Raw genomic sequence first — 91,855 nt, forward strand, 5'->3', positions numbered from 1 at the left:
CGGGCCGCTGAATCCGCCGCCGCGTCCGGCCATGAGCCGGAGGGCGCGGCGCCGGAAGACGGGGGCGCGCCGGCCTCGCAGTGGCAGCGCAGTTCCGAGCGGCGCGCGGCCGGCGGGCGCGGCCGGCGTGGCAAGGGGGGCGATGCCGATGCGGCGGGCGAGGGCGCGCCGTCGTCCGAAGACAAGCCCCGCACCCCTCCCAAGGGGCCATCCCTGAAGATGCGCGCGGTCGGTTATCTGTCGCGGCGCGAACATGCCCGCGATGAACTGGCGCGCAAACTCGCGCCCCACGCCGAAGATCCCGACGAAGTCGAGCGGGTGCTGGACGCGCTGGAAAAGGAAGGCTGGCTGTCTACCGAGCGCTTCGCGCAAAGCCTGGTGCATCGCCGCGCCTCGCGCCAGGGAGCGGCGCGCATCGTGCAGGAACTGCGCCAGCACGGCGTGGACGACGCCCAGGTGTCCGAACTGCGCGAGCAATTGCGCGCCACCGAATACGCGCGCGCGCTCGAGGTCTGGCAAAAGCGCTTCGGCGCGAAACCCGAGGATCGCGCCGCCTATGCCAAGCAGGCGCGCTTCCTGGCCAGCCGCGGTTTCGCGCACGACGTCATCCGCCGCATCCTGGGGGCGGGCGACGACGACTGAGCCGCCCGCCTGGCAGGCAGCGCGGCGGCATGCGCCGGCTGCCGCGCTTATTTCGCCGACTTGATGCCGCTCAGCGTCTTGAAGCAGACGTCGCGCGTCAGCGTCAGGAATTCGTCGATGTACGAGGCGTCGGTGTCCTCGCTGCGCACCGTCGCGTACAAGGTGCGCCACACACCCTGCGGCCCGAGGCGGCACAGGCGCAGCCAACCCTGGTTCATGTATTCGGTCAGGGCCCAGTTGGGCAGGGCCGCGACGCCGCGATTGCTGGCCACCAGCTGCGCGATGATGGGCGTCAGCTCGGCCTTGCGGATCGCGGCCGGTTCGACGTCGGCGGGATCCAGGAATGCCGTGAAGATATCCAGGCGCTGCTTGTCCACCGGATAGGTGATGAGCGTCTGGTCGGCGAGCTGGTCCGGCATGACGAACTTGCTGCCGGCCAGCGGATTCGATTCGGACACGGCCAGCACCAGCTCGTACTTGAACAGCGGCAGGTACTCCACGGCGTCCAGCTGCTGCGGATCGGACGTGATGACCAGGTCCAGGTCGCCGCGCACCAGCGCGGGCAGGGGGGGGCGAACGAGAACGCCGCCGACAGGTCCAGCGCCACGTCCGGCCATTGCACGCGGAACGCGTCCAGCGCCGGCATCAGCCACTGGAAGCAGGAATGGCAGTCGATGGCCAGGTGCAGGCGGCCGGTGCGGCCGGCGGCCAGCCGCTGCAGTTCCCGTTCGGTGGCGCGGATGCGCGGCAGCACTTCGTCGGCCAGCGCCGGCACGCGCAGGCCCGCGGTGGTCAGGCGAGCGGGGCGGGTGCGGCGGTTCAGCAGCGGCGTGCCCAGCCGGGTCTCCAGGTCGCGCAGCTGATGGGACAGGGCTGACTGGGTCAGGTGCAGGCGGTCGGCGGCTTCCTGCAGGCTGCCGCCTTCACGGATGGCGGTCAGCGTTTCGAGATGGCGGATTTCCAGCATTGGAGCGGTAACGGTGAGGATGGCACGGCAATCCAGCGGCCGGGGCTGCCGGCCCCGGAGGGAATGGACTCATATTGTATGAGGTTTTCTCATCTTATGGATGTAGACATTGATTTTGATTCATTTTGCTTTGGCCTCAGAATGGCTGGCACTTGAACGGATTTTGTCTAACGACGGGATTGCCATGACTACGATTCATAATTTGGGGTTCCCCCGCATTGGTGCCCAGCGTGAACTGAAGCGCGCTGTCGAAGCCTACTGGGCTGGCAAGCAGACCGGCGAAGCGCTGGAACAGACCGGCCGCGAGCTGCGCGCCCAGCACTGGAAGGTGCAGGCCGCCGCTGGCGTCAAGTTCGTGCCCGTGGGCGATTTCGCCTGGTACGACCAGATCCTGGAATGGACCACGCTGCTGGGCGCCGTGCCCGCGCGGTTCGGCCAGAAGGACAATGAGCCGGTTTCGCTGGACACGCTGTTCCGCATGGGCCGCGGCCGCGCGCCGTCGGGCAATCCCGCCGCCGCCTGCGAAATGACCAAGTGGTTCGACACCAACTATCACTACATCGTGCCGGAGCTGGTGCCGGGGCAGACCTTCCGCATCGCCCGCGAGTCGCTGTTCGAGCAGATCCGCGAAGCGCAGGCGCTGGGCCATGCGGTCAAGCCGGTGATCCCGGGGCCGCTGACCTGGCTGTTCCAGGGCAAGGGCGACGCCTTCGCCGACGGCGCGGCCGACGCGGCCAAGCTGCAACTGCTGGCCAATCTGGTGCCCGTCTATGAAGAAGTGCTGTCGCGCTTCGCCAAGCTGGGTGTGGAATGGGTGCAGATCGACGAGCCGATCCTGGTGCTGGACCTGCCGCAGGCCTGGCGCGACGCCTTCAAGCAGGTGTATGCCACGCTGTCGGCCAGCCCGGTCAAGCTGCTGATCGCCACCTACTTCGACGGCCTCAAGGACAACCTGGGCACGGCGCTGGGCCTGCCGGTGGCTGGCCTGCACGTGGACCTGGTCCGCGCCCCCGGGCAACTGGCCGAGGTGCTGGCCGGCCTGGGCGCCGACAAGGTGCTGTCCGCAGGCGTCATCAATGGCCGCAACATCTGGCGCACCGACCTGGACGCCGCCATCGCCACGCTGGCGCCGGTCCGGCAGCAACTGGGCGACCGCCTGTGGCTGGCCCCGTCGTGCTCGTTGCTGCACGTGCCGGTGGACCTGGCCAACGAAACCGAACTGGACGCCGAGCTCAAGAGCTGGCTGTCGTTCGCCGCGCAGAAGCTGGAAGAGTTGAGTCTGCTGGGCCGCGCGCTGGACGGCGGCGCCGATGCCGGCGTGCAGGAAGGCCTGGCCAGGCAGCGCGCCGCCCTGGCCGCGCGCCGCGCCTCGACCCGCATCCACAACCCCGCCGTGGCGCAGCGCATGGCCGCGTCGGCCAGCGTGTCGCGTGACCGCGCGCCGTTCGCCGGCCGCATCGCCCGCCAGCAGGAAGAGCTGGGCCTGCCGGCCTATCCGACCACCACCATCGGTTCGTTCCCGCAGACCGCCGAGATCCGCGCGCTGCGCCGCGACTGGAAGTCGGGCGCGCTGACGGATTCGGGCTATGAGACCGCCATCCGCAAGGAAATCGAGGAAGTGATCCGCTTCCAGGAGAAGGTCGGCCTGGACGTCCTGGTGCACGGCGAACCCGAGCGCAACGACATGGTGGAGTACTTCGGCGAGCTGCTGGCCGGCTTCGCCTTCACCAGGAATGGCTGGGTGCAGAGCTACGGCTCGCGTTGCGTCAAGCCGCCGATCATTTTCGGCGACGTGGCCCGCCCCGCGCCGATGACGGTGGGCTGGTCCTCGTACGCCCAGTCGCTGACCGACAAGCCGGTCAAGGGCATGCTGACCGGTCCGGTCACCATCCTGCAGTGGTCGTTCGTGCGCGACGACCAGCCGCGCGAACAGACCTGCCGCCAGCTGGCGCTGGCGTTGCGCGACGAAGTGGTGGACCTGGAAGCCGCCGGCATCAGCGTCATCCAGATCGACGAGCCGGCCATCCGCGAAGGCCTGCCGCTGCGCCGCGCCGACTGGCAGGCGTACCTGGACTGGGCGGTGGACTGCTTCCGCCTGTCGACCGCCGGCGTGCGCGACGAGACGCAGATCCACACGCACATGTGCTATTCGGAGTTCAACGACATCATCGAATCGATCGCCGCCATGGACGCGGACGTGATCACGATCGAGACGTCGCGCTCCAACATGGAACTGCTCAAGGCGTTCGAGGACTTCCGCTACCCGAACGACATCGGCCCGGGCGTCTACGACATCCACTCGCCCAACGTGCCCGACGTGGACTGGATGGTCGGCCTGATGCAGAAAGCCGCCGCCCGCCTGCCGAAGGAGCGGTTGTGGGTCAACCCGGATTGCGGCCTGAAGACGCGTGCCTGGCCCGAGACCGAAGCCGCGCTGATCGGCATGGTGCAAGCCGCCCGCGCCCTGCGCGACGCCGCCTGATCGGCGGTCCCTTATCGGCGGTCCCTGATCGGCGGCGGCCGGTCGGGCCGCGGCCCGGAGGCGTCCGGGCCGGCCTTCCGGGTCCGGCAACCCGGAACCCCTGTGTTGTGCGCGGGACGCACGGCACCGGGGTTTTTTTCATTGGCGCTTGAACGAAATCGCGCCTTGTGGGTCAATAGGCACAACATCCTTTCTGCTGGATTGTCGCCGTACCTATGATTCTCCAAGGCCCCTATCGGCCGGATCTGCTTGCCGCGGAGACGCTGCCCGATATTCTGGAAGCCACGATCCTGCGGTATCCCACCGCCGCGGCCATTCATTGGCTGGATCAAACCCTCACCTACGAGACGCTCGGGCGACGCGCCGACCTGGCCGCGCACCACCTGATCGAGGCCGGCGTGCGGCCGGGCGATATCGTCGGCCTGTGCCTGCCGCGCGGCGACGACCTGCTCGTCATGCAGGCCGCCATCGCCAAGGCGGGCGCGGCCTGGCTGCCGTTCGAATCCGACACGCCGCCCGACCGCATGCTGGTGTGCCTGCAGGACGCGGGCGCGCGCGGCCTGGTCGCGGGCGGCGACGTGCGCCTGGATGGCATGATCACCTGGACCACCTGGGAACTGTCGGTGGCGGTCGATGCGCCGCTGCGTCGGCGCGACGGCCTGCTGCCCGAGCACCCGGCCTACGTGATCTACACCTCGGGCTCCACCGGCAAGCCCAAGGGCGTGCCGATCAGCCAGGCCAGCATCTGTCATTTCCTGCGCAGCGAAAACGAAGTGCTGGGCGTGCGCCATGGCGACAAGGTCTACCAGGGCTTCTCGGTGGCCGTCGACATGTCGTTCGAGGAAATCTGGATCAGTTACCTGGTCGGCGCCACGTTGTGGGTGGCGCCCAAGATGCTGACCACCGATCCCGAGGCATTGCCCGACGCGCTGGTGCGCGAGGGCGTGACCGTGCTGCACGCGGTGCCGACGCTGCTGGCGCTGTTCGCGCGCGACGTGCCGGGCCTGCGCATCGTCAACCTGGGCGGCGAGATGTGCCCGGAATTCCTGGTGCAGCGCTGGGCCACGCCTGGCCGCCGCCTGTTCAACACGTACGGCCCGACCGAGACCACGGTGTCGGCCAGCCTGGCCGAGCTGCTGCCCGGCCAGTCCGTCACCATCGGCACGCCGCTGCCCAACTACGGCATGCTGATCCGCGGCGACGATGGCGCGGTGCTGCCGCAGGGGCAGACCGGCGAGCTCTGTATCACCGGCCCCGGCGTCGCCGGCGGCTACCTGGGGCGTCCCGAACTGACGGCCGAGAAGTTCCTGGCCAACCCGCGTCCCAGCGGCGACCATGACACCCGCATGTACCGCAGCGGCGACCTGGCGCGCATCGACGAGAACGGCCAGATCCAGTGCCTGGGCCGCAGCGACGACCAGGTCAAGGTGCGCGGCTTTCGCGTCGAACTGGGCGAGATCGAGGCCGCGCTGTATCGGCAGGCCGGCGTCGGGGCCGCCGCCGTGGTGCTGCGCGATCTGGCGGGCATCGACCAGTTGGTGGCGTTCCTGACGCCGGAGGGCGACGCGCGGCTCGATCCGCACGCGCTGCGCGCCGCGCTGGCCGCGGAGTTGCCCGCCTACATGATTCCGGCCCGCTTCGAACTGGTGGCCGAAGTGCCGCGCCTGACCTCGGGCAAGATCGACCGCAAGGCGCTGAAGGCGCGCGAGCTGGCCACCGCATCCGAGCCCAGCGGCGAAGACGACACGCCGGTCTCGCCGGCCGAGCACGCCTTGTTCGAGGCCCTGCGGCCGCTGTTCCCGGGCCAGCCGCTGCGGCTGGCCAGCGATTTCTTCCGCGACCTGGGCGGCCATTCGCTGCTGGCGGCCCGGCTGGTGTCGTCGCTGCGCAAGCATCCGCAGTTTTCCGCGCTGACCATGCACGAGCTCTACCAGCATTCCGTGCTGGGCGCGCTGGCGGCGCGGCTCGACGCGCTGGCGGCCGAATCGGCGGCCGCGGCGGCGCCGGTCCAGCAGGCGCCGATCGAGCGCGCGCCGGAATGGCGCCGCTGGGCCTGCGGCCTGGCGCAGCTGGCGGTGCTGCCGCTCCTGATCGGCGTGCGCATGCTGATCTGGCTGACGCCGTTCTTCACCTACCACTACTTCACCGGCGACGAGGGCGATTCGGTGTGGCGCGCGGTGGCGCTGTCGATCGCCAGCTACCTGGCCTGCAACCTGCTCAGCTTCGGCGTGGCGGTGGTCTGCAAGTGGGGCATCCTGGGCCGTCTCAAGGCGGGCCGCTATGCGCTCTACGGCTGGACCTTCTACCGCTGGTGGCTGGTCGACCGCATCCTCGACATTCCGCCCGCGCACCTGCTGGCGGGTTCGCCGCTGCAGGCCTGGTACCTGCGCGCGCTGGGCGCGCGCATCGGCCGCGACACCGCCATCAGCCGCATTTCGGTGCGGGCCCCGGACCTGCTGACGGTGGGCGATGGCGCCAGCGTCGGCGCGGCGGTGAACCTGGAGAACTTCGAGGTGCACGGCGCGCACTGGGTCGTGGCGCCCATCACGCTGGGCCGGAACGCCTACGTCGGTTCGTATGCGGTGGTGCAGGGCGACGTGACCATCGAGGACGACGGCCGGCTCGACGGCCTGTCGTCGCTGGCGACCGGCTCGCGCATCCCCGCCGGCCAGATCTGGAGTGGCGCGCCGGCGCGGCACGATCCTCAGGCGCGCGCCCCCGAACTGCCCGAGCGGCCGGTGCGCGAAGGGCGCTGGGCGCGGCTGGACATGCTGGCCTACGCCGCCGGCGGCACGCTGATCGCGGCGCTGTTCTACATGCCGGTGTTCCCCAGCTTCGTGCTGATCGACTGGATCGACGCGCGCTGGCTGGACCTGATGGGCTCGCGCGTCTGGTGGCCGAATGCGTTCCTGGCCTATCTGCTGCTGGCCCTGCCGGCCAGCGCCTTGCTGCTGTTCCTGACCGTGCTGGTCTCGGCCATGCTGCGCTGGGCGTTGCTGCCGCGCTTGAGCGGCGGACGCTGGCCGGTCTATGGCCAGATCTACCTGCGGCGCTGGCTCACCAACCAGATCCAGGAGTCCAGCCTGAGCGTGCTGCACGGCCTGTATGCCTCCATCTATGCCGGCACCTGGTACCGGCTGCTGGGCGCCAAGGTCGGGCCCGGCACCGAGATCTCGACCGCGATGGGCATCGTGCCCGACATGCTGACGCTGGGCCGCGACAGCTTCATCGCCGACGGCGTGATGCTGGGCGACGAAGAAATCGACCGCGGCTGGATGACCATGCGGCCCACCGTCATCGGCAACCGCAGTTTTGTCGGCAACGGCGCCTACGTGCCGGATGGCTCGGTCCTGCCCGACGACGTGCTGATCGGGGTGCAGAGCCGGGCGCCGGCCAACGCCCGCATGGCCAGCGGCCAGACCTGGCTCGGCAATCCGCCGCTGGCGCTGCCGGCGCGCGAGCAGGCGGCGGGCTTCCCCGACCACCTGACCTTCCGCCCCAGCCTGGGCCGCAAGGTGGCGCGCGGCGCGGTCGAGTTGATGCGCATGATCCTGCCGCTGGCGGTGGTGATCGCGGTGGGCTACCTGACGGTCATGAAGGTCATCCCGATCGCGGTGCGCGACGGTTTCGTGGCGGCGTTCGACGAACTGATGCTGGCCGGCGTGCTGTACGGCGTCGGCACCTTCCTGTTCCTGGTGGCGCTCAAGTGGCTGCTGATCGGCCGCTACCGGCCGCACGCCGAGCCGATGTGGACGCCGTTCGTGTGGAAGAGCGAGGCCGTGACCAGCCTGTACGAGTCGATCGCGGTGCCGAACTTCTTCAACTTCCTGCGTGCCACGCCCTGGCTGCCGCTGGCCCTGCGCTGCATGGGCGCGCGCATCGGCAAGCGGGTGTTCATGGACACCACCGACATCACCGAGTACGACTGTGTATCAATTGGGGACGATGCGGTGCTGCACGCCTGGTCGGGGCCGCAGACGCACCTGTTCGAGGACCGCGTCATGAAGATCGGGCAGGTCCGCATCGGCAACGGCGTCAATGTCGGGCCGCGCAGCACCATCCTGTACGACACCCGGGTCGAGGACGGCGCTCGCCTGGGGCCGCTGACCCTGGTGCTCAAGGGCGAAAGCATCCCGGCGGGCCAGGCCTGGATGGGCAGTCCGGCCACTCCGTGGACACAAGGCTGAGGCGGCGCGGCGCGATCCGCCCGGGCGGCGGGCGTTCGCGGCGCGCATTTTGACGGTCGGGGCAGGGCGGGCTGCGCTATACTTTGAAGGTTTTGTTGCCGCGCACCATGCGCCGGCCGTCTTCGCCCCGCAGGCCCCAAGCATGCCCTTGCCACCGCCGGATTGTCCTCGCCAGCCGCTGCACACGCGTTCCATACGCGTGCAGTCGTATGCGCGCGATGACGGCAAGTGGGACCTGGAAGCCGAGCTCATCGACGTCAAGGCGTACGATTTTCCCAAGCGCGACGGCGAGATGTTCAAGGCGGGGCAACCCATCCACCATATGCACCTGCGCATCACCATCGATGGCGATTTCACCATCGTGGCGGCGCAGGCCGTCTATGATGCCGCTCCCTACGGCGAGCACTGCATGGCCATCGAATCCGCCTACGCTGACCTGATCGGCATGAACCTGCTCAAGGGGTTCCGCCGCCAGGTCAAGGAGCGCTTCGGCCATGTCGAGGGCTGTACGCACATGACCGAGCTGTCGCAGGTGCTTCCCACCGCGGCGGTGCAGACCATGGCCAACCGCCGGCGGCAGGAAAGCAACCCGAACCGGCGTCCATTCCAACTGGACGGCTGTCATGCGCTGAGCACCGACGGCCCGGTGGTGGCTGAGCACTATCCCAAGTGGTACACCGGGGGTAGCGCTGAGGCATCGGCCGATTCGACCTCCGATTCACCTTCTCTTTCTCATACGTCCTGACAGGTAACACATGAAAATCCACGAGTATCAAGGCAAGGAACTGCTGAAGCAATTTGGCATCCCGGTGCCGCGCGGGATTCCCGCTCTTTCCGTCGACGAGGCCGTGGCTGCCGCTGAAAAGCTGGGTGGACCGGTTTGGGTCGTCAAGGCACAGATCCACGCGGGCGGCCGCGGCAAGGGCGGCGGCGTGAAGCTGGCGCGCTCGCTGGACGACGTGCGCAAGCTCGCCTCGGAAATCCTGGGCATGCAGCTGATCACGCATCAGACCGGCCCGGAAGGCCAGAAGGTCCGTCGCCTGTACATCGAAGACGGCGCCGACATCCAGAAGGAATACTACGTGTCGCTGGTCACTGACCGCGCCACCCAGAAGGTCGCCTTCATCGCCTCCAGCGAAGGCGGCATGGACATCGAGGAAGTGGCCCACTCCACCCCCGAGAAGATCATCACCGAATACATCGACCCGCTGACCGGCCTGTCCGCCGAGCAAGCCACCAAGATCGCCAACGCGATCGGCCTGCCCGCCGACTCGACCGCCCAGGCCGTGGACGTGTTCCAGAAGCTCTACCAGTGCTACATGGAAACCGACGCCTCGCTGGTTGAAATCAACCCCCTGAACCGCGACAGCAAGGGCAACATCATCGCCCTGGACGCCAAGTTCAACTTCGACTCCAACGCCCTGTTCCGTCACCCGGAAATCGTCGCCTACCGCGACCTGGACGAAGAAGATCCGGCTGAAATCGAAGCCTCGAAGTTCGACCTGGCCTACATCCAGCTCGACGGCAACATCGGCTGCCTGGTGAACGGCGCCGGTCTGGCCATGGCCACCATGGACACCATCAAGCTGTTCGGCGGCGAGCCGGCCAACTTCCTGGACGTCGGCGGCGGCGCCACGGCCGAGAAGGTCACGGAAGCCTTCAAGATCATGCTCAAGAACAAGAGCGTGAAGGCCATCCTGGTCAACATCTTCGGCGGCATCATGCGCTGCGACGTCATCGCCGAAGGCGTGATCGCCGCTTGCAAGGCCGTCAACCTGAACGTGCCGCTGGTCGTCCGCATGAAGGGCACCAACGAAGAACTCGGCAAGAAGATGCTGGCCGAGTCGGGCCTGCCGATCATCAGCGCCGACACGATGGCCGAAGCCGCCACCCGCGTCGTAGCCGCCGTCAAGTAACTATGCCCCCACGCCGCGCCCCTTCGTGGCTTGCTGCCCCCCAAGGGGGGCGCTTTGCACCTAGGGACGGCCCGGCGGTACAAAGAAAATCCAAGGATTCACAAATGTCGATTCTGATCAACAAGGACACCAAGGTCATCACCCAGGGCATCACGGGCAAGACCGGTCAGTTCCACACCCGCATGTGCCGCGAGTACGCCAACGGCAAGGCGGCCTTCGTGGCCGGCGTGAACCCCAAGAAGGCCGGTGAGGACTTCGAAGGCGTGCCGATCTTCGCGTCGGTCAAGGACGCCAAGGCCGACACCGGCGCCACCGTGTCCGTCATCTACGTGCCGCCCGCCGGCGCCGCCGCCGCCATCTGGGAAGCTGTCGAGGCCGAACTGGATCTGGTGATCTGCATCACCGAAGGCATCCCGGTCCGTGACATGCTGGAAGTCAAGAACCGCATGAAGGCCAAGGGCAGCAAGACCCTGCTGCTGGGCCCGAACTGCCCCGGCCTGATCACCCCGGACGAAATCAAGATCGGCATCATGCCCGGTCACATCCACCGCAAGGGCCGCATCGGCATCGTCAGCCGTTCGGGCACCCTGACGTACGAAGCCGTGGCGCAAGTCACCGAGCTGGGCCTGGGTCAATCCAGCGCCGTCGGCATCGGTGGCGATCCCATCAACGGCCTCAAGCACGTCGACGTCCTGAAGATGTTCAATGACGATCCCGACACCGACGCCGTCATCATGATCGGCGAAATCGGCGGTCCGGACGAAGTCAACGCCGCCGAGTGGGCCAAGGACAACATGAAGAAGCCGGTCGTCGGCTTCATCGCCGGTGTCACCGCCCCTCCCGGAAAGCGCATGGGCCACGCCGGCGCGCTGATCTCCGGCGGCGCCGACACGGCCGACGCCAAGCTGGAAGTCATGGAAGCCTGCGGCATCCGCACGACGCGCAACCCCTCCGAAATGGGCAAGCTGCTCAAGTCGGTGCTGTAAGATTGGTTGCATGAAGAAGGCCCGCTTCGGCGGGCCTTTTTTTCGTTCTTTCCTAGGGAAACCCCGTGTCCATGATGCGGCCGGTGAAACATACGGAAAGCTGAACGAAACTATAATGAAAGAAATTCTGGACGTACCCAGCAAGAATGCCGTCGGGCTCGCACCAAGACGGTCAGTACGTCTTTTTGTCTTTTTCACCCATTCATTTGGTTTGTCCTAGGGGGATCACGTCCTAGGAAAGAGAGGTATGGAACTCAGTTCAGCGGCATTCTGGTTAGCGTTGCTCCAGATCATTTGGGTCAACATTCTGCTGTCGGGCGATAACGCCGTGGTCATTGCGCTGGCAGCGCGTTCGCTGCCGCCGGCGCAACAAAAGAAAGCGATCGTGGTCGGCTCGGCCGCCGCGATCATCATGCGTATCGTGCTGACGCTGGTGGCCGCCAAGCTGCTGATGCTGCCGTGGCTCAAGCTCATCGGCGCATTGCTGCTGGTCTACATCGGCGTGACCCTGTTGCTGCCGGAAGGCGAGGAAGAGGGCGACGGCAAGAATCATGGCAATCTGCTGACCGCGATCCGCACGATCATGATCGCCGACCTGGTCATGAGCCTGGACAACGTGGTGGCCGTGGCCGCCGCGGCGATGGGCGACACGACCCTGCTGGTGCTGGGTCTGGCGATCAGCATTCCGCTGGTGATTTTCGGCAGCACGCTGCTGCTCAAGGTCATCGAGCGCTTCCCCCTCATCGTCTGGGTGGGCGCGGCGCTGCTGGGTTTCATCGCCGGCGAATTGCTGGTGGGCGATCCGGCCCTGCAGGAACCGGTGGCGCGCATCGACGCGGCATTGGGTATGACGCAACACAGCTTCGCGCTCATGTGCGGCGCGCTGGGTGCGGTGCTGGTCCTGGCCATCGGCAAAGTTTTGCTGCTGCGCCAGAAAGCTGACTGAAAGCTGAACTACAATAATAAGTTGTTCCAAGCCCGCCGCCGCGCTCGTCGCGGCGGCGGGTTGGCCGGCACGGGGCCGGCCTTTATATTTTGATAAATGCCTTCGGGGGTTCAAATTGCTTGAGTTTTTCCAGACGCTGAGTTGGGCAGCGGTATTCCAGATCATCCTCATCGACATCCTGCTCGGCGGCGACAACGCGGTGGTGATCGCGCTGGCTTGTCGCAACCTGGAGCCCAAGCAACGCATGCAGGGCATCCTGTGGGGCACCGCCGGCGCCATCCTGCTGCGCGTGGTCCTGATCGCCTTCGCGCTGACCCTGCTGTCGATTCCGTTCCTGAAGGTGGTGGGCGGCCTGCTGCTGGTCTGGATCGGCGTCAAGCTGCTGGTGCCCGAGGATGACGCCCACGGCAACGTGAAGGGCGGCACATCCATCGTGGCCGCCATCAAGACCATCATCATCGCCGACTTCGTGATGAGCCTGGACAACGTCATCGCCATCGCCGGCGCCGCCCAGAACGCCCACGCCGACCACCAGATCGGCCTGGTGGTCTTCGGCCTGGTCGTGAGCGTGCCCATCATCATCTGGGGCAGCACGCTGGTCCTGAAGCTGATCGACCGCTATCCGCTGGTGGTGACTTTCGGCGCGGCGCTGCTGGGCTGGATCGCGGGCGGCATGCTGATTACGGACGTGTTTGTCGAAGGTCAATTCGGCGTCCAGCCCACTGCGGTTAAAATCGGCGTAGAAATTTTCGGCGCCTTGCTCGTTGTTGTCCTTGGACGGTGGCTGGCAAGCCGCAAAACCGCCTCCAAGGAATCCGTACATGAGTCTGCGTAGATCCGCCGATCCCCAGCAAACCGAATCAGGCCTGAGCCTCCTGCAGGGCCTGTTCGTGCTGGCCATCCTCGGCGTTGTGGCGACGGTCATCGTCTCCCACTTCGTTCGATGACGCCTCGTGTCTCTGCCGCAACGCTTGGTCATCGCGACCCGCGCCAGCCGGCTTGCCCTGTGGCAAGCCGAGCATGTGCGCGATCGGCTGCGCACGCTGTACCCGGCGTGCGCGGTTGAACTGCTCACCCTGACGACCCGAGGCGACCAGATCCTCGACCGCACGCTTTCCAAGGTGGGCGGCAAGGGGCTCTTCGTCAAGGAACTCGAAACCGCGTTGCTCGACGGCCGCGCCGATCTGGCCGTGCATTGCCTGAAGGACATGCCGGTCGATCTGCAGGCGCCGTTCGAGCTGTGCGCCGTGCTCGATCGCGCCGATCCGCGCGACGCCTTCGTCTCCAACCGCTACGACACGCTGGCCGACCTGCCGGCCGGCGCCGTCGTCGGCACGTCCAGCCTGCGGCGCGAATCGCAGATCCGCGCGCGTTTCCCGCAACTGGTGGTCAAGCCGCTGCGCGGCAACCTCGACACCCGCCTGGGCAAGCTCGACCGCGGCGAATACGACGCCATCGTGCTGGCCGCCGCCGGCCTGAACCGGCTGGGCCTGGCCGACCGCATCCGCTGCCTGCTCGATCCGGCCGATTGCCTGCCGGCGGCCGGGCAGGGCGCGCTGACCATCGAGATCCGCGATGACCGCGACGACATGCGCGCCTGGCTGGCGCCGCTGAACGACGCCACCGCCACCTCGATCTCGCTGGCCGAACGCGCCGTGTCGCGCCGGCTGGGCGGCTCCTGTCAGGTGCCGCTGGCGGCCTACGCCGAAATCGACGACGGCACGCTGACGCTGCGCGCGCTGGTGGCGTCGCCCGACGGCACGCGCACGCTGCGCGCCGAACGCAGCGGTCCGGTGGACCAGGCGCAGGCCATCGGCGAGGCGGTCGCCGCCGAGCTGTTCGATGCCGGCGCCCAGGCCATTCTCGACGAGCTGCTGCAAGACGCGTCCCCCGAGGACTGATGGACGGGGCCGCCGCCCAAGCGCCGCGCGTGGCCGTGTTGACACGGCCCGCCGGCCGCAATGAGGCGCTGGCCGACCGCCTGCGCGCCGCCGGCTGGACGCCCTGCATCCTGCCCGCGCTCGATATCCACCCCTTGCCTGTCGCCGCCGCGGACCTGCCGCGGCCGGCGAACTACGACATGGTGGTGTTCGTCAGCGGCAACGCCGCCCGGCAGTACCTGGATCAACTGGCGCGGGCCGATGGCCCGGCGGCCTGGCCTGCGGGCACGGCCGTCGCCACGGTCGGGCCGGCCAGTGCGGCGGGGCTGGCCGGGTTGCCGTGTTTTGGCGCGAATACAACAGTCCTGCACCCTGGCGAGCAGGCCGCCAGCCATGATTCCGAGGCGCTCTGGGAGGTGCTTTGCGGCCTGCCGCGGCCGCCGTCGCGCGTGCTGCTGGTGCGGGGCACGCAGGGCCGCGACTGGCTCAGTGAACAATTGCAGTCACATGGCGTCGCCGTGACACGTCACGCGGCTTACCGGCGCGAGCCGGCACAATGGGACGAATCCGAGCTTGTGCCCCTGCGGCGCTGGGCCGCGCAGGGCGTGGCGGCCACCTGGCTCATCACCAGCGGCGAGGGCGCGGACGCGGTGCGCGACCAGTTGCGGGCGGCCGGGCTGGCCGCCTGGTGGGACGGTTGCGGCTTTGTCCTGACCCATCCGTCGCTGGCCCGGCGCGTGCCGTCGCCGGCATCCGGGCCGGGTTCGCAAGCAAAGGTAAAAATCTGCCTGCCCAACGACGAGTCGATTTTCCAGGCTTTTGTTGCTGCTTGATTCGTTGCTTCGGACTGACACCGAATACAATCGCGTCATGACAGACAAGACTCCCGCTACCGATCCGGCCGTTCACCCGGCCGCCCCGGGCGCCAGCGCGCCCGCATCGGCCCCGGCCGATTCCGTCAAGGCCCGTCCGGCCAAGCGCGGCAGTGGCCCCCTGGTCACCGCCCTCATCATCGTCATCCTGCTCGCCGTCGGGCTGGGCTATGCCCTGTGGCAGCAACGCACGCAGTTCGTCGCCGCCGGCCGCGAGGTCGCCTCCCGACTGGACACGCTGGCCGCCGACGTGGCGCAGGCGCGCAAGGACACCCGCGAAGCCCTGGCCCTGGCGCAAGCCCAGGCCGGCCGCCTGGGTGACCTCGAAGACAGCGTGCGCGAGACCCAGAGCCAGTACAACGCGCTGCAACAGGCTTGGCAGAACTTCAACGACAGCGCCAGCGACGAGCTGCTGGCCAACGACGTCGAGCGCCTGCTCACCATCGGCAGCCAGCAGCTGCGCCTGGCCGGCAACGTCTCCAACGCCATCGTCGCGCTGGAAACCGCGCAATCGCGCCTGGCGCGGGCCGACCGGCCGCGTTTCTCCAGCCTGCAACAGGCCATCAATGGCGACCTGGACCGTCTGCGCGCCGTGTCCACCGTCGACATCCCGGCCCAGTCGGCCCGCATCGAACGCCTGACGGCCCTGGTCGGCAAGGCGCCGCTGCTGGTGCCGGACGCCGCCGCGCCCGGCGTCGCCGCCGGCGAGACTCGCCCCGCGACCCCGGCGCCCGCCGCGGCCGACCCGCAGGCCGGCCTGCCGGCCGATGCGGCCTGGTGGCAACGCTGGCGCGCCGAAGTGGCCTCGTGGCCCGGCCGCGCCGGCTCGGCGCTGGCGCATGAACTCGGCGGCCTGATCACCATCCAGCGCGTCGACGAACCCGCCGCGCTGCTGCTGTCGCCGGAACAGGCCGACCAGGTGCGCGGCACGCTGCGCCAGCGCCTCCTGACCGTGCAACTGGCCATGCTGATGCGCCAGCCCGCGGTCTGGAAGAGCGAGCTCGACAACGTCGGCACTACGCTGGCCAAGTACTTCGACACCCGTTCCCCCGACACGGTCGCGGCCCAGAACCTGGCCCGCGAACTGGCGCAGACCGACATCGCGGTGCGCATGCCCGATGTGTCCGACAGCCTGAACGCCGTGGCCGCGCTGCGCGCCGCCGGCTTCAAGACCAGCGATCAGGACTGACGCCCATGCGTACCTGGTTCTGGACTCTGCTGCTCGCCGTCATCGCCGTCGCCCTGGCGGTGGTGCTGCGCTCCCATTCCGGCAATGTGCTGCTGCTGGTCTGGCCGTGGCGCATCTCGATGTCGCTGACGCTGGCCGTGCTGCTGATCGTGGCGGCCTTCGTGGTGCTGTATGTGGGCCTGCGCCTGCTGGCCTGGCTGCTGGCCATTCCCGATCGCGTCCGCGCCTGGCGCGGCAAGCGCGCCCAGGCGCGCGATCACGAATTGCTCGAGCGCGGCTGGATCGGCCTGCTCGAAGGCCGTTATTCGCACGCCGAAAAAGACCTGACCAAGCTGCTCGAGCAGACCAAGGTGCAGACCCGCCGCGTGCTGGCCGCCTTGTCGGCCGCCCGCGCCGCGCATGGCCTGGGTGAATTCGACCGCCGCGACCGCCTGCTGGCGACCGCGCAGGAACAGGCCGGCGCCGACCCTGGCCTGGTGGAAGCCACCGCGACGGTCTCGGCCGACATGCTGCTGGACCAGGGCCGCGCCGAGCGCGCGCTGGCCGTGCTGGCGCCGCTGGCCGATGGCGGCGCCCGCCACCTGCACACCATGCGCCTGCTGCTGCGCGCGCACACGGCCCTGCACCATGACGAACAGGTCTTCACGCTGGCGCGCGGCCTGCTGCGCCGCAATGCGCTGGCGCGCACCGAAGGCGACCACCTGATCGACGTGGCCGGCGCGGCGCGCTTGCGCGCGGCGGCCGCCAACGACGGCTGGCGCGCCATCTGGAAGGACCTCAAGGCCGAGGAGCGCCTGCTGCCCGAAATCGCGCTGGCCGGCGCCGCCGCCTTCGAAGCGGCCGGCGAGGCCAACGAGGCCGCCAAGGTGCTCGAAGCCGCCATCGCCGTGAAATTCAATCCCGCCCTGGTGGCCGCCTACGCGCGTTGCGACGCCGAGCAGGTGTCGCGCCGCCTGGCCAAGGCCGAGACCTGGCTGCAGCAGCGTCCCACCGATCCCGACCTGCTGACCGCGCTGGGCATGCTGTGCCTGAACGGCCAGCTGTGGGGCCAGGCCGAACGCTACCTGCTGCGCAGCCTGTCGCGCCGCGGCGATGCGCAGACGCACGCGCTGCTGGGCAGCCTGTACGACCGTCTCGACCGTCCCGCCGACGCCGTGCGCCACTGGCGCCTCGCCACCGCCGCCAGCATGGCGCTGCCGGTGCTGGCCGCCGACGCGGCGCTGCCGGCCGCGGATATCGGCTCGGACCCCTACCGCCTGGACGCCGAGGGCGGCTATGCGGTGGGCCTCTCGGATGTCGACGCCGATATCGGCGGCGACTATCCCGCGCTGCCGCCCTCGGTGGCCGCGTCGGCCTCGGATTACGTGCTGGATCCGGACGCCCGCGCCAACAAGGAACAGCAGGCGCGCGCGCTGGCGCCGGAAGATGCGCCGGTCGTCGGCGGCACGTCCGACATCGACGAGTATTTCGACAGCGCGCCGATTCCGGCCGCCGCGTTCGACAATCCCGTGCCGACGTATTCGCCGGCCGCGCCGGCTTCGCCCAAGCCGGCCGCGCCCGCCGCGCCGGCGCCGACCACCAAGCCGCCGTTCAAGGACGACGGCTCGCTTTGATCCTCTTTCAGACTAACAAGGTTCAATCATGAGTTATGACCGCGTGTCCCCCGGCAAGAAGCTGCCGGAAGACTTCAATGTGATCATTGAAATCCCCATGAACGCCGACCCGGTGAAGTACGAGGTCGACAAGGAGTCGGGCGCGATCTTCGTCGACCGCTTCATGCTGACGGCCATGCACTACCCGTGCAACTACGGCTACATCCCGCAGACCCTGTCGGAAGACGGCGACCCCGCCGACGTGCTGGTGCTGACCCCGTTCCCGATCCAGATCGGCGCCGTGGTGCGCTGCCGCGCCATCGGCGTGCTGGAAATGGACGACGAGTCGGGTGGCGACGCCAAGCTGCTGGCCGTGCCGATCGAAAAGCTGTACCCCCCGTACCGCAACATCAAGTCCTACGAAGACCTGCCGGCCGAAGACACGGCCCGCATCCAGCACTTCTTCGAGCACTACAAGGACCTGGAAAAGGGCAAGTGGGTCAAGGTCAAGGGCTGGAAGGGCGTCGACGCCGCCCACGAGGAAATCGTCAAGAGCGCCGAGCGCTACAACAAGGCCTGATCGATCAGGCCTTGCGCCGCGCCGGTGTCGCACCGGCGGGCGCTTTCAGGCGGCGCGGCCGCGACGGCATGATGCCGATCGCCGCCGCGCCGTTGTCTTGCAGGCCCTGCAGATTCTGCGTCACCTGCGCCGCGGCGGCCTGGATGCGTTCCTGCAGCAGCGCCAGCCGCTTGGCGGGCGTGCGCGCCTCGGCGGCGATGAACACCAGGCTGCCCACCACCTTCTGGTCCGGCGTGAAGATCGCCGAGCCGATCCCCATCAATCCCGGGTCGACCTCGCCGTGCGAGACGCAGACGCCAGCCGCGCGCAGCTGCTTGATGTTGGCGCGGAACGCATCCCAATCCTCGCCCAGGCCGGCCTCGCGGATCTCCGCGGCGTGCCACAGCATCAGGTTGCGCAGCTGGTAGGGCGGCAGATTGGCCAGGATGGGCTTGGCGGTGGCGCCGCGGAACATCGGGAAGGGGCGGCCGCGCGCGTAGCTGGATTCGATCGAATGGTCGGTCCAGTAGCGGTCCACGCACATGACCTTGTCGCCGTAGTAGCTGCACAGCATCAGGTTGGCGTTGAGTTCGTCGCCGGTGGCGCGCATGACCTCGCGCGCCGCGCGCATCAGCGGGTCGTGCTGGCGCAGGTGCCGGTCGAGCTCGATGATGCGCGAGCCGAGCACGTAGGCGCCGCCCGCGGTCGGCGCCAGCAGGCCGCTTTCGGTGAGCGACTTGAGATAGCGGTAGGCCGTGGCGCGCGAGCACTCCAGATGCGCCATGACGTCTTCCTGGAAGGCGGCGGTGGTGTCGTCGCGGAAGAGATCGAGGATGGACAACATGCGATCGGGAGTGCTCATTGCTGCTGACGTGCCTAGTGAATGTGGAAGCCGCCGTTGACGTCGACCACGATGCCGGTTGAGTAGGAGGACAGGTCCGAGGCCAGGAAGAGAATGGCCTGCGCCACTTCGGCCGGGGAGCCGAAGCGTTGCAGCGGAATGCCCTGTTTGAGTTCTTGTTCCCAATTTTCGCCGAATTTGCCGAGCGTCATGTCGGTCTCGATGATGCCCGGCGCCACGCAGTTGGCGCGCACGCCGCGAGAGCCCAGTTCCCGCGCCAGCGCCTTGGTGAAGCTGATCACGCCGCCCTTGGAGGCGGCGTAGTGCGAACCGCCCAGCAGGCCGCCGCCGCGCAGGGCGGCGGTCGAGCCGAGGTTGACGATGGCCGGGTGGCGCTCGCTTTCCAGCAGCCGGGGCAGGGCGGCGCGCGTCACGTTGTAGGTGCCGGTCAGGTTGACGTCGACCATGCGGCGGAACTCGTCCTCGGGCAGATCCCAGATGCGGGTCGCGGCGACGATGCCGGCGTTGTTCACCAGCACGTCGATGCCGCCCAGCGCCCGCGCCGCCTGCGCCACGGCCTGCTCGCAGGAGGCGCTGCTCGACACATCGCAGTGCAGGTTGACGCGGCCGCCGGCCAGCCCGGCGTCGGCGTGGTCGGGAAAGTCGCGGTCCAGCACCGCCACGCTGGCGCCCTGCGCCAGGAATTGCGCGACGATGGCGGCGCCGATGCCACGGGGGTTGGCGCCCCCCGTGACGACGGCCCGCTTGCCGGCCAACAGTCCGAGCGGGCCCCCGGTCATTGCTTCACCAGCGCGCAGCCGCCCTGGTCCAGCGGACGGAACGCCTGTTCGGCGGGAATCTTGCGCACCAGCTTGTAGTAGTCCCAGTCGCGCTTCGATTCTGACGGCTTCTTCACCTGGAACAGGTACAGGTCGCGCATCACGCGGCCATCCTCGCGGATGCGGCCGTTCTCGGTCATGAAGTCGTTGATGGGCGTGTCATGCATTTTCTTGATCACCGCCTCGGATGCATCGGTGCCGGCGGCCTTGACCGCGTTCAGGTAGTGCATGGTGGCGCTGTAGTTGCTGGCCTGCACCATCGACGGCATGCGGCCGGTGCGCTTGAAGTAGCGCTCGGACCATTGGCGCGCCTTGTCGTCCTGGTCCCAGTAGAACGGCTCGACCAGGTTCAGCCCCTGCGCGTATTCCAGTCCGACGCTGCGCACGTCGACGATGCTCATGAAGAGCGCCGCCACGCGCTGCTTGCTGCCCATGATGCCGAATTCGAACGCCTGCTTGATGCTGTTGATGGTGTCGCCGCTGCCGTTGGCCAGGCCGATCACCTGCGCCTTGGAGGCCTGCGCCTGCAGCAGGAACGACGAGAAGTCGGCGCTGGCGATGGGGTGGCGCACGCTGCCGACCACCTGGCCGCCCTTGGCCTTGACCACCGCCATGGCGTCGCGTTCGAGCGAGTGGCCGAAGGCGTAGTCGGAGGTGATGAAGAACCAGCTCTTGCCGCCGTCTTCCATGACGCCGCTGGCCACGCCGGTGGCGTAGGCGTAGGTGTCGTAGGTCCAGTGCATGCCGTTGGGCGAGCAGGCCTTGCCGGTCAGGTCGGCCGAGCCGGCGCTGGTGAAGATCACCACGCGCTTCATCTGGCGGGTCAGGTCCTGCACCGCCAGGGCGATGGCGGAGTTGGGCACGTCCAGGATCAGGTCGACCTTGTCGTTCTCGTACCAGCGGCGCGCGATGGAGACGCCGATGTCCACCTTGTTCTGGTGGTCGGCGGACACCACCTCGATCGGCTTGCCCAGCACCGTGCCGCCGAAATCCTCGACGGCCATCTTCACGGCCTCGACGCCGAACTTGCCGGACAGGTCGGCCATCATGCCGGACTGGTCGCCCAGCACGCCGATCTTGACGACGTCGTCGGACACCTGGGCCTGGGCCGACAGCGATACGGCGCCCAGCGCGCAGGCGGCCAGGCAAAGCTTGAAACGGGTTTTCATGGGGTTGTCTCCTTGGGGGCTTATGTCTTTGCGCGCCGCCCTGTGCCGGGCGGTCGCGCGGATCTTGCCGGCGCGGCGCCTATTCCAGGGTCTGGCCGGCGTAGGCGTCGATGAACAGGTTGGGTTTCAGGAAGAAGCTCAGCACCAGCGCGCCGTGCGGCGCGCGCGCCACGTGCTGGTTGCCGCGCGGCCGCCAGACGTAGTCGCCGGCGCGCACTTCGCCTTCGGCATCGACGATCGAGCCTTCCAGCACATAGGTCTGCTCGACCTCGACGTGCTCGTGCAGCGGCAGCTCGGTGCCGGGCTGCCAGCGGAACAGCGCGGTCAGCAGGCCGGACTCCTTGTCCTGCATCAGCACCTTCATGTCGATGCCTTCGACCTGCGTGGGTTTCCAGGGCAGTTCGTCGACTTTCAGGAAGCGCGACGCCAGCGGCGGCAGCGCGTTGACTGCGGGGCAGCCAGGGGTTTCGAGGGCCATGATGTCTCCTAGCCAATACTCGTTATGAAAGAAAAACTAAAAATCTTGTTATTGAGTGTTTAAAAATAGTCGCGTATATTGAGATTAATGTCAATCCTGTTTTCAGCCAAGGCAAGCGGGATCGACACGAGCCGGACCGGGGGCCGCGGGGCTCGGGAAGTCTTTCCCGATATCCGCCGTCCCGAGAGATCCGGCGCCTATAAGACAAGGAGACAAGCTTGAATCAGGACTATCTGGGCCAGACCTTCGGGTTGGCCGGGCGCACGGCGCTGGTGACGGGGGGCGCGCGCGGACTGGGATATGCCATCGCCGCCGGCCTGGGCCGGGCGGGCGCGCGCGTGGTGATCAACGATCTGTCGCAGGCCGCCTGCGACGCCGCCTGCGGGCAACTGGCCGCGGCCGGCATCACGGTGCGCAGCGCGGTGTTCGACGTGGCCGACGGCGACGCCGTGGCCGCGGCCGTGGCGCGGCTGGAAGCCGATGGCGTGGCCATCGATGTGCTGGTCAGCAATGCCGGCAACCAGAACCGCAAGCCGGTGGTGGAGATGGCGCCGGCCGAATGGCAGGCGTTGCAGAACGTCCATGTGAACGGCGCGTTCCATTGCGCCCGCGCGGTGCTGCCCGCCATGGCGGCGCGCGGCTTCGGTCGCATCGTGCTGATGTCGTCGGTCGCGGGCCAGGCCACCATGCCGAACATCGCGGCCTACGCCACCGCCAAGGGCGCGATCGCGGCGTTCACGCGCGCGCTGGCGGTCGAATACGGCGGCCAGGGCGTCACTTGCAACGCGCTGGCGCCGGGCTTCGTGCGCACCGACTTCACCCAGGGGCTGCAGGACAATCCGCAGTTCCAGTCGTTCCTGTCGAGCGCGGTGCCGGTGGGGCGCTGGGCCACGCCGGAGGACATCGCGCCGGCGGTGGTCTACCTGGCCTCGCCGGGCGCCGCGTTCGTCAATGGCCACGTGCTGGCGATCGACGGCGGCCTGTTGGCCCGCATGTAGGAGGACGGCCATGAGCACCCAAGCGGTTCTGTCCGCCCAGGGGCTGGTCAAGCGGTTCGGCGGCTTCAATGCCGTCGACGGCGTGTCCCTGGCCCTGCGGGAAGGTTCCATCCATGCCTTGATCGGCCCCAACGGCGCCGGCAAGACCACCTGCTTCAACCTGCTGACCAAATTCCTGACGCCCGACCAGGGCGTGATCCACTACCGCGGCCGCGACATCACGTCGCTGGCGCCGGAGCAGATCGCGCGCCTGGGCATCGTGCGCTCGTTCCAGATCTCGGCGGTGTTCCTGGGGCTGACCGTGCTGCAGAACATGCGCGTGGCGCTGATGCGCCAGCATGGCGACGGCCTGCGCTTCTGGCGCAGCCGCCGCAGCGTCGACCGCCTCAACGAGCAGGGCCTGGCCCTGCTGGACGCCGTGGGCCTGGCCGGCATGGCCGACACCACCGCGGCCCTGCTGCCCTATGGCCGCAAGCGGGCGCTGGAGATCGCCATGACCTTGGCGCTGGAGCCGGACGTGATGCTGCTGGACGAGCCGATGGCCGGCCTCGGCCAGGAAGACGTGGCGCGCATCGCGGCGCTGATCCGGCGCGTGTCGGCCAACCGCAGCATCCTGATGGTGGAGCACAACCTGTCGGTGGTTGCCGACCTGTCCGACACCATCACGGTGCTGGCGCGCGGCGCGGTGCTGGCGCAGGGCGACTACGCCACGGTGTCGCGCGACGAGCGCGTCATTACCGCCTACATGGGCTCGGAAGAGGGAGAGGGCTGATGCTGTCGATCAAGGACCTCAACGCCTGGTACGGCGAATCGCATGTGCTGCATGGCGTCGACATCGAGGTGCGGCGCGGCGAGCTGGTCACCATCCTGGGCCGCAACGGCGCCGGCAAGACCACCACGCTGCGCGCCGTCATGGGCATCCTGGACAAGCGCCGCGGCTCGATCCGGCTCAACGGCCAGGAAACCGTCGGCATGGCGCCGCACCGCATCCCGCGGCTGGGCGTGGTGTATTGCCCGGAGGAACGGGCGGTGTTCCGCAGCCTGAACGTGACCGAGAACCTGCTGCTGCCGCCGCGCCTGGCGGACGGCGGCATGTCGCTGGACGAGATCTACACCCTGTTTCCCAATCTGCGCGAACGCAGCGCCAGCTCCGGCGGCAACCTGTCGGGCGGCGAGCAGCAGATGCTGGCGATCGCCCGCATCCTGCGCACCGGCGCCCAGCCGATCCTGCTGGACGAACCCACCGAAGGGTTGGCGCCGGTGATCGTGCAGCAGATCGGGCAGGCCATCCGCACGCTCAAGGAGCGCGGTTTCACCATTGTGCTGGTCGAGCAGAATTTCCGCTTCGCCACCAAGGTGGCCGACCGCCACTACGTGATGGAGCACGGCCGCGTGGTCGACCAATTGTCGGCGCAAGAGGCGCGCAACGATCCCGAGCGGATCGCGCGCCGCCTGGGCGTCTGAGGGGGAGAATCCTGTGTTCGAAATTTTCGGTGTGCCGTCCACGGCACTGTTCGGCCAGCTCCTGCTCGGCCTGATCAACGGTTCGTTCTACGCCTTGCTCTCGATCGGGCTGGCGGTGATCTTCGGCCTGTTGAACATCATCAACTTCGCCCATGGCGCGCAGTACACGGCGGGCGCGTTCCTGGCCTGGATGCTGCTGAACTACCTGGGGGTGAACTACTGGGCCGCGCTGGTGCTGGTGCCGCTCATCATGGCGGCGTTCGCCATCGTGGTCGAGCGCGTGCTGATCTCGCGCACCTACCGCATGGACCACCTCTACGGGCTGCTGCTGACCTTCGGCATCGCCCTGCTGATCGAGGGCGGGCTGCGCCAGGCGTATGGCGTGTCGGGATTGCCTTACACCATCCCCAAGGCGCTGACGGGCGGGGTCAACCTGGGCTTCATGTTCCTGCCGTGGTACCGCGGCTGGGCGGTGGCGGTGTCGCTGGTGCTGTGCCTGGCGGTGTGGGTGCTGATCGAGAAGACCCGGGTCGGCGCCATGCTGCGCGCCGCCACGGAGAATCCGACCATCGTGCGCTCGTTCGGCATCAACGTGCCGCTGCTGATCACGCTGACCTACGCGCTGGGCGTGGCGCTGGCGTCGGTGGCGGGCGTGATCGCCGCGCCCATCTACCAGGTCAGCCCGATGATGGGCTCGAACCTGGTGGTGGTGGTGTTCGCGGTGGTGGTGATCGGCGGCATGGGCTCCATCATGGGCGCCATCGTCAGCGGCTTCGGGCTGGGCATCATCGAGGGGCTGACCAAGGTTTTCTATCCGGAGGCCGCCAACCTGGCGATCTTCATCATCATGGTGCTGGTGCTGCTGTGCAAGCCGGCGGGCCTGTTCGGCAAGCCGCTGCAGGTGCAGAACGTGCTGGCCGCCGAGGCCACCCGCCAGCCGGTGCAGCTGGGGCGCCGCGCCATGCGCGGGTGCATGGCGATCCTGGCGCTGGTGGCGCTGGCCGCGCCCTGGTTCGTCTATCCCACGTTCCTGATGAAGGTGCTGTGCTTCGCGCTGTTCGCCGCGGCCTTCAACCTGCTGGTGGGCTATGTCGGCCTGCTGTCGTTCGGCCATGCGGCCTTCTTCGGCGCGGCGGCCTACGCCACCGGCATCGTCATGAAGCTGCTGGGCGCCACGCCCGAACTGGGCCTGCTGGCCGGGGTGCTGACCGGCGGCCTGCTGGGGCTGGCGTTCGGCGCCATCGCCATCCGGCGCCAGGGCATCTACTTCGCCATGATCACGCTGGCGCTGTCGCAGCTGGTGTACTTCATCGCGGTGCAGGCGGGCTTCACCGGCGGCGAGGATGGCCTGCAGAGCGTGCCGCGCGGCAAGCTGTTCGGCCTGATCGACCTGGATGGCGTGATGCCGATGTACTACTTCACGCTGGCGGTGTTCGCGCTGGGCTACGCCTTCGTGCTGCGGGTGCTCAATTCGCCCTTCGGCGAGGTGATCCGCTCGGTGCGCGACAACGAGCAGCGCGCCCGGTCGCTGGGTTATTCGACTTCGCGCTACAAGCTGCTGGCGTTCACCTTGTCGGCCTCGGTGGCGGGGCTGGCCGGCGGGCTCAAGGTGCTGGTGTTCGGCGTGGCCTCGCTGACCGACGTGCACTGGCACGCCAACGGCGAGGTGGTGCTGATGGCGCTGCTGGGCGGCATCGGCACGGTGTTCGGTCCGCTGGCCGGCGCCTTCACCTTCGTCTCGCTGCAAAACTACCTGGCGCCGCTGGGGTCGTGGGTCCTGATCGTGCAGGGCGCGATCTTCGTGCTGTGCGTATTGCTGTTCCGCGACGGCATCATGGGGCTGGTGTCCCGTGCCTGGCTCGCCGTCGCCCGTCCGAAAAAGGAGTCCTGATGTTCCTGCACGTCGTAATGCTGCAATTGTCCGGCGCCGCCGATGCGCGCTTCCATGACCGGGTGCAGGGCTACTGCGACCGCATCCTGGCCGAATGCGACGGGGTGGCGGGTTACGCCTTCCGGCCCAACCAGGCCAGCCGCTCGGACGGCCTGACCCACGCGGTGGTGGCGGCGTTCAGCGATGCCGCCGCCCATGACCGCTACCAGGTGTCGCCCGCCCACCAGGAGATGAAGGCCTACATGGCGGATTTCATCGAGCGCCTGGTGGTGTTCGATGGAGAAATCCCTACAATTTGCTGAATGTTTCCGTCGCCCCGGAACGGGATACACTCGCGGATGATTTTTGCGATCGGACCGTTCCACCCGTCATAGGTTGATAGATCATGGACTACGTATTGCCTCCCCAGCCGCTGACCGCGGTTCCCGTTGCCGGCAGCGCCGCGCTGTTCCCCGTGCGCCGCGTCTATTGCGTCGGCCGCAACTACGCCGAGCACGCCAAGGAAATGGGCTTCACCGGCCGTGAAGATCCGTTCTTCTTCTGCAAGCCCGCCGACGCCGTGCTGAGCGTCGCCGACGGCGAAACCGGCAAGATGCCGTATCCGCCCAAGACCTCCAACCTGCACTACGAAATGGAGCTGGTGGTGGTGCTGGGCAAGGGCGGCCGCGACATCCCGGTCGAAGAAGCCAACGACTGCGTCTGGGGCTACGCCCTGGGCCTGGACATGACCCGCCGCGACCTGCAGGGCGAAATGAAGAAGCAGGGCCGTCCCTGGGAAGTGGGCAAGGCCTTCGACCTGTCGGCGCCGCTGGGCCCGATCCACCCGCGCAGCGTGGTCGGCACGCTCGACAAGGGCGCCATCTGGCTCGACGTCAATGGCCAGCGCAAGCAGGCCAGCGACATCTCGCAGATGATCTGGAACGTGCCGGAGAGCATCTCCTACCTGTCGGGCCTGTTCGAACTGCAGCCCGGCGACATCATCTTCACCGGTACGCCGGAGGGCGTGGGCGCCGTGGTGCAGGGCGACGTCATCACCGGCGGCGTGGAAGGCCTGGGCGAACTTCGCGTCCAGATCGTTTAAAGTACGGCCCGGAATCGTTTCCCCACACTTCAGGAGCGCAGCATGCGCAGCAAGATCGTGCTGACCGCCTTCGTCGTGTTCGGCTTCGTACTCGCCGGTTGCAATACCGTGGCGGGCATGGGCAAGGACATGTCGCGAGCCGGCAACGCCATCACCAACGCCGCCGATAAGTAATCGTCCGGCCCAGGTGATAAAAAAGCCCCTTGATCACTCAAGGGGCTTTTTCTTTGGCGTGGAGGCTGGTCTACAGCACATCCCCGGCGTAGTCCGCCAGGCGCGAGCGCTCGCCGCGCTGCAAGGTGACGTGGCCCGAATGCGGCCAGCCCTTGAAGCGGTCGACCACGAACGTCAGGCCCGAACTGCCTTCGGTCAGGTAGGGCGTATCGATCTGGGCGATGTTGCCCAGGCAGATCACCTTGGTGCCGGGGCCGGCGCGGGTCACCAGCGTCTTCATCTGCTTGGGCGTCAGGTTCTGGGCCTCGTCGATGATCAGGTACTTGTTCAGGAAGGTGCGGCCGCGCATGAAGTTCAGCGACTTGACCTTGATGCGCGAGCGGATCAGGTCCATGGTGGCGGCGCGCCCCCAGTCCCCGTTGCCTTCGCCTTCGCCCATGTTCAGCACGTCGAGGTTGTCTTCCAGCGCCCCCATCCAGGGCAGCATCTTTTCTTCCTCGGTGCCGGGCAGGAAGCCGATGTCTTCACCGACGGGCACCGTGACGCGGGTCATGATGATCTCGGTGTAGCGCTTGGTCTCCAGCACCTGGGTGATGCCGGCCGCCAGCGCCAGCAGCGTCTTGCCCGTGCCGGCCTGGCCCAGCAGCGACACGAAGTCGCATTCCGGGTTCATCAGCAGGTTCATGGCGAAGTTCTGCTCGCGGTTGCGCGCGGTGATGCCCCAGACGTTGTTCTTGCCGTGGGTGTAGTCGCGCAGCGTCGCCAGCACCGCCATCTTGCCGCTGACCTCGCGCACCTGGGCATACAGGGGCATCTGGCCTTCGAAGTAGACGAACTGGTTGACCACGAACTGCGAACACAAGGGACCGTGGATGCGGTAGAAGGTGGTGCCGCCCTGTTGCCAGGACTCGACGTCCTTGCCGTGCTTGTTCCAGAAGTCCTCGGGCAGCTGCATCACGCCCGAATACATCAGGTCCGAGTCTTCCAGGACGTGGTCGTTGAAGTAGTCTTCCGCGGCCATGCCGAGCGCGCGCGCCTTCAGGCGCATGTTGATGTCCTTGGACACCAGCACGACTTCGCGCTGCGGGTATTTTTCCTGCAGGGCCCGCACCACGCCCAGGATCTGGTTGTCGGCCTTGCCCATGGGCAGGTCCGACGGCAGGGTGCTGTGGATGGCGGTGGTCTGGAACATCAGGCGCCCGGTGGCGTCCTTGTTGCCCAGCTTGGCCAGCTCCAGGCCGTCTTCGAGCTGGGTCGCGTCCTGCACCAGCGCGTCGAGCGAACGGCTGACCTGGCGGGCGTTGCGCGCCACTTCCGACATGCCCTTTTTCTGGTGGTCCAGCTCTTCGAGCGTCATCATCGGCAGGAAGATGTCGTGCTCTTCGAAGCGGAACAGCGAGCTGGGGTCGTGCAGCAGCACGTTGGTGTCCAGCACGAACAGCTTGCGCGGCGCGTTCTGGGCTCGCGCCTTGGCGCGCTTGGCCGGGGCCGGGGCGGCCTTGGCCTGGCGGGCCGGCGCGCGCGTCGCCGGCGCGGCCGGCGGCGGGGGCGGAACCTGGCGGGCCGGGATCTGCGCCTTGTGGGCCGGCGCGCCGATGCCGTCGAGTTCGGGCTGGACCAGCAGCTCGTCCTCGTCGTCGTCGGCCAGGACGGCCTGGGTGTTCGACCGCGCAGCGGCGGTCTTGGTGCTGCGGGCCTGCGCCCGGGCGTTATCGCCCGAGGGGAAGGTCAGGATGGCTGCGGGGCGGGTGGGCAACTTCGGAAGCGGCATATGCGTCACTCTCCAGTATGGGCCGGCTATGGCACCTGACGGGTATTCCTGTGCACGGCTTAACCGATGCTCTTGGCGGCCTGCAGGACTTCCTTGGCGTGGTTCGGGACCTTCACCCCGCGCCACTCCTGCACCAGCACGCCGTAAGCGTCGATCAGAAAGGTGCTGCGCTCGATGCCGCGCACCTGCTTGCCGTACATGTTCTTCTGCTTGATGACGCCGTACAGATTGCACACGGTTTCGTCGGCGTCGGAGATGAGAGGGAAAGGAAGCTCGTACTTGGCCTTGAAGTTCTCGTGCGACTTCAGCGAGTCGCGCGAGATCCCGACCACCACGGCGCTGGCCGACAGGAAGTCGGCGTGCAGGTCGCGGAAATCCTGGCTCTCGGTGGTGCAGCCAGGGGTGTTGTCCTTGGGATAGAAGTACAGGATCACGGCGCGGCCCTGGCACTGCTCCAGGCTGATCGGCCCGATGGTGCTTTCAGCGGTGAACAGCGGGGCGGGCTTGCCGATGATGGGCATCATCATGTCTGGGATTCTCCGTTGGGGGGGGGATGAGGGCCACGACGACGCGCCGGCCCTCCGCCATCAGGATGTTGTAGGTGCGCGAGGCGGCGTGGGTGTCCATGATTTCCACGCCGATACCCGCCGCCAACAGGGGACGCAGCACTTCGGGGCGCAGGAACTGTTGCCGGCCGCCCGTGCCCACCAGCAGCACTTCCGGCGCATTGGCCGGGCGGCTGGGGGTGGCTTCGGGTTCGTCCAGGAACGCCAACGGGTCGCGGACGGGCTCGGACAATCCGGCCGCCTGACGCAAGAGGGTGGGGGTGATGTCGGCCGGCGACTCAACGGGCCAATGGGTAACTTCGCCTTCGGGGCCAAACGCGACCGAGGAGGAAAAACGTACCTGGTTGACCTCGATATAACCGTCACCGTAGGCGGTGACGGTATTCAGAGCGGCCGTCGCAGGATCGGTATGCAGCTTCAATAAATACTCCGGCTTTATGGCTCCGATAATAGCGCATCAGGATGGCCATATGTTGCATGGTTTCCACTGCGAAATTGGGGGCTTTTTCGCCCAATTTGCCGCCCAGGCGTCCTTGCGCTAGATTACAGGGTTTTGCTGCGCCGCAAACGTGTGCTGGCGCGGCTTTTGAGCCCGTTTCCCCTTCGCGCCCTCGCGCCCTGGATTTTTGCCCCTTCGCCCCCTAAGGATTCCCATCATGAGGAAGTTCTCTCGCATTGAGCGTTTGCCCCCGTACGTTTTCAACATTACCGGCGAGCTCAAGATGGCGGCCCGTCGGCGCGGCGAGGACATCATCGACATGTCGATGGGCAATCCGGACGGCGCTACCCCCAAGCACATCGTCGACAAGATGGTCGAGGCCACCATCCGCCCGACCACCCACGGCTACTCGGTGTCCAAGGGCATCCCGCGCCTGCGCAAGGCCATCTGTGACTGGTACCAGCGCCGCTACGCGGTCGAGCTCGACCCCGATTCCGAAGCCATCGTCACCATCGGCTCCAAGGAAGGCCTGGCGCACCTGATGCTGGCCACCCTGGACCGCGGCGACACCGTGCTGGTGCCCAACCCCAGCTACCCGATCCACATCTATGGCGCGGTCATCGCCGGCGCCAACATCCGTTCCGTGCGCATGACGCCGGGCGTGGACTTCTTCGAGGAACTCGAGCGCGCCGTGCGCGAGTCGATTCCCAAGCCCAAGATGATGGTGCTGGGCTTCCCCAGCAACCCGACCGCCCAGTGCGTCGACCTGTCGTTCTTCGAGCGCGTGGTGGCCCTGGCCAAGGAACACGACATCCTGGTGGTGCACGACCTGGCCTACGCCGACATCACCTTCGACGGCTATGTCGCCCCCTCGATCATGCAGGTGCCCGGCGCGCGCGATGTCGCGGTCGAGTTCTTCACCATGAGCAAGAGCTACAACATGGCGGGCTGGCGCATCGGCTACATGGTCGGCAACCGCGAGCTGGTCGGCGCGCTGGCGCGCATCAAGAGCTATCACGACTACGGCACGTTCACGCCGATCCAGGTGGCCTCGATCGCCGCCCTGGACGGCCCGCAGGACTGCGTGAACGAGATCGTGGCGCAGTACCAAAGCCGCCGCGACGTGCTCGCGCGCGGTCTGCACGAAGCAGGTTGGAATGTGGAAATTCCCAAGGCGTCCATGTACATCTGGGCGCAGATCCCCGAACCCTACCGGGCAATGGGCTCTTTGGAATTTGCCAAGCGCGTCCTGTCGGATGCGAAGGTGGCCGTTTCCCCCGGGATCGGCTTCGGCGAGTATGGCGACGAATACGTGCGCTTCGCTCTTATCGAAAACGAGCAGCGCACCCGCCAGGCGGTGCGCGGCATCAAGGATATGTTCCGCAAGGACGGCTTGCTGTAGGTCCACCCCCGAAGCGCCTGCGGCGCTTCCCCCTCAAGGGGGCATGCTGGCAGATCGGCGGAGCCGGATCCGCGGCATCCCGCTCGGGGAGGGCGCCCGTGGACTGTATGTAGCCGTTATTGCGTGAGTGTTTGGAGAACTGAAATGAATTCCCCTCAACGCCCGCCCGCCGAGGGCGCCGCGATGAATCCCATGAAAGTGGGCCTGCTGGGCCTGGGCGTGGTCGGCGGCGGCACCTGGACGGTGCTGTCGCGCAATGCGGAAGAGATCGCGCGCCGCGCCGGTCGCCGCATTGAAGTGACCCGCGCCGCCGTGCGCGACGTGCCCAAGGCGCGCGCCCGCGTCGGCGACACGCTGCCCGTGGATACCGACGTGCACGCGCTGGTGCGCGATCCCGAGATCGACATCGTGGTCGAGCTGATCGGCGGCGACACCCTGGCGCGCGAGCTGGTGCTGGAAGCCATCGCCAACGGCAAGCACGTGGTCACCGCCAACAAGGCGCTGCTGGCCAAGCATGGCAACGAGATCTTCGCCGCGGCTTCCGAGCGTGGCGTGATGGTGGCCTTCGAAGCCGCCGTCGCCGGCGGCATCCCCATCATCAAGGCCATCCGCGAAGGCCTGACCGCCAACCGCATCCAGTGGGTCGCCGGCATCATCAACGGCACCACCAATTTCATCCTGTCGGAAATGCGCTCGCGCGGCCTGCCGTTCGCCGACGTGCTGGCCGAAGCCCAGCGCCTGGGCTACGCCGAAGCCGATCCCACGTTCGACGTGGAAGGCGTCGACGCCGCGCACAAGCTGACGCTGCTGGCCTCGCTGGCCTTCGGCGTGCCGGTGCAGTTCGACCGCGCCTACATCGAAGGCATCTCGCAGCTGGCCGCCGAGGACATCGAGCACGCCGAGCGCCTGGGCTACCGCATCAAGCTGCTGGGCATCACCAAGCGCCGCGCCGACGGCATCGAGCTGCGCGTGCACCCGGCGCTGGTGCCGGCCGAGCGCCTGCTGGCCAACGTCGAAGGCGCCATGAACGCGGTGCTGGTCAAGGGCGACGCCGTCGGCCCGACGCTGTACTACGGCCAGGGCGCTGGCGAAGAGCCGACCGCCTCGGCGGTGGTGGCCGACCTGGTCGACGTGACCCGCCTGCATACCGCCGATCCGGGCAACCGCGTGCCGCACCTGGCGTTCCAGCCGGACGCCATGGCCGACACGCCGATCCTGCCGATCGAGCAGGTCAGCACGTCGTACTACCTGCGCCTGCGCGTGGACGACCAGCCGGGCGTGCTGGCCGACATCGCGCGCCTCTTGGCCGACCGCTCGATCTCGATCGGCTCGATGATCCAGCAGCCCTCGCACATCGGCGGCGCGGACATCATCTTCCTGACGCACGAAGCGGTGGAAGGCAACGTCAACCAGGCCATCGAGCGCATCGAGGCCTTGCCGTTCGTACGGTCCAAGGTCACGCGCCTGCGCGTGGAGCACCTGATATGAAATACATCTCAACCCGCGGGGGCATGGCGCCCCAGCCGTTCTCCGACATCCTGCTCGAAGGGCTGGCGCCGGACGGCGGCCTGGCCGTGCCGGAGCAGCTGCCGCAGATCTCGGCCGAGACGCTGGAATCGTGGCGCGGCCTGCCGTACGCCGACCTGGCGTTCGAAGTGCTGTCGCGCTTTGCCACCGACATCCCGGCCGAGGACCTGCGCCGCCTGACCCACGCCGCCTACACCCCGCAGATCTTCAACAGCGAAGACATCGTCCCGCTGCGCCCGCTGAACGACGGCCTGTCGCTGCTGGGCCTGTCCGAGGGCCCGACGCTGGCCTTCAAGGACATGGCCATGCAGTTCCTGGGCCAGGTGTTCGAGTACGTGCTGACCCAACGCGGCACCACGCTCAACATCGTTGGCGCCACCTCGGGCGACACCGGTTCGGCGGCCGAATACGCGCTGCGCGGCAAGCACGGCGTGGCCGTGTTCATGCTGTCGCCGCACGGCCGCATGAGCGCGTTCCAGCGCGCCCAGATGTACTCGCTGCAGGACGAGAACATCCACAACATCGCCGTGCGCGGCGTGTTCGACGAAGCCCAGGACATCGTCAAGGCGCTGGCCGGCGACCTGGCCTTCAAGGCCAAGTACCGCCTGGGCGCGGTCAACTCGATCAACTGGGCGCGCATCGCCGCCCAGGTGGTGTACTACTTCCACGGCTGGCTGCGCGCCACCGACAAGCCGGGCCAGCAGGTTTCGTTCACGGTGCCCTCGGGCAACTTCGGCAACATCCTGTCGGGCCACATCGCCCGCGGCATGGGCCTGCCGGTGCGCCGCCTGGTGCTCGCCACCAACGAGAACAACGTGCTGGAAGAGTTCTTCCGCACCGGCGTCTACCGTCCGCGTCCGGCCGAGCAGACCTACGCTACCTCCAGCCCGTCGATGGACATCTCGCGCGCCTCGAACTTCGAGCGCTTCATCTTCGACCTGGTCGGCCGCGACGCCGACCGCGTCAAGGCGCTGTGGGCGGACATGGCGCGCGACGGCTTCTTCGACCTGTCGGCGCTCAAGCCGCAATTCGAGGCGCAGTACGGCTTCGTCTCGGGCGCCAGCTCGCACGAAGATCGCCTGGCCACGATCCGTTCGCTCTACGACGAGACCGGCGTGCTGGTCGATCCGCACACCGCCGACGGCGTCAAGGTCGCGCGCGAGCACGTCGAGCCCGGCGTGCCGATGCTGGTGCTGGAAACCGCCTTGCCGGCCAAGTTCTCGGAAACCATCGAGGCCGCGCTGGGCCGTCCGGCCACGCCGCCGGGCAACCTGGCCAACCTGGAATCCTTGCCGCAGCGCGTCGAAGTCATGGACTGCGATGCCGCCGCCGTGCGCCGCTACATCGAGGCCCACGCCAAGGTGTAAAGGCAGCTTGCGGTTGTATGGGGTTGCAACCCCTCGCGGTGTGAGCCGCGAGGGGTTTTTTACTTTCACACGCATTTTGGCCACATGCCGTCACTTTTTCCCGGCGCGCATCCGATACAGTGAATCCACCATTCACACTCGGAGAACACGCCCATGAACCTGAAGACCATGACGTTGGCCCTGGTGGTGACCGGAGTTGGGGTGCTGGCCGGATGCTCGTCGCCCTCGGTCATTCAGCAACGGGACGGGACCTCGACCGTGACGCCCGGCGCGCCGACCTACGACAAGAAGTCCGGCATGTACGAGTACGACAAGGACGGCAAGAAGGTCCAGATCAACAAGGACGATGTGAAGTCCATCGAAGAGGTCAAGTAACCCTTCGCCAAGCTGTTGACGAAAAAAAGCCCCGGCCTCGGCCGGGGCTTTTCGTTGGCGGCGCGGCTTACTTGCCCGCGTCCTCGGCGTGGTAGCGGCCCACGCGCTCGACTTCGTTCTTCGAGCCCAGGATCACGCTGACGCGCTGGTGCAGCTTGTCGGGCTGGATGTCCAGGATGCGCTCGGTGCCGTTGATCGAGGCGCCGCCGGCCTGCTCGATGAGGAAGCTCATCGGATTGGCTTCGTACATCAGGCGCAGCTTGCCGGCCTTGCCCGGCTCGCGCGCGTCCCAGGGATACATGAAGATGCCGCCGCGGGTCAGGATGCGATGCACGTCCGCCACCATCGAGGCGATCCAGCGCATGTTGTAGTCCTTGCCCAGGGGGCCGGTGGAGCCGGCCAGGCAATCGTCGATGTAGCGCTTGACCGGGGGAGCCCAGTGGCGCATGTTCGACATGTTGATGGCGAATTCCTTGGCGTCTTCCGGCACGCGGATGTTCTCGTGGGTCAGCACCCATGAACCCATTTCGCGGTCCAGCGTGAAGCCCACCACGCCGTTGCCGATGGTCAGCACCAGCATGGTCTGCGGGCCGTAGACGGCATAGCCGGCCACCACCTGCTTGTTGCCCGGCTGCAGGAAGTCGGCTTCACATACCGGCGCGCCCGACACGTTGTGGGGGGCATGCAGCACCGAGAAGATGGTGCCGATCGACACGTTCACGTCGATGTTCGACGAGCCGTCCAGGGGATCGAACAGCAGCAGGTATTCGCCCTTGGGGTAGCGGTTCGGAATCAGGTGGATGGTCTCCATCTCTTCCGAGGCCATGGCCGCCAGATGGCCGCCCCATTCGTTGGCTTCGAGCAGGATTTCGTTGGACAGCACGTCCAGCTTCTTCTGCACTTCGCCCTGCACGTTCTCGCTTTCGAGGCTGCCAAGGACGCCGCCGAGCGCGCCCTTGCTGACCGCGTGGCTGATCGCCTTGCAGGCGCGCGCCACGACTTCGATGAGCAGCCGCACTTCGGGGGCCAGGGCCTGCGCGGAGCGTTGCTGCTCCACCAGGTATTGGGTAAGTGTTTTACGTTTCAAGAGGTTCTCCCTATGCTGCGAATTCTAAAGCCTTGGATACGATTTCCTGCACGTTGCGCGACAGCCCTTCGTGGGCGCGCACCCGTTGCAGGGCTTCCTGCATGGGGCCGCGCAGGGCGGGCACGTAGCGCGACCAGTTGTCCAGCGCGCGCGCCAGGCGCGCGGCGATCTCGGGGTTGAGGGCGTCCAGCGCCAGCACCTGGTCGGCCCAGAAGGCGTAGCCCGAGCCATCCGGGTGATGCATGCCGCGGGCGTTGTTCAGGCAGAACTGGAAAATCAGCGCGCGCGCCCGGTTCGGGGTGCGCAGCGTGAATGCCGGGTGCGTCATCAGGTCGCGCGCGGTCTGCACCGTGGTGTAGCGCGCCGCCGCCTGCAGCGCGAACCACTTGTCCACCACCAGCGCGTTGTCGCGCCACTTGTCGTAGAACGCGGCCAGCGCCTGTTGCGGGAACTCGCCCTGGCCGTAGTTGATCAGGGCCGACAGCGCCGCCATGCTGTCGGTCATGTTGCCGGCGTGTTCGTATTGCTGCTCGGCCAGGCGCTGGGCTTCGTGCTCGCCGGCGGCCATCAGGTGGCTGAGCGCCAGATTCTTCAGGGCGCGCTTGCCTGCCGGGACCGGCGCGGGGCTGTACTCGCCCGGCGTCTGGTTGGCGTCGAAGGCCTGGCGGAATTCCGCCGCCAGTTGCCGGCCCAGCTCGGCGCGCAGGAAGTCGCGCGCCACGGCCAGCGCCGGCGGGTCGACGGCCTGCATGCGCTCGGCCAGGGTCTTTTCCGACGGGAGCGCCAGGGCGCGGGCGCGGTAGGCGGCATCCAGCGCCGGGTCGGTCAGCAGCGCGCGCCAGGCGGCGATGAAGGCCGGGTCGGCGTGCAGCGTGCGGCCGGCCTGGCGCGCCTCGGCCAGCGCCAGGATCTGGCGGGTGGCCAGTTCCTGGCCGGCTTCCCAGCGTGCGAAGGGGTTGGTGTCGTGGGCCGACAGCAGCGCCAGTTCCTCGTCGGTCCAGTCGTAATCGACAATCACGGGCGCGGAAAAATCGCGCAGCAGCGACGGCACCGGCATCGCGTCGATGCCGTCGAAATGCCATTGCTGGGTCTGCGTGGTCAGTTCCAGCAGCGCCGTGTCGTGTTCCGCGCCGTCCAGGCGCAGGGGCAGGGCGCGGCCATCGCGGTCCAGCAGACCGATGGCGAAGGGGATGTGGTACGGCGCCTTGACGAAACCGGCGGGGGCCTTTTTCTCGACGCCGACCGGCTGGCATTCCTGCGACAGCGTCACGGTGCAGCGGCGCGCGGTGGCGTCGTGCGTCAGCTTGACGGTCACGCGCGGCGTGCCGGCCTGGCGGTACCAGTTGCGGAACACCGAAAGATCGCGGCCCGGGTGCTGACGCGTGTAGACCGATTCCATGGCGGCGACGAAGTCGTCGCAGGTCACGGCCTGGCCGTCATGGCGGCGGAAATACTCGTCCATGCCGGCGCGGAAGCCGGTCTCGCCCAGCAGCGTGTGCTGCATGCGGATGACCTCGGCGCCTTTCTCGTACACCGTGGCGGTATAGAAATTGCCGATTTCCTGGTAGCTGTCGGGGCGGATCGGGTGGGCCATCGGGCCCGCGTCCTCGGGGAACTGCGCCGCGCGCAGCGTGACCACGTCGTCGATGCGCTTGACCGCGCGGGCGCTGGCGGCGGCGGCCTCGTCCATGTCCTGCGCCATCATGTCGGCGCTGAACTCCTGGTCGCGGAATACCGTCAGGCCTTCCTTCAGGCTCAGCTGGAACCAGTCGCGGCAGGTGACGCGGTTGCCGGTCCAGTTGTGGAAATACTCGTGGCCGATGACCGATTCGATGCCCTCGTAATTGGCGTCCGTGGCGGTATCCGCGTCGGCCAGTACGTAGGCGGCATTGAAAATGTTCAGGCCCTTGTTCTCCATCGCGCCCATATTGAAATCATGGACGGCCACGACCATGAAACGGTCCAGGTCCAGTTCCAGGCCGAAACGGGTTTCGTCCCAGCGCAGCGCGCGCACCAGGGAATCCAGCGCCCATTCGGTCTTGGTCTCGGCGCCCGGGTCGCTATAGACCTGCAACAGCACGTCGCGGCCGCTGGCGGTCTTGACCGTGGTTTCGCGGTGGGTCAGGTTGCCGCCCACCAGGGCGAACAGATAGCAGGGCTTGGGGAACGGGTCTTCCCATTCGACCTCGTTGCGGCCGTCGGGCAGCTGGCGCGAGGCGACCAGGTTGCCGTTGGACAGCAGCACCGGGTAGGCCGGCTCGGCGCGCAGGGTGACGCGGTAGCGCGACATGACGTCGGGGCGGTCGGCGAACCAGGTGATGCGGCGAAAGCCCTCGGCCTCGCACTGCGTGAAGAAATTGCCGCCCGAGACATAAAGGCCCATCAACGTCGAGTTGGCCGAGGGCTTGCAGCGGCTGACGATCTCGACGGTGGCTTCGGCGGGCAGGCCATACAGCGCCAGGCTGTGTTCGGACAGGTGGAAACGGTCGGCCGGCAGCGCCTGGCCATCCACCCCTACCGAGACGAGTTCCAGCTCTTCGCCGTCCAGCACCAGCGCGGCGTCGGCGCTGGCGTCGGCCTTGCGGCGGACCTGCATGACGCAGCGCACCTCGGTGCTGTCGGGCGCCAGGTCGAAGGCCAGGGAGACCTGCGGGATGTCGTAGGGGTAGGGCTGGTAATCCTTGCGGTATACGGTAACGGGCGTGTCTGTGCGCATGGGATTGCAGTCCTGTATGAACGAGAGTCCTATTGTAGTGTCAGGCCCGGCGGACGCAGGGACCGTGCGTGCCGGCCCCGGCGTAAACTTTCCGGGGGCCGCGCGGTCAAAGCTCAGTATGATGGGCGCCGTCGCGCAATGAGGAGTTGCAAATGTTCCGTTCTTCCCCGTTCAATACCGGCCGCTGGGCCGCCATCCTGGCTGTATTGGGGGCGCTGGTGCTGAGCGGATGCGCCTCCCCCACCGTGTCGGCGCGCGTCACCTCGTTCCAGCAGTGGCCGACAGGCGTCGAAGGCCAGACTTACCAATTCGTGCCGGCCGAACCGGCGCAAGCCAATAATCTCGAATACCAGTCATACCAGGACATGGTGCGCGCCGGCATCGGCGCCACCGGTCTGGTGGAAGCCCAGCCGGGCGCCAAGGCCCGCTTCGATGTCTCGTTCCGTTATGGCACGAGCCAGACGCAGGTCATGGTGCGGCGTCCGTATGACCCGTATTTCAACGGCGGCTACGGCTATGGCGGTTTCTACGGTCCGCGGCCGTGGGGCGGCTATTACGGCTATTGGGGGCCGGACTGGGTAGACGTGCCCATGGTGGTCCAGCGCAACACGCTCTCGCTGCAGATCCACGACAGCCAGCGCGGCGGGGCCGAGGTCTACCGTTCCAGCGCCTTCATACTCAGCGAGCGGGACGATTTCCTGCGGATGATGCCTTATCTGGTGCGTGCAATATTTGATGGATTTCCGGGAAATAATGGCGCCGAGCGCGAAATCCAATTTCCGGTCCAGTAGTTTTTGTCACGCCAAAAGGCAGCCGTAAAATAAAAAAGGCGCACCATCTTGGTGCGCCTTTTATTTTTTCTTACTGAATAATAGGTTTTATTCTTTGATAAGAAAACTGTCGCGCGTGGCGCCGGACGCTTCTTCGGCGGCGAGCCAGCGGGGGGCCTTGCCACGACCGCTCCAGGTCTCCCCGGTTTGGGGATGACGGTACTTGGGCGCAACGGCGCGTTTGGCGGCGTTGGCCGGGCGGACAGCGGCGCCAGCCTTGCGGCGGCCGCTGGGGGTGGCGCGGACGGGCTTGCCGGCGCCAAAGGCGGCGGCGATTTCTTCGGGGGTGATGTCGTACTCGCGCATCGACGTGATGATCGAGGCGATGACCGGTTTGCGGCGCTTGGTTTGGAGGACTTCAGCCTTCTTTTGGAGCTTGTTGATTTCCTTTTCGATCTTTGCTTGCAGAGCTGCGTAGGTTTCTCGGGCCATGGTTATTCCTGATTATGGAACTGCTTTAATCGCCGGCGGAGTTATGTTTATTTGTTGTGCCTCGCATAATACAGAAGTTGACGTCCCTTTGCCGCTGTTTTGGTCTAATTACTTTGTATCAAAACGGCCGGAAAGTCTTTAGGCTAGCGGGTTTGCGCCATGAGCAAGTATTGGGAATGATATTCTCAAATTTGGGACTAAATGAAACAGAAGCCCGTTTGGTTCACGGGGCGGACGAATGCAACACTCCGTGTTGGGAAATGCGCGTTTTTGTTTCACGAAGCGAGCGGATGGGCAGAAAAAGACCGCTTTTCAGTGGATGGTAAGGATGAATCTTTGGTATGCCGGATTGCGCTGGCCGCCAATACGCGAGTTTCAACCGGTGGTAGGACGACTGGCCCAAATCCGCACGGGACGTGAGTTTCCAGGGGTATGCGGATTTTCATTCCCATCCATCGAGAACGGTATGCGGGCCCTGAATGTGGGCCCATATGCAAGGCGCGTTTTCATGCCATTTTCATTTTGTTGTCGAGTTGTATGACAAGTTCGACGCATTGGTCTGGCAAGCGCATCGGCTGGCCTGGCGGCCGACAATCGGCCCGGCATCATGGCAGCGGTTATTTTGCAGGGCGCGCCGCCGCAGTTTGGGACCGGTCCCCAATTGGTTAACTTGATAGACAATATCCGACGCCCGCGACGCCGCCCCCGTGTCGGCGGTACGATAGAGCCTTGAGCGTCATGGCTGCCGCGTCCGTCGCGCCGGCGCCCCCGAACAGAGTCCTATGAAAATCATCGATCCCGCTATTGCATCCCTGGCCACCGCCAAATCGCTCCTGCTCGACCCGTGGGGGTTGACCGAGGCCGACATGGCGCGCGCCCTGGGCGAAATCTTCACCCACAAGGTCGACTACGCCGATCTGTATTTCCAGTACACCCGCAGCGAAGGCTGGAGCCTGGAAGAGGGCATCGTCAAGACCGGCAGTTTCTCGATCAGCCAGGGCGTCGGCGTGCGCGCCGTCAGCGGCGAGAAAACCGCGTTCGCCTATTCCGATTCGCTGTCGGCCGACGCCTTGCTGTCGTCGGCCCACGCGGTGCGCGGCATTGCCCGCCGCGGCGCCGGCAAGGTCAAGGTGGCGGCGCAGGTCGAAGCCGAAATGGGCCGCAGCCTGTATGCCGACATCGATCCGGTGGCGACCCTGAGCGCGCCCGAAAAGGTGGCGCTGCTCGAACGCATCGAGCGCATGGCGCGGGCCCGCGATCCGCACGTGATCCAGGTCATGGCCGGCCTGGGCGCCGAATATGACGTGGTGCTGGTGGCCGGCAGCGACGGCCGCCTGGCCGCCGACGTGCGCCCGCTGGTGCGCCTGTCGCTGACCGTCATCGCCGAGCGCAATGGGCGCCGTGAAATGGGCCATGCCGGCGGCGGCGGCCGCCTGGGGCTGGCGTATTTCACGGATGAAATGCTGCAAGGCTATGTCGAGCGCGCCGTGCACGAAGCCATGGTCAACCTGGAGGCGCGTCCGGCGCCCGCCGGCGAAATGACGGTGGTGCTGGGTTCGGGCTGGCCCGGCATCCTGCTGCACGAAGCCGTCGGCCATGGCCTGGAAGGCGATTTCAACCGCAAGGGCTCCAGCGTGTTCTCGGGCCGCATCGGCGAACGCGTCGCGTCCAAGGGCGTGACCGTGGTCGACGACGGCACGATTCCCGATCGCCGCGGCTCGCTCAATATCGACGACGAGGGCAACGCCACCCAGCGCAACGTGCTGATCGAAGACGGCATCCTGCGCGGCTACATGCAGGACACGCTGAACGCGCGCCTGATGAAGACCGCCGCCACCGGCAATGGCCGCCGCGAATCGTTCGCGCACCTGCCGATGCCGCGCATGACCAATACCTACATGCTGGCCGGCGACAAGGCGCCCGAGGAAATCATCTCCTCCGTCAAGCGCGGCTTGTATGCGGCCAATTTCGGCGGCGGCCAGGTCGACATCACCAACGGCAAGTTCGTGTTCTCGGCCTCCGAGGCCTACATGATCGAGGACGGCAAGATCACGTACCCGGTCAAGGGCGCCACGCTGATCGGCAACGGTCCCGACGCCATGACCCGCGTCAGCATGATCGGCGACGACCTGAAGCTGGATTCGGGCGTGGGCACCTGCGGCAAGGACGGCCAGAGCGTGCCGGTGGGCGTGGGCATGCCCACCGTTCGCATGGAAGGCCTGACCGTCGGCGGGACGGCCTGACCGGGCGCCAGGCGGCCGGCAGGGCCGCCACGCCGGGTTGCAAGCTGGCGTGACGGCCCGAAAAAATTGTGCCAGAGTCTTTTCCCATGAAATTCGCTTCCCCCGCCTTTTATTTTTATTTTTTTGGTTTTCTGAAGCCGCTGGCGGAGGAAGGGAAGCGCTCAATCTGAAGTTTGGAAAGAATCCCCCCCAAAAAAGCCGCCAGCGAACTGGCGGCTTTTTTTGTGCCGTCAGCTTGAGGAACACCCCGGGATGGATCCCGGTGGCGGGAAACCCAGGAGCAGTACCGTGTCACACAATACCGACGACCTTCGCATCCGAGAAATCAAAGAGCTGAATCCGCCCGCGCACGTCATGCGTGAGTTCGCGTGCACCAAGGAAGCTTCCGACACCGTGTTCGCCGCCCGCCAGTCGATGCATCGCATCCTGCATGGCATGGACGACCGCATGATCGTCGTGATCGGCCCGTGTTCGATCCACGACACCCGCGCCGCGATCGAATACGCCAAGCGCCTGAAGCCGGTGCGCGACCGCCTCAGCGCGGACCTGGAAATCGTGATGCGCGTGTATTTCGAGAAGCCCCGCACCACGGTCGGCTGGAAGGGGCTGATCAACGATCCGGACCTGGACGGCAGCTTCGACATCAACAAGGGCGTGCGCGTGGCGCGCGAGCTGCTGCTGGACATCAACAGCCTGGGATTGCCGGCGGGGTGCGAATTCCTGGACATGATTACGCCGCAATACATCGCGGACCTGGTCTCCTGGGGGGCGATCGGCGCGCGCACGACGGAAAGCCAGGTGCATCGCGAGCTGGCATCCGGCCTGTCGTGTCCGGTGGGTTTCAAGAATGGCACGGACGGCAACGTGAAGATCGCCGTGGACGCGATCAAGGCGGCGTCGCAGCCGCACCATTTCCTGTCGGTGACCAAGGGCGGGCATTCGGCCATCGTCTCGACCGCGGGCAATGAAGACTGTCACGTCATCCTGCGCGGCGGCAAGACGCCGAACTACGACGCCGCCAGCGTCGACGCGGCCTGCCAGGACATGTCCAAGGCCGGCCTGGCGCAGCGCATCATGATCGACGCCAGCCATGCCAACAGCAGCAAGAAGCCCGAGAACCAGCCGCTGGTGATCGAGGACGTGGCGCGCCAGATGGAAGCCGGCGACGCGCGCCTGGTCGGCGTGATGGTCGAAAGCCATCTGCTGGGCGGCCGCCAGGACATGGTGCCGGGCGAGCCGCTGGTCTACGGCCAGAGCATCACCGACGGCTGCATCGACTGGGATGCCTCGGTTGCCGTGCTCGAGCGCCTGGCGCACGCCGTGCGTGAACGCCGCCGGGTCGCGCTGACCTCCGGCAAGTAAGCCGCGATTGCCGCAAGCCGTCCGTCCGGGCGGTTTGCGGCGCAGCAAGGCGGGCGGCGTAGAATAGTTGGATTCCCCCATCCGAGAACCCGCTGATCATGAACGCTCCCTTGCACGCTGAATCATTGCGCCGCGCGGTGCCGGCCGCCTGTCTCGAGGCCCTGCGCGCCCGCTTCGGCGACCGTTTCTCCGAATCCGCCGCGGTGCGCGAACACCACGGCCGCGATGAGTCGCCGTATCCGGCGATGCTGCCCGATGCCGTGGTCTTCGCCCAGAGCACCGAGGAAGTCGCCGAGGTCGCCAAGCTGTGCAACGAACACCGCGTGCCGCTGATTCCCTACGGCGCGGGTTCGTCGCTGGAAGGCCACATCCTGGCGATCCAGGGCGGCATCAGCCTGGACCTGTCGCAGATGAACAAGGTGCTGGCCGTCAACGCCGAAGACCTGACCGCCACGGTGCAGGCCGGCGTGCTGCGCAAGCAGCTCAACGAAGAGATCCGCAGCACCGGCCTGTTCTTCCCGATCGATCCGGGCGCCGACGCCAGCCTGGGCGGCATGGCCGCCACGCGGGCCTCCGGCACCAATGCCGTGCGCTACGGCACCATGCGCGAGAACGTCATGTCGCTGACCGTGGTCACCGCCGACGGCCGCATCGTGCGCACCGCCGGCCGCGCCCGCAAGTCGTCGGCCGGCTACGACCTGACCCGCATCTTCGTGGGCAGCGAAGGCACGCTGGGCATCATCACCGAAGTCACCGTGCGCCTGTACCCACAGCCGGAGGCCGTGTCGGCCGCGGTCTGCAACTTCCCCACGCTCGACGCCGCGGTGCAGAGCGTGATCGAGATCATCCAGATGGGCGTGCCGGTGGCGCGCGTCGAGTTCATGGACGCGGCCAGCGTGCGCGCCGTCAACCTGCACAGCAAGCTGACGCTGCGCGAGACGCCGCTGCTGGTGTTTGAATTCCACGGCAGCCCGGCGGGCGTGCAGGAACAGGCCGAGACCGTGCAGGCCATCACCGCCGAACACGGCGGCATGGACTTCGAATGGGCCGAGCGCCCCGAGGACCGCAGCCGCCTGTGGACCGCGCGTCACAACGCCTACTTCGCCGGCCTGCAGCTGCGCCCGGGCTGCCGCGCCAGCACCACGGACGTCTGCGTGCCGATCTCGCGCCTGGCCGATTGCGTGCGCGACACGGTCGAGGAACTGGACCGCGCCAGCTTCCCGTACACCATCGTCGGCCACGTCGGCGATGGCAACTTCCATGTGCTGATGCTGCTGGACGCCGACAGCGAGCGCGAATGGCAGGAGTCCGAGACCATCAACCACAACCTGGTGCGCCGCGCCATCGCCGCCGACGGCACCTGCACCGGCGAGCACGGCGTCGGCCTGCACAAGATGCAGTTCATGGCCGAAGAGCATGGCGATGACGCGCTGGACCTGATGCGCAGCCTCAAGCACGCGTTCGATCCGAACAACATCCTCAACCCGGGCAAGATCGTGTCCTGGTAAGCCGTCCGCAGGGGCGCAATGACAAGGCCGGCGGGGCGACCCGCCGGCTTTTTTTTCGGCACCAGGAACAGGCCGGCCGGCGCGGCTGACAAGCATTCCCATCTCTTGGGAATGAGCCGGGGCGCGACCCGCCGCGCGCTTGTCCACGCCGCGTGAAGGGGCTTTACGGCTGGTTACGTCTGCGGCGCCGCGCGGCCGTTGGATGTACGCAGGATGCGGGTAAATCCCGGCCTGCGTCCAACCAGCGGTCGCGCTATTGTTGCGCTCATGAATTCACTGGTCGAAACCGGCCTGGCTCAAGCGCAGGCGCCTTATTCGTTGCAGCAACTCGTCGAGGCGTTGTCGGCCGCGCTGCCGTCGCATTGCGTGTTGTTCCGCGAAGAGGACACGCGGCCCTATGAGTGCGACGGCTTGTCCTTGTACCGGGCATTGCCGGCGGTGGTGGCGTTGCCGGAGACCGAGGAACAGGTGCAGGCGGTGATGCGCATCTGCAAGCGCCTGAATGCGCCGCTGGTGGCGCGCGGCGCGGGCACCGGCCTGTCGGGCGGCGCCATGCCGCACAGCCAGGGCGTGCTGCTGGGCCTGTCCAAATTCAATCGCATCAAGCACATCGACCTGGCCAGCGCGACCGCGGTGGTCGAGCCGGGCGTGCGCAACCTGGCGATTTCCGAAGCCGCCTCGCCCTACGGGCTGTACTACGCGCCGGATCCCTCCAGCCAGATCGCCTGTTCGATCGGCGGCAACGTCGCCGAGAATTCGGGCGGCGTGCATTGCCTGAAGTACGGACTGACGGTGCACAACGTGCTGCGGGTGCGCATGGTCACGATCGACGGCGACGTGGTCGAGCTCGGCTCCGAGGCGCCGGATGCGCCGGGGCTGGATCTGCTGTCGGTGTTCGTCGGGTCGGAAGGCATGCTGGGCGTGGTGACCGAAGTCACCGTCAAGCTGATCCCGAAGCCGGCCTGCGCCCAGGTGGTGATGGCCAGCTTCGCCAGCGTCGAAGCCGCCGGCAACGCGGTGACGCAGGTGATCGCCGACGGCATCATTCCCGCCGGGCTGGAGATGATGGACCGGCGCGCGACGCACATGGTCGAACCCTTCGTGCGCGCCGGCTACGACATGGACGCGCAGGCCATCCTGCTGTGCGAGTCGGATGGCACGCCCGAGGAAGTGGCGCACGAGATCGCGCGCATGGAAGCCATCTTCCGCGCGGCCGGCTCCACCCGCTGCCAGGTGTCGGCGTCGGAGGCCGAGCGGCTCAAATTCTGGGCGGGACGCAAGAACGCGTTTCCCGCCGCCGGGCGCGTGTCGCCCGATTACTACTGCATGGACGGCACGATTCCGCGCCGTCATCTCGCCCGGGTGCTGGGCGCCATCGAGCAAATGGAAGACGAGTTCGGCCTGCGTTGCGCCAACGTGTTCCATGCGGGCGATGGCAACCTGCATCCGTTGATCCTGTTCGATTCGAATAAACCGGACGAAGTGGAACGCGCCGAGAAATTCGGCGCGGCCATACTCGAACTGTGCGTGCAGGTAGGAGGAACCGTGACTGGAGAGCACGGTGTGGGAATGGAGAAAATAAATCAAATGTGCGTGCAATTCTCTCGCGAAGAACTCGACGCGTTCCTGGCGGTCAAGCGGGCATTCGATCCGCCATGCCTGCTCAATCCCGAAAAGGTCATACCTACGCTGGCCCGCTGCGCTGAATACGGCAAGATGCACGTACACGCGGGCGAGCTGCGCTTCCCGGATCTCGCACGCTTCTAGGACGTCCCTCTCATGGATTTCGTCCTGTCGGAATTGTGCGACCAGGTCATGACGGCTCGCGCCGGTCACAAGCCGCTGTTCGTCATGGGCGGCGGCAGCAAGGCGTTCTATGGCAACTACCGGCCGGTGACGCCGCAGGATGGCCATTGCCTGCTGGACATGACCCCGTATCGCGGCATCGTCAGCTATCACCCGTCCGAACTGGTGGTGACGGTCAGGGCCGGCACGCCGCTGGCCGAGCTGGAGGCGGCGCTGGCCGAGCATGGCCAGATGCTGGCCTTCGAGCCGCCGCATTTCTCGCCCGCCGCCACCGTCGGCGGCTGCGTGGCCGCGGGCCTGTCGGGGGCGCGCCGCATGAGCGCGGGCGCCTTGCGCGACTTCGTGCTGGGGGCGCAACTGCTGGATTCGGATGGCCGGGTGCTGTCGTTCGGCGGCGAGGTCATGAAGAACGTGGCCGGCTACGATGTCTCACGCCTGCTGGCCGGATCGCATGGCATCTTCGGCGCGATTCTCGAGGTTTCGCTCAAGGTCGTGCCCAGGCCGATGGAAGAACTGACGCTGGCGCTGCCGGCGACGCAGGCCCAGGCGCTGGCCAGCTTCGCGCTGTGGCGCGGCAAGCCGCTGCCGATCTCGGCCACCAGCTGGGCCGGGGCCGCTGACGAAGAGGGCCAGATGCACGTGCGCCTGTCGGGCGCGCCGCCGGCCATCGCCAGCGCGCGCCAGGTGATCGGCGGCGATCCGCTGGCGCCGGAGGCGGCGCAGGCCTGGTGGACCGGGCTGCGCGAACAGACCCATGCCTTCTTCGCGCCGGGCCGGCCGTTGTGGCGCCTGGCGTTGCCGCCCACCGCGGCCGCGCTCGGCAGCGGGCAGGCGCTGGTGGAGTGGGGCGGCGGCCAGCGCTGGCTGTCGGGGGCGCAGGACGCCGCCGAGTTGCGCGAGTTGGCGCAGCGGCTGGGCGGCCATGCCACGCTGTTCCGTCCGGCCGGCACGCGGCCGCCGGCCGATGGCGTGTTCCATCCGCTGTCGCCGGGCGTGGCGTTGATCACGCGCCGCCTCAAGCAAGAACTCGATCCGGCGGGGTTGTTCAATCCCGGCCGGCTGGTCCTGGAGCTATAGGCATCATGCAAACCAATCTGGCAGCCTGGGCCCGCGATACCGATCTGGGCAAAGAGGCCGATGCGATCCTGCGGCGCTGCGTGCATTGCGGCTTCTGCACGGCCACCTGTCCCACCTATCAGGTGCTGGGCGATGAACTCGACAGTCCACGCGGCCGCATCTACCTGATCAAGCAGGTGCTGGAGGGCGCCGAGCCGACCCAGTCGACCCAGCAGCATCTGGACCGCTGCCTGACCTGCCGCAATTGCGAGACCACCTGCCCGTCGGGCGTGGAATATGGGCATCTGGTGGACATTGGCCGCCAGATCGTCGAGGAGCGGGTGCCGCGGCCGTGGGCCGAGAAGGCCAAGCGCAAGATGCTGCGCCGGGCCATGCTGTCGCCGCTGTTCGGGCCGGCCATGCGCCTGGGGCAGGCGGTGCGCGGCGTCTTGCCGGAATCGCTCAGGCGCAAGGTGCCCGAGCGCCGTCCGGCCGGCGCGTTGCCGCAGGTGGAAGGCCACACGCGCCAGGTGCTGATGCTGGCCGGTTGCGTGCAGCCGTCGATGATGCCGTCGATCGACGCCGCCACCATCCGCGTGCTCAACGCCATCGGCATCGGCGCGCGCATCGCGCCCGGCGCGGGTTGCTGCGGCGCGGCCAGTTTTCACCTGGATGCGCAGGCGGCCGCGCTGGACCAGATGCGCGCCAACGTCGACGCGTGGTGGCCGCTGGTGCGCGATGGCGCGGTCGAGGCCATCGTCATGAACGCGTCGGGCTGTGGCGCCATGGTCAAGGAATACGCCCATCACCTGCGTCACGATCCGGCCTACGCGCAGCGTGCCGCGGACATCGTGGCGCTGGTCAAGGACGTGGCGGAAATCGTCGCGCCGCAGGCTAGGGAACTGCGCCAGCGGCTGGCGGACAAGCGGGTGCGGGCGGCGTTCCATCCGCCCTGCACGCTGCAGCACTGGCAGGGCTTGCGGCCCTTGTCGGAGCGGTTGCTCGCAGACTTGGGCTTCGAGTTGCAGCCGTTCTCCGAACAGCACCTGTGCTGCGGGTCGGCCGGCGCCTATTCGGTGCTCAATCCGGAGATTGCGCTGGCGCTGCGCGACCGCAAGCTGGGCGCCATCGCGCCGGCCGCGCCGGATGTGATCCTGTCGGCCAACATCGGTTGTATCGGCCACTTGCAGAGCGGCACCGGCACGCCGGTGCGGCACTGGATCGAAGTGGTGGACGAGCAGCTGGCCCGCGCCTAGGGCGGGCCGCGGCGTCGCGGGAATCGAATCCTCCGGAGCGCGTCGGGGAAAGACGCCGCGATGCGCGTGCATCGCGGCGCCGGCGCATCACTCCACGGCCTTGACCATGTCTTCCAGCACCTTCTTGGCGTCGCCGAAGACCATCATGGTGCGGTCCATGTAGAACAGTTCGTTGTCCAGGCCGGCGTAGCCGGAGGCCATCGAACGCTTGTTCACGATCACGGTGCGGGCCTTGTAGGCTTCCAGGATCGGCATGCCGGCGATCGGCGACTTGGGGTCGTTCTTGGCCGCCGGGTTGACCACGTCGTTGGCGCCCAGCACCAGCACCACGTCGGTCTGGCCGAACTCGCTGTTGATGTCTTCCATTTCGAAGACCTGGTCGTAGGGCACCTCGGCCTCGGCCAGCAGCACGTTCATGTGGCCCGGCATGCGGCCCGCCACCGGGTGGATGGCGTACTTGACCGTCACGCCGCGCTCGGTGAGCTTTTCGGCCAGTTCCTTGAGCGCGTGCTGGGCGCGCGCCACCGCCAGGCCGTAGCCCGGCACGATGGTGACGCTTTCGGCGTTGGTCATCAGGAAGGCCGCGTCGTCGGGGCTGCCCGACTTGACGCTGCGCTGCTGGCCGCCGCCCGCCGCTGCGGCCTCGCCGGCCTGGCCGCCGAAACCGCCCAGGATCACGTTGAAGAACGAGCGGTTCATCGCCTTGCACATGATGTACGAGAGGATGGCGCCGGACGAGCCCACCAGCGAGCCGGCGATGATCAGCATCGGGTTGTTCAGCGAGAAGCCGATGCCCGCCGCCGCCCAGCCCGAATAGCTGTTCAGCATCGACACCACCACCGGCATGTCGGCGCCGCCGATCGGGATGATGATCAGCACGCCCAGCACGAAGGCGATCAGCGTCATGATGATGAACGGCGTCCAGGCCTGCGTCAGCATGAACCACACGCCCATCGCCAGCATCAGCAACGCCAGCGCCAGGTTCAGCATGTGCTGGCCGGCGAACACCACCGGCGCCCCCTGGAACAGCCGGAACTTGTACTTGCCCGACAGCTTGCCGAAGGCGATCACCGAGCCCGAGAAGGTGATGGCGCCGACGAAGGTGCCGATGAACAGCTCGAAGCGGTTGCCGGTGGGGATCAGCGTGCCGGCGGCGACGATGCCGAAGGCGTGCGGCTCGGCCACCACGGCCACGGCAATGGCGACCGCCGCCAGGCCGATCATGCTGTGCATGAAGGCGACCAGCTCGGGCATCTTGGTCATTTCGACGCGCTTGGCCATCAGCGTGCCGATCGAGCCGCCGACCAGGAGGCCCAGCAGCACCCAGCCCAGCCCGATGCCGGCGGTGCCCGAGCGCGCCAGGCCGACGATGAGCGCGCCGGTGGTCAGCACCGCGATCGCCATGCCGGCCATGCCGAAGGCATTGCCCAGGCGCGAGGTGGTGGGATGCGACAGGCCCTTGAGCGCCTGGATGAAGCAGACCGACGCAACCAGGTAGAGCAGCGTGACGAGGTTCAGCGAGATCATTTCGCTTCCTCCTTGGCCGGCTTCTTGTCTTTCTTCTTGAACATCTCCAGCATGCGCCGCGTGACCAGGAAGCCGCCGAACACGTTGACCGCGGCCAGCGCCGCGGCGAACACGCCCATGCCGCGCGCCAGTCCGCCTTCGGTCAGCGCCGCCGCCAGCATGGCGCCGACGATGATGATGGCCGAGATCGCGTTGGTCACCGCCATTAGCGGGGTGTGCAGCGCGGGGGTGACGTTCCAGACCACGTGGTAGCCGACGTAGATGGCCAGCACGAAGATGATGAGATTCATCAGGGTGGGGTTGATCGCTTCCATGCTGTCAGCTCCTGCGCGTTACATTGCCGCCTTCGCACACCAGGCAGGCCGCCACGATTTCATCGTCGCGCTGGATCGCCAGCGCGCCGTCCGCATTGATGATGAGTTTCAGGAAGTCGAGGATGTTGCGGGCGTAGAGCGCCGACGCATCGGTCGCCACCAGGCCGGGCAGGTTGGTCAGCCCGATCAACGTCACGCCGTGCTTCTCGACCACCTTGCCCTTCTCGGATAGCGGGCAGTTGCCGCCGCGCTCGACCGCCAGGTCCACCAGCACCGAGCCGGGCTTCATGGCCGCGACGGTCTCGGCCGACACCAGCGTCGGCGCCGGCCGGCCCGGGATGAGCGCGGTGGTGATGACGATGTCGGCCTGCTTGCATCGTTCCGACACCAGCGCCGCCTGCCGCGCCATCCAGGCCGGCGGCATGGGGCGGGCGTAGCCGCCCACGCCCTGCGCGATCTCGCGTTCCTCGTCGGTCTCGAACGGCACGTCGATGAACTTGGCGCCGAGCGATTCGACCTGCTCGCGCGCGGCGGGCCGCACGTCGGAGGCCTCGACCACCGCGCCCAGGCGCTTGGCCGTGGCGATGGCCTGCAGGCCGGCGACGCCGGTGCCCAGCACCACGGCGCGCGCGGCCTTGAGCGTGCCGGCGGCGGTCATCATCATGGGGATCAGGCGGCCGTAGTGGTGGGCCGCCAGCAGCACGGCCTTGTAGCCGGCCAGGTTGGCCTGCGACGACAGCACGTCCAGGCTTTGCGCGCGGGTGATGCGGGGCGCGGCTTCCAGCGCGAAGCCGGTCAGGCCGGCGCCGGCCATCTGCGCGAGGCCCTCGGCGTCGAATGGATCGAGCATGCCGATGACCACGGCGCCGGCTTTCATCTGCGGCAGTTCGGCCGCGGACGGGGCGCGAACCTTCATGACCAGCTCCGCCCCCAGGGCCTCCTGGGCGCTGCCGAGCGTCGCGCCGGCGGCCTCGTAGGCTTCATCCAGATAGCGCGCCGCATTGCCTGCGCCACGCTCCACGACAACGGTGTGTTTGCCGCCTACGTACTTCTTGACGGTCTCCGGTGTTGCTGCGACACGGGTTTCCCCGTCTCGGGTTTCCCTTGGTATCCCGATGTGCATCGACGCCTCTCCTCAGAAGGTTCGCCGTAGTTATAACGGATATACGCCCGGGGGACGAGGGTTCGGGCCGCCCAAATGAAAAGCCCCATGGGGTTAACCATGGGGCACCGGCGCGCAGGCGTCCGGCGTCAGGCCGTCTGCGCGCGAGTCCAGTCGATCAGCGCGGCGGTCAGGTCGCGCAGGTCGGCCTTGAGTCGGCCGTAGTTGGCCGACGGACGCAGGCTGACTTCGTCCATGTAGAGCTTGCGGTTGATTTCGATCTGCAGGCTGTGGCGGCCTTCGTCGGGACGGCCGAAGGCGCGCACCAGTTCGACGCCCTTGTAGGGATCGTTCACGGTCACGTTGTAGCCGCGCTCGCGCAGCCACGCCGCGATGAATTCGCGGAAGGCCGGGTCGCTGGTGCTGCCGTCGCGGTCGCCCAGCACGAAGTCGGGGTGGACCAGGCCGGGGCGGTCGGTGGCGTAGGCGCCGGCGACGCTGGGCATGGAGTGGCAGTTGATGTGCCAGACCTTGCCGAACTTCTGGTGGGCGCTGTCGAGCACCTGGCCGAGCGCGGCGTGGTATGGCTTCCAGCAGGCCTCGATGCGGTGCGTCACTTCCTCGACGCTCAGCTTGCGGTCGTACAGCGGCGTGCCGTCGTCCAGCATGCGCCAGATCAGGCCCTTGCCCAGCTTGACCTTGGGCGAGGCGTTGACCGCGCCGGGCCAGGCCTGGTCCAGCAGCAGTTCGTCGATTTCGTCGGGGGCGCGATTGGCATCGATGTAGGCGCGCGGAAAGCTCGCGGCGATCATGGGCACGCCCATGTCGATGGCGTCGCCCCACAGATCGTCAACCCAGGTGTCCTCGGCGGTGCGCAGGGCGCCGAAATCCACGGCGGGCGCGAAGTCGGGCGGGTAGGCGGTGCCGCTGTGCGGAGAGTCCAGCACGAGGGGGGCCGAGGGCGCCGAGTTCGGATATTGCTGCGGAAGGTCGAGCCGATAGGACAGGGGTTGGGTAATTCGCATATAGGGGTCGTGCGTTCGTGAATCGGAGACCCCCGCGCGCCGCGCGGGCGCGGCGGGGGCCGAAGATCGCTCAGTCGATCTTCACGTTGGCTTCTTTGGCGATGCGCTTGTTCTTGGCGATTTCAGCGGCGATCTGCTTGGCGAAGGCTTCGGGGCTGTTGGCGGCCGGCTCGGCGCCCAGCGCTTCCAGGCGCGACTTGACGTCGGCTTCGGCGCTGACCTTCTGCACGGCGGCGTTCAGCTTGGCCAGGATCGGGGCCGGCAGCTTGGCCGGGGCGACCAGGCCGAACCACGAGGCGTCGTTGACGGCGGGCAGGCCGACTTCGGCGAAGGTGGGCACGTTCGGCAGGCTGGCGACGCGCTTGGGCGAGGCGACGGCCATGGCGATCAGGCGGCCGGACTGGACGTGCGGCAGGGTGGAGGGCAGGTTGTCGTACATGACGTCGACCTGGCCGGCCAGCGCGTCGTTCAGCGCCGGGCCCACGCCACGGTAGGGCACGTGCATCAGGTCGGTGCCCGAGGCCATCTTGAACAGTTCGCCCATCATGTGCGAGACCGAGCCGTTGCCGGCCGAGGCGTACGTCAGCTTGCCCGGCTGGCTCTTGGCCAGCTTGATGAACTCGGCCATGTCCTTGGCCTGCACCTTCGGGTTGATGGTCATGATGTTCGGCACGGCGGCCAGGTTCGAGACCGGCGTGAAGTCCTTCTCGCCATCGAACGGCAGGTTCGGGTAGATGGCCGGGTTGATGCCGTGCGTGCTGACGGTGGCGATGCCCAGGGTGTAGCCGTCCGGCGCGCTGCTGGCGACGAAGGCGCTGCCGATCGAGCCGCCGGCGCCGCCGCGGTTTTCCACCACGACGGTCTGGTTCAGTTCCTTGCCGAGCTTGTCGGCGAACAGGCGGCCGACGATGTCGGTGGTGCCCCCGGGCGGGAACGGCACGATCAGGCGGATCGGCTTGCTCGGGTAGGCGTCTTCGGCATGGGCGATGCTCGAGGTCAGCGGCGTGGCCAGGGTCGCGGCGGCGACACAGAGGCCTAGGACTACATTGCGGCGTTGCATGAATTCCCCTATGAATTGGAACGCGGATGCGCAAAAGGCAGACGCAAACAGGAAGATTCTTTCGTGCAAGGCCGGTTTGCACAAACGAAAGTTTCTCCTTAAGCTATGACTTTTTTTCATGCCTCTTTTGCGGCGGGGTTTCTTTTTGTAACTTCGCGCTCCGGAAACCCCGGTATCGAGGCGCTATCCCATGAGACGGTTCTGTCCCTCGCTCACCGACCTGCAGGCGTTCGAAGTCGCCGCCAGGCACAGCAGCTTTACCCGCGCCGCCCAGGAACTGTGCGTCACGCAGGGCGCGGTCAGTAAGCAAGTGAAACACCTGGAGGAGTTCGTCGGCGTCGAACTATTCCTGCGCATCAGGCAAGGCCTGGTCCTGACCGAGGCCGGCCGCAGCTATCTGACCAAGGTGCAGGCGGGGCTGGGCCAGATCGAGGCCGCCACCGTCGAACTGATCGCGCACCAGGGGCAGGGCGGCACGCTCAACCTGACCTGTATGCCGACCTTCGGCGCGCGCTGGCTGATCCCGCGCCTGACGGCCTTCATGCGGCTGCGGCCCGACATCCACGTGGAATTCCTGCCGCACCGCCAGGGCTATGACTTTTCCTCGCCCGAACTGGACGCCGCCGTGCGTTTCGGCGAAGGCATCTGGCCGGGCAGCGGCGCCGACTACATCGTCGGCCGCGAGATCCTGCCGGTCTGCAGTCCGCGCCTGATTCCGGGCGGCTGTAGCGTGCCGGCGGACCTGCTGGCCTATCCCCTGCTGCACCACACCTCGGCCCTCGAAGGCTGGCGCGACTGGTTCGAGCAGGCCGGCTGCGACAGCCGGCGCAGCCTGGAAGGGGCGCGTTTCGACCAGTACGCGCTGCTGTCGCAGGCCGCCGCCGCCGGTTTCGGCGTGGCGCTGATCCCGCGCTGCCTGATCGAGGACGAACTGCGCGACGGCAAGCTGGCGGTGGCGATCCAGCTGCCGATCCGCGCGCGCATGGGCTACTACCTGTGCTACCCCGACCAGAAGGCCAACCTGCCGACGCTGCAGGCGTTCCGGACCTGGCTGATGGAGGTTTCGCGGGCGGCCGAGCCGCAGCCGCAGGACGCGGCCAGCCCACAGTAAAATGGCACCATCATGAGTCAAATATCCACCAAGAAAGGCCGCGTTGTCGTCGGCATGTCCGGCGGGGTCGATTCTTCGGTCACCGCCTGGCTGCTCAAGCAGCAAGGCTACGAGGTCGTCGGCCTGTTCATGAAGAACTGGGAAGACGACGACGATTCCGAATACTGCTCCACCCGCCAGGACCTGCTGGACGCGGCCAGCGTGGCCGACCTGGTGGGCGTGGAATTCGAATACGTCAATTTCGCCGCCGAATACAAGGACCGGGTGTTCGCCGAATTCCTGCGCGAATACTCGGCCGGCCGCACGCCCAATCCGGACGTGCTGTGCAACGCCGAGATCAAGTTCAAGGCCTTCCTCGACCACGCCATGGCGCTCGGCGCCGAACACATCGCCACCGGCCACTACGCCCGCGTGCGCGAAGTGGCGGCCGAGGGCGGCGGCTCGCGCTTCGAGCTGCTCAAGGCGCTGGACGGTTCCAAGGACCAGAGCTATTTCCTGCACCGCCTGAACCAGGCGCAGCTGTCGCGCACCCTGTTCCCGCTGGGCGAGATCCACAAGACCGAAGTGCGCCGCATTGCGCACGAGATCGGCCTGCACAACGCGGCCAAGAAGGACTCCACCGGCATCTGCTTCATCGGCGAGCGGCCGTTCCGCGAGTTCCTCAACCGCTACCTGCCGACCGAGCCGGGCCCGATCCTGACGCCCGAGGGGCAGAAGGTCGGACGCCACGAGGGCCTGTCGTTCTACACGCTGGGCCAGCGCAAGGGCCTGGGCGTGGGCGGCGTGAAGGGCCGCCAGCGCGAAGACGGCACGGCCGAGGCCTGGTACGTGGCGCGCAAGGATCTGGAGCGCAACGTGCTCTACGTGGTGCAGGGGCATGACCACCCCTGGCTGCTGTCCGGCTCGTTGCGGGCGCAGGACGTCAGCTGGGTCGCCGGGCACGCGCCCGCCGCGGGGGGATACGGCGCCAAGACGCGCTACCGCCAGGCCGATGCCGCCTGCCGCCTGGGGGACGCGACCAGCGCGGGCTTCACGCTCGACTTCAGCGAACCGCAATGGGCGGTCACGCCCGGGCAATCGGCGGTGCTTTACGATGGCGATATCTGCCTGGGCGGCGGCATCATCGTCTAGGCGCGCCGGCCCGCGACAGGCCGTCGCAATACCGATAGCAGTTCCAGCCAGGCCCCGCGGGCGTCGCGTTCGCGGGGCCTGGCTCATGAAAAACGGCGCACGCCGACAACGAGAGGAGAGGGATGTGGATGTAACGATGGTGATTTGCCTGCTGGCGCTGGGCGCGGTGGCGGGTTTCGCGGCGGGTCTGCTGGGCATCGGCGGCGGCATGCTGCTGGTGCCGTTCCTGACGATGCTGTTCGCCTGGAAGGGCATGCCGGCCGACCTGGTGGTGCATGCCGCCATCGCCACCTCGATGACCTCGATCCTGTTCACCTCGATCTCCAGCGTGCGCGCGCATCAGCAGAAGGGCACCATCAAGTGGCCGATCGTCTGGGCCATGGCGCCGGGCATCATCCTGGGCGGCCTGCTGTCGGGCGGCGCGGTGTTCGCGGCGCTCAGCACCCTGTGGCTGTCGCTGTTCTTCGCGCTGTTCGTGGGCTATTCCGGCTGGAACATGCTGCGCAACAAGAAGCCCAAGCCCAGCCGCCAGATGCCGGGCGTGGTCGGCACCAGCGCGGCCGGCGCCGGCATCGGCTTCCTGTCGGGGCTGGTGGGGGCGGGCGGCGGCTTCCTGTCGGTGCCGTTCATGGTCTGGTGCAACGTGGCGCTGCACAACGCGGTCTCGACCTCGGCGGCGCTGGGCTTTCCCATCGCGCTGGCCAACAGCATCGGCTACGTGGTGTCGGGCTTGAACGAAGGCGCGACCCGGCCCGGCATGCTGGGCTACATCTATTGGCCGGCGCTGCTGGTGCTGGTGTGCGTGAGCGTGCTGACGGCGCCGCTGGGCGCGCGCATGGCGCACCGCCTGCCGGTGCAGACCCTGAAGCGGGTGTTCGCCTGCCTGCTGTTCGCGCTGGCGGCCTACATGCTGTTCAAGGCCGGCCAGGCATTCTGGGCCTGAGCTGGACGTGAAACCGGCCGCGCGAGGCGGCCGGAACAGGTCGGGTTGGCGCCGAGGGGGCGTCAGGCCGTCTTGGGGATGGTATCCACGAACGACTGGCGCTGCGACAGCTTGTCGTACAGGCGCGCCAGGTTGGGGTGGTTGGCGCGCCAGTCCAGTTCGGCAAAGCGCAGGTCCAGGTAGCCCAGGCCACAGCCCACGGCGATATCGGCCAGGCTGTAGTTGATGCCCATGCAGTGGGCGTTGTCGCCCAGGCTCTTGTCCATGGCGTCCAGGCTGGCGTGGATCTTGCCGTATTGGCGCTCGATCCATTCCGGGCTGCGCTGCGCCTCGGGGCGCTGCTTTTCCTTGACGATGGTGACGCAGGCGTCCAGCAGGCCATCGGCGATGGCTTCCCAGCATTTGACGGCCGCGCGATCACGGCCCGGCTGCGGAATCAGGCGGGCGACGGGCGACAAGGTGTCCAGGTACTCGACGATGACGCGCGAGTCGAACAGGGCGCCGCCATCTTCCATGACCAGGCAGGGCACCTTGCCCAGCGGGTTGTACGTTTGGATCTGCGTGTCGGCGGACCAGACGTTTTCGAGTTCAAGCCGATAATCCAGCTTTTTCTCGGCCATGACGATACGCACCTTGCGCACGTATGGACTGGTAAGCGAGCCGATCAGTTTCATGGATTCACAAGCGGAGTCGGAAAGCGGCCGAAGTATAGCAGGCCGCATGACGGCCAAACCGTCCGCGGGACGGAATCCCGTCCAGTTTGCCACAATGTTGCGCGGCCCTGAATGATAAAATCGCCGGGTTTTCCCATCCGCAGCTTTTTCTTTCCCAGACCATGCAAATCGCCGACCAGCTTAGCCAACTTAACGCCCTTTCGCCACTGGATGGCCGATATGCCTCCCGCGGCGACGCGCTGCGCGGGCTGCTCTCCGAGGCCGGTTTCATGGCCCACCGCGTCGAGGTCGAGGTGGCCTGGCTGGTGGCCCTGTCCGACGCCGGCCTGCCGGAACTGCCCGCCTTCTCCCAGGAAGCCCGCGCCCGCCTGCAACAGCTGGTGCGCGACTTCTCCGAAGCCGATGCCGCCCGCATCAAGGACATCGAGCGCGTCACCAACCACGACGTCAAGGCCGTCGAGTACTGGCTCAAGGAAAAGGTCGCCGACCACGCCGAACTGGCGGCCGCGGCCGAATTCATCCATTTCGCCTGCACCTCCGAGGACATCAACAACACCTCGCACGCGCTGATGCTGTCGCGCGCCCGCAGCGAAGTGGTGCTGCCGCGCCTGCGTGAAATCGCCGCCAAGCTCAACGACATGGCCGTGGCCCAGGCCGACCAGCCGATGCTGTCGCGCACCCACGGCCAGCCGGCCAGCCCGACCACGCTGGGCAAGGAATTCGCCAACGTCGCGGCGCGTCTGAACCGCGCCATCGCCGCGGTCGAAGCGGTCGAGCCGCTGGCCAAGCTCAACGGCGCCACCGGCAACTACAACGCCCACCTGTCGGCCTACCCGGAAATCGACTGGCCCGCCTTCAGCCAGCGCGTGCTGGCCGGCCTGGGCCTGACCCAGAACCGCCACACCATCCAGATCGAACCGCATGACTGGATGTCGGCGCTGTTCGACGCCATCGTGCGCGCCAACATCATCGTGCTCGACCTGGACCGCGACATCTGGGGCTACGTGGCCCTGGGCTACTTCAAGCAGCGCCTGAAGGAAGGCGAGGTCGGTTCGTCGACCATGCCGCACAAGGTCAACCCGATCGACTTCGAGAACTCCGAAGGCAACCTGGGCCTGGCCAACGCCGTGCTGCGCCACCTGTCCGACAAGCTGCCGATCTCCCGCTGGCAGCGCGACCTGACCGACTCCACCGTGCTGCGCAACCTGGGCGTGGGCCTGGGCTACTGCCTGGTGGCGTGGGACGCCTGCATGCGCGGCCTGGGCAAGCTGGAAGTCAACACCGCCGCGATCGATGCCGACATCGACGCCTGCTGGGAAGTGCTGGCCGAGCCGGTGCAGACCGTCATGCGCCGCTATGGCCTGCCGCAGCCTTACGAACAGCTCAAGGCCTTGACGCGCGGCAAGGGCATCACCGAGGAAGCCCTGCGAGAATTCATCCAGGGCCTGGCCCTGCCGGACGAACCCAAGGCGCGCCTGCTGGCGATGACCCCGCGTTCGTATATCGGCCTGGCCGCGGATCTGGCCCGGGCGGTATAGTCGCCTTGCCGCGCGCGGCGCGCGCGGCATTCTTGTTGTACTTACGGGAGATTGCAATGAAGAAGTTGTCCACGCTCGCCGCGCTGGCCTGTATGACCGTCGGGTCGCTGCTGGCGACCTCGGCCCAGGCGCAGTTCGCCAAGCCTGAAGATGCCGTCAAGTACCGCCAGTCGGCGCTGACGCTGATGGCCTCGCACTTTGGCCGCATGACGCCGGTGATCAAGGGCCAGGCGCCTTACGACGCGGCCCAGATCAAGGCCAACGTCGAAGTGCTCAAGACGCTGTCGGCCCTGCCGTGGACGGCTTTCGGCGCGGGTACGGAAGGCGGCGACGCCCGTCCGGAAATCTGGAGCGACGCGGCCGGCTTCAAGCAGAAGCAGCAGGCGTTCCAGGACAACATCGTCAAGCTGTCGGCCGCCGCCGACGCCGGCGACCTCGACAAGCTGCGCGCCGCCTTCGGCGACGTGGGCGCCAGCTGCAAGGCCTGTCACGACGCCTACCGCAAGAAGAAATAAGCCGCTCGCGCGCCCCCGCGGCGCCGCATGCAAAAAGCCCCTCGGTCGAGGGGCTTTTCTTTTGGCGCGCCGTTCGGATATCGCGCTTTGCGCGCCGGTCGGCGCGATGCGCGCGCGGGAAGGCTACGAGAACGACATGTCCGCGGCGATCTCCAGCGAGCGGATCCACAGCACCAGGCCGGTGACGCACGCCCCCAGGATCAGGGCGCGCAGCCAGATCGCGAACCCGTCCTGGGTCGGCGGCGTGCCGGCCGGGACGTCTTTCGGATCGACGTTGCCGGTGATGATGGCGCGCACCAGCCGCTTGCGCCGCACCAGCGCATACCAGGCCACGGCCAACAGGTGCAGAGCGATCAGGCCGATGATGACCCATTCATTGAGCTTGTGCCACGAGGTGAGCAGGCTGGCGGTGGACTCGCTGACGTGGCCGAACAGCGGGCCCTGCGTCATGATGTCGTCGGTGGTGAACAGGCCGCTGACTGCCTGGAAACCGATCACCAGCAGCAGCGCCAGCACCGACAGCGCGCCCAGCGGGTTGTGGCCGGCGGGCGCGGCCGCGCCCTTGAGATACTTGGCTACCGCGCGCGGACCGCGCACGAATTGCGCGAAGCGCGCATAGCGGGGGCCGACAAAGCCCCACAGCAGGCGGAAGATGATCAGGCCCAGCGCGGTACAGCCGAAGCGCACGTGCCAGTCCATGTACAGCCCGCCCAGCTTGACGCTGACGAAGGCGCCGACGATACAGACGACGAGCGCCCAGTGGAAGAGGCGGGTGGGGAGGTCCCAGATGCGGATGGCAAGCCGGTTGTTTTGCATGATGGTCGCGCGTTGACTGCGTTGCCTGCGACTGTATCACGCACAAATGACGCCGCCGCGGCACGGCCGCGGCGGGTTTGCGCTGTGTCAGCGAGCGGCGCGACGCACCGGTTCGATGCGGTGCACGTGCTCGTGACGGAAGCGGATGCGCTGGCCGGGCGCCTTTTGCGCGGCTGCTCCGCACGGCACGACTTCGGTGGTGTACGTGGTCGTGCCGTCGATCGGCGCGTTGAAGATCACGGCGGCACGGATGGCCGGGCCGTGGGCCGGTTGCAGATAAACGATGTCGCCGATGTGGATCGGCATGTTGTCCAGCTTGGTATGCGCCGGGCGTCGGATCAGGTCCGAGGTCGTGAAACGAGTATTCATGGTGTTGTTCTCTTTCAAGTTCTTGTTATGGGAATTGCCGTGTAGTGCATGACACTAACGTGCATGACACTAACGCATCTCCGTTACCGGCATTTTGCGCATTCTCATGGTTTGCTTGCGCGCCACGCCGGTGGCGGAGGTACTGACCGCGGGCATGCGCCTGCGGCTTGCTGCCGGACCGCGTCGGTCAATGACGGACGGCGGTCCAGGCGGGCGGTGGCGTTGGGTCGCCGCCGCGAATGGGGTGCTGCGGGGTTACCGCGGCTTGGGGCTACCGCGGCTATCGGGCTGCGGATGAAGGTTTCCCGATCAGGCCGGACTGGGCGGAAAGATCAGAAAACGGCAGTGTGTGTCGTAAGACGAACCCTGGGTGGGGGATGGCCTTGCCATCCATCATGATGGCATCAATCAGGTCTGCGTTGTTAGGGTTGTCTGTCGCAGAACCGGGTGACGCCCATCGGGTGAAACCGGACCCAGGAAGGGTATTTTGCAAGCCTCTGGCAAGTGGGCCAGATGGGCAAAAACATGAGCCATTTACCGGCTCAACTGCTAATGATATAGCTAGTGCCGTGATTTCGCAAGAGTTTTTTTGGTGCAGGGGCGTGTCGCGCCGGGACGGGGCAGGGGGAGGCGTGCGCCGGCAGGCCTCCGGATGCCCGTCAGTGGCTGGTGGGGCCGGCCGCCTGGCGCTGGGCCTCGATGATCAGGCCTTCCAGGCGCGGCGACATCCGCAAGGCGACCTGGGCGGCGGTCGAGCCGTCCGGGCGGGTGTCGGTCTCCAGGGCCAGTTCGACGCGTTCGTCATCGAAGGCTTCGGGGGCGGCTTCGATCTCGACATAGCGTTCGAGCAGCGCGTCCACGGCTTTCTGCGCGTCGGCCAGCGCCTCCTGGTTCAGGTGGCCGGGGCGCAGGTACTGGTTGGCCACGCGCGCCAGGTCGCTCATGAAATACAGCAGCGCGGCGGCGCCGCGGCAGTCGGGCTGGGCAAAGCCCCAGGTGTCGGGGGAAACGTCTTGAGTCATTCCGTGGGATGGCTGGGAGGATGGGCGGCCCGGGCGGGCCGGTAAACCGACATTCTAGGGGGTAACGGCGGGGGATGCCGTCCGGCTGGTGCATACTTGGCGCCCCATGATTCGACACGCCCAATCCGCCGACCTGGCCTTCCTGCCCGATATCGAGCGCTCCGCCGCCCAGCGCTTTCTTGGCACGCCCATGGCCTGGGCCGCCACCGGCGAGACCCTGCCGCCAGCGGCGCTGGCACATGCGGCGCAGGCCGGACTGCTGTGGGTCGCGGTGGACGACGGCGACCGGCCCGTCGGGTTCGCGTTGGCGCAGCCGATGGAGGGCGACCTCTTTCTGGCGGAGATGTCGGTCGCCAGCCCGTGGCAGGGCCGCGGCCTGGGCGGCGGCCTGCTGCGCGCGCTGGTCGCGCAGGCGCGGGAGGCGGCGGTCTACGACGCGGTCGTCCTGACGACCGACCGGGAGCTGCCCTGGAATGGCCCGTTCTACCAGCGGCACGGCTTTGTCGAAGTGCCAGCGGGGCAATTGACGCCGGCATTGCGCGCGCGGCTGCGGGAGGAGGCGGCCGCGGGATTCGATCCCGCCCGCCGCTGCGCGATGCGTCTCGCGTGGTCGGTCTGAGCGCGACGACCGGCCTGTGTCATATCGCTTCGATGGCAACAAAATCCGCCCGCCGGCGGCACGCGGCGGACGCTTCGGGATAATCTGGCCGGGGGCGCCGGCTGCATGGCGGGCCGGTTGCCGCGCCGCAACGGACTACGCAAGGAGGAAGGGCATGGCAATGCTGCGGATCTGCCTGGCCACCCTGGCGGCGGCCACGGTGCTGGCGCTGGCGGCGTGCGGCAATCGCGAGCCGCAGGAGCGGGCGGCCTTCATCGGCCTGCTGCAGCAACGTATCGCGGCGGGCGCGCTGGCGCCGATCGGCGCGCTGAGCGAGGCCGAGTCGGACGCCATCGGCCGTTATCGCGACGCCTATGCGGTCATCACGGATTTCCAGGACGCCCTGGCCAAGGCCGCGGCGCCGCTGCGTCCGGTGCTGGCGGCCGAGCGCATCCAGTCTGTTGATGACATCGTGCGGCGACGCCAGGCCCTGGTCGACGCACGCGCGACGTTGGCTGAGAGCGCCCGCCGGTTGCAGTCCGCGCAGGCCCGCGCCGACAAGGCGCGCGGTGCGATGGAACTGGCGCCGGATCTCGCGCCGGTCTATGACGGCGTGTACGACGAGGCCGTCACGGCGCCGGCGGCCGAGTTGATGGATGCCGCGGGCAAGATGGACACGGTGGCGCGCGACGCCCTGGGCGTGGCCGACTTCGTGGCTGCCCATGCCGGCGATATCGCTTTGGAGGACGGTCAGGCCAAGGTCGCCACGCCGTCGCTGCAGCAGCAACTGAACCAGCGATTGGAGGCGCTGAATGCGCAGGCCGGAGCGCTGGAGCAGGCCCGCGCCGTGGTGGCGCGACAAGCTCCGTAGCACAGGCCCATCGACAAGCCCTTAGTACAATGCGGGTCTCGCGGCGCATGCCGCGCCTTGGACGGAACATGAGCCAATCCTCAAGCTTGCATTACCGGACTTTCCTGCTCCTCCTGGTGGTGGTCTCCATCGCGTTCGGCTGGTTGCTGTGGCCGTTCTACGGCGCGGTGTTCTGGGGCGCCATCCTGGCCATCCTGTTCGCGCCGCTGCAGCGGCGCCTGGTGCCGCGCATCGGCGGACGGCGCAATCTGGCGGCCCTGATCACGCTGGCGCTGGTGCTGCTGCTGGTGATCCTGCCGCTGGTGGTCATCAGCGGGTCGTTGGTGAGCGAGGGCGCGAACCTCTACCAGAGCATCAAGTCCGGGCAGATCAACTTCGGCGCCTACTTCCAGCAGGCCATGGAGGCGCTGTCGCCTTCGGTGCACGACCTGCTGGCGCGGTTCGACCTGGCCGACATTCCCAGCCTGCAGGAAAAGCTCAGCGCGGGCGCGATGCAGGTAAGCCAGTTCCTGGCGACCCAGGCGCTCAGCATCGGGCAGGACACGTTCCAGTTCGTGATCAGCTTCGGCATCATGCTGTACCTGCTGTTCTTCCTGCTGCGCGACGGCCCGCAATTGGGCCTGCGCATCAAGCGCGCCATGCCGCTCAGCGACACGCACAAGCATCACCTGTTCCGCAAGTTCACGACGGTGGTGCGCGCCACGGTCAAGGGCAATATCGCGGTGGCGGCGTCGCAGGGCGCGCTGGGGGGCATCATCTTCTCCATCCTGGGCATCCAGGGCGCGCTGCTGTGGGGCGTCATCATGGGCTTCCTGTCGCTGTTGCCGGCGGTGGGGGCAGGGCTGATCTGGGCGCCGGTGGCGATCTATTTCCTGTTGACGGGCGCGACCATCAAGGGCGCGGTGCTGATCGCCTTCGGCGTGCTGGTGATCGGCATGGTCGACAACGTGCTGCGGCCGATCCTGGTGGGCAAGGACACCAAGATGCCCGACTACGTGGTGCTGATCTCGACGCTGGGCGGCATGGCGCTGTTCGGCCTGAACGGCTTCGTCATCGGGCCGCTGATCGCCGCGCTGTTCATGGCCTGCTGGGACCTGTTCTCGCCCCCCCGCCGAGGCCGCCGCCGAGCCGGCCGAGCCGCCGCCTCCGTCCTCGCCCGAGAAGGCGGATTGAAGGCGTTGCATCCGGTCAAGCCGTCGTCAGCGCGGCCGGTGTAAGGTGGTGATGGCGTCGGTCTTCGCGGACCGGCGCCACGCGTCAATGGCGCTGCCGGCCGCACGCCGGCAGCGCGCCTTTCCCTCTCTCACCAGGAGCACGTCGGATATGGACTGGAAACTGCACAAGTCGGGCTGGATCGAGGAACGCAACTTCGACATCGAGCTGGCCGAAACCCCCGAGGGCTACCACGCCCGAGTCCGCGTCTTCGGCTTTCCCGTGCTGGAAGACACCAAGCACGTGTTCCCGAACGAGGCGCTGGCGGAAAAGGGCGCGCTGACCCTGCTCAAGAGCCAGTTTGCCGGCACGCCGGACCTGGAAGAAAAGCCGTAACCGGCATGCCAGCGGCGGCCGGCGCGACGCGCGCGGGCTGCCCCTGGAGCATGCCCGCGCCGCGCCGTTCAGCGTAGCGGCAGGCGCCGCCCGCCCACGATCAGGTCGCGGTCCTGGCGCGGCTCGGTATGCACCTGGCCTTGCGCCAGCGCGCCGCCGATATCGACGTCTGGATCGCCTTGCGCTCTGCGATGGGTCTTGGAGGACAGCACGCGCCAGGTGTTTTCATCCAGGCGTTGATAGCTCAGGAACGTCTGGTAGCCGCCCGCGCTGGCGTCCGCGCGCGGCGGCACGTACAGGACCAGGTCATCCGCACCGGGGCCGGTGATGTCCGCATGGATCAACCAGCAACGCGCGCCGTTCAAGGCGGGATCGGCGGGGGAGGCGGCCGCGGCCTGTTCGGCGTTCACGCATCGATCCAGTTCGAACGGGCTTTGCGCCGCGGCATAGCGCCACCACGCGTCCGGCGCCGGACTGCCCGCGGGATAGACCTGCAGGCTGTCCGGCTTGACCAGCGAGGCGGCCAGGCCGGACTTGCGCGGACCCCAGTCGTAATACTGGCCCTTCAGCGCATCGGCGGCGGCGACCGCGATCCGGGGCGATTGCGCCTGGGCGGCGCCGGCGGCCAGCTTGTGCATCGCCTGCCGGCCGTATTCACCGCGATCCTTCGTGGCCGAGAGATAGCTGAAGTCCTCGGGAGGAACGTGACCGTCGATCAGGCGTTGCACCTGGCTGTTGATCTCGATGCGCTCGGGGCTCAGGACTGGCGTGCTCACCAGGGCCAGCACGACCAACGCGCAGAACGCCGCGGCGATGTTGGTGCCGCCCAGGATCGTGTGAAAGCGCCACGCCGCCAACGCCGCCCAGGCATAGCCCAGCGCGTAGAGCGTCAGCAGGATCGCGGCGTACAGGCCCCAGATGCGCGGAACGGTCCAGCCGTACTGCTCGATGCGCACCACCAGCCCGTACAACGCCACCAGCGCCAGCGGCAGCAGGCCGATCGCCGCCACGCGCAGCACCGCGCGCAGGCGCGGGCCGAAGGGCGGGGCCTGCGGGCTGTCCTGCCAGGCGGAGTTGATGAGCTTGATCCATAGCGCGCTGAAGGCGATCAGCGCGCCGGCCGACAGGGCACCCGCCTGCAGGTCCAGCGTCAACCGGGCCGCCAGCGCCAGTACGAAAGCGATGCCGACCAGCGCGACCAGCGGCAGCAGCCACGCGGTGAGTGTGAGCCACGAGCGTTGCAGCGTGTCCGCCAGCTGCGGGCGGCGATGCACGCCCACCAGGCAGACCGCCAGCACCAGCGGCATGACGCCGAGCACGAAACGGGTGGATTTGACGACCCGGCCGACCGCGGTGATGCCGATCATGGCGAACATGGCGCTGGCGGCCCAGAACAGCAGCCAGACCGCCAGGGCGAGGCCGCCGGCCAGCGCCAGCTTGACGGTGTTGCGCCAGGCGGCGCGGAACACGGCGGGATAGTCCCAGCCGGGCCGGGACGGGTCGAGCGCCTGGATCAGCGGCAGCAGCATGAAGCCGCTGGCGGCGGTGATCAGCGTCGCCAGGGACCGGGAGCCGCTGTCGGTATAGGGCAGGGGCTGCGAGCCCAGCAGCGCGACCAGCCCGTACGCGTGCAGCGCGGGCAGCACCAGGCCGTAGGCCGCCAACGCCAGCAGCCAGCGCCTGCCCGCGCGCATGCCGGCCAGCATGGCGCCGGCCAGCGGCACCAGCCAGATCCATTGGATCGCGAACAGGGTGGCGAACAGGTTGTGCCATGGCCAGACGCGGTTCAGCAGCGCGGCATGCAGCGCCAAGGCCAGCAGCGCGCCGAGCGCGCCATAGACCAGGATGGTCTTTTCGGGAGCCGACAGGCGGGAAGGGGTTGCCATGGGGGTTAGAAGTCCTCGCTGCGCCAGACCTTCAGCACACGGCCGAAGACCTCGAAATCCATGCCTTCGGTGATGTCCCAGGCGTCGTACTTGGTGTTCTCGGATTTGGCCCTGACCACCAGGCCAGTGGCGGTGGGAATGCGTTGCAGGCGCTTGATGAAGCCTTCGCTGCCGACGCGGAAGAAGTAGATGGCGTCGTATTCGACGGCCTGCACGCCGCGGTCGACGATCAGGGGATCGCCGGGGTTGAACATGGGGCGCATGGAATCGCCGAACCCCGTGACGATGCACAGGTTCTTCGAGGCGGAGAAGCCCCGCACGTTCTTCTGCAGCCATTCAGGGCTGACGTTCCAGCTCTGGATGACCCCGGGCTGGTCGCGCAGTTCCAGGCCATTGCCCATTGCGCCGCCGGTGTCGAACTGGGCGATGAGGACGTTGCCGTGATCCGGCCTGCCCAGCCGCGCGGGGTGGAAGGAGACGAGCCGGCCCGCGGGTTCGTCGGCCATGACGTCGGGCGAGAGTTCGCGCCACAGGTCGGGGTGGGGCAGGTCCATCCAGTGGGCGGGCTGGCCCAGGCCGGCGGCCAGCTTGGCGGCCAGCGCGTCGCCGACCCGGCGTGGGTTCTTGTCGCGCCTGCCCTGGAACCCTTGAAGGATCTGGTCGAGGTATTTGCGACTGACGCCGGCGCGTTCGGCCAGGCGGTCGACGCCACCCGCTTCGTGCACGGCGTACTTGAGGTTGTTCAGTCGTATCGAGCGGATGTCCATGGTAGCGATAGTAGCAACCCGCTACCGCAAAGTACAGTAGCGATTCGCTGTTGATTTTTTGGTAGCGACTCGCTACCATGGCTTTCATCCCGGAGATAGTCGGGCCGACCGCAAGCCTCGGATCCGGCGGCCTGCGGCCCATACGGATGCGGCGGGGCTCGCCGCGGCGTCCGAGGCGCTTGGCGTGGGTGACCGGCAAATGTGGCCCACGGATCGCTACCCAGGTAGCGATTGTTCAAGCGCCGGCCTTTCGGGGAATACGACGAACGGCAAGCTTGCATCAAGGAAAAAAAAGCATGGACAAGCGTCTTGGCGGGGAGGCATCCCGATGAAATATGCAACCGAAGTGCTGGACCTCATGGCGGCGGCGCCGGGGCGTCCGTGGCGCATGGCGGAACTGGTGCGCGGCGCGTCCGGCGCCCGCGAACTGACGCGGCGCGAACGCAACGCAATGCGACAGGCGATCCTGCGCGTGCTCGAAACCCTGCACGAGGGCGGCCAGGTGGCCCGCATCGAGCATGCGCGCAACTCGCTGACCTACGTCTGGGGCGAAGTGCGACGCGAGGGGGATTGCCTGCACGCCTGATGGGGCGGCAGAATGCATCCATGTCGTCGCGCCACCCGCCGACGATCCGTCCAGGCGCCGATGCGCTGGAACGCTGAAGAAAAAGGCCCGCCCACCGCGGGCCTTTTTTATGAGAGGGTACGTTCGTGCGAAGGCGCCATTCATGACGCGGCGTGACGCGGGGCCGAGCCAGGCAGACACCAGGCACATACCAGGCAGACATCTGGCAGACGCCAGGCACATCTGGCACAAGCCAGGCTCACGCGAAACACCCGCCGGATAACGGTGCAACGCGGTGCGACATGCCGGGATTGCTTGGGCGGCAGGTGTTGCGCCACAATTCGTTCATGGCGTCGCGGTTCACGCCGACGGACTTTCCGGTTGGCAGCAAGCCCGTAACAAGCAACAAGCAATCAAGCGACAAACAAACAAGCAAGCAGCAATAAGCAACAAACAAGCAGCAAGCAAACCAGGCCCGCCGACAGCGGGCCTTATTTATGAGAGGGTACGTGTGCCCGGCCACCGCCGGAAGGCGGATGAATCGCCGGATACGCGTCCCTCGCGTTCTTTGCAGTTCCCCGAGACAGGCTCGCCACAGGCGGGCCTTTTTCATTTGCGCGCCCCGCGTTCTCTTCGAGAGCGCGGGGCGTTTTGCTTGGCGCCGCCCGCAAGGCGGGGCCCAGCGGCCTGCCGCCTCGCCGTTCCTTCCATGACCGGGCCTTTCTCCCGCCCGCGGTGACCTGGAATGGCTTGAGGCGGCAGCCCGGTGGGCGACAGCCGGAATCCGCCGCAACCCGGCCGCACGCATTACGCAACGCGGCACCGCGCCGATGGCGCAGCAAAGTCGGCGTTCCGCCTCCAGGCCTCTGGATTCCCCCAAACCCGCCCTCGGGCATCTCAACACGACAAAGGAGCGACGCATGGCGAATAGTTCGGCCACCGGCGGCTACCTGGCGCCGATCGCCATTTCTCCGCCCCTGGAGGATGCCGAGCTCGAGGCGCTGTTGCATGGGTTCATCGCCGGCGTGTCCGGCCTGCCCGCAGACATGGTTCGCACACACTGGCCCGCGGCCGGCGTGGAACCGCCCGCGCAAACCGATACCTGGTGCCTGATGGACATCCGGTCGCAAACCGCGGACGCCGGTCCGGTCGTTGCCCACGACCCGACCGGGGAAGGATCTGATTCATACGTTCGGCACGAAGACATCGAGGTGCTTTGCTCGATGTACGGACCGCGCGCGCTGCGCCATGCGGCGTTGCTGCGCGATGGCGCCGCCGTGCCGCAGAACCGCGAACCCTTGCTGACGCAAGGCATGGCGGTCGGCGGCGCGGGGCCGATCCTGGCCAGGCATGAACTCGTGAATCAGCAGTGGATACGGCAGTTCGACATGACCCTGCACTTCACGCGGCGGGTCACGCGCAGCTATCCGGTCCTGAATCTCCTGTCGGCGCAAGTCACGACGCATGCCGCGTCGCTGTCCCCGACGGACAACATCAACCACCTTGAAGATTAAGGGATTTACCATGGCTAATGGATTGCCGGTATCACGCCTGATCAACGTCACGATCAACATGTCGCCGCTCGCGGCGCAAGGCGCGAGCCTGAACACCGCGCTGCTGCTGGGCTCGTCCGCGGTCATCGACACCGGCGAGCGCATGCGCTCCTATGGCGGCATCGACGCCGTCGCCGCCGACTTCGGCACCAGCGCGCCCGAGTACCGCGCGGCCCTGCTGTACTTCCAGCAGACGCCCCAGCCCTCGCAGCTGTACATCGGCCGCTGGGCCAAGGGCGCGACCTCGGCCACGCTGCGCGGCGCCGTGCTGTCGGCCGCCGAGAAGCAGATGTCGGCCTGGACCGCGGTGACCGCGGGCGCCTTCACGCTGACCGTCGACGGCACCGCCAAGACGGTCAATGGCCTGGACTTCTCCGGCGCCACCAACCTGAACGGCGTCGCCACGATCATCTCGACGGCCCTGGCCTCGGCATCGGTGCTGTGGAACGGCTCGCAGTTCGTCGTGACCTCGAACACCTCGGGCGCCACGTCGACGCTGGGCTACGCCTCGGCCGCCGGCGCCGGCACCGACATCTCGTCGATGCTGGGCCTGACCGCGGCCAAGGCCTCGGCGCCCGTGGCCGGCGTCGTTGCCGAGTCCCCGGTGGACGCCGTGTCGCTGTTCCTGGACCGCTTCGCCAACAAGTTCCTGGGCCTGGCCTTCGCCGATGCCGACATCACCAACGCGCAGCACCTGGCCGTGGCCGCCCTGATCGAGGCCGACCAGCGCCACCTGTATGGCGTGTCGACCCAGGCGCCGCAGGTGCTGGACCCGGCCAACCACGACGACATCGCCAGCCAGTTGAAGGCGCTGAAGTACAAGTACTCGATCGTGCAGTTCTCCAGCGCCAATCCGTACGCGGTGGCCTCGCTGCTGGGCCGCATGCTGACGGTGAACTTCAACGCCAACAACACCACCATCACGCTGATGTACAAGCAGGAGCCCGGCATCGTCGCCGAGACCCTGAGCAGCAGCCAGGCCGACACGCTGGCGGCCAAGAACTGCAACGTGTTCGTCAATTACGACAACGACACGGCCATCATCCAGTACGGCGTGACGCCCAGCGGCATCTTCATCGACTCGGTCTACAACGCAATCTGGTTCCGCAACCGCGTCCAGACCGACGTCTACAACCTGCTGTACACCAGCCCGACCAAGGTGCCGCAGACCGACGCCGGCAACCAGCTGATCGCCTCGGTGATCGAGGCTGCGTGCGAGGCCGCCGTCAACAACGGCTACCTGGCCCCGGGCGTGTGGAACTCGGCCGGCTTCGGCGCTCTCAAGCAGGGCGACACGCTGGCCAAGGGCTACTACGTCTACGCGCCGGCGATCGCCACCCAGTCGCAGGCCGACCGCGAAGCGCGCAAGGCCGTCCCGTTCCAGGTCGCCGCCAAGGAAGCCGGCGCCATCCACACCGTCGACGTTCTGGTCACGGTCAACCGCTAAACAGGAGTAGCAGATGTCTACCTATTCGTTCGCTGATATCAGCGCCAGTCTCGTGGGCCCGGGCGGGGTGATTTCGCTGGGTTCCGGCTCGGGCGTGGCCGATGAAGGCATCGCCATCGCCGCCAAGGCCGAGAAAAGCGCCATGACGGTGGGCGCCGACGGCGAAGTCATGCACACGCTGCGCGCCGACAAGAGCGGCACCGTCACGCTGAGCTACCTGAAGACCTCGCCGGTCAACGCGCAGCTGCAGGCCCTGTACGACGCCCAGTCGCTGGACAGCCGCCTGTGGGGCAAGAACCTGATCACCATCACCAACCCGGCCACGGGCGACGTGACGGCGTGCCGTTCCTGCGCCTTCAGCAAGAAGCCCGATCTGACCTACAAGAAGGACGGCGACGTGGTGAAGTGGACGTTCGACGCCGCGAAGATCGACACGATCCTGGGAATCTACTAAGCCATGTCACAGGAACTTGATCTGAACGGCCACCGGTACTCCATCGGGAAACTGAGCGCCAAGCAACAGTTCCACGTGTCGCGCCGCATCGCTCCGATCGTTCCTACGCTGATCCCCGTGTTCGTCCGCCTCGCGGCGGGCGGGCGCGGGATCACCGAGGATCCGGGCGGCATGGCCGATGTCCTGCAACCGCTGGCCGACGGCCTGGCGGCGATGAAGGACGAGGACGCCGACTATGTGCTGGACACCTGCATGCAGGCGGTCCAACGCAAGCAGGAACATGGCTGGACCGCCATCTGGTCGGCCAGCCAGCGCGTGCCGATGTTCCAGGACATCGACCTGTCGGTGATGCTGCCGCTGGCGGTGCGCGTCATCGTGGCAAGCCTCGGGCCTTTTATTCAAGGGCTGCTTACCAGCCAGACCGGCAGCCCCGAGGCGACACAGGCTGGCTGAAGAGCCTGCCCGGTGGCGAGGACTGGTTGCTGGCGCCGGTCCTCGAGGGGCTCTGCCAATACGAGTCCCTCAAGGACGGCACCCTGGACCTGGCCGACATCGCGCTCCTGAACGACGCGCTGTCGGTCCGGGCAGACAACAAGGCGGAAGCGTACCGCCGCCACATGGCAGAAAAAAATGGCTAATACAACCGTGCCCATCAGCCTGTCGGGGTTGATGGGCCCATTCAAACTCGACAAGGACGACCTGAAGGACCTCAAGCAGGCGATCGGCGACTCGCGCAAGCAGAGCCTGGCCGACGCGCTGGCGGTGTTCGCGGGCCGCGCGAAGAGCGTCGTCGACTTCGCCGAGAACAAGATCGCCCAGTTCGAGCAAGGCTATTTCGCCGCCAAGCTGGGCGGCACCTCGGGCCGGGACATGCGGGCGTTGGAGACAGTCGCGCAGGGCTTCGGCGTTTCCGTCGAAGCGATGCGCAGCAGTACCCAGGCGCTGCACCGCAACGTGCGCGGCGATCCCAAGATCGCCGCGCTGCTGGAACAGCTGCACATCTCGTCGAGTGATGGCGCGGGCGCCCAGCGCAACAGCGCCGACCTGATGCTGGAGCTGAGCGACGCGCTCAAGCGCATGGATCCGGCGCAGGCCCGGGCGACGGGCGAGAGTCTGGGGCTGGACCCGGGCGTCATGGAGGCCCTGCGCGATCCCGAGTTCGGGCAGCGCCTGTCGGCGCAGCGCGATACCCAGGAAAACAGCACCGTCGAGGCGGCCGGTGAACGCGCGCACCAGCTGATGGGCACCATCCGTGAATTGAGCGGCTCCGTCAACGCGATGTTCGCGCAGGCGCTCCTGACGATGGGCCCGAAACTGCAGGAGACGCTCGACGGCATTTCGGCCTGGTTCAAGGAGAACGGCCAGACGGCCGGCAAGCGGCTGGGCGAGGTCGGCAATTTCGTGTTGTCGATCATGTCGTTGCTGGGGCCGGTGATCAGCCTGATCACCTGGCTCGACGACCTGACCGGGGGCTTGAGTTCGCAGCTCCTGGTGCTGGTCGGCGGCTTCCTGATGCTGGGCGGCGGCGGCGTGGTGGGGGCCTTGATGGGCCTGGTCTCGCGACTGGGCGGCATGCGCTCGATCATCAGCGGACTGGGTACTCGGCTGGCCGCGCTGCCTGGCCAAATCAGCGGTTTCGTGAGCCGGGCCTGGACCGCGACCAGCAATTTCGTGGGCGGCGTGTTCGGCAGAATGACCTCGATGGGGCGGACGGCCGTCACCCAGATGAGCAACATGGCCGGCGCGGTCTGGTCCTGGATGGGCAATATGGCCGCGCGCGGTGGTGCGCTGGTGGTCGACAGCGTCAAGGCGGCCGGCGCCTCCGCGTTGCAATGGGGGCAGTCACTGTGGGCCTCCGCCAGTTCGTGGATCGGCCGCATCGTCGACGGCGCCAAGAGCCTGGCCCGCGGCGTGGCGATATCGCCGGTGGCGGTGGGGGTGGGGCTGGGCCTGTATCCCAGCACGCTTGGGGACGGCACGCTGAAGTCGCTGCAAGGCGACGGGCGTTTCGGCCTCGGGCAAGCGGAGCCGGGCTTCAACGGGGCCGGCGGCAGTTGGCAACCGCCTCCCATGGACGGCGCCCGGATCGAGCCGTGGCGGGACTACCACTCCGGCTTCGCGCTTGGCGAAGCGGGGGGCGCCGCGCTGGCGCCGCCGGCCGCCGCCGCGCCGGTGTCGGTCAATGCCACCACCACCATCTACGTCAACGGGTCGGCCGATCCCGGCGCGACCGGAGCGGCCGTGGCCAATCAACAGAGCCGGGTCAACGCCGACCTGACGCGCAACCTGCAGGGGTCCTATGACTGACACGAATTTCACGGGCACCGACATGGTGGGCCTGCTGTCGAAGAAGATCGGCGACATCGTGGTGCAGGCGACCATCACCGAGTCGCACGAAGATACGCTGAAGATCACCAGCCATCCGGTGGAGTCGGGCCCCTATGGCCGCTCGGCGATCAGCGACCATGCCTTCAAGCTGCCGCTGTCGCTGACCATGAAGTGCGCCTGGAGCAACGCCTCGTACGAGGCGTTGCGCGGCGCCCGGGCCAGGGACGTGGCCAATGGCAAGGCGGCCGCCGACGATTACGCCACCGCGATCTATTCGCAGCTGCTCAGTCTGCAGGAGTCGCGCGAGCCGGTGGATGTGATCACCAGCCGGCGCCGCTACAGCAGCATGCTGATCGAGAAAATCGCGGTCGAGAACAGCCGGGAGACCTCCGGCGCCGTGTTCGCGACCGTGACGCTGCGCGAAGTGATCGTGGCGCAGACCCGCAGCACGTCGCTGCCGCCCTACGCGCACCAGAAAGAGAAGGAAAAGACCGCGGACAAGCAGAACCTGGGCGTGAAAGCGTCCCGGCCCGCGGCCGCGCCCAACGGCGGCTCGCTGCATTGGAACTAGGAGATCCGCATGAACTACTTCGAGATACCTCTGTCGCCGATCCCGCAGGTGTTCGCCATCTCGCTGGGCGGTGACGATTACCGGCTGACGTTGCAGTATCGCGACGGCTGGATACTGGACGTGGCCGATGACCTTGGCCAGCCGCTGGTGTCCGGCATTCCGCTGGTGACGGGCCTGAACCTGCTGGGGCAGTACCGGCACCTGGGCTTCGCCGGCGGCCTGCGCGTGACGGGGGGCGGAGTCGCCCGACGACGCGCCGACGGCCACCGACCTGGGCCGTGGCGCCAAGCTCTATTGGGTGGCGGACTGACATGGCCGAGACGACCACAATGGAGCCGATCGCCGTATACGGCGATCCGGTCGATGACGATGAGGGCGTGCGCCAGTGGGGCCGGAAGGTCTCGCTGATCGTCGGCGACGAGGAAGCGCTGGATCTGTCGGCGCTGAGCTTCAGCTTCGGCATCAAGCGCAACGACGCCAAGTCGCCCAACACCGCCACCATCAAGGTGATGAACGCCAGCCGCGAAACGGCCAGCCTGGTGCAGCGCGAATTCACCCGCGTGGTGTTGCAGGCAGGCTATGAAGGCAACTATGGCGTGATCTTCCATGGCAACGTGGTGCGCGCCAAATGGGGCGGTTCGGGTGACACCGAGACCGTGCTGGAAATCACCGCGGCCGACGGCGACAAGGCCTACAACTTCGCGGTGGTCAATGCCACCGTGCCCAAGGGCAGCTCCCGCGCCGACAAGGTGAAACTGCTGTGCTCGGCCATGAATCCCTACGGCGTACGCCAGGGTTACGTGCCCGACCTGGGCGGCAAGAAGTCGATCCGCGGGGCGGTCATGTCCGGCATGGTGCGCGACTACCTGCAGGATGTCTGCGGCAGCGCGAACACGCTGTGGAGCATCCAGGACGGCAAGGTGGTGGTGGTCCCTGAAACCGCCTATGTGCCGGGCTCGGTGCCCGTGCTGTCCCACGACAGCGGCCTGGTGGGCATGCCGGAGCAGACCGAGAAGGGCATCAAGCTGCGGATGCTGCTCAATCCCAGCATCCGCGTGGGAGGGCTGGTCAACCTGGACAACAGCCGGATCGCCGAGTATGGCTTCCAGGCCCGTTCCGAGGGCAAGGACGCGAACGAGATCGATCGCACCGAGCAGCGCCGCATCAGCGGCGATGGCTACTACTACGTGATGGAAGTCGAGCACCGAGGCAATACGCGCGACGACGAGTGGTACACGGAGGTCCTTTGCCTGGCCACCGACGCCACCCTGTTTCCCGGCGACCTGGGACGGGCCGGCGCCGAGGGCGACGCGGCCAAGCCTGCCGCCGTCGTCAAGTAGCGCGCGGTCCGGCCCTATCTCTGCAGGAAGATTCATGAACCGACTTGAGACTTTGAACGATCCGCAAGCCGCGATCGGCGCGGCGCTGCATGGCGCGCTGGCGCAGACCTGGACCGCCATGCCGGCGATCATCGGCGCCTTCGATCCGGTGGCGATGACGTGCACGGCGCAGCCCGCCATCCGGGCGCGGGTCAAGACGCCCGAGGGCCGGCAGCACAGCCTGGAGTTGCCCTTGCTGGTGGATTGCCCGGTGTATTTCCCCTCGGGCGGCAACTGCACGTTGACCTTTCCGGTCAAGGCGGGCGATGAGTGCCTGGTGGTGTTTGCCTCGCGCTGCATCGACGCCTGGTGGCAGTCGGGCAAGGTGCGGGACCAGACCGAGATGCGCATGCATGACCTGTCCGACGGCTTCGTCTACGTGGGCGTGCGCTCGCAGCCTCGCGTGCTGCCCGCGGTCAGCACGAGCGCGACCCAGCTGCGCAGCGACGATGGCTCGACTTTCCTGGAACTGGACCCGGCAGCCGGCAAGGTGAAGATCGTGGCGCCGGGCGGCTTCGACGTGGTTGCGCCGGTGTCCGAGTTTTCCGGACAGGTGCTGGTGAACGGCCTGCTCAGCTATCTGGCGGGGCTGGTGGGCAGCGGCGGCCAGGGCAATACCGCCCAGATCACCGGCGTGCTGAACGTGATCGGCCAGATCCTGGCCAACGGCAAGCGGGTCGACGACACCCATACCCATACCGCGCAGGGCGCCAATGCGGTGACCACGCCACCCAACTGAGGATTCCTATGCGTTACCGAAAACTGGACGCCGATGGCGACTATTCGTTCGGCTCGGCGCGGGCCGATTTCCACCGCGATACGGCGCAGGCCGTGGCCCAAGCCGTCAAGACCCGGCTGATGCTGGCGCGCGGAGAGTGGTTCCTGGACGTGACCGAAGGCACGCCCTGGAACGGCGAAGTGCTGGGCAAGCAGCCCCGCGCCAGCTACGACTGGGCCATCCGCCAGCGCATCCTGGGCACGGCAGGCGTAACCGACCTGGCCGAGTATTCGAGCCGGCTCGACCCGCAAACCCGCGGCTTGAGCGTGACGGCATCCATTTCAACCCTTTATGGCACGGCCACTGTGCAGGCGGCATTATGACGATTCTTTCCACAGCCCCGGTCATCGACGCCGCGGGCATCCGTGCGCCGAGCTATGGCGAGGTGCTGCAGTATTTCAAGGAGCAGTACCGCGGCATCTACGGCGCCGATACCTACCTGGAGGCGGACAGCCAGGACGGTCAGTTGCTGGCCGTTTTTGCCCTGGCCATCCATGAAGCCAACTCGGCGGCGATCAGCGTCTACAACGCGTTCTCGCCGGCCACCGCCGCCAACGCGGCGCTGTCGAGCAACGTCAAGATCAACGGCCTGGTCCGCGGCGCCGCGACGCGTTCGTCGGTGGACCTGCGCATCGTGGGGCAGGGCGGCGTCACCATCGTCGATGGCGTGGCGATGGATGCCAACCGCGGCCGCTGGCAACTGCCGGCCAGCGTGACGATTCCGCCTGGCGGCGAGATCACCGTCACCGCCCAGAGCCAGGCGCTGGGCGCCGTGACCGCAGCGGCCGGCAGCATCAACCAGATCGGCACGCCGACGCTGGGCTGGCAGTCCGTGGTCAACCCGGCGGCGGCAACGCCAGGCGCGCCGGTCGAGAGCGATGCCGCGTTGCGGGTGCGCCAGGCCGTCTCGGTGGCCCTGCCGTCGCGCAGCGTGCTGGAGGGCACCATTGGGGCCGTCGCGTCGGTGCCTGGCGTGTTGCGCCACGCCGCCTTCGAGAACGACGGCGCGGTGGCGGACGCCCACGGCCTGCCGCCGCACAGCATCGCGCTGGTGGTCGATGGCGGCGACGCGGCGCTGATCGCGCAGGCCATTGCCGCCAAGAAGACGCCGGGGACCGGCACGCACGGGACCACCACGGTGGTCGTGACGGACATCTACGGCATCGCGCATCGCATCCGGTTCTTCCGGCCCACGATCGTGCCGGTGGCGGTCGACGTGCAGCTGCGGGCTTTGCCGGGCTACACCACGGCCATCGGCGTGGCGGTACAGCGGGCGGTCGCGGACTATATCAACGGGGTCGCGATCGGCGGCGGCGCCAGCGCGTCGGTGGAGTGGGCCGACGCCATTTCGGCGGCCAATGGCGTGGCCGGCAATGGCACGTTCAAGATTTCCGGGCTGACGCTGCGCGGTCCCGCCGGCAACGGCGCGCCTGACGTGCCGCTGGCGTTCAACGAGGCTGCCGCCGCGACGCCGGACGACATCAAACTCACGGTGACCTGATATGGCCAATACCGACGATTATCTCGGGCGGCTGTCGGCCTATTACCGCTCCAAGCCCAAGTTCAATGCGACCGTCGCCGCGCTGTGCGGGGCGGCGGCCGGACTGCGAGAGCTGTACGGCGCCATGCTGGCGGCCTTCGATCTGGATCTGGCCGTCGGCGTCCAGCTGGACGCCGTGGGGCGCTGGGTAGGGCTGGACCGGAAGGTCCGGACGCCCATTTCGAATATCTACTTCTCGCACGACGTCGATGGCCTGGGTTTCGACCAGGGCGTGTGGCAGGGCCCGTTCGATCCGGACAGCGGCCTGACCGAGCTGGACGACGAGACCTATCGGCTCTTGTTGCGCGCCAAGATCGGGGCCAACCACTGGGACGGCACGCTGGAGGCATCGGCGGCGATCCTGGATCGCATTTTCGGTGGCGGCACGCATGTGTTCATCCAGGACAACGGCGACATGTCGGTGGATATCGGCGTCGCCGGTACGCCGCCGTCCGCGCTGTTCCTGGCGCTACTTACCGGCGGGTACATCCCGCTCAAGCCGGAAGGCGTGCGCGTCAGTTACTACGTCATCCCCTCGGCTGAGGGGCCTTTGTTCGGTTTTGACGTTCAAAACCAATACATCTCCGGGTTCGACGGCGGACTCTGGGGCTCGCTTTTTGCCGGTTGAATAAGGACATTTCGTGGCTATCAATCAAATTCTTCCCTTCGGCACCGTTTCCGGCGCCAACGTGCTCGCTCCCGCCGACTACCAGGCGCTGGCCGCCAGGCTGGGCGGCTTCTCGGCCGGCACGGCCAAATCGAAGGAACTCAACACCGTCTGGCGCCAGGCCTCGTTCGTGGCCGCCATGATCGGCCAGTACATCGCCGACAAGGCCGGCCAGGACGTGCTGGACAACGGCGACCTGGCGGCGCTGCAGGCCAAGTTCGTGGCGGCGCTGGCGGCGTCGCCGGCGCTGACCGGGACGCCGACCGCGCCCACGCCGGCGGCGGGCGACAAAAGTACCCGGCTGGCCACCACCGCGTTCGTCGCGGGCAACTTCCCCAGGATCTACTCGATTACCGCGTTGCCGACGCAGGATGTCGGGCCGATCATCGTCTCGGAATGCGCGGAAGTGTGGACCTGGGTGTCGGGGCAGTATTTCACCGGCTACCGCTCGCCGTTGTGCGGCCGTCCCCTGGACGGCCATACCTCGCTGCCGCTGGCCAGCGAAGTCGATGCCATCGGCGGCCTGCTGTCGAAGACCGACTACGCCGCCCTGTGGGGGTATGCGCAGGAGCAGGGGCTGGTGAAAACCGAGGCCGTGTGGTCGGCGAATCGCGGCAGTCATTGGTTTTCGGACTATTCGGCGACGCAATTCCGGGTGCCCGATCTGCGCGATATGTTCCGGCGTTTTACGGGAACTGACGCTGACACTGCAAATGCGAGAGTTATCGGTACGCGACAATCAAGTAGCGCCATCGCAGTGAACGGCGGTCCAACCGGACTGTCGTCGATTGCTGACTACTCGACCACCGGTGCCGCCTTCTGGGGGCTTGAACCCACGACGGTGGTGTCCGGCATGAAGATCAGCAGCGCACCGGGCACCGCTGGTGTTCCCACCTCCGGTAACGTGGCCCGGGTTCGGCCGATGAACACGGCCTATTACCCGCGGATTCATGCTTGAAATCAGGCATGAATCTGGGGCAGAAAAGCGACGTTCGATGGGCGTGTTTCCTTGGCGATACGGGGTGCTCCTTGCCTCGCTTCTCGAAGACTGCCCGAGGCATAGTTGATCGATATCCCGGATGCGGGGTTGGTGGATAGGGATACGGACAAAGAGCCACTGCCGGAGGTTGTGCCGGTGAAGGGATCCCAAAGCTCATGACCATGCCCTTGCAAGGCGTCTGCCTGGCGAGAGGCATGTGCCCGCGCATTAACAGTGAAAAGGGCATCAGGTATGGACGCGCGGGTGGTAAGCGGTGTTGACAGGGCGAGTCTCCGCACCACCGGCGCCATCGGTCGTCATCCCAGAGCCGTCGAGCAAGGCCCAGGCTTGTGTGCCTGTGACCGCCTCCACACGGTTCGGGCTGATGCGATTGGAGATGCCATGACTGTGTTGCTGATACGCCGCCCCCTGCCGGCTACCCATCACCCGCGCATTTGCAGTGAGGCAGACGTCAGGAATGGATGCGCGGTTGGTAGGCAGTGTTCACGGGGCGGGTCTCGTTGCCACCAGCATCATCAATCGTGGAACCCGCGTTGTTCCAGACGATGTTTGTTGCGCTCATCACACTGCGATGCACCGCCAAGGCCTCGCCGTTGCTGGCACCCGTCACCGTGGAAGTCTGGAACCGATGGGAGTGGCGCCGGAACGTGTCGGCCTGCCGGCTACCCATCACTCGCGCATTTGCAGTGCAAATTTCATTCAAAAGGACAAGCAATATGCAAAAAGACGTATTCCAGACCGACAACGACGGTCTGTATCTCTATCAATCTGTCGCCAACGAGTTGGCGCTCACGCCCGGCACGTTCAATATCCCTTACGGCGCGTACGAAGATGCGCCGCCCGCGCCGTCCGCCGGTAAATGGGCCCTGCGTCAGGGAGAAATCTGGACCATGGTCGACGACCATCGCACCACGCCGCTCTGGGTGGTGGCTACGGGACTGCCGTATTCGATCGGCGCCGAGCATGACGGCGCCGACGGCAAGGTCAGCTATCCGGGCTGGGGCACGTTGCCGGCCTGGTTGACGTTGGTGGAGCCGCCGTCGCCGGTCGAGCAGACCGCGACGACGTAGGCGTCAGGCAGCCAGGGGCAGCGCCTCCTGGTCGGTCTCGCGCTCGCGCCGCATTTCCTCAAGCTGGCGGCGGCCCAGCGGGCTGCGCGCCAGCTTCTGGGCCAATTCGCGTCCATGCGGGTGGTAGTAGCGCAGCAGCATGCGCGTGTCGACGTTGCCGTTGACCTTGGCCAGTTCATGGATCTGGAACACGGTGGCGAGCTGCGAGGTGCCTTCGTGCCGCAGGTCATGGAATCGCAAGTCGCGGAAGTAGGCCGCGTTGGGTCGCCGGCCGTAGCGCCGGCACATCTGCTCGTACCCCAGTCTCGCGCGGCGACGCGCGCGGATGAAGGCGCGGGTGACCGAGCCGGGCTGCATGGTGAAGATGCGGCCTCGCATCGGTTTGCCGGTGACCCAGCGACGCAGCGCCTCGCGGGCGCGAGGCGTCAGCGGCACGTCGCGGGCGCGGCCGTTCTTGGTGTGGGGCAGGTGCACCACGCCGTGCATCAGATCCAGGTGTTCGCGCTGGATGCCAACCACTTCTGACCGGCGCATGCCGGTTTCCTTCGCCACCGTCAGGATGGTCGGCAATTCCGTCGAGCGGGTGGCGCGGATGATCCATTCAAGCTCCTTGCTTGGACAGTCGTCATCCGACACGCCGCGCAAGGTGATGCGGTCAAACAGCCGGCGGTCGCGCGCGTCGTCGACCGCCGGCCGCCGCACCAGCTGGACGGGATTGGCCAATTGGTCGAAGCCCCAATCCTTGCGAATCACCGTGTAGACGTGCGACAGGAATGCCATGCGTCGCACCACGGTGGCCGGCGCCCGGTCCTTGAGCCATTCGTCGCGCAATTCCGTCAGGTCGGAACTGCGGATGCGATCGACCGGGCGGATGGCCAGGCGCGTGGCGCGCCAGATGCGGGCAATCGACTGTTCCGAGGCATGGCCCTTCTTGGTGGCGGAAACCTCGACCAGGTAGCGGGAGAGCGCTTCGGCGAGGGTCGGGGCGGCTTTGCGGCGGGGCTGGCGGCGGGTCCAGGGTTTCATGGCGATTCAGACTGGGAGATAAGACCAATAGACAACGCAATAGTAACGATGGATACAGGCGGCGCCTGGAACCCACGGACGACAGTGTCGCCCGGATTTCATTTTTTTCATCCGGCGCGCCCCTGCGGCGCCCGTGATGTTCACGGGAGGCAGCAATGCGCACCGTCGACAGGAGCGGTGTAACCATGGAACCGGCATCTACGGGATTGGGCGGTTGGGCCGCCCTGAAAATTGCGCTGGCTTTCGGCATGCCGGCCGCGATGGCGGCGTTGATCGGCATGTTGCTGATGCCGCCGCGCACGCCGCGCGAATTCGTCGCGCGCACCGCCTGCACGGTGGTCAGCTCATTTCTGTTCGGGCCTTTGCTGGCGATCGGCATGATCGCCTGGATGCCCGACCTGATGTCCTCGGCCTACTGGATGGCGCAACGCACCGGCCTGGGCGAGGACGGGCTGCTGGCCATGTTCTATGTGCTCGGCCCGTGCATGTTGCTGGCGGGGCTGCCGGCCTGGTGGGTGCTGGGCGCCTACCTGCGCCTGACCGCCAAGCTGCAGAACCAGGACCTGGTGGATTGGGCGGTCGAGATCCGCCGCAAGACGCTGGGCATGGAAACCCAGACAGACAAGGAGGGCAGGCATGACGCTTGACCAGATCATGGACGACGCGCTGCGGCCGGCGATGGCGCTGTTGCCCGCTCGCATGAACACGCCCGCGGCGGATTGCATGCTGCTGGCCATCGGCCTGCAGGAAAGCCGCTTCGTGCACCGGCGCCAGATCGGCGGGCCCGCCCGCGGTTTCTGGCAATTCGAGAAGGGCACCCGCGCCAGCCGCGGCGGCGTGTGGGGCGTGTTCCTGCACGCGGCCAGCAGGGATCACCTGGCCACGCTGTGCAAGGTGCGCAGCGTGGCGGGCGATCCGGATGCGATCTATGCGGCGCTGGAGTACGACGACGTGCTGGCCGCCGGCGTCGCGCGGCTGCTGCTCTGGACCGATCCGAAGGCGCTGCCGCCGGTCGGCGACACGCAGGCGGCCTGGGCGCTGTATCTGCGCACCTGGCGGCCGGGCAAGCCCAAGCCGGACAGCTGGGGCGGCCTTTACCAGCAGGCCGTGACGGCCATCCGGACGCGGACCGACAGGAGCATGGCGCATGTTGCAACAGTGGATTAAGCGGGGCCTCGGCTTGATGGCGGCAGTGCTGGCGGCCCTGGCCGCCGTCGCCGGGGTGTATTGGCGGGGGCGGGCCATGGGCCGGGCGCAGGAACGCTCGGACAGTGAGGCCCGCCTCCAGGCGCGGGCGGGACAGGCCCGCAAGGAGGCCAGGGATGTGCAGGAAAAAGTGGCTCGCAGCGATGACGATGCCGTGGCTGATCGGCTCAAGTCTGACTGGGTGCGGATCGCTCCCCCCGCGGACCGGGATTGAATATTGTGACCATGCCCGGCCGGTATATTTCAATTCCGCCGCCGAGGTCGACGCGACGCCGGCGGCAATACGCCGGCAGGTGCTCGAGCATAATGAAATGATTTCCCGGCTTTGTTTTTGAGGTAAATTGGGGACGCGATTTTTTCCACCGTCGGCGCGCCTATTTGCCGGCGCCGTCGGGTCGATGGATGGTTTGCTGCGGTCTGGTTCTGCAATAATTTCTGGTTTTCCGTCCCTTCGGGCCGCCGGCCCGGATGACTGTTCCAGGAGAGGCGCGATGGGTCAGAGGGTGCAGTGTCGGCAAGCGTTTTGCCCCGTGCAAATGCGCGGCAGGGAAAAATAATATGGCAGACGGCGAAAGCCTGGTCGCCGCGCGGGTCCGCCCGAAGCTCCGGTATTCGATGCGAACCGGATTGCTGGTGCTGGTGTTCGCCTGTATTACACCGGCGCTGGTGGTGTCTTCGATCGCCGTTTACGAAAGCTACCTGATCCAGAAAGAGCGGATATTCCGCGATACGATTTTCCTGGCCCGCAATCTGACCGCCATTCTCGACCGGGAAATGACCGGCGTCGAAGCCGGTTTGCAGATGCTGGCGTCGTCCCCGGACCTGGTGGGCGGCGACCTGGCGGGGTTCCACCAGCGCGCCCGCGAAGCCATCAAATTCCAGATCGTCGACAGCTATGTGCTGACCGACAAGGAAGGCCACCAGGTGGTCAATACCATGGTGCCCTACGGCACGCCCCTGCCGCCTTCCGGGGTGTCGCAGGAGCTGGCCCGGGTGTTCCGCGCGCGCGAGCCGGTCCTGAGCAGCCTGTTCACCGGTGCGCTCAGCGGCGTGCCGACCATCGCGCTGGGAGTGCCGGTGGTGCGCGGCGACGAAGTCATCTACAGCCTCAACGTCGGCCTGTCGCCCGACCGCATCGGCAACGTGCTGGGACGGCGCGGGCTGCCGGACGGCTGGGTGGCGGCGGTGCTGGACAAGAACGGCACCATCATCGCCCGTACGCGCGACACCGAGAAATTCGTTGGCCAGAAGGCCGTGCCGACGCTGGCGCGGGCGGTGCAGCTGGAGAACGAGGGCTCGCTGGAATCGACCACCAAGGAAGGCACGCCGGTCTACACCGCGTTCAGCCGTTCCGGCCTGACCGGCTGGACGGTGGCGGCGGGCGCGCCGATGACGCTGGTGACGACCGACCTGTACCGCTCCATCGCCTGGCTGGCGCTGGGCACGCTGGCGGCGTTCGGGCTGGGGCTGTGGCTGGCCTTGCGGCTGGCCAACCGCCTGACGTCGGCGGTGCAGGGGCTGGTCGGCCCGGCGCTGGCGCTGGGCGAAGGCCGCACCGTCGAACTGCCCGGCACGCGCGTCAAGGAGGCCGAGGAGGTCGGCACGGCGCTGCTGCAGGCTTCACGCATGCTGGCGCACGCGCAGCATCTGGCGCATTACGATCCCCTGACCGGGTTGTGCAACCGGGTGCTGTTCGGCGAGCTGGTGTTGCGCGAGTTGGCGGTGGCGCAGCGCAGCGGCGAGACCTTCGCCATCCTGGCGATCGACCTGGACGGTTTCAAGGCGGTCAACGACCTGCATGGGCATGCCGCCGGCGATACCGTTCTGAAGGAAGCCGCCGATCGCATGGCCCACGCCATCCGTGTCTCGGACGTGGCGGCGCGGCTGGGGGGGCGACGAGTTCGCCGTGCTGCTGCTTGGCGCCAACCAGGAAAACGCGCAGGCGGTGGCCGAGTCCCTGGTCGAGAGCCTCTCGTTGCCGTACCCCAAGATCCGCGTCGCGGTCTCGGCCAGCGTCGGCATTGCCGTCTATCCGCAGTCGGGCGTCACCATGCTGCAGTTGCTGGAGCGTGCCGACGTCGCCCTGTACCGGGCCAAGGGCCTGGGCAAGCGGCGGGTGGCGTCCGACGAGCGTTGAGGCGGCCGCGACGGGCGCATCAGGCGTCGTGGCGGGGCGCGGCGGCGGGCGGCAGGGCGGTCGGCACCTCGCCCGATTTCAGGCGGTAGCGCCGTTCGCCCAGCGCGATCACGCGCTCCCCTTCCGTGGTCCTGAGAATGTAGCCGGTCGTGATGGGCGTCCCCGCGCGCCGGTCGGCGTGCGAGAACACTTCGATCCGGTAGAGCCGGCCGGATGCCGTGGTGGCGAGCACGTCGCTCAGCCTGCGTACAGAGATGGTCATGCGGCGAGATCTCCTTCTTGTTGATCTTCGGTCGGTCGCGCCGCGCCGGCCTGCAATTCCCGTGCCGGCCCTGCCGCGGCGGTTTCCCTGTTTTCGCTACACTGCGTCGTTCTGGCGCGCGCCCCGGCGCGGCGCCCTGGATGGACATCGGGAAATCGGAAAAAAGTAATGCAATCTGCTCCCAGCCGGAACACGGCGACTTTCATGGGATTGATGGCCGTGGTGCTGTGGGGCACCGTCGTCGGCCTGATTCGCAGCGTCAGCGAGAGCTTCGGGCCGATCGGCGGCGCGGCCCTGATCTATACGGTCGGTTCGGGTTTCCTCGTCCTGTTGCTCGGATGGCCCCGCGTGCGTTCATTCCCGCGCGCCTACCTGGTTTCCGGCAGCCTGCTGTTCGTGGCCTATGAAATCTGCCTGTCGCTGTCGCTGGGATTCGCCGCCAATCGCGGCCAGGCGATCGAGCTGGGCATCGTCAACTACCTGTGGCCGTGCTTCACCGTCATCCTGGCGATCCTGATCAACGGCCAGCGCGCCAGCGCCTGGGTCGTGCCCGGCATCGCGCTGTCGCTGTGCGGCATCGTCTGGGTGGTCGGCGGCGACGGCGGCGTTTCCTGGGCGCGCGTGGCGGCCAATGTCTCCAGCAATCCCCTCAGTTACGGCCTGGCGTTCAGCGGCGCCGTCATCTGGGCCGTCTATTGCAACGTCACGAAACGCTATGCCGATGGCAAGAACGGCGTGGCCCTGTTCTTCATGCTGACCGCGGCCGTGCTCTGGATCAAATACGGGTTCAGCGCCGAGCCGGCGCTGCCGTTCGCCTGGCCCGCCGTGCTCGAACTGTGCGTGACGGGCGGCGCCATGGCCGCGGGCTACGCGCTCTGGAACGTGGGCATTCTCAACGGCAATCTGACCTTGCTGGCCACGGCGTCCTACTTCACGCCAGTGTTGTCGACTTTTTTTGCGGCCGTATGGCTGTCCACGCGCTTGACCATGACATTCTGGCAAGGCGTGGCGATGGTCACCGCCGGTTCGCTGATCTGCTGGGCGGCGACGCGCGGCAGGCCGGCCCGGGGCGGGTAGCCCCTGGGTGGCCTTCAGGCGCATCGGATGACGGGGATCCGGGAGGACCCGTCAGCTCAATCCAGGGCGATGGTCTGCGCCACGGCGTAGCCGAGCGGAATGAGCAACAGGGATGCGAACAGGGAACTGACGATGGCCGCCGATATCTTCAGCCAGGGCTCGGGCCCCGCGCTTTGTATCGTTTGAACCACCAACGCGACGATACCCACAACCATCAAACAGCTGATTACCACTGCTACGTAAGTCATGATGTCTCCGTCCTCGCCTGATTAAAGGGATGCGGCGCCGCTATTGCGGTCTGTCACTTCGTCGCTACGTTTAGTCTGATTGTGCGCCTGTATGGCAGGGTGTGGCGCTAGGGTTTTCCTGGCTCTGGCGAGCGCTGTGGCGTTTTCGCCGCGCACCTTGCAGCATGAAATCGGTGTGCGGCGCAGCATTTTTCGAGGCCCGCCGCGCCCGCGCTTTGCGCTACGATGGCGGCGTCCACCCACTCTCCAGATCGCGAAATGCCGCAACGACTCCGCCCGGGCACGCGCGCCACACTGCAGGTCAGGCAGCTGCTGCCGGGCGAATTCGCCTGGATCATCACCTTGCTGGACCCCGACACCGGCAATGTGCGCAGCACCAATTATTCCGAACGGCGCTATGCCAGCCAGGACGAGGCCTCCGCCGCCGGCAAGGCCGCCGTGGTGGAATTCCTGGGCAACAGCGATCCGAACGGGGTGGAACCCGCCAGGGACGGCAAGCCGTCCAAGTCCTGACCCGCGCCGGCCATGCCCGCAAGCCCTCGTCCGAGGGCTTTTTTGCGTCGGGCCGATGGCGGTCGGCATGCCGGGCACGGCAGTTGCTGGGCAGCGGACCAGCGCGATAGACGCGCCGAGGAGATCCGCCATGTTCCCATCCGACCACCGCCCGCCGGGCGCGCCCGACGACGTGCCGCCCGATGATCCGCCGCTGCCCGGCCATCCGGCCCGGCCCGACGACCCGCGACCCAATCCCAACCATGCGCCCGATGATCCGGGCGAGCCCGACGTCGTCCCGCCGCCGCCCGATCCGCGCGCGCCGGGCACGATCGACCTGGCCTGAGCGCCACCGAATCCCATCCCACACCCAAGGAGGCTTGCATGCGTTCGATCCTGTTATGGCTGCTGGGGGTACCCATTCCCATCATCATCCTGCTGGCGCTGTTCTGGCATTGAGCCAGTCCGGTCCCGCGCCACGGCGCGCAATGTGAACGAGGAATCACCATGGAAAATGCACTCTCGGCCAACCGGCCCTACGACGGCGTGCCGCCGGTGCGGGAATCGGCGGTGTCCGCCGTGTCCTGGGCGGCGGTGTTCGCCGGCGCCGTCATCGCCGCGGCCTTGTCGCTGGCGCTGTTCGCGGGCGGCTCCGGCCTGGGCTTCCTGTCGGTCTCGCCCTGGAGCGGGGAAGGCGTCTCCGCGCCCGCGGCAGGCATCGGCCTGATCGTCTGGATGCTGTTCACGCAGATCGTGGCCTATGGCGTCGGCGGTTATGTCGCCGGCCGGCTGCGCACCAAATGGGCCGACGTGCACGGCGACGAGGTCTATTTCCGCGACACCGCGCACGGCTTTCTGGTGTGGGCGCTGAGCGCGGTCGTGAGCGCCGCGCTGTTGGGCTCGGCGATCGCCACGCTGGCATCGGGCGCGGCCAAGGCCGGCGCTTCCATCGCGGCCGGGGCGGGCGCGGCGGTGACCGCGAGCGCCGCTGCCGGCGCGGGGGCGGCAGCCGGCGGCGCGGACGGCGCTGGCGATTACTTCACGGACGTCCTGTTGCGCAACGAGCGGCCCGATGCCGCCGGTGACCGCGGCGCGGCCCGCGCCGAAGTCGGACGCATCGTGGCGATGAGCCTGGCGCGCGGCGACATGACGCCGGCGGATCGCGACTATGTGGCCCGCGTGATCGCGGCGCAGGCGGGCATCGATGCCGCCGCCGCGCAGCAGCGCGTGAATCAGACGCTGCAGCAGGCCCGTCAGGCCGCCGATGACGCCAAGCGCAAGGCGCGCGAAGCGGCCGACACGGCACGCAAGGCCGCCGCGGCGTTTGCGCTGTGGGGCTTTGCCTCCATGCTGATCGGCGCGTTCGTGGCCAGCCTGTGCGCGACCTGGGGCGGGCGGCGCCGCGACATGGTGGTCAAGCCCTGATCGCCGCACGGAAGGCCGGCGCGGGGCCATGACGCCCCGCGCCGCGCGGCGTCATGGCTGCTTCTGCTGGAACATCCATTCGCGCCAGGGCCTGGCGGTCAGCAGTTCCGGCGCGATGCGGTGATCCATGCCCTGGTAGGTGATGAAGACCGGATGGCCGCCCGCGGCCGCGAGGGCCTTGGCCCAGATCTGGCTGCCCTCGTAGGGATTCTCCTGGTCGGCGGTGCCGTGGATGAGCAGCGTGGGAACGCCCGCCAGCGGCCTGGCGAGCGAGCGCTCCGGCGGCACGCCCGACATGGCGACGATGGCCGCGAAGCGTCCGGGTGACGCGACGGCGGCGTCCAGCGCGGCCGACGCGCCCATCGAGAAGCCGACGGCGTAGATCCGCCTGGCGTCGACCGGATGGTGCCTGGCGATGTCCTCGACCAGCCGCATGACGTCGGGCAGGTCGGCGCCGGCCTTCGAGATCCGCACGCCATGGCCGTCCTTTTCATAGTTGGCGGTGCGGCCCGGCGTCTGCGGCACCAGCACGTAGGCGGGAAAATCGCGGCGCGACTCGGCCGAGCCGAAGGCGCGGGTGAACGCGTTCAGCGGCAGCAGGTTGTCGCTGCCGACGCCGCCTGAACTGTGGAAAATCACCACCAGTGGGTATTTTTTTCCGCTTTCGGGTGCGATGGGCGATACCAGGCGATAGGGCAGCGGCGTCTTGCCGGCGCGGGCGAATTCCGCCGGCGCGAAGGCGTCGATGGAGGCCTGCTTGAGCATTTCCACCGTCTGTAGCTGCGCCGCGGTGGGGGCGTAGGTGACGCTCGATGCCTGCACGCCGCCTTGCGCGGCACAGGCGTGGCCGGCGCTCAGGCCCAGGGCCGCGGCAAGCATGGCGCGCGCGGCGACTGCAGCGATACCGGTCCTGATGGCGGCCTGGCGGCCAGGTGCAGCTGGGGTAACGGCCGGGGCAACGGGGCGGCAAGCTTGCGCGAGGCGCGAAACTTGAATGCGGCTGGGCGGCATGTCAGATTCTCCGCGGGGGCGTGGTGGGCGAAGATTCTAAGAGGGCGGACCGTGCGGGTATGCGGGAAAAATGTGGGGATTATGTGGAAATGTGTGAAGGCCGGGCCCGTCACGGCCAGAGACAGAGGTGGCTGCCAGAGGGGGGATCCGGCGATCCAATGAAAAAAGGCCTTCACTTGCGTGAAGGCCTTTTTGAATTCTCTGGTGGCGCATCCCTGATTCGAACAGGGGACCTGCGGATTATGATTCCGGTGTCTGAATAGGCCGCAGACCCGCGCCAAATATAGAAACCCCTCCTCGATCTGTCCAAAATTTTCACATCTGCGCCGCCCCTGGCGACCGCGTCTTTCCTGGCTTCCCCAACCGATATTAGACGGCCGGCAACGCCGTTTTGTTGGGGCTGACTGTCCCCCTCCAGCGCGATTTCACATAGATTTCCGTCGTTCGCACGGACTCGTGCCCGCACAGCACCTGAATCTCGGTCAGTGGCACGTTGGCCAGCCACATATCGGTCGCGCCCTTCCCCTTCAAATCGTAGAACCCGAACGGTTCCGTCAAATCCCCATCCTTCACCGCCTTGTATATGCGGCGGCGCAGCATGGCCGAGATTCCGTCATAGGTGTACGGATCGCCGTTGCGCGTGTGCACCAGGTGCAGCCCCGGGCCCAGGATGGCATCGGTAGGCGCTGCTTTTGCCAGTATGGCCTCAATCTCCGGGGTGACACGGATGTCGACCACCTGGCCGGTCTTGGCCTGGCGGTTGCGGATCACCCGCTGGATCGTGCCGTCGGCCTCGCGCTTGTTGACCAAGTTGGTGGCCGTCCACGCGATGATGTCCTCGGGGCGTTGCAGCGTTCGGTAGATCAGCTCCATCAGGATGCGTTCGGCCTTGGACGCCCGCCCATAAATCAGCCTGTATTCGTCGTGGTCGACATACCGATCCCGCTTCTGCTCAGGGTTGCGCGCGATCCCGAAACAGGGATTGACGCTCACGCCTGTATCGGGGCGCCGCTTCATCCAGGAAAAGGCCGCCGATAGGCACGCCTTCTCCCGGTTTGCGCGCACGGCGCGGTCCGCGTGCGCGCCGGCGTCCAGGTGCTGCGCGACATGATGGCCCTGCACCTGGTGCGGCTGCATCTTCCCGAAAAATGCCGTCAAGGGTTTCGCATCGGAGGAGTAGTCGTCGTAGGTGCGCTGCGCGATCCCGCGGCGCACCTTGGGCAGGCCGATGCGCTTCTGGCAGTCGGCCAGGAACATGCCCAGCCAGTAGGCCACGGTGCCGTACTCTCCGGCGGGGTCGTTGTACAGGTTGCCCCGCCGTTTCGCGTCGTTGATGTCGGTCCCAATCCGCTCCCATTTTCCGCTGCCCGGGTGCACGTAGTAGAACGCGCCATGCTTGAGGTAGACGCGCGGCGGTAGTCCCAGGTCAGCCGATTTTCGCTTGCGTCCCATGCTTCCGTTGTCGGTTGAAAAGTTGTTGCAGTGCGGCGTGGTCGGGCTGCGGCGTTGCCGGCGCGTGCGTGTCGTTCGCAGCTTCCGGGGGCGAGCCTGCCATGACCCGATCGAATGCGGCGCGCCCCACCAGCGGGCGGCCGCCGGGCTTGCGGCTGACGGGGATGCCCAAGCTTTGCAGGTAGCGAACCTGGGCGTGGGGCTGCGTCAGCGGATCGCAAATTTCCTTGATTTCGTCGTCGGACAGGTAAGGTTTCATCGCGCTCCCCCGGGCGGCAGGCGCCGGAACGCTACCACCCAGACCCAGGGGTTGGCGTCCCAGGCGTCGGGGCCATTGATCTCGCGCCACAGCCTGGCAAAGCCCTGGCGGTAGGTGGGTTGCCTATGAGCGTGCACGGTCAGGTTGTCGTCCGCATCGAGCCACGCCGGCGCGCAGCCTTCGCCCTGTGCGTCG

91 protein-coding genes, 1 tRNA gene and 4 pseudogenes are annotated in these 91,855 nt (G+C 67.2%); 66 read left to right on the forward strand and 30 right to left on the reverse strand.

Annotated features, from left to right (window positions below; all coding sequences use genetic code 11):
• The coding region (recX, locus tag AOZ49_RS32825) for a recombination regulator RecX (RefSeq protein ID WP_082380257.1) at nucleotides 1–642 on the forward strand (642 nt) is incomplete at its 5' end.
• Nucleotides 643–689: 47 nt separating this feature from the next.
• On the opposite strand, the pseudogene AOZ49_RS00625 reads toward recX, so the two are convergent.
• A pseudogene (locus AOZ49_RS00625) lies at nucleotides 690–1,609 on the reverse strand (LysR substrate-binding domain-containing protein).
• A gap of 184 nt (nucleotides 1,610–1,793) precedes the next feature.
• Here AOZ49_RS00625 and metE point away from each other — a divergent pair.
• From metE to ppa, 13 genes are all read left to right on the forward strand, one after another.
• Nucleotides 1,794–4,091, forward strand: coding sequence for a 5-methyltetrahydropteroyltriglutamate--homocysteine S-methyltransferase (metE, locus tag AOZ49_RS00630; protein ID WP_054473925.1), 2,298 nt, complete (start codon nucleotides 1,794–1,796; stop codon nucleotides 4,089–4,091).
• A gap of 215 nt (nucleotides 4,092–4,306) precedes the next feature.
• Nucleotides 4,307–8,278: a Pls/PosA family non-ribosomal peptide synthetase gene (locus AOZ49_RS00635; RefSeq protein WP_054473926.1), complete on the forward strand. Its 3,972-nt coding sequence runs from the start codon at nucleotides 4,307–4,309 to the stop codon at nucleotides 8,276–8,278.
• Nucleotides 8,279–8,420: 142 nt separating this feature from the next.
• On the forward strand, nucleotides 8,421–9,023 hold the full coding sequence (locus tag AOZ49_RS00640) for a DUF2889 domain-containing protein (RefSeq protein ID WP_035360118.1): 603 nt from the start codon (nucleotides 8,421–8,423) through the stop codon (nucleotides 9,021–9,023).
• A gap of 10 nt (nucleotides 9,024–9,033) precedes the next feature.
• On the forward strand, nucleotides 9,034–10,194 hold the full coding sequence (gene sucC / locus AOZ49_RS00645; RefSeq protein ID WP_054433342.1) for an ADP-forming succinate--CoA ligase subunit beta: 1,161 nt from the start codon (nucleotides 9,034–9,036) through the stop codon (nucleotides 10,192–10,194).
• A gap of 104 nt (nucleotides 10,195–10,298) precedes the next feature.
• Nucleotides 10,299–11,180, forward strand: a complete 882-nt coding sequence (gene sucD, locus AOZ49_RS00650; protein WP_013392545.1) for a succinate--CoA ligase subunit alpha — start codon at nucleotides 10,299–10,301, stop codon at nucleotides 11,178–11,180.
• Between the two features lie 247 nt (nucleotides 11,181–11,427).
• On the forward strand, nucleotides 11,428–12,126 hold the full coding sequence (locus AOZ49_RS00655) for a TerC family protein (RefSeq protein WP_054433341.1): 699 nt from the start codon (nucleotides 11,428–11,430) through the stop codon (nucleotides 12,124–12,126).
• Between the two features lie 115 nt (nucleotides 12,127–12,241).
• Complete coding sequence (locus AOZ49_RS00660; protein ID WP_054433340.1) at nucleotides 12,242–12,961, forward strand: TerC family protein; 720 nt, start codon at nucleotides 12,242–12,244, stop codon at nucleotides 12,959–12,961.
• Nucleotides 12,948–13,073 carry a hypothetical protein gene (locus tag AOZ49_RS33805; protein ID WP_006393755.1) on the forward strand — a complete coding sequence of 42 codons (126 nt, stop codon included), beginning with the start codon at nucleotides 12,948–12,950 and terminating at the stop codon, nucleotides 13,071–13,073. The genes AOZ49_RS00660 and AOZ49_RS33805 overlap by 14 nt, the downstream gene beginning before the upstream one ends.
• A 6-nt stretch (nucleotides 13,074–13,079) precedes the next feature.
• Nucleotides 13,080–14,027, forward strand: a complete 948-nt coding sequence (gene hemC / locus AOZ49_RS00665; protein ID WP_054433339.1) for a hydroxymethylbilane synthase — start codon at nucleotides 13,080–13,082, stop codon at nucleotides 14,025–14,027.
• On the forward strand, nucleotides 14,027–14,839 hold the full coding sequence (locus AOZ49_RS00670; protein WP_054473927.1) for a uroporphyrinogen-III synthase: 813 nt from the start codon (nucleotides 14,027–14,029) through the stop codon (nucleotides 14,837–14,839). The genes hemC and AOZ49_RS00670 overlap by 1 nt, the downstream gene beginning before the upstream one ends.
• A 37-nt stretch (nucleotides 14,840–14,876) precedes the next feature.
• Complete coding sequence (locus AOZ49_RS00675) at nucleotides 14,877–16,067, forward strand: uroporphyrinogen-III C-methyltransferase (RefSeq protein ID WP_054433337.1); 1,191 nt, start codon at nucleotides 14,877–14,879, stop codon at nucleotides 16,065–16,067.
• 5 nt (nucleotides 16,068–16,072) lie between these two features.
• On the forward strand, nucleotides 16,073–17,680 hold the full coding sequence (locus tag AOZ49_RS00680; RefSeq protein WP_054433336.1) for a heme biosynthesis HemY N-terminal domain-containing protein: 1,608 nt from the start codon (nucleotides 16,073–16,075) through the stop codon (nucleotides 17,678–17,680).
• Nucleotides 17,681–17,708: 28 nt separating this feature from the next.
• The gene (gene ppa, locus AOZ49_RS00685; protein WP_054433335.1) at nucleotides 17,709–18,239 is read left to right on the forward strand and encodes an inorganic diphosphatase; all 531 of its coding nucleotides are present in this window, start codon (nucleotides 17,709–17,711) and stop codon (nucleotides 18,237–18,239) included.
• Between the two features lie 4 nt (nucleotides 18,240–18,243).
• Here the strand turns inward: ppa and AOZ49_RS00690 are convergent, their stop codons facing one another.
• From AOZ49_RS00690 to AOZ49_RS00705, 4 genes are all read right to left on the reverse strand, one after another.
• Nucleotides 18,244–19,080 carry an IclR family transcriptional regulator gene (locus tag AOZ49_RS00690; RefSeq protein ID WP_054433334.1) on the reverse strand — a complete coding sequence of 279 codons (837 nt, stop codon included), beginning with the start codon at nucleotides 19,078–19,080 and terminating at the stop codon, nucleotides 18,244–18,246.
• Between the two features lie 14 nt (nucleotides 19,081–19,094).
• Nucleotides 19,095–19,859, reverse strand: a complete 765-nt coding sequence (locus AOZ49_RS00695; RefSeq protein ID WP_054473928.1) for an SDR family NAD(P)-dependent oxidoreductase — start codon at nucleotides 19,857–19,859, stop codon at nucleotides 19,095–19,097.
• A complete protein-coding gene (locus AOZ49_RS00700) occupies nucleotides 19,856–21,067 on the reverse strand; it encodes an ABC transporter substrate-binding protein (RefSeq protein ID WP_006393764.1) in 1,212 nt (403 codons plus the stop codon). Before AOZ49_RS00700 ends, AOZ49_RS00695 begins: the two co-directional genes overlap by 4 nt.
• A gap of 79 nt (nucleotides 21,068–21,146) precedes the next feature.
• A complete protein-coding gene (locus tag AOZ49_RS00705; protein ID WP_054433331.1) occupies nucleotides 21,147–21,545 on the reverse strand; it encodes a cupin domain-containing protein in 399 nt (132 codons plus the stop codon).
• Between the two features lie 218 nt (nucleotides 21,546–21,763).
• Between AOZ49_RS00705 and AOZ49_RS00710 the strand changes: the two genes are divergently transcribed.
• The 7 genes from AOZ49_RS00710 (at nucleotide 21,764) to AOZ49_RS00740 (ending at nucleotide 27,153) form a co-directional block, all read left to right on the forward strand.
• A complete protein-coding gene (locus AOZ49_RS00710; protein WP_054473929.1) occupies nucleotides 21,764–22,543 on the forward strand; it encodes an SDR family NAD(P)-dependent oxidoreductase in 780 nt (259 codons plus the stop codon).
• 10 nt (nucleotides 22,544–22,553) lie between these two features.
• Nucleotides 22,554–23,315, forward strand: a complete 762-nt coding sequence (locus AOZ49_RS00715; protein WP_054433329.1) for an ABC transporter ATP-binding protein — start codon at nucleotides 22,554–22,556, stop codon at nucleotides 23,313–23,315.
• Nucleotides 23,315–24,007: an ABC transporter ATP-binding protein gene (locus AOZ49_RS00720; RefSeq protein WP_054473930.1), complete on the forward strand. Its 693-nt coding sequence runs from the start codon at nucleotides 23,315–23,317 to the stop codon at nucleotides 24,005–24,007. The genes AOZ49_RS00715 and AOZ49_RS00720 overlap by 1 nt, the downstream gene beginning before the upstream one ends.
• A gap of 13 nt (nucleotides 24,008–24,020) precedes the next feature.
• Entirely contained in the window at nucleotides 24,021–25,898 is a 1,878-nt protein-coding gene (locus tag AOZ49_RS00725) for an ABC transporter permease (protein ID WP_054433327.1), read from the forward strand.
• Complete coding sequence (locus tag AOZ49_RS00730) at nucleotides 25,898–26,200, forward strand: Dabb family protein (RefSeq protein ID WP_006393770.1); 303 nt, start codon at nucleotides 25,898–25,900, stop codon at nucleotides 26,198–26,200. Before AOZ49_RS00725 ends, AOZ49_RS00730 begins: the two co-directional genes overlap by 1 nt.
• Before the next feature lie 83 nt (nucleotides 26,201–26,283).
• The gene (locus tag AOZ49_RS00735; protein ID WP_054433325.1) at nucleotides 26,284–26,979 is read left to right on the forward strand and encodes a fumarylacetoacetate hydrolase family protein; all 696 of its coding nucleotides are present in this window, start codon (nucleotides 26,284–26,286) and stop codon (nucleotides 26,977–26,979) included.
• A 42-nt stretch (nucleotides 26,980–27,021) separates the two neighbouring features.
• Entirely contained in the window at nucleotides 27,022–27,153 is a 132-nt protein-coding gene (locus AOZ49_RS00740) for an entericidin A/B family lipoprotein (protein WP_006388428.1), read from the forward strand.
• Nucleotides 27,154–27,223: 70 nt separating this feature from the next.
• Here AOZ49_RS00740 and AOZ49_RS00745 read toward each other — a convergent pair whose 3' ends face one another.
• The 3 genes from AOZ49_RS00745 to AOZ49_RS00755 are packed head-to-tail and all read right to left on the reverse strand — an operon-like array spanning nucleotide 27,224 to nucleotide 29,911.
• A complete protein-coding gene (locus AOZ49_RS00745) occupies nucleotides 27,224–28,924 on the reverse strand; it encodes a PhoH family protein (RefSeq protein WP_054433324.1) in 1,701 nt (566 codons plus the stop codon).
• Nucleotides 28,925–28,983: 59 nt separating this feature from the next.
• Nucleotides 28,984–29,448 carry a peroxiredoxin gene (locus AOZ49_RS00750; protein ID WP_025140314.1) on the reverse strand — a complete coding sequence of 155 codons (465 nt, stop codon included), beginning with the start codon at nucleotides 29,446–29,448 and terminating at the stop codon, nucleotides 28,984–28,986.
• The gene (locus AOZ49_RS00755; protein WP_054473931.1) at nucleotides 29,405–29,911 is read right to left on the reverse strand and encodes an Mth938-like domain-containing protein; all 507 of its coding nucleotides are present in this window, start codon (nucleotides 29,909–29,911) and stop codon (nucleotides 29,405–29,407) included. The genes AOZ49_RS00750 and AOZ49_RS00755 overlap by 44 nt, the downstream gene beginning before the upstream one ends.
• 235 nt (nucleotides 29,912–30,146) lie before the next feature.
• Here AOZ49_RS00755 and alaC point away from each other — a divergent pair, with 235 nt between their 5' ends.
• From alaC to AOZ49_RS00775, 4 genes are all read left to right on the forward strand, one after another.
• Nucleotides 30,147–31,331, forward strand: a complete 1,185-nt coding sequence (gene alaC, locus AOZ49_RS00760; RefSeq protein WP_006393775.1) for an alanine transaminase — start codon at nucleotides 30,147–30,149, stop codon at nucleotides 31,329–31,331.
• 183 nt (nucleotides 31,332–31,514) lie between these two features.
• Nucleotides 31,515–32,819: a homoserine dehydrogenase gene (locus AOZ49_RS00765; protein ID WP_054433322.1), complete on the forward strand. Its 1,305-nt coding sequence runs from the start codon at nucleotides 31,515–31,517 to the stop codon at nucleotides 32,817–32,819.
• A complete protein-coding gene (thrC, locus tag AOZ49_RS00770) occupies nucleotides 32,816–34,225 on the forward strand; it encodes a threonine synthase (RefSeq protein ID WP_054433321.1) in 1,410 nt (469 codons plus the stop codon). The genes AOZ49_RS00765 and thrC overlap by 4 nt, the downstream gene beginning before the upstream one ends.
• A 153-nt stretch (nucleotides 34,226–34,378) precedes the next feature.
• Nucleotides 34,379–34,600, forward strand: a complete 222-nt coding sequence (locus AOZ49_RS00775; protein WP_054473932.1) for a YgdI/YgdR family lipoprotein — start codon at nucleotides 34,379–34,381, stop codon at nucleotides 34,598–34,600.
• A gap of 67 nt (nucleotides 34,601–34,667) precedes the next feature.
• Here AOZ49_RS00775 and AOZ49_RS00780 read toward each other — a convergent pair whose 3' ends face one another.
• The gene (locus tag AOZ49_RS00780; RefSeq protein WP_054473933.1) at nucleotides 34,668–35,687 is read right to left on the reverse strand and encodes a class 1 fructose-bisphosphatase; all 1,020 of its coding nucleotides are present in this window, start codon (nucleotides 35,685–35,687) and stop codon (nucleotides 34,668–34,670) included.
• 10 nt (nucleotides 35,688–35,697) lie between these two features.
• Entirely contained in the window at nucleotides 35,698–38,403 is a 2,706-nt protein-coding gene (gene pepN, locus AOZ49_RS00785) for an aminopeptidase N (RefSeq protein ID WP_054473934.1), read from the reverse strand.
• A gap of 152 nt (nucleotides 38,404–38,555) precedes the next feature.
• On the opposite strand from pepN, the gene AOZ49_RS00790 reads away from it, so the two are divergent.
• Nucleotides 38,556–39,194, forward strand: a complete 639-nt coding sequence (locus tag AOZ49_RS00790; protein WP_054473935.1) for a DUF4136 domain-containing protein — start codon at nucleotides 38,556–38,558, stop codon at nucleotides 39,192–39,194.
• Between the two features lie 87 nt (nucleotides 39,195–39,281).
• Here AOZ49_RS00790 and AOZ49_RS00795 read toward each other — a convergent pair whose 3' ends face one another.
• Nucleotides 39,282–39,665 carry an H-NS histone family protein gene (locus tag AOZ49_RS00795; protein ID WP_054473936.1) on the reverse strand — a complete coding sequence of 128 codons (384 nt, stop codon included), beginning with the start codon at nucleotides 39,663–39,665 and terminating at the stop codon, nucleotides 39,282–39,284.
• 782 nt (nucleotides 39,666–40,447) lie between these two features.
• Here AOZ49_RS00795 and tldD point away from each other — a divergent pair.
• From tldD to glcF, 6 genes are all read left to right on the forward strand, one after another.
• Nucleotides 40,448–41,908, forward strand: a complete 1,461-nt coding sequence (tldD, locus tag AOZ49_RS00800) for a metalloprotease TldD (protein WP_049072501.1) — start codon at nucleotides 40,448–40,450, stop codon at nucleotides 41,906–41,908.
• A 252-nt stretch (nucleotides 41,909–42,160) separates the two neighbouring features.
• Entirely contained in the window at nucleotides 42,161–43,270 is a 1,110-nt protein-coding gene (gene aroG / locus AOZ49_RS00805) for a 3-deoxy-7-phosphoheptulonate synthase AroG (protein WP_054473937.1), read from the forward strand.
• Nucleotides 43,271–43,368: 98 nt separating this feature from the next.
• A complete protein-coding gene (locus AOZ49_RS00810; RefSeq protein ID WP_054433313.1) occupies nucleotides 43,369–44,778 on the forward strand; it encodes an FAD-binding oxidoreductase in 1,410 nt (469 codons plus the stop codon).
• 267 nt (nucleotides 44,779–45,045) lie between these two features.
• Nucleotides 45,046–46,545, forward strand: a complete 1,500-nt coding sequence (locus AOZ49_RS00815; RefSeq protein ID WP_054433312.1) for an FAD-linked oxidase C-terminal domain-containing protein — start codon at nucleotides 45,046–45,048, stop codon at nucleotides 46,543–46,545.
• A gap of 12 nt (nucleotides 46,546–46,557) precedes the next feature.
• Nucleotides 46,558–47,661, forward strand: a complete 1,104-nt coding sequence (gene glcE, locus AOZ49_RS00820; protein ID WP_054473938.1) for a glycolate oxidase subunit GlcE — start codon at nucleotides 46,558–46,560, stop codon at nucleotides 47,659–47,661.
• 5 nt (nucleotides 47,662–47,666) lie between these two features.
• Nucleotides 47,667–48,896, forward strand: a complete 1,230-nt coding sequence (gene glcF, locus AOZ49_RS00825; RefSeq protein WP_054473939.1) for a glycolate oxidase subunit GlcF — start codon at nucleotides 47,667–47,669, stop codon at nucleotides 48,894–48,896.
• A gap of 87 nt (nucleotides 48,897–48,983) precedes the next feature.
• On the opposite strand, the gene AOZ49_RS00830 is transcribed toward glcF, so the two are convergent.
• The 5 genes from AOZ49_RS00830 to AOZ49_RS00850 form a co-directional block, all read right to left on the reverse strand.
• Nucleotides 48,984–50,423, reverse strand: a complete 1,440-nt coding sequence (locus AOZ49_RS00830) for an NAD(P)(+) transhydrogenase (Re/Si-specific) subunit beta (protein WP_006393789.1) — start codon at nucleotides 50,421–50,423, stop codon at nucleotides 48,984–48,986.
• Complete coding sequence (locus AOZ49_RS00835) at nucleotides 50,420–50,737, reverse strand: NAD(P) transhydrogenase subunit alpha part 2 (RefSeq protein WP_054473940.1); 318 nt, start codon at nucleotides 50,735–50,737, stop codon at nucleotides 50,420–50,422. Before AOZ49_RS00835 ends, AOZ49_RS00830 begins: the two co-directional genes overlap by 4 nt.
• Before the next feature lie 4 nt (nucleotides 50,738–50,741).
• Complete coding sequence (locus AOZ49_RS00840) at nucleotides 50,742–51,860, reverse strand: Re/Si-specific NAD(P)(+) transhydrogenase subunit alpha (protein WP_054433309.1); 1,119 nt, start codon at nucleotides 51,858–51,860, stop codon at nucleotides 50,742–50,744.
• A gap of 128 nt (nucleotides 51,861–51,988) precedes the next feature.
• Complete coding sequence (locus tag AOZ49_RS00845; RefSeq protein WP_054473941.1) at nucleotides 51,989–52,864, reverse strand: N-formylglutamate amidohydrolase; 876 nt, start codon at nucleotides 52,862–52,864, stop codon at nucleotides 51,989–51,991.
• Between the two features lie 70 nt (nucleotides 52,865–52,934).
• A complete protein-coding gene (locus tag AOZ49_RS00850) occupies nucleotides 52,935–53,924 on the reverse strand; it encodes a Bug family tripartite tricarboxylate transporter substrate binding protein (protein ID WP_054433307.1) in 990 nt (329 codons plus the stop codon).
• 190 nt (nucleotides 53,925–54,114) lie between these two features.
• Between AOZ49_RS00850 and gcvA the strand changes: the two genes are divergently transcribed.
• The 3 genes from gcvA to AOZ49_RS00865 all read left to right on the forward strand — a co-directional run bounded on the left by gcvA (nucleotide 54,115) and on the right by AOZ49_RS00865 (nucleotide 57,109).
• Nucleotides 54,115–55,035, forward strand: coding sequence for a transcriptional regulator GcvA (gcvA, locus tag AOZ49_RS00855; RefSeq protein ID WP_054473942.1), 921 nt, complete (start codon nucleotides 54,115–54,117; stop codon nucleotides 55,033–55,035).
• Between the two features lie 12 nt (nucleotides 55,036–55,047).
• Nucleotides 55,048–56,166, forward strand: coding sequence for a tRNA 2-thiouridine(34) synthase MnmA (gene mnmA, locus AOZ49_RS00860; RefSeq protein ID WP_054473943.1), 1,119 nt, complete (start codon nucleotides 55,048–55,050; stop codon nucleotides 56,164–56,166).
• A 124-nt stretch (nucleotides 56,167–56,290) separates the two neighbouring features.
• Nucleotides 56,291–57,109: a sulfite exporter TauE/SafE family protein gene (locus AOZ49_RS00865; RefSeq protein ID WP_054433304.1), complete on the forward strand. Its 819-nt coding sequence runs from the start codon at nucleotides 56,291–56,293 to the stop codon at nucleotides 57,107–57,109.
• A gap of 62 nt (nucleotides 57,110–57,171) precedes the next feature.
• Here the strand turns inward: AOZ49_RS00865 and AOZ49_RS00870 are convergent, their stop codons facing one another.
• Nucleotides 57,172–57,783 carry a glutathione S-transferase gene (locus AOZ49_RS00870; RefSeq protein ID WP_049072515.1) on the reverse strand — a complete coding sequence of 204 codons (612 nt, stop codon included), beginning with the start codon at nucleotides 57,781–57,783 and terminating at the stop codon, nucleotides 57,172–57,174.
• 161 nt (nucleotides 57,784–57,944) lie between these two features.
• Between AOZ49_RS00870 and purB the strand changes: the two genes are divergently transcribed.
• Nucleotides 57,945–59,321 (forward strand): adenylosuccinate lyase, encoded by a 1,377-nt coding sequence (gene purB / locus AOZ49_RS00875; protein ID WP_054473944.1) that lies wholly within the window; start codon nucleotides 57,945–57,947, stop codon nucleotides 59,319–59,321.
• Nucleotides 59,322–59,377: 56 nt separating this feature from the next.
• Nucleotides 59,378–59,836 (forward strand): c-type cytochrome, encoded by a 459-nt coding sequence (locus tag AOZ49_RS00880; protein WP_006393799.1) that lies wholly within the window; start codon nucleotides 59,378–59,380, stop codon nucleotides 59,834–59,836.
• Nucleotides 59,837–59,959: 123 nt separating this feature from the next.
• Here AOZ49_RS00880 and AOZ49_RS00885 read toward each other — a convergent pair whose 3' ends face one another.
• From AOZ49_RS00885 to AOZ49_RS00895, 3 genes are all read right to left on the reverse strand, one after another.
• Entirely contained in the window at nucleotides 59,960–60,652 is a 693-nt protein-coding gene (locus AOZ49_RS00885) for a cytochrome b/b6 domain-containing protein (protein WP_054433302.1), read from the reverse strand.
• 87 nt (nucleotides 60,653–60,739) lie between these two features.
• Nucleotides 60,740–61,021, reverse strand: a complete 282-nt coding sequence (locus AOZ49_RS00890; protein WP_006393801.1) for a hypothetical protein — start codon at nucleotides 61,019–61,021, stop codon at nucleotides 60,740–60,742.
• 659 nt (nucleotides 61,022–61,680) lie between these two features.
• Nucleotides 61,681–62,043, reverse strand: a complete 363-nt coding sequence (locus AOZ49_RS00895; RefSeq protein ID WP_054433301.1) for a hypothetical protein — start codon at nucleotides 62,041–62,043, stop codon at nucleotides 61,681–61,683.
• A gap of 106 nt (nucleotides 62,044–62,149) precedes the next feature.
• Here AOZ49_RS00895 and AOZ49_RS00900 point away from each other — a divergent pair, with 106 nt between their 5' ends.
• The 4 genes from AOZ49_RS00900 to AOZ49_RS00915 all read left to right on the forward strand — a co-directional run bounded on the left by AOZ49_RS00900 (nucleotide 62,150) and on the right by AOZ49_RS00915 (nucleotide 65,060).
• Nucleotides 62,150–62,662, forward strand: coding sequence for a GNAT family N-acetyltransferase (locus tag AOZ49_RS00900; protein ID WP_054473945.1), 513 nt, complete (start codon nucleotides 62,150–62,152; stop codon nucleotides 62,660–62,662).
• A 16-nt stretch (nucleotides 62,663–62,678) separates the two neighbouring features.
• Complete coding sequence (locus AOZ49_RS00905; RefSeq protein WP_231690201.1) at nucleotides 62,679–63,512, forward strand: DUF3053 family protein; 834 nt, start codon at nucleotides 62,679–62,681, stop codon at nucleotides 63,510–63,512.
• 68 nt (nucleotides 63,513–63,580) lie between these two features.
• Nucleotides 63,581–64,729, forward strand: a complete 1,149-nt coding sequence (locus AOZ49_RS00910; protein ID WP_231690202.1) for an AI-2E family transporter — start codon at nucleotides 63,581–63,583, stop codon at nucleotides 64,727–64,729.
• Nucleotides 64,730–64,835: 106 nt separating this feature from the next.
• Complete coding sequence (locus AOZ49_RS00915; protein WP_054433297.1) at nucleotides 64,836–65,060, forward strand: hypothetical protein; 225 nt, start codon at nucleotides 64,836–64,838, stop codon at nucleotides 65,058–65,060.
• 68 nt (nucleotides 65,061–65,128) lie between these two features.
• On the opposite strand, the gene AOZ49_RS00920 is transcribed toward AOZ49_RS00915, so the two are convergent.
• Together AOZ49_RS00920 and AOZ49_RS00925 are read right to left on the reverse strand one after the other, a co-directional pair.
• Nucleotides 65,129–66,946 carry a DUF4153 domain-containing protein gene (locus AOZ49_RS00920; RefSeq protein WP_054473947.1) on the reverse strand — a complete coding sequence of 606 codons (1,818 nt, stop codon included), beginning with the start codon at nucleotides 66,944–66,946 and terminating at the stop codon, nucleotides 65,129–65,131.
• 5 nt (nucleotides 66,947–66,951) lie between these two features.
• Nucleotides 66,952–67,713 carry a S24 family peptidase gene (locus AOZ49_RS00925; RefSeq protein WP_054433295.1) on the reverse strand — a complete coding sequence of 254 codons (762 nt, stop codon included), beginning with the start codon at nucleotides 67,711–67,713 and terminating at the stop codon, nucleotides 66,952–66,954.
• 328 nt (nucleotides 67,714–68,041) lie between these two features.
• Between AOZ49_RS00925 and AOZ49_RS00930 the strand changes: the two genes are divergently transcribed.
• From AOZ49_RS00930 to AOZ49_RS33235, 16 genes and pseudogenes are all read left to right on the forward strand, one after another.
• Nucleotides 68,042–68,299, forward strand: a complete 258-nt coding sequence (locus AOZ49_RS00930; RefSeq protein WP_006393809.1) for a hypothetical protein — start codon at nucleotides 68,042–68,044, stop codon at nucleotides 68,297–68,299.
• Between the two features lie 899 nt (nucleotides 68,300–69,198).
• Nucleotides 69,199–69,792 carry a phage neck terminator protein gene (locus AOZ49_RS00935; protein WP_054433294.1) on the forward strand — a complete coding sequence of 198 codons (594 nt, stop codon included), beginning with the start codon at nucleotides 69,199–69,201 and terminating at the stop codon, nucleotides 69,790–69,792.
• 10 nt (nucleotides 69,793–69,802) lie between these two features.
• Nucleotides 69,803–71,278, forward strand: coding sequence for a DUF3383 domain-containing protein (locus AOZ49_RS00940; protein WP_054473948.1), 1,476 nt, complete (start codon nucleotides 69,803–69,805; stop codon nucleotides 71,276–71,278).
• 13 nt (nucleotides 71,279–71,291) lie between these two features.
• A complete protein-coding gene (locus AOZ49_RS00945) occupies nucleotides 71,292–71,732 on the forward strand; it encodes a tail tube family protein (RefSeq protein ID WP_054433292.1) in 441 nt (146 codons plus the stop codon).
• A 3-nt stretch (nucleotides 71,733–71,735) separates the two neighbouring features.
• On the forward strand, nucleotides 71,736–72,185 hold the full coding sequence (locus tag AOZ49_RS00950; RefSeq protein WP_054433291.1) for a phage tail assembly chaperone: 450 nt from the start codon (nucleotides 71,736–71,738) through the stop codon (nucleotides 72,183–72,185).
• 26 nt (nucleotides 72,186–72,211) lie between these two features.
• On the forward strand, nucleotides 72,212–72,370 hold the full coding sequence (locus AOZ49_RS00955) for a DUF6889 family protein (protein WP_180180126.1): 159 nt from the start codon (nucleotides 72,212–72,214) through the stop codon (nucleotides 72,368–72,370).
• Nucleotides 72,363–74,039, forward strand: a complete 1,677-nt coding sequence (locus tag AOZ49_RS00960; RefSeq protein ID WP_054473949.1) for a phage tail tape measure protein — start codon at nucleotides 72,363–72,365, stop codon at nucleotides 74,037–74,039. The genes AOZ49_RS00955 and AOZ49_RS00960 overlap by 8 nt, the downstream gene beginning before the upstream one ends.
• The gene (locus AOZ49_RS00965) at nucleotides 74,032–74,631 is read left to right on the forward strand and encodes a phage baseplate protein (RefSeq protein WP_054433288.1); all 600 of its coding nucleotides are present in this window, start codon (nucleotides 74,032–74,034) and stop codon (nucleotides 74,629–74,631) included. The genes AOZ49_RS00960 and AOZ49_RS00965 overlap by 8 nt, the downstream gene beginning before the upstream one ends.
• Before the next feature lie 9 nt (nucleotides 74,632–74,640).
• A pseudogene (locus AOZ49_RS31535) lies at nucleotides 74,641–74,941 on the forward strand (hypothetical protein).
• A gap of 19 nt (nucleotides 74,942–74,960) precedes the next feature.
• Complete coding sequence (locus AOZ49_RS00970; RefSeq protein ID WP_054473950.1) at nucleotides 74,961–75,971, forward strand: phage protein; 1,011 nt, start codon at nucleotides 74,961–74,963, stop codon at nucleotides 75,969–75,971.
• 34 nt (nucleotides 75,972–76,005) lie between these two features.
• Nucleotides 76,006–76,749 carry a Gp138 family membrane-puncturing spike protein gene (locus AOZ49_RS00975; protein ID WP_054473951.1) on the forward strand — a complete coding sequence of 248 codons (744 nt, stop codon included), beginning with the start codon at nucleotides 76,006–76,008 and terminating at the stop codon, nucleotides 76,747–76,749.
• 8 nt (nucleotides 76,750–76,757) lie between these two features.
• Nucleotides 76,758–77,111 carry a contractile injection system sheath initiator gene (locus tag AOZ49_RS00980; RefSeq protein ID WP_054417648.1) on the forward strand — a complete coding sequence of 118 codons (354 nt, stop codon included), beginning with the start codon at nucleotides 76,758–76,760 and terminating at the stop codon, nucleotides 77,109–77,111.
• The gene (locus AOZ49_RS00985) at nucleotides 77,108–78,289 is read left to right on the forward strand and encodes a baseplate J/gp47 family protein (protein WP_054473952.1); all 1,182 of its coding nucleotides are present in this window, start codon (nucleotides 77,108–77,110) and stop codon (nucleotides 78,287–78,289) included. The genes AOZ49_RS00980 and AOZ49_RS00985 overlap by 4 nt, the downstream gene beginning before the upstream one ends.
• Before the next feature lies 1 nt (nucleotide 78,290).
• On the forward strand, nucleotides 78,291–78,956 hold the full coding sequence (locus tag AOZ49_RS00990; protein ID WP_054473953.1) for a DUF2612 domain-containing protein: 666 nt from the start codon (nucleotides 78,291–78,293) through the stop codon (nucleotides 78,954–78,956).
• Nucleotides 78,957–78,969: 13 nt separating this feature from the next.
• On the forward strand, nucleotides 78,970–79,953 hold the full coding sequence (locus tag AOZ49_RS32830; protein WP_054473954.1) for a hypothetical protein: 984 nt from the start codon (nucleotides 78,970–78,972) through the stop codon (nucleotides 79,951–79,953).
• 563 nt (nucleotides 79,954–80,516) lie between these two features.
• Complete coding sequence (locus AOZ49_RS33235) at nucleotides 80,517–81,065, forward strand: hypothetical protein (RefSeq protein WP_231690203.1); 549 nt, start codon at nucleotides 80,517–80,519, stop codon at nucleotides 81,063–81,065.
• Between the two features lie 3 nt (nucleotides 81,066–81,068).
• On the opposite strand, the gene AOZ49_RS01010 is transcribed toward AOZ49_RS33235, so the two are convergent.
• Nucleotides 81,069–82,091, reverse strand: coding sequence for a tyrosine-type recombinase/integrase (locus tag AOZ49_RS01010; protein WP_054473956.1), 1,023 nt, complete (start codon nucleotides 82,089–82,091; stop codon nucleotides 81,069–81,071).
• A gap of 185 nt (nucleotides 82,092–82,276) precedes the next feature.
• Between AOZ49_RS01010 and AOZ49_RS01015 the strand changes: the two genes are divergently transcribed.
• The 5 genes and pseudogenes from AOZ49_RS01015 to AOZ49_RS33810 all read left to right on the forward strand — a co-directional run bounded on the left by AOZ49_RS01015 (nucleotide 82,277) and on the right by AOZ49_RS33810 (nucleotide 85,434).
• Nucleotides 82,277–82,738, forward strand: coding sequence for a hypothetical protein (locus AOZ49_RS01015; protein WP_054433260.1), 462 nt, complete (start codon nucleotides 82,277–82,279; stop codon nucleotides 82,736–82,738).
• On the forward strand, nucleotides 82,728–83,258 hold the full coding sequence (locus tag AOZ49_RS01020) for a hypothetical protein (protein WP_054473957.1): 531 nt from the start codon (nucleotides 82,728–82,730) through the stop codon (nucleotides 83,256–83,258). The genes AOZ49_RS01015 and AOZ49_RS01020 overlap by 11 nt, the downstream gene beginning before the upstream one ends.
• Entirely contained in the window at nucleotides 83,239–83,511 is a 273-nt protein-coding gene (locus AOZ49_RS01025; RefSeq protein WP_054433262.1) for a hypothetical protein, read from the forward strand. The genes AOZ49_RS01020 and AOZ49_RS01025 overlap by 20 nt, the downstream gene beginning before the upstream one ends.
• 560 nt (nucleotides 83,512–84,071) lie before the next feature.
• Nucleotides 84,072–85,121: pseudogene (locus AOZ49_RS01030) on the forward strand (diguanylate cyclase); the annotation flags it as partial.
• A 121-nt stretch (nucleotides 85,122–85,242) separates the two neighbouring features.
• The gene (locus tag AOZ49_RS33810; protein ID WP_255353673.1) at nucleotides 85,243–85,434 is read left to right on the forward strand and encodes a diguanylate cyclase domain-containing protein; all 192 of its coding nucleotides are present in this window, start codon (nucleotides 85,243–85,245) and stop codon (nucleotides 85,432–85,434) included.
• Nucleotides 85,435–85,453: 19 nt separating this feature from the next.
• Here the strand turns inward: AOZ49_RS33810 and AOZ49_RS01035 are convergent, their stop codons facing one another.
• Complete coding sequence (locus AOZ49_RS01035; protein WP_054473958.1) at nucleotides 85,454–85,696, reverse strand: hypothetical protein; 243 nt, start codon at nucleotides 85,694–85,696, stop codon at nucleotides 85,454–85,456.
• A gap of 168 nt (nucleotides 85,697–85,864) precedes the next feature.
• Between AOZ49_RS01035 and yddG the strand changes: the two genes are divergently transcribed.
• Entirely contained in the window at nucleotides 85,865–86,773 is a 909-nt protein-coding gene (yddG, locus tag AOZ49_RS01040) for an aromatic amino acid DMT transporter YddG (RefSeq protein WP_054433265.1), read from the forward strand.
• A gap of 56 nt (nucleotides 86,774–86,829) precedes the next feature.
• Here the strand turns inward: yddG and AOZ49_RS01045 are convergent, their stop codons facing one another.
• Entirely contained in the window at nucleotides 86,830–87,021 is a 192-nt protein-coding gene (locus tag AOZ49_RS01045; RefSeq protein WP_054433266.1) for a hypothetical protein, read from the reverse strand.
• A gap of 258 nt (nucleotides 87,022–87,279) precedes the next feature.
• Between AOZ49_RS01045 and AOZ49_RS01050 the strand changes: the two genes are divergently transcribed.
• From AOZ49_RS01050 to AOZ49_RS32265, 3 genes are all read left to right on the forward strand, one after another.
• Nucleotides 87,280–87,534, forward strand: a complete 255-nt coding sequence (locus AOZ49_RS01050) for a hypothetical protein (protein ID WP_054433267.1) — start codon at nucleotides 87,280–87,282, stop codon at nucleotides 87,532–87,534.
• A 130-nt stretch (nucleotides 87,535–87,664) separates the two neighbouring features.
• Nucleotides 87,665–87,859, forward strand: a complete 195-nt coding sequence (locus tag AOZ49_RS01055) for a hypothetical protein (protein ID WP_054433268.1) — start codon at nucleotides 87,665–87,667, stop codon at nucleotides 87,857–87,859.
• A gap of 161 nt (nucleotides 87,860–88,020) precedes the next feature.
• Nucleotides 88,021–88,938, forward strand: coding sequence for a hypothetical protein (locus AOZ49_RS32265; RefSeq protein WP_054433269.1), 918 nt, complete (start codon nucleotides 88,021–88,023; stop codon nucleotides 88,936–88,938).
• A 51-nt stretch (nucleotides 88,939–88,989) separates the two neighbouring features.
• Here the strand turns inward: AOZ49_RS32265 and AOZ49_RS01065 are convergent, their stop codons facing one another.
• The 5 genes and pseudogenes from AOZ49_RS01065 to AOZ49_RS32835 form a co-directional block, all read right to left on the reverse strand.
• Nucleotides 88,990–89,817: a carboxylesterase family protein gene (locus AOZ49_RS01065; protein WP_054433270.1), complete on the reverse strand. Its 828-nt coding sequence runs from the start codon at nucleotides 89,815–89,817 to the stop codon at nucleotides 88,990–88,992.
• A 334-nt stretch (nucleotides 89,818–90,151) separates the two neighbouring features.
• Nucleotides 90,152–90,228 (reverse strand) — tRNA-Met (locus AOZ49_RS32270).
• A gap of 90 nt (nucleotides 90,229–90,318) precedes the next feature.
• Nucleotides 90,319–91,401 (reverse strand): tyrosine-type recombinase/integrase, encoded by a 1,083-nt coding sequence (locus AOZ49_RS01070; protein ID WP_054473959.1) that lies wholly within the window; start codon nucleotides 91,399–91,401, stop codon nucleotides 90,319–90,321.
• Nucleotides 91,376–91,660 carry a DUF4224 domain-containing protein gene (locus AOZ49_RS01075; RefSeq protein ID WP_054473960.1) on the reverse strand — a complete coding sequence of 95 codons (285 nt, stop codon included), beginning with the start codon at nucleotides 91,658–91,660 and terminating at the stop codon, nucleotides 91,376–91,378. The genes AOZ49_RS01070 and AOZ49_RS01075 overlap by 26 nt, the downstream gene beginning before the upstream one ends.
• Nucleotides 91,657–91,855, reverse strand: a pseudogene (locus AOZ49_RS32835) (hypothetical protein); the annotation flags it as partial. The pseudogene AOZ49_RS32835 and the gene AOZ49_RS01075, both read right to left, overlap by 4 nt.

Origin of the sequence: Achromobacter sp. 2789STDY5608615 (genome assembly GCF_001298995.1) — a bacterium.
GTDB lineage: Bacteria > Pseudomonadota > Gammaproteobacteria > Burkholderiales > Burkholderiaceae_B > Achromobacter > Achromobacter insuavis.

Coding starts and splice junctions, on each gene's coding strand:
- ppa (WP_054433335.1), top strand. CDS start 17,709: ATGAGTTATGACCGCGTGTCCCCCGGCAAGAAGCTGCCGGAAGACTTC.
- AOZ49_RS01020 (WP_054473957.1), top strand. CDS start 82,728: ATGACGCTTGACCAGATCATGGACGACGCGCTGCGGCCGGCGATGGCG.
- tldD (WP_049072501.1), top strand. CDS start 40,448: ATGAAAATCATCGATCCCGCTATTGCATCCCTGGCCACCGCCAAATCG.
- AOZ49_RS00890 (WP_006393801.1), bottom strand. CDS start 61,021: ATGAATACTCGTTTCACGACCTCGGACCTGATCCGACGCCCGGCGCAT.
- aroG (WP_054473937.1), top strand. CDS start 42,161: ATGGATCCCGGTGGCGGGAAACCCAGGAGCAGTACCGTGTCACACAAT.
- purB (WP_054473944.1), top strand. CDS start 57,945: ATGCAAATCGCCGACCAGCTTAGCCAACTTAACGCCCTTTCGCCACTG.
- AOZ49_RS00640 (WP_035360118.1), top strand. CDS start 8,421: ATGCCCTTGCCACCGCCGGATTGTCCTCGCCAGCCGCTGCACACGCGT.
- alaC (WP_006393775.1), top strand. CDS start 30,147: ATGAGGAAGTTCTCTCGCATTGAGCGTTTGCCCCCGTACGTTTTCAAC.
- AOZ49_RS00675 (WP_054433337.1), top strand. CDS start 14,877: ATGACAGACAAGACTCCCGCTACCGATCCGGCCGTTCACCCGGCCGCC.
- AOZ49_RS32265 (WP_054433269.1), top strand. CDS start 88,021: ATGGAAAATGCACTCTCGGCCAACCGGCCCTACGACGGCGTGCCGCCG.
- AOZ49_RS00970 (WP_054473950.1), top strand. CDS start 74,961: ATGGAGCCGATCGCCGTATACGGCGATCCGGTCGATGACGATGAGGGC.
- AOZ49_RS00930 (WP_006393809.1), top strand. CDS start 68,042: ATGAAATATGCAACCGAAGTGCTGGACCTCATGGCGGCGGCGCCGGGG.
- AOZ49_RS00945 (WP_054433292.1), top strand. CDS start 71,292: ATGTCTACCTATTCGTTCGCTGATATCAGCGCCAGTCTCGTGGGCCCG.
- AOZ49_RS00775 (WP_054473932.1), top strand. CDS start 34,379: ATGAACCTGAAGACCATGACGTTGGCCCTGGTGGTGACCGGAGTTGGG.
- AOZ49_RS00700 (WP_006393764.1), bottom strand. CDS start 21,067: ATGAAAACCCGTTTCAAGCTTTGCCTGGCCGCCTGCGCGCTGGGCGCC.
- AOZ49_RS00915 (WP_054433297.1), top strand. CDS start 64,836: ATGGACTGGAAACTGCACAAGTCGGGCTGGATCGAGGAACGCAACTTC.
- mnmA (WP_054473943.1), top strand. CDS start 55,048: ATGAGTCAAATATCCACCAAGAAAGGCCGCGTTGTCGTCGGCATGTCC.
- AOZ49_RS01050 (WP_054433267.1), top strand. CDS start 87,280: ATGCCGCAACGACTCCGCCCGGGCACGCGCGCCACACTGCAGGTCAGG.
- AOZ49_RS00920 (WP_054473947.1), bottom strand. CDS start 66,946: ATGGCAACCCCTTCCCGCCTGTCGGCTCCCGAAAAGACCATCCTGGTC.
- AOZ49_RS00830 (WP_006393789.1), bottom strand. CDS start 50,423: ATGATCTCGCTGAACCTCGTCACGCTGCTCTACCTGGTTGCGTCGGTC.
- AOZ49_RS00950 (WP_054433291.1), top strand. CDS start 71,736: ATGTCACAGGAACTTGATCTGAACGGCCACCGGTACTCCATCGGGAAA.
- AOZ49_RS00850 (WP_054433307.1), bottom strand. CDS start 53,924: ATGCAACGCCGCAATGTAGTCCTAGGCCTCTGTGTCGCCGCCGCGACC.
- AOZ49_RS01010 (WP_054473956.1), bottom strand. CDS start 82,091: ATGAAACCCTGGACCCGCCGCCAGCCCCGCCGCAAAGCCGCCCCGACC.
- AOZ49_RS00795 (WP_054473936.1), bottom strand. CDS start 39,665: ATGGCCCGAGAAACCTACGCAGCTCTGCAAGCAAAGATCGAAAAGGAA.
- AOZ49_RS00680 (WP_054433336.1), top strand. CDS start 16,073: ATGCGTACCTGGTTCTGGACTCTGCTGCTCGCCGTCATCGCCGTCGCC.
- AOZ49_RS01065 (WP_054433270.1), bottom strand. CDS start 89,817: ATGCTTGCCGCGGCCCTGGGCCTGAGCGCCGGCCACGCCTGTGCCGCG.
- AOZ49_RS00810 (WP_054433313.1), top strand. CDS start 43,369: ATGAACGCTCCCTTGCACGCTGAATCATTGCGCCGCGCGGTGCCGGCC.
- AOZ49_RS00870 (WP_049072515.1), bottom strand. CDS start 57,783: ATGAAACTGATCGGCTCGCTTACCAGTCCATACGTGCGCAAGGTGCGT.
- AOZ49_RS01025 (WP_054433262.1), top strand. CDS start 83,239: ATGTTGCAACAGTGGATTAAGCGGGGCCTCGGCTTGATGGCGGCAGTG.
- AOZ49_RS00965 (WP_054433288.1), top strand. CDS start 74,032: ATGACTGACACGAATTTCACGGGCACCGACATGGTGGGCCTGCTGTCG.
- AOZ49_RS01075 (WP_054473960.1), bottom strand. CDS start 91,660: ATGAAACCTTACCTGTCCGACGACGAAATCAAGGAAATTTGCGATCCG.
- AOZ49_RS00815 (WP_054433312.1), top strand. CDS start 45,046: ATGAATTCACTGGTCGAAACCGGCCTGGCTCAAGCGCAGGCGCCTTAT.
- AOZ49_RS00940 (WP_054473948.1), top strand. CDS start 69,803: ATGGCTAATGGATTGCCGGTATCACGCCTGATCAACGTCACGATCAAC.
- gcvA (WP_054473942.1), top strand. CDS start 54,115: ATGAGACGGTTCTGTCCCTCGCTCACCGACCTGCAGGCGTTCGAAGTC.
- AOZ49_RS00925 (WP_054433295.1), bottom strand. CDS start 67,713: ATGGACATCCGCTCGATACGACTGAACAACCTCAAGTACGCCGTGCAC.
- AOZ49_RS00980 (WP_054417648.1), top strand. CDS start 76,758: ATGCGTTACCGAAAACTGGACGCCGATGGCGACTATTCGTTCGGCTCG.
- glcE (WP_054473938.1), top strand. CDS start 46,558: ATGGATTTCGTCCTGTCGGAATTGTGCGACCAGGTCATGACGGCTCGC.
- AOZ49_RS00835 (WP_054473940.1), bottom strand. CDS start 50,737: ATGGAAGCGATCAACCCCACCCTGATGAATCTCATCATCTTCGTGCTG.
- AOZ49_RS33805 (WP_006393755.1), top strand. CDS start 12,948: ATGAGTCTGCGTAGATCCGCCGATCCCCAGCAAACCGAATCAGGCCTG.
- AOZ49_RS00740 (WP_006388428.1), top strand. CDS start 27,022: ATGCGCAGCAAGATCGTGCTGACCGCCTTCGTCGTGTTCGGCTTCGTA.
- AOZ49_RS01070 (WP_054473959.1), bottom strand. CDS start 91,401: ATGGGACGCAAGCGAAAATCGGCTGACCTGGGACTACCGCCGCGCGTC.
- AOZ49_RS00655 (WP_054433341.1), top strand. CDS start 11,428: ATGGAACTCAGTTCAGCGGCATTCTGGTTAGCGTTGCTCCAGATCATT.
- AOZ49_RS01055 (WP_054433268.1), top strand. CDS start 87,665: ATGTTCCCATCCGACCACCGCCCGCCGGGCGCGCCCGACGACGTGCCG.
- glcF (WP_054473939.1), top strand. CDS start 47,667: ATGCAAACCAATCTGGCAGCCTGGGCCCGCGATACCGATCTGGGCAAA.
- AOZ49_RS00895 (WP_054433301.1), bottom strand. CDS start 62,043: ATGACTCAAGACGTTTCCCCCGACACCTGGGGCTTTGCCCAGCCCGAC.
- AOZ49_RS01035 (WP_054473958.1), bottom strand. CDS start 85,696: ATGACCATCTCTGTACGCAGGCTGAGCGACGTGCTCGCCACCACGGCA.
- pepN (WP_054473934.1), bottom strand. CDS start 38,403: ATGCGCACAGACACGCCCGTTACCGTATACCGCAAGGATTACCAGCCC.
- AOZ49_RS00910 (WP_231690202.1), top strand. CDS start 63,581: ATGAGCCAATCCTCAAGCTTGCATTACCGGACTTTCCTGCTCCTCCTG.
- AOZ49_RS00985 (WP_054473952.1), top strand. CDS start 77,108: ATGACGATTCTTTCCACAGCCCCGGTCATCGACGCCGCGGGCATCCGT.
- AOZ49_RS00670 (WP_054473927.1), top strand. CDS start 14,027: ATGGACGGGGCCGCCGCCCAAGCGCCGCGCGTGGCCGTGTTGACACGG.
- AOZ49_RS00935 (WP_054433294.1), top strand. CDS start 69,199: ATGGCGAATAGTTCGGCCACCGGCGGCTACCTGGCGCCGATCGCCATT.
- sucD (WP_013392545.1), top strand. CDS start 10,299: ATGTCGATTCTGATCAACAAGGACACCAAGGTCATCACCCAGGGCATC.
- AOZ49_RS00695 (WP_054473928.1), bottom strand. CDS start 19,859: ATGACCGGGGGCCCGCTCGGACTGTTGGCCGGCAAGCGGGCCGTCGTC.
- yddG (WP_054433265.1), top strand. CDS start 85,865: ATGCAATCTGCTCCCAGCCGGAACACGGCGACTTTCATGGGATTGATG.
- AOZ49_RS00990 (WP_054473953.1), top strand. CDS start 78,291: ATGGCCAATACCGACGATTATCTCGGGCGGCTGTCGGCCTATTACCGC.
- AOZ49_RS00730 (WP_006393770.1), top strand. CDS start 25,898: ATGTTCCTGCACGTCGTAATGCTGCAATTGTCCGGCGCCGCCGATGCG.
- AOZ49_RS00720 (WP_054473930.1), top strand. CDS start 23,315: ATGCTGTCGATCAAGGACCTCAACGCCTGGTACGGCGAATCGCATGTG.
- AOZ49_RS01045 (WP_054433266.1), bottom strand. CDS start 87,021: ATGACTTACGTAGCAGTGGTAATCAGCTGTTTGATGGTTGTGGGTATC.
- AOZ49_RS00690 (WP_054433334.1), bottom strand. CDS start 19,080: ATGAGCACTCCCGATCGCATGTTGTCCATCCTCGATCTCTTCCGCGAC.
- AOZ49_RS00765 (WP_054433322.1), top strand. CDS start 31,515: ATGAATCCCATGAAAGTGGGCCTGCTGGGCCTGGGCGTGGTCGGCGGC.
- sucC (WP_054433342.1), top strand. CDS start 9,034: ATGAAAATCCACGAGTATCAAGGCAAGGAACTGCTGAAGCAATTTGGC.
- AOZ49_RS01015 (WP_054433260.1), top strand. CDS start 82,277: ATGGAACCGGCATCTACGGGATTGGGCGGTTGGGCCGCCCTGAAAATT.
- AOZ49_RS00960 (WP_054473949.1), top strand. CDS start 72,363: ATGGCTAATACAACCGTGCCCATCAGCCTGTCGGGGTTGATGGGCCCA.
- thrC (WP_054433321.1), top strand. CDS start 32,816: ATGAAATACATCTCAACCCGCGGGGGCATGGCGCCCCAGCCGTTCTCC.
- AOZ49_RS00635 (WP_054473926.1), top strand. CDS start 4,307: ATGATTCTCCAAGGCCCCTATCGGCCGGATCTGCTTGCCGCGGAGACG.
- AOZ49_RS00735 (WP_054433325.1), top strand. CDS start 26,284: ATGGACTACGTATTGCCTCCCCAGCCGCTGACCGCGGTTCCCGTTGCC.
- AOZ49_RS00845 (WP_054473941.1), bottom strand. CDS start 52,864: ATGCGAATTACCCAACCCCTGTCCTATCGGCTCGACCTTCCGCAGCAA.
- AOZ49_RS00705 (WP_054433331.1), bottom strand. CDS start 21,545: ATGGCCCTCGAAACCCCTGGCTGCCCCGCAGTCAACGCGCTGCCGCCG.
- AOZ49_RS00715 (WP_054433329.1), top strand. CDS start 22,554: ATGAGCACCCAAGCGGTTCTGTCCGCCCAGGGGCTGGTCAAGCGGTTC.
- AOZ49_RS00790 (WP_054473935.1), top strand. CDS start 38,556: ATGTTCCGTTCTTCCCCGTTCAATACCGGCCGCTGGGCCGCCATCCTG.
- AOZ49_RS00885 (WP_054433302.1), bottom strand. CDS start 60,652: ATGCAAAACAACCGGCTTGCCATCCGCATCTGGGACCTCCCCACCCGC.
- AOZ49_RS00840 (WP_054433309.1), bottom strand. CDS start 51,860: ATGCACATCGGGATACCAAGGGAAACCCGAGACGGGGAAACCCGTGTC.
- AOZ49_RS00880 (WP_006393799.1), top strand. CDS start 59,378: ATGAAGAAGTTGTCCACGCTCGCCGCGCTGGCCTGTATGACCGTCGGG.
- metE (WP_054473925.1), top strand. CDS start 1,794: ATGACTACGATTCATAATTTGGGGTTCCCCCGCATTGGTGCCCAGCGT.
- AOZ49_RS00745 (WP_054433324.1), bottom strand. CDS start 28,924: ATGCCGCTTCCGAAGTTGCCCACCCGCCCCGCAGCCATCCTGACCTTC.
- AOZ49_RS00900 (WP_054473945.1), top strand. CDS start 62,150: ATGATTCGACACGCCCAATCCGCCGACCTGGCCTTCCTGCCCGATATC.
- AOZ49_RS00750 (WP_025140314.1), bottom strand. CDS start 29,448: ATGATGCCCATCATCGGCAAGCCCGCCCCGCTGTTCACCGCTGAAAGC.
- AOZ49_RS00975 (WP_054473951.1), top strand. CDS start 76,006: ATGAACCGACTTGAGACTTTGAACGATCCGCAAGCCGCGATCGGCGCG.